We start from the raw sequence: 107,704 nt of genomic DNA, 5'->3' as shown, positions 1-107,704 counted from the left end.
TTCACTTCCTTCACCGCCGCCTTGCTCCGCTGCTTTTTGTTTCGCCAACGCTGCGGCCTTTGCTTTCGCTGCTGCCGCCGCTTTCGCTTTCGCTAACGCGACGTCGTCCGTTTCACTTCCTTCACCGCCGCCTTGCTCCGCTGCTTTTTGTTTCGCCAACGCTGCGGCCTTTGCTTTCGCTGCTGCCGCCGCTTTCGCTTTCGCTAATGCGACGTCGTCCGTTTCGTCCGCTTTTGCTTCGAGCGTCTGTTCAGTTTCGCCGCCCGCTTGCTTTGCAGCTAGCCGTTCGCGCGCTAACTGTTTCGCCCGTTCAGCCGCTTCTTTTTTCCGTTGCTGTATATCTTTTTCCTCGCTCATCGACTACAGCACCTTCTTTCCTGTCTTCGCTTCATAACGGATTTTTTCTTTTAATTTATTGATTCCATAAATTAACGCCGCTGGGTTTGGCGGACAGCCTGGGATGTAGACGTCAACGGGTACAATTTGGTCAACCCCTTTGACGACACAGTACGAATGAACATACGGCCCGCCTGCCGTCGCACACGATCCCATTGCAATTACCCATTTCGGCTCCGGCATTTGATCATATAAACGACGAACGATTGGTGCCATTTTTTTCGTCACCGTCCCAGAAACAATCATCACATCCGATTGACGCGGCGACGTCCGGAAGAAAGAACCGAACCGGTCTAAGTCGTAATGGGACGAGCCGACGCCCATCATTTCAATTGCACAGCAAGCAAGCCCGAACGTTAGCGGCCATAGCGAATTACTTCTCGCCCAAGCCTTCAATTGTTCGAGCGTCGTTAAAAAAACGTTGCGGCGCAACTCTTCCATCTCTTCTTCTGGCACATTTAACAACTTTACATCCATTTTAACACCTTCTTCTTCCAAGCATACACAAGCCCAATGACAAGCATTGCCACAAAAATTAACATTTCAATAAGGGCAAACAGGCCGAGACGGTTATACGCCACCGCCCACGGATATAAAAAGACTGTTTCGACATCAAAAATGACAAACAAAAGCGCAAACATATAATAGCGTACGTTAAATTGCACGCGCGAATCATGAAACGGCTCAATTCCGCTTTCATATGTCGTTTCTTTTGCTGCTGTCGGCGCATGCGGCCGAAGAAAGCGACCTGCTGTCAGCGCGACAACCGGAAGCAAAATCCCTAAACATAAAAAGACAAAAACAATTAAATAGTTATTTAAGTACACATTAAGCAACGTCGTGTCCGCCCCCTTTGTTCGTTCGTATCCGCAAATTGTGAAAAATATCGCACAATTTTGCCTTGTAACCGATATCATTATAACATTTATATCCAGAGGTGTCGACAGAACGGCGAATTTTACTTGTAATAAATATCATTATAGTGTTAACCGATTATATCAACGATTCATCGCATAAAAAAAAGACAGGGAAAAAATTCCCCTGCCTTTTTTTATCGTTTGCCGGCAATGTCTAACCGGTTCATAGCACGTCGTAGCGCAAGTTCTGCTCGTTTGAAATCAATATCGTCCTGCTTCGCTTGTAAGCGTCGCTCTGCGCGCTCTTTCGCCGCTTTCGCACGAGCGACGTCGATATCTTCTGCTCGTTCGGCCGCCTGCGCCAATACAGTTACTTTATCCGGACGGACTTCTAAAAAGCCGCCGCTGACAGCGATAAATTCCGTTTTTCCGTCTTTTTTCAGGCGCACTGCTCCGATTTCGAGCGGAGCGACGAGCGGAATGTGCCCTGGCAAAATCCCGAGCTCCCCGCTTTTCGCTTTTGTGCTGACCATTTCGACGTCCGCTTCATAAACCGGGCCATCAGGAGTAACGACACTGACTTTAATCGTCTTCATACTAAAATCCTCCTATGTCCCTTGTTTAAACTTCTACGCCCATTTTTCTCGCTTTTTCCACAACTTCTTCAATGCGGCCCACTAAACGGAAAGCATCTTCTGGAAGATGGTCGTATTTTCCTTCTAAAATTTCTTTAAAGCCGCGGACTGTTTCTTTTACTGGTACGTAAGAACCTGGTTGACCAGTGAACTGCTCCGCAACGTGGAAGTTTTGCGATAAGAAGAATTGGATACGGCGAGCACGGTGAACGACAAGTTTGTCTTCATCGGAAAGCTCGTCCATCCCGAGAATTGCGATAATGTCTTGCAATTCTTTATAGCGTTGCAACGTTTGTTGCACTTTGCGCGCTACTTGGTAATGCTCTTCGCCAACGATTTCTGGCGAAAGCGCACGAGATGTCGATGCAAGCGGGTCAACCGCTGGATAAATCCCCATCTCTGATAATTTACGCTCTAAGTTTGTTGTCGCATCTAAGTGTGCGAACGTTGTCGCTGGCGCTGGGTCTGTATAGTCGTCCGCTGGTACGTAAATCGCTTGGATGGACGTAACCGAACCGACGGCTGTCGACGTAATCCGCTCTTGCAATTGACCCATTTCTGTTGCAAGCGTTGGCTGATAACCTACGGCAGAAGGCATGCGTCCTAATAACGCAGAAACTTCCGAACCTGCTTGCGTGAAACGGAAAATGTTGTCGATGAAGAACAATACGTCTTGTCCTTGTTCATCGCGGAAGTATTCTGCCATCGTCAACCCTGTTAACGCAACGCGCATCCGTGCTCCAGGCGGCTCGTTCATCTGACCGAATACCATCGCCGTTTTATTGATAACGCCAGAGTCTTTCATTTCATGATACAAGTCGTTTCCTTCACGTGTACGTTCGCCAACGCCCGCGAATACGGAAATACCGCCGTGCTCTTGCGCGATGTTGTTAATCAACTCTTGGATTAAAACCGTTTTTCCTACTCCTGCACCGCCGAACAAACCGATTTTTCCACCTTTAATGTATGGCGCAAGAAGGTCGACAACTTTAATCCCTGTTTCTAAAATTTCGACTTGTGTCGAAAGCTGTTCAAATTTTGGCGCTGGACGGTGAATCGAGTCGCGGCGCGCCTCTGCTGGAATTTCTTCACCTAAATCGATCGGCTCTCCTAATACGTTAAATACGCGACCGAGCGTCACGTCCCCTACTGGAACAGAAATTGGCGCTCCTGTGTCGATAACTTCCATTCCGCGAATAAGACCGTCCGTTGAGGCCATCGCGATCGTACGAACAGTGTCATCCCCGAGGTGAAGGGCCACTTCTAATGTTAAGTCTACGTCGACTTCGTTTTCGTTACGCGCTTTATGTTGAATTTTAAGGGCGTTGTAAATCGCAGGAAGATGTCCGCTTTCGAACTTCACGTCTACAACTGGACCCATAACTTGAAGAACGCGTCCTTTTGTCATCGTTTTCCCTCCTAACTAACTGCTTAAACTATTGCAAGGCATTGGCTCCTGCCACAATCTCCGTAATTTCTTGCGTAATTGCTGCCTGACGGGCACGGTTGTAAGAAAGTGTAAGCGTGCGAATGAGCTCTTTGGCATTGTCGGTCGCGTTTTTCATCGCGGTCATCCGCGCCGCGTGCTCACTTGCTTTCGCATCTAGTAATGCGCCGTAAATTAAGCTTTCTGCATATTGCGGCAGCAACACTTCTAAAATTTCTTCTTGCGACGGCTCGAATTCGTATGATGTCCGTTTAGCGTTTGCTGCTAAATCTGTAAGTGGCAATAATTTCCGTTCAGTCACGTCTTGTTGGATAGCGCTGACGAAATGGTTGTAGTACATATACAATTCATCAAACGTTCCGTCGGCAAACATGCTTACCGTTTGGTTGGCAATCGCTTTAATATCAGCGAATGATGGTTGGTCTGGCAACCCCGTAATGTGCAATGCCACCGGAATGTTCCGTTTGTTGAAAAAGCTTAAGCCGATGCGGCCGATTGCGATGATTGCATATTCATCGGTCGATTGATGGCGCTCGCGAATCGTTTGGTAAACCGTGCGTAAAACGTTGCTGTTATAGGCACCGGCGAGTCCACGGTCCGACGTAATGACTAAATAGCCTGTCTTTTTCACTGGGCGTTTCACGAGCATCGGATGGTTGCTTGAGCTGCCTAAAGCGATGTTTGCGACCACTTCTTGAATTTTCTCCATATATGGAACAAACGATTTCGCGTTCGTTTCCGCGCGATGTAATTTCGAAGCGGAAACCATCTCCATCGCTTTTGTAATTTGGCTCGTTTTTTTCGTCGAGTTAATTCGTGTTTTAATATCGCGTAATGATGCCAAAGGTTTTCACCACCTTTTTTTGCGCTCTAGTGATGGGCAAGGAACAGAAGCGGGCTTCTGTTCCGTCTTTTATTCAGAAACGACAAACGTTTTCTTGAAGTCTTCAATCGCTTTATTGAAATCTTCTTCGCTTGGAAGATCTTTCGTTGTGCGAATATGTTCAAGAATGTGCTGGCCGTTTTGGTCAAGCCATGCGAAAAATTCTTTTTCAAAGCGACGGATGTCTTCGACTGGAATGTCATCTAGGAATCCGCGCGTTAACGCGTAAATGATCGCTACTTGTTTTTCGACTGGTAGCGGCTCGTGCAATCCTTGTTTCAATACTTCAACGGTGCGCGCACCGCGAGCAAGTTTTGCTTGCGTTGCTTTGTCAAGGTCGGAACCGAATTGCGCGAACGCTTCAAGTTCACGGTATGCTGCTAAGTCAAGACGAAGCGTACCAGATACTTTTTTCATCGCTTTAATTTGCGCCGCACCACCGACGCGCGATACGGAAAGACCTGCGTTAATCGCTGGACGTACGCCGGCGAAGAACAAGTCCGATTGCAAGAAAATTTGTCCGTCTGTAATCGAGATAACGTTCGTTGGAATGTAAGCAGAGATGTCGCCTGCTTGCGTTTCAACGAATGGTAACGCCGTTAATGAACCCGCACCTTTTGCGTCACTTAATTTTGCCGCACGCTCTAAAAGGCGAGAGTGTAGATAGAAGACGTCCCCTGGATATGCTTCACGGCCTGGCGGACGACGTAATAGAAGCGAAAGTTCGCGGTACGCAGCCGCTTGTTTCGATAAGTCATCGTATACGACAAGCACGTGTTTTCCGTTGTACATGAAATATTCGCCCATCGTTACGCCCGCATATGGCGCTAAGAATAATAGTGGCGCTGGTTGTGATGCAGACGCTGTGACGACGATTGTGTAATCAAGCGCGCCATGTTTGCGCAACGTTTCCACGACGTTACGAACCGTTGATTCTTTTTGCCCGATCGCAACGTAAATACAAATCATGTTTTGGTCTTTTTGGTTTAAAATCGTGTCAATCGCAACCGATGTTTTCCCTGTTTGGCGGTCACCGATAATTAACTCACGTTGCCCGCGACCGATTGGTACAAGGGCGTCAATCGCTTTAATCCCTGTTTGTAATGGCTCGTGTACCGATTTACGATCCATAACCCCTGGTGCTGGGCTTTCAATCGGACGAGTTTCTGTCGTTGCAATTGGACCAAGCCCATCGACAGGCTGTCCTAATGGGTTCACGACGCGACCGATTAATGCTTCGCCAACAGGAACTTCCATGATGCGTCCTGTACGGCGTACTTCGTCGCCTTCTTTAATGCCTGTGTACGGACCTAAAATAACGATACCGACGTTGTTTTCTTCTAAGTTTAGCGCCATTCCCATGACACCGTTTGCAAATTCCACGAGCTCCCCTGACATGACGTTATCAAGGCCATGAGCGCGCGCGATACCGTCACCGACTTGGATTACTGTACCTACATCGCTCACTTTAATTTCGGACTGATAGTTTTCAATTTGTTTTTTTATCAGCGCGCTAATTTCTTCAGCTCTGATGCTCATGTATTTCACCCCTATCTATAAATCTTCAGCCAATAAGTTGACGTTTGAGTCGTTCTAGTTTGCCGCTGACGCTGCCGTCGTAAATGCGGTTGCCAATGCGCAGTTTCACGCCGCCGATTAACGAGGAATCGACAATGTTTTCGATATGAAGCGTTGTTTTGTCGACTTTTTTCGCAAATACGTCCGCAAGTGCTTGCTTTTCTTTTTCGCTTAATGGACGAGCCGAATAAACGGTCGCCTCCGCCACGCCGCGCGCTTCATTCGCTAACGCAACAAATTCGTCCGCAAGCGCTCCGACAATGTCAATCCGATGGCGGTCAAGCAATAAAAGCAATGTATTTTGCACTGGGACAGACAACGCTGCAAACGTTTCTTTGAGTAACGCTTTTTTCTTGTCAAGCGATAGTTTCGGATGGGTCAACACGGCAAGAAAATCTGGTTGGTCCGCAAACACTTGCTTGACAACGCGAATTTCTGCTTCGAATGAATCAAGGAGCTGCTGTTGTTGAGCGATTTGAAAAAGAGCCAATGCATACCGTTTCGCTACGACTTCTTTGTTCATCGCCCTTCTCCTACCTCTTGAATGTACTCGTTAATCAGCTTCGCTTGATCTTGTTCTGTCAATTCTTTTTCAATGACTTTCGATGCAATAAGTACGGATAAAGAAGCCACTTGCTCACGCAAAGCAGCGACTGCTTGCTCTTTTTCGCGCTCGATTTCTTTTTTCGCTGTTTCTTTTAAACGTTCCGCTTCCGCACGGGCAGCTGCAACGATTTGTTCTTTTTGCTCTTCGCCAAGCTTGCGAGCATTTTCCATTAACGCTTGCGCTTCTTGGCGCGCTTGTTTTAACAATGCGCGTTGTTCTTCTGCAAGTTTTTTCGCTTCTTGATGATGTTTTTCTGCCTGTTCGATTTCATTAGCAATATGCTCTTCGCGTTGTTTCATAATGCCCATTAATGGACCAAACGCATATTTTCGGAGCAATGCTAATAAGATGACAAACATTAGTAATTGGAAAATGATGTCGCCGCTATTAATGCCCGCATGATGCTCGGCAGCGCCTAGTAAAAACGTATTCATGCTTATTAACACCGCTTTTCACTCCCTTCAGCCGCTGTGTAATTATGTGCATAAAGGAATGGCGAAGGTGATCGTCTGCACGAACTTCGCCATTATCCATCGAGTATTTCATTATCGGTTCATAACGATGAATGAGATAACGACGCCGATGATTGGCAACGCTTCGACTAACGCTACCCCGATAAACATTGTTGTTTGAAGCACAGGACGCAATTCTGGTTGACGTGCAATTCCTTCTACTGTACGACCAACGATTAAACCGTTACCAATACCAGCACCAAGTGCTGCTAAACCTACTGCAATGGCAGCTGCAATTAAATTCATTGTAAAAATCCTCCTTTGTAATTCATTCCATATTTTTTATAATGTTTAATGGTCTTGGCTGACTTTATGTGCCATGTAAACCATTGTTAACATGGTGAAAATAAATGCTTGGATACAGCCGACGAAAATACTGAATGCTTGCCAAACCATCATCGGAATAGCCGCGCCGACTGCGCCGAACACTCCGCTTGTCCCAAGTCCGGCTAATAAGCCTAACAAAATTTCACCGGCAAAAATGTTCCCGTAAAGACGCAAACCTAACGTCAGCGTATTTGCAAACTCCTCAACGAGTTTAAGCGGGAACAAAAACGCCATTGGCTTAAAATAATCAAGGCTGTACTCTTTAACCCCTTTAAGCTTAATGCCGTAATAGTGCGTCAATCCAACAATCATGACGGCGAGCGTCAATGTAATCGTCGGATCGGCTGTTGGCGATTTCCACCAAAGTTCTTCTCCGACGCGAACCGAAAATGGCAGACCGAGCATGTTGGCGACGAAAATGTACATAATCAGCGTCGCACCAAGCGTTAAGAAGCGACCGCCTGTATGCCAATCCATCGTGCTGTTAATGATCCCTTTGACGAAATCAAGCACCCATTCTAGGAAGTTTTGCATTCCTGTCGGGCGAAGCTGTAATGATCGTGTTGCAGCGATGGCAATAAGGAAGACGATTACGCTCGTAACCGTAATCATTAAAACGTTGGACAAGTTAAACGTGAGTCCAAGAAATTCATGAATCGGAGCTTTATGTTCCAACCGTTCTCACCTCTCTTTCATGAAGGGTGTTTTCTGTGCAAAAGAAAATCTATTATAATGACAGCATAGGATGTCATTAATCCTATCACAACTGGGACGATGGAGAAATAGTGCGGATATTCAACCGCGATTGCCGCTGCTAACACAGCTGCTGCTAACCGGGTAAACGTTCCGAGGGAACGAACTTTTTTTCCTTGAGCGACCGCTCGTCCGAATTTTGCGACCTTTCGAACCAGACTCCATAGCAAAAACAAGCTGATCGCCGTTCCGAGAATAAGGCTGGCAAAAACAGTTTTATAGCTCGTAAATCCCCAACCTAACGTATAGAGCGACAACAAATAAAAGATGTATTTCTGTTGCCTTTGCACCATTTGCTGCATGCTGTTACTCCCCCGGGAAATATTGGCGGATTAAGCGCAACATGGCATACACGCCCGCCGCAAGCCCGATGAACAGGCCGATAATAAGAAAGAGCGGATCGGTGCCAAATTTTTCATCTACCCATTTCCCACCGAAAATTCCGATTAAAATGGAGCCGACCAATTGCGAAACGATCGCCGACATTAAACCGATCGCTTGAAAAGGATGGCGCTGTTTCGACATACATATCCATCCTCGCTCATTTTTTTACTTTTTTCCTCATGAAAACCTTATCATTATATCCCCTGTAAGCATACAATAGGCACCCGTCAATGTCAACGAATTTAGGCAATAAAATAAAACAAATTATTAAGAATTTGTGACATTTGTTCATTTCTTTTTCACGAAATTGTTGTATAATATAATATTTGCTTTTTTCTCGTTTTCATGCAAAAACGCCAACCATCGCAATATCGATGCTTGACGCCTTTCGCATGTTATTATTTCGTTCCAAATAAACGGTCTCCTGCATCGCCAAGCCCTGGAACGATATAGCCATGGTCGTTTAATTTTTCATCGAGCGCTGCGATATAAATATCGACATCTGGATGCGCCTGTTTCACCGCCTCTACTCCTTCTGGCGCGGCAATTAAGCACATGAATTTAATGTTTTTCGCGCCGCGCTTTTTCAAAGAAGAAATCGCTTCAACGGCTGAACCACCGGTTGCTAACATCGGATCGACGACGATGAAATCGCGCTCTTCGACGTCGGTTGGCAACTTGACGTAATACTCGACTGGCTTTAACGTTTCTGGGTCGCGGTATAGCCCGATATGGCCGACTTTTGCTGCTGGGATGAGTTTTAAAATGCCGTCGACCATGCCGATGCCGGCACGTAAAATCGGGATGATGCCGAGCTTTTTACCAGCGATGACTTTCGATTTTGCTTTGCTGACGGGTGTTTCAATTTCTACTTCCTCAAGCGGAAGGTCGCGCGTAATTTCAAACGCCATCAATGTCGCCACTTCTTCGACAAGCTCGCGAAACTCTTTCGTCCCCGTTTGCTTGTCGCGGATATATGTAAGCTTATGTTGAATCAATGGATGATCGAATACGTATACTTTACCCATCGTTTTCTCTCCCTTTTTTCACATGGTGCGTTTCTTTCCATTTTACCGAAAAAGTAATCTATGTTCAATGACAGTGGCGATCTTATCCAAAAACTGCCTCGTATCAAATGATACGAGGCAACCGCTTAGGCGTAAAGCGGGAATTTTTCGGTGAGCGTAGCGACACGGCGGCGCGCTTCGTCTAGCTTTTCTTCGTTGTCGTGATGCTTTAACGCAAGCGCGATGATGCTCGCGATTTCGTCCATTTCTTCTAAGCCGAACCCGCGGCTCGTCACAGCAGCAGTACCGATGCGGATGCCGCTTGTGACAAACGGGCTTTCCGGGTCGTATGGAATCGTGTTTTTATTGACAGTAATGCCGATGTCGTCCAACACTTTTTCCGCTACTTTCCCCGTCAGCTGTAGCGAACGCAAATCAACAAGCAATAAATGGTTGTCCGTTCCGCCCGACACGAGCGTAAAGCCTTCGCGGACGAGCGCTTCGGCTAACCGTTTCGCGTTATCGATAATATGTTGCGCATATGCTTTAAAGTCGTCTTGCAACGCTTCACCAAGCGCCACTGCTTTCGCTGCAATAACGTGCATGAGTGGACCGCCTTGAATGCCAGGGAAAATCGCTTTGTCGATTTGTTTGGCGAATTCTTCTTTGCAAAGAATCATGCCGCCGCGCGGACCGCGTAACGTTTTATGCGTCGTCGTCGTTACAAAGTGCGCATACGGCACTGGATTCGGATGAAGACCTGCCGCAACAAGACCTGCGATGTGCGCCATGTCCACCATTAAATACGCGCCGACTTCATCGGCAATTTCGCGGAACCGGGCAAAATCAATGACGCGCGGATAGGCGCTTGCGCCGGCAACGATGAGCTTCGGTTTATGTAAACGCGCCTTTTCTAGCACATCGTCGTAGTCGATGCGGTGCGTTTCAGGATCCACACCATATTCCACGAAGTTGTACTGCATGCCGCTAAAGTTTACTGGGCTGCCGTGCGTTAAGTGTCCCCCGTGCGACAAATTCATGCCAAGCACTGTATCGCCATGGTTTAAAATCGTAAAGTAAACGGCCATGTTCGCTTGCGCCCCAGAGTGCGGCTGAACGTTGGCGTGTTCTGCGCCAAATAGCTGCTTCGCCCGTTCGCGCGCTAGCTCTTCGACGACGTCTACATGCTCGCACCCTCCGTAATAACGGCGGCCTGGATACCCTTCGGCATATTTGTTCGTTAATACCGAGCCTTGCGCTTCCATCACTGCTCGGCTGACAAAGTTTTCCGATGCAATTAGTTCAATTTTTGTTTGCTGCCGCTTAAGTTCTTGCTGAATCGCTTGAAACACTTGCGGATCTTGCTGTGGCAAGTAATTCATCACGTGCTCCCCCTTTTTCGAAATATGAGAATATTCTTTTCTATTTTACCAACATTTCAATGAATGATTCAAAGGAAAAGTGAACAAAATCACGAAAAAGTGCAGGAAGCGTTCGGATTTTCCTTTGAATACACGGCGCGGGCGCCACCGATGAGCTTCGGGCGCGTTTTCGCCAGCGTCACATGGGCGTGTCCAATTTGTTGAAGCGACGTGCGCACTGGCACAGCGACGTGCTTTAAATGCATGCCAATGAGCGTATCGCCAATGTCGATACCAGCGTCTGCTTTGATAAATTCGACAACGACCGGGCTGTTCATGGCGTTGTACGCATATTCCGCCATCGCGCCGCCCGCGGAACGAACAGGGATGACAGAAACTATTTCTAAGTTTTTAGCAAGCGCCGTTTCTTTTTCGACGACAAGGGCGCGGTTTAAATGCTCACAACATTGAAACGCTAGCTGTACCCCTGTTTCGTCGCGCCATTTTTTTAATTCGGCAAAAATCATTTCCGCCACATCCATTGAGCCAGCAGTGCCAATTTTTTTCCCGATTACTTCACTTGTGCTGCAGCCAATGACAAGCACATGTTCAGCCAAAAGGGGAGCTTGCTGTTTAAATTCCGTTAAAATCGTCTGCCATTGTTGCTTCCATTCGGAAAGCATCCAATCCCCCCTAGTTTTGTTCGTACTGATGAATTTTGTTGATGCGGTTAGCATGGCGTCCGCCTTCAAATTCGGTCGTCAACCATACTTTCGCTATTTCGCGCGCCAATCCTGGACCGATGACGCGTTCGCCCATCGCGAGGATATTGCTGTCATTATGTTCGCGCGTTAAGCGAGCGCTGTACACGTCATGAACGAGCGCACAGCGCACCCCTTTTACTTTATTTGCGGCAATCGACATTCCAATCCCTGTTCCGCAAATTAAAATGCCACGGTCCACTTCTCCGTTTGCCACTTTTTCTGCCACTGGAATCGCATAATCTGGGTAATCGACCGAACTTTCGCATTCACAGCCGAGATCGATGTACTCAATCCCCATTTCTTCCATTAGTTGCTTAATTTCTTGGCGAATGCGAATGCCACCATGATCTGAGGCAATTGCTACTTTCACTTTGTTTTCCTCCTTGCACGATAAAATAAAAGCCGCCTTTCTTTTTATTGTAATGGGAAAAGGCGACTTTTTCATTATGTTTATTTTGTGCAAAAGCTGTCGATTGTATTTTTTAGTTTTTTTGCTTGTTCTGCTAACTGTCCTGCAAGTTCGTTCACATGATGAATCATTTCCGTTTGTTCTTGTGTCGCTGCAGTCACTTCAAGCGCTCCTGCCGATGTTTCTTCAGCGATTGCTGCTACTTCTTGCGACTGAATCGACGTTTTTTCGATGTGCTTCATTTGTTCTTTCACTAGTTCTGCAATTTGGTGAACAGATGCGGCAACTTCGTGAATCGAATTCGTCATTTCAATAATGGCTTCGTTCGTATCGTTTCCTTTCGCCGCCTCTTCGTTTGCCGCTTTTACTTGGGCGTTAATTTGGGCAACGACGTGCACGACTTCTTTTTGAATATTTTGAATTAATTCGGAAATCCCTTGCACCGCCCGCGCACTTTCATCCGCGAGTTTCCGCACTTCTTCCGCCACGACCGCAAACCCTTTGCCGTGTTCGCCTGCGCGCGCTGCTTCAATTGACGCATTGAGCGCTAAAAGGTTCGTCTGCCCAGCGATGTCGCCGACGAGCGAAATGATGTTTTCGACTTCTTTGGCATGTTGTTCTAAGCGGCGCACCGCGCTTAATGACGCTTGGTTGTCTTTTGCGAGTTGCTGAATGCCATTGACGAGCGAGTCGATGACTTCTTTGCTTGTATGAAGTGTTTCGACCATATCGGTCGCTAGTTGCTCTGATTGCTCTGCTTTTTTCTGTACTTCATTGGCGATATGAAGCACGTCTTCGACCGACTCCGCCGTCGTTTGCATCGACACTGCCGAGTCGTTCGCCCCTTTTGAAATTTCTTCAATCGTTTGCGCAATGCTTTGCGAGCGCTCGACCGCTATGCTTGAAGCGCTCGTAATTTCGACTACTTTTTCGTTCGTTAACGAAAAGTTTTCCTCGATGTTTCGCACCATCGTCCGCAAATTTTTTAACATGTCGTTAAACGCCAAGCCGACCGCGCGAATTTCATCATCCGATTTCGAAAGAGGAACGTCTTCGTCGATTTGTCCGTTCGCCGCCTTCATCGCCGCTTGCTCCAACTGCTTTAGCGGTCGTGTAATAAACCCAGCGGCGACGTAAGCCAGTACTCCTGACCAAAAAATACCAAGAAATAAAATGATGACCGTAAATAAGCTTTTGTTAAATGTGCTGAAAAATAAATCATAAAATACATAAATAAACAACGCGCTCGTTGAGTACGTAATGAGTGCTAAAATCGTCGTGAAAATAACGAGCTTTAGCCGCAAACTAAACTTGTGTTTCTCCTTCATTCCCCTTCTCCCCCTGTAGCTGTGGAATCAACTGCCCAATAAGCTGCTCCAACTCTTCTCGCGTTTGCCGATACACATCGACCGACCCGCCGAACGGATCAAGCACATCCCCTTCTTGTCCTATCGCGAATTCTTTTAGTGTAAACGTTTTCCCTTTTGCTTCCGGAAAGCGACTAACGACGTGCTGCTTATGCCCAACGGTCATCGTTAACACGTACGTTGCCCATTCGATATCGTCTTTCGTCAGCAACGATGAGCGGTGGGAAGTATCAATCCCTTTTTCTGCTAGCACCATTTTCGCATGTTCCGAAGCATCGCCACCGTCCACCGCAAAGACGCCGGCTGATTTCACTTCTACATGCGGCAGCTGCTTGCTTTTTAATAGCGCTTCCGCCATTGGACTGCGGCATGTGTTTCCTGTGCAAACAAACAAAATGCGAACCGGCATAGTCTCCTCCTTGTCCGTCAAAGGTTCATACCATTATTATATGGAAATGGAGATGGAAAGTATAGTATAAAAAAAAGACAGCGCCTCGCTGCCTTTAGAGCGGAAATAGTAGTTTTATGCCGAACATAAATAAAATGCTGCCTCCAAGCATTTCGCCGTAAATACCGAGCCATTTTTGGAAGCGACGGCCTAAAAGCAGCCCGAGCCACGTGAGCCACATGCTAAAAAAACCGAACAAAAAAATCGTCACAAGCGTACGCGCCCCATAAATCCCAAGGCTCAACCCAACGGAAAAACTATCGAGGCTGACGCTTAAGGCAAAAAAAAGGAGTCCGATTCCGACCGGGGAGATGAGTGGGTCGCTTTCTCGTTTGAAAGAAGTCACGATCATTTGCACACCTAATATAAGCAAGAGCGCACCGCCAATGTAGGAAGCGATGCCGCTAAACTGTTCGGATAAAAATCGGCCGACGATCATCCCTAATAGCGGCATGACAATATGAAAAACACCAATCGTAAAGCCGATATAAAACATTTGCTTCAGGCGCAAACGAAAAAAGCCCATGCCTAACCCGACGGAAAAGGCGTCCATCCCTAGTGCAAACGCCATCATGCATAGCGTCATTAATTCCCCAATCATCGCATTCCCTCCCCGGACTTGCCTATTTGTACCATATGCACGTCTGGGGCAATTTAGAATCGGGGAGTTAGCTTTCTATAATGACCCGCTGTCCAGCCGCTTTCTTTAGCCGATTCATAATCGCTTCCCCAATGCCGACAGTCGGAAAACTTTCGCTGTAAATGAGATCGACATCCGTTTCGTCAAACGCCCGCAACGTGTCGTACAATTGACGAGCAACGGTGGATAAATCGGAACGTTTTCCACATGTGAAGACAACATCGGCATGATACATCGTTTGCCGATCGCTCGTCGTGAGCACCCCGACTTTTTTTCCTTGCGCCCGCTCGTTATCGATAAGCTGTTGAAAAAATGCAGGGGAGCCTTCCACGATGACTAACGGAGCGTTTGGCGCGTAGTGCGCATATTTCATTCCTGGCGATTTCGGTGGCTGTTGGTCATCGGTAAGCGCTGCATCTACAGCGACACGACCAATGACTTGTTCTAATTGTTCTTTTGTGACTCCACCCGGACGTAAAATCGTCGGGATGTCTGTCGTGCAATCAAGTACCGTCGATTCGACGCCGACTCCTGTTTCTCCGCCATCGACAATGCCGGCAATTTTGCCGTGCAAATCATCCCATACGTGCTTTGCGCTCGTTGGGCTCGGTCTCCCAGAACGATTGGCGCTCGGTGCCGCAATCGGCAAGCCGCTTTCGCGAATGAGTGAAAGTGCCACTGGATGGGCAGGCATCCGCACGGCTACCGTCGAAAGTCCTGCGGTTACCGCATCAGAAATATTGCCTTTCTTTTTCAACACAAGCGTCAATGGTCCTGGCCAAAACCGCTCGATCAGCGTTTTGGCGACAGGGGGAATAGATGCGATGGCTTCTAGCTGGGCAAATTCCGCAATATGCACAATGAGTGGATTATCGCTCGGTCGACCTTTTGCGTCAAAAATTTTTTTGACCGCCGCTGTGGATAACGCGTTCGCCCCTAGCCCATACACCGTTTCAGTCGGAAAAGCAACGACTTCGCCCGCGCGCAGTAGCGCTGCTGCCTGTGAAATTTGTGGACAACTATCATTTATGTCCACAAAATTATCCACACGCCATTGTTTCGTTTCCATTTTGTTCACCTCCATTACGCTCGATATGACGGGATATAACGAAGCACTCGCTTCGCGCAAGCAACATTATCCACATTTTGTTGATAACTATCGATTTTTTGTTTATAACTTTGTGGATACGATTGGTTTTGTCCACAATATCCACTATTCCATAAGTTTATCCCATAGTTCTTTCCACAAAAATTTTACGTGTACTGCCTTTTCTTGTTCCTCGTTAACTACTAAAGGCGATGATTCCGGAATGGGTGCGGAAACGGCCGTCGATACCGGTTGCGGCTCGTTCGGTTCGTTTTTCGCCACCGCTTCTCCGTTAGAAAAGTCGAGAAAGCACAACGGCGGAAACAACACGCACCACCAGTTTGCCCCTTTTCCGTCACCAAGCGTAATTAATACTGCCTCATATTGCCCCGCAGGATAAATGTAGTTCCCGTAAATTTTTGTCGGAAAATGAACGTTGCCAAATTCGACATGGTACGATTGGTTGCTTTTTTCTTTTTGCAACACTTCCGCTACCGTTTGCTCAATCGCTGGCAAATGGGCTTGGATGACTTGTTTTGCTTCGGCAAATGATGTTAAGTTTTCGACCCATTCGTTAATTTGCGCATTGACCGCATCGCGCACTTTTCGTTTCAGCGCTTGGTCTTCCGCAGAGTCGCTATTGGCTAGAATACGGAGCCGAATCGCTTCGTTTGGAATCATCACTTGCGCATTCGCCCCTGCTTCCGTTTGCTGACCGTACACATTGACAAACACGCCAGTCATTAACAATACGATATATAAAATAACGCCCATTTTATTTTTGTTCATATCGCTGCACCGTCCTTTCACTATGTCAGTGTGGACAGGGCAACATCTTTTTAAACTAGCAATCTAAAAAATTTTTAGAAGTTATGGCGCTATTTCGGCAAACACCATCCGGTCTTTCCCGTTAATGTCGTAAGCAACGTCCACCACAGCATGAGGAAAGGTTTGCGAAAGCAAGCGGGCGACTGCCTCTCCTTGACCAGCGCCGATTTCAAACGCAACTAACGCCCTTTCCTTTAGCACAAGCGGCAATTCGTCCATCAAGCGGCGGTAAAAGAAAAGCCCATCCGCTCCACCGACAAGCGCTTGCCGCGGCTCTTTTTGTACGATTGGGGAAAGCGAAGCGATGTCCTGTTCTGGAATATATGGCGGATTGGATACGACAACATCGACGCGGCAGTTCGCCTCGATGAGTGGCTGCAATAAATCACCATACAAAAATTGGACGTTCGCCCCCAAACGGCGAGCGTTTTCGCTGGCAACCATAAGCGCTTCTTTCGAAATATCAATCGCGCGAACATATAGCGATTCGTTTTCTAACGCAAGCGTGACCGCAATCGCGCCGCTTCCTGTTCCGACATCAACGACATCGAGCGTTTGCGACTTAGGAAAAAGACGGGCGATTCGTTGGAGCACTCCTTCGACTAGTTCTTCTGTTTCCGGCCGTGGGATAAGAACGGCGGGATTGACGAGAAATTCCCGCCCGTAAAACGTTTCGGAGCCGATTAAATATTGGACGGGGATATGCTCGTATACATGCTTTTTTAAGTCGGCAATGACCGCTCGTTCGATTTGTTCGTCCATTTCTTCGCGCAAATTGGCAAATAGTTGCGCCCGTGTCATGCGCAAATGATGGCACAATAATAGCTCGGCGACACGCTCTTCTTTTTCATGCGCTTTTAAAAAAGAAGAAGCCCAGTGAAGGACTTCGTAGTTACGCTTCATTCGCGTGCTCCAGCTTTTTCGATTGGTCGTCTAAAATGAGCGCATCGATAATTTCGTCGAGCTTGCCTTCTAATATTTGGTCGAGCTTTTGCAACGTCAACCCGATACGGTGGTCGGTGACGCGGTTTTGTGGGAAGTTGTACGTGCGAATGCGCTCGGAGCGGTCGCCCGTGCCGACAGCTTGCTTGCGCGTTTGGTCGTATTCGGCGCGCGCTTCTTGCTGGTATTTGTCGTAAATGCGGGCGCGCAATACTTTCATCGCTTTTTCTTTGTTTTTAATTTGCGATTTTTCGTCTTGGCACGAAACGACGATGCCGGTTGGAATGTGTGTCAAACGAACGGCTGACATCGTCGTGTTAACGCTTTGTCCACCAGGTCCGCTTGATGCGAACGTATCGACACGAATATCTTTTTCGTGAATTTCGACTTCCACTTCTTCCATTTCCGGCAAGCAAGCAACGGTCGCTGTCGATGTATGAATGCGACCGCCCGATTCCGTTTCTGGCACGCGCTGGACGCGATGGGCGCCGTTTTCAAACTTCAGTTTCGAATACGCTCCCTTTCCTTGCACCATAAAAATAATTTCTTTATAGCCGCCCAATCCTGTCGGGCTTGCCTCGATGACTTCTGTTTTCCATCCTTGCGATTCGGCATAGCGCGTATACATGCGGTACAAGTCGCCGGCAAACAATGCCGCCTCTTCACCGCCAGCCGCCCCGCGAATTTCCATAATAACGTTTTTGTCATCGTTCGGGTCTTTTGGAAGCAAGAGTACTTTTAGTTTTTCGACAAGCGCTTCTTCCCGCTCTTCTAGTTCGCTAATTTCCTCTTTCACCATCTCGCGCATCTCTGCGTCCAATTTTTCCTCTAACATCGCTTTTGCATCAAGAAGCTGCTCGCGAACAGATTTATATTCCCGATACGTAAGCACCGTTTCTTCTAAATCCGACTGTTCTTTCGAATAGTCCCGAAGTTTTTTCGGGTCGTTAATCACTTCTGGGTCCATTAACAACTGGTTTAACTTTTCATAACGCTCTTCTACTGCTTGAAGACGGTCAAACACACTCATTCACCTCTATCTTTGTCCATACACAGTCTAATTTATAATTATACTACAGTTTAAGGAAAGGAGAAAGGTCGGAATCGTTTGTGACAATTTTGTGAAAAATTTGCCGTTCATTCGGACAAAAATGCCGAAATTTTGGCACCCTCTTCTATCCATTGCTTTATTTTTTTATTTTTTTGAATTGGCACACTTTTTGCATTTTAAGATTGGTGAACCGACAAATTTTTTGAAAGGGGATAGGGAGAATGAAAGCAGCAGTTGTTCACGAGTTCAAACAAAAACTTCGAATCGAGGAAGTGGAAAAGCCGACACTAGAGTATGGCGAGGTGCTTGTCAAAATCGAAGCTTGCGGCGTCTGCCATACCGATTTGCACGCTGCCCATGGGGACTGGCCGGTCAAACCGAAACTTCCGCTCATTCCTGGGCATGAAGGGGTAGGAGTTGTAGTGGAAGTTGGCGAAGGGGTAAAATCGCTAAAAGTTGGCGATCGCGTCGGCATTCCGTGGCTATATTCGGCGTGCGGCGAATGTGAATATTGCTTAAGCGGACAAGAAACGCTTTGTCCACACCAATTAAACGGTGGGTATTCCGTCGACGGCGGATATGCGGAATATTGCAAAGCGCCAGCCGACTATGTAGCGCGCATTCCAGAAAACCTCGATCCAGTCGAAGTCGCACCGATTCTTTGCGCAGGGGTTACGACATATAAAGCATTGAAAGTATCGAATGCCAAACCAGGCGACTGGGTCGCGATTTACGGCATCGGCGGATTAGGGCATATCGCACTGCAATACGCTAAAGCGATGGGATTCAACGTCGTTGCTGTCGATATTAGCGATGACAAAGCAGAGCTAGCGACGAAATTGGGAGCAGATATCGCTATCAACGGGTTAAAAGAAGACCCAGTCGCAGCGATTCAAGAAAAAGTAGGCGGTGTCCAAGCTGCCATTAGCGTCGCTGTAACGAAAAAAGCGTTCGAACAAGCTTATCGCTCCATTAAACGCGGTGGGTGCCTCGTCGTTGTCGGTTTGCCGCACGATGAATTGCCAATTCCAATTTTCGATACGGTCTTAAATGGTGTGACGGTGAAAGGGTCAATCGTTGGTACAAGAAAAGATATGCAAGAAGCGCTCGATTTTGCCGCGCGCGGAAAAGTTCGGCCAATCGTGGAAGCGGTTCCATTAGAAAAAATTAATGATGTGTTCGAAAAAATGGAAAAGGGACAAATTAATGGCCGCATCGTTTTAACGATGTAACAATTTAGGGTGTCCCTCTTCGGGACATCCTAGCGAAAAAAACAAGGAGGAGTTCACGTGATTTACAGCCAACCAGGAGAAAAAGACGCAAAAGTCCAATTTAAAAAGCGATACGATAACTATATTAACGGGGAATGGGTGCCGCCTATTTCCGGGCAATATTTCGAAAATATTACGCCTGTAACCGGAGAAGTATTTTGCGAAGTCGCCCGCTCGCAAGCCGAAGACATCGAACTAGCGCTCGATGCGGCTCATGCAGCAAAAGAGGCGTGGGGAAAAACATCACCGGCAGAAAGAGCGTTCATTTTAAACAAAATTGCAGACCGCATGGAAGAAAATTTAGAAATGCTAGCCGTCGCAGAAACGTGGGATAATGGCAAACCAATTCGCGAAACGTTAAACGCCGATTTGCCGCTGGCCATCGACCATTTCCGTTACTTTGCTGGCGCGATTCGTGCTCAAGAAGGAACGATTAGCCAATTGGACGACGATACCGTCGCCTACCATTTCCACGAGCCGCTTGGCGTTGTCGGGCAAATTATCCCGTGGAACTTCCCATTATTAATGGCGGCGTGGAAAATTGCCCCTGCGCTCGCTGCTGGAAACTGCATCGTGCTAAAACCAGCCGAACAAACGCCAGCATCGATTATGGTGCTGCTGGAGTTGATTGGCGACTTGCTGCCACCTGGCGTGCTTAACGTCGTCAATGGCTTTGGGCTTGAAGCCGGAAAGCCGTTAGCCTCCAGCCCGCGCATCGCCAAAATCGCCTTTACCGGCGAAACGACGACCGGTCGTTTAATTATGCAATATGCGTCGCAAAATATTATCCCTGTGACGCTTGAGTTAGGGGGAAAATCGCCGAATATTTTCTTCCCAGATGTCACGGAAGCAGATGACGACTTTTTCGATAAAGCGATTGAAGGATTTGTCATGTTCGCTTTAAACCAAGGGGAAGTGTGTACATGCCCTTCTAGAGCGTTAATTCACGAATCGATTTATGAGGCGTTTATGGAACGGGCGCTCGAGCGCGTTCAAAACATTAAAACAGGAAACCCGCTCGACACGACTACGATGATGGGGGCGCAAGCTTCATCGGAGCAAATGGAGAAAATTCTTTCGTATATCGATATCGGAAAACAAGAAGGGGCGCAATGCCTCATCGGCGGGGAAAGAAATGTGATCGCCGGCTTGGAAAATGGCTACTATATTCAACCGACGGTCTTTAAAGGCCATAATAAAATGCGGATTTTCCAAGAAGAAATTTTCGGTCCCGTCGTATCGGTGACGACGTTCAAAGACGAAGCCGAAGCGCTCGACATTGCTAATGATACGTTATACGGGCTCGGCGCAGGCGTATGGACGCGCAACATTAACCGTGCGTACCGGTTCGGACGAGGCATTCAAGCAGGCCGCGTCTGGACGAACTGCTATCATTCGTATCCAGCGCACGCAGCGTTTGGCGGCTATAAAATGTCCGGCATCGGCCGTGAAACACACCATATGATGCTATCACACTATCAACAAACGAAAAATATACTCGTTAGCTACAACCCGAGAGCATTGGGCTTCTTCTAAACCAAAGGGCTGACCTTATTTTTGGTCAGCCCCTTTTTCTTTTAATAAATACCTCAATTTCCGCACCGTAATGTTGAGCCGCTCGGCCGTTTCTTTTCGGTTGCCAATCGTTTCTTTTAACGTTTTCATGACAAATGCACGCCCAATTGTTGTTTCTAACTCTTTTACTAACGACAACACATATTCTAAATCCACAGGTTCGCTTTTTTTCCATAATGATAACACATCGTTTATCCATTCGTGCAAATACGTCTCCAAATCTGTGTCGCTCGTCTTTTTTCCGACTATCGGCATCGAAGTGTACGAAATTTTCAGCTTTTCCGGAAGGTATTGCGGGGTAATAATCGCTGTTTCCCCTTCCGCTAATGTCACCGCTCGCTTGATGACGTTAAATAACTCTCTTACATTGCCTGGCCAATGGTATTGGCCCATATAAGCAAGGCTTTCTTCTGAAAACGATAGCGGCGAGTGTAATTTTTTTAAGAAATAGTCGACAAGCAGCGGCAAGTCTTCTAGCCGTTCACGAAGCGGTGGGATCGTTAGTTTTACGACATCCAATCGATAAAGCAAATCTTCGCGAAACGTTTTTTCTTCTACGGCTTTTGCTAAATTCACATGCGATGCGGCAATAATACGCGTGTTCGTTTTGCGTACTGCTTCGCCGCCAACACGAATATACTCTCCCGTTTCTAGCACGCGCAACAATTTTACTTGCGTCGCTAGCGTCGCTTCGCCAATTTCATCTAAAAACAGCGTGCCGCGATTGGCGATTTCGAACATGCCCTTTTTTTCTTTTACCGCCCCTGTAAACGCCCCCTTTTCATGGCCGAACAATTCGCTCTCCAACAACGTTTCTGAAACAGCCCCGCAATTGATGCCGATAAACGGCTGGTCGTAGCGCATGCTCGCACTATGAATAAAATGGGCAAGCACTTCTTTCCCTGTCCCTGTTTCCCCTTCGATAAGCACGTTCACGTTTTTTTTCGCAATTTTATAGGCAAGCTTTAATAAGTCATTCATTTCTTTATTTGTTCCGACGATAAACCCAAGCGTTTCGGCTAGCTTGTACATGTCGTTTTGGGCAGAAGTAGCACCGCTTTGCAACAGCCCGTCAATCAATTGCTCTAGTTGGTCAATATCATCAAATGGCTTTTCGACATAGTCGCTCGCCCCATATTTAATCGCTTCTACCGCCGTTTTTACCGTACTATAGCCTGTCATCACAACCGCTTTGCAAGCAGGAAGGGAAAGTTTTAGCTGTTTCAACAAATCTAATCCGTTCGTATCCGGCAATTTCACGTCGATTAACGCCAAATCAAAGCGATGCTGACGAATAAGTTGGGAAAAATCTTTTCCGCTAAACCCAAGCGTCACGTGATATCCTTTTTCTTCTAGTAGGTGGCGAAAAAAAGTGCCGACTTCACGCTCGTCGTCGATAACTAAAATATCGTACATCTAACCTCTCCTTTCTTCTTTCGCCGGCAATTTTAACCGAAACTCGCTTCCTTCGCCGAGCTCGCTGCTAACTTCAATCGTTCCGCCGTGGGCTTGGGCAATTCCTAAACTGACAGACAACCCAAGTCCTGTTCCTTTTCCTGGTCGCTTTGTCGTGAAAAACGGGTGGAAAATTTCTTGTACGTGCTGCTCGCTAATTCCTTTTCCGTTATCTTTAACGCATAAAACGACCCATCGCTTTTCTGCCTCGGTGACTAGCTTTGTTTCGATAGTAATCGTTTTCTTTTCGTTCTCTATTTCGTCAAGCGCATCTTTTGCGTTAATTAAAAGGTTTAAAATAATTTGCCCGATTTGTTGAATGTTTCCTTCGATTAGTTCGAGCGAATCATCTAGTTGCTTTTGAATCGTGATATTTTGTTTTTGAATTTGATCGCCGATGAACCCTAATACTTGCTCAACCGCCTCGTTAATGGAACATTCTTCAAACATGTATTCATCTTGTCGCGAAAACGTCAATAAATTTTGAATGATCGTTTTGCACCGCTTTCCGCACGAGTAAATGTCCGATAGCAGCTTGTAAGAACGTTCATCTTTCATCGTTCGCAACAGCAGCTGGGTATTTCCAAGAATCGCAGTCAGCGGATTGTTCAATTCATGGGCAATGCCCGCTGCCATTTCCCCAATGGCGGCAAGTTTCCCTGATTGAACGAGCTGGGCTTCGATTTGCAGCCTTTCGGTAATGTCATTAATATACATAATAACCGCATACATCTTTTGCTGTTCGTTCCATACAGGGTACGAGTGCAGTTCGCAGACGCGTTGCTGAATATGCAGGTGGCGGTGCACTGGTTTTTTCGTTTCGATATTTTCGATAATCGGGCTTTCGCTCGGTTCAATCCCTAGCAGTTGACAAATGTTTGTTTGTTGTACATTAGAAAAAAACGTTTTTACTGCGTCGTTGTACCGCAAAATATTTCCGTCTAAGTCAACGACGAAAATCATCTCTGAAACGGCGCGAAACGTTTCTTCCCATTCTTTTTTGCTCGTTAATACTTCATTGTAAAGGCGAGCATTTTCGATGCAAACGGCTAGTTGGTCGCCAAACTGTTGAAAAAACGAAAGGTCTGCTTCGTCATATGCAACGATTTCTTTGCTTCCGATGCTTAAGACGCCAATCACTTGGGTTTTACGCATGAGCGGAATAAACAGCACGCTCCGAATGCCTAATGCTTCGTACACGTTTGTTTCAATAAACGCCTGTTCTTTTTGTACTTCATAAAAAATTTTTTCAAGCGATTGAATCGCTTTCCAATACAGTGAACGTGCTTTCGGCAGCACAAACCCTACGGGAAAATAGAGGGCATGTGCTGGATAGACGTTCGTTAAAATAAGCTGCTCTTGTTCGTATAAGGACAAACTTATTCTTGCGAGCGGAAAAATTTCTTTTAGTTTGTCGAACGTATTTTTTAGCATATCGTCCATTGACATATTGATGTTAAAGCTTTTCGTGATATCGTTAATAATTTCTAGCTGCATATTTTTCTTTTTTAATTCCGCGACCATTTTTTTTAGCTCCGTATAATAGCTGCGCTTCGAAGATTGTACACCGGTTAACATGTTAATCAGTTGTTGCCGCTCGTTCATCGTTTTACCATGCCTTTCTAAATAGTTCCTCAATGTCTTCGACTGTGACGTCCCGTGGGTTCGTAATCATGCACGCATCATGAAAAGCAACAACGCTCATTTGCCGTAGTTCGTCTTGTTCGACGCCGATATCGGCTAACCGTTGCGGTGCACCGATGTCGATGGCGAGCTGCTTAACATAATCGATTGCTTTTTTTCCAGCTTCCATCGCAGAAAGCCCGCGAGTATCGACGCCAAGGAAAAGAGCGATATCGGCAAATTTTTGCGGATTGGCTAACAAGTTGTATTCCATGACATATGGCAACAAAATCGAATTCACATCTCCGTGAAGAAGGTTATATTTTCCGCCTACAGCATGCGACATTGCATGAACCGCGCCTAAAATGGCGTTGGAAAAAGCTAACCCTGCCTGCAAGCTAGCCATCGCCATATTTGTTTTCGCTTCTTCGTTCATTTTGGACGCTACGGAAGGACGTAAATATTCAGCGACGAGGGAAATGGCATTTTTCGCTTGTACGTCTGTTAACGGTGTCGCTGCTAAGCTGACGTACGCTTCAATGCCGTGCGTTAATACATCAAGTCCTGTCGAAGCCGTTAAATGGGCGCTTTTTGTCGATAACGTTTCCGGGTCAATGATGGCAATATCAGGAATAAGCGAGCGGGAAATGATCGTCATCTTTTTTTTCTCCTTCGTATCGACGATGACGGAAAATTGCGAAACTTCCGAGCCTGACCCAGCCGTTGTCGAAACCATCACTTGCGGCGGGAGCGGATGATGGATTTTGTCGACTCCTTCATAGTCATGAATTCGCCCGCCATTAGTCGCTAAAATAGCTATCGCTTTTGCCACATCAATCGGACTTCCCCCACCGATTCCGATAATCGCATCGCATTCGTTTTCGATATAGACGCGGCACCCTTTTTCCACTTCGCTATCTTTCGGGTTAATCGTAACGTCATAAAATGTTGTATACTGTAGCCCCGCTTGCCGGCAACTTTCTACGACTACATCAAGCCAACCAGCAGCGATGACGCCCGGGTCGCTAACAATAAGTACGTTCGTTGCGCCAAGCCGCAAACAACTTTCCCCTACTTGCTGAATCGAACCTTTTCCGAAAATTACTTCCGGCATGACAAATTTATGAATGTTCATACGTACGCCCCTTACCAATAATCTTTCTTTTATTGTATAACTATTAAGAAATTTTTGTCTATTTTGTTGTTATTTGAGCAAATAAAAAACGCCCCTTACACAGGGCGTGATTAGTCGAGGCGGACGTGAATGTTATACGTCGGAATCGCTTTCGTTAATAGTTCGTATAGCTTCGTTTGATCGGTTTGTCTTTGGCGGTACGAGCGACTCCGCGGAGCATCGACGGTCACCCACATGTCACTTCCGTTCATCCATACCGATTGCGCACGATAGTGTTTATATTGTTCGACAACTTGCACCGCTTTTTGGACAACGGCACGGTCGTTGGCACTGCCGTCCGTTAAACTAATGAAATTCGGATTTTGATTTGTCTTCTCTGGGTCGTCGAAATGGTTATACATGCGGCCGACATTCGGACGAGCTTCGTTCGCATTCATTAAGTTTCTCCCATTGCGGTCTTCGCGTTGGGCATGGTATTGCGAATCGGTCGGGTTTAATGTACACGCAGCAAGAAACAACGAAAAAAATAGCAACAGCAAGCGCTTCATCTTTATCGCCTCCTTGTTGCTAGTTTTCCCATTGGATGAAAAAATACCGGCAGAAGAATATGCCATAAACACACCATTCTTTTTTTCCATAACAAAAAACCGAACAGCTAGCTGCTTTTGTCAGCAAGCAGCCGTGTTCGGTTCCGTCAAAAAGGGAATTCGTTTTTCGTTTGACACGTGCCATCAGCAAATAGTTTGTCCGTTTTTCTGAAGGTGATGTTCGGTTGGTTTATCTGGCACTTCGTGGTGATGGCGGCAACGCGGTTCATACGATTCACTCGCACCGACTAAAATAATCGGATCATGGTAAGAAGCTGGCTGGCCGTTAATCAACCGCTGCGTCCGGCTTGCCGGCGAACCGCAAACTGTGCACACCGCTTGTAATTTCGTCACTGATTCGGCAATCGCCATTAACGTCGGCACCGGTCCGAACGGCTCTCCGCGAAAATCTTGGTCGAGTCCGGCCACAATGACGCGATAGCCGCGATCAGCTAACGTTTGTACGACATCAACAATTTGTTCATCAAAAAATTGGATTTCGTCGATCGCAATAACATCGGTTTGTTCCGATATGTACGTAAAAATTTCTTTCGCCGAATGCACCGGAATCGCAATTACAGACGTCCCGTTATGGGAAACGACCGCTTCCTCGCTATACCGGTTATCCATTGCCGGTTTAAATACTTTCACGTCTTGCTTGGCAAACGTCGCGCGGCGCACACGGCGAATGAGTTCTTCCGATTTGCCGGAAAACATGCTTCCGCAAATCACTTCTAGCCAGCCTGATTGTGTCATCACATACATGGAGGGCGTCCCCTTTCTTCCCAACATTCCATAAAAAGCGCATCGTCCCGATGGACGCTATATTCGTAAACAGTGAAAAAACAGGCAAGGGAACATGTTCGCTTGCCTGTTTTTTGCTTACTTAAGGCCATATTTTTTGTTGAATTTATCAACACGTCCTGCCGCAGAAGCGAATTTTTGACGTCCTGTGTAGAATGGATGGCACTCCGAGCAAATCTCTACGCGCACTTCATTTTTCACAGAGCCACTTTCGAACTCGTTTCCACAAGCACATTTTACGGTCACTTTTTTGTAATCTGGATGAATTCCTGCTTTCATTCTCTTTCATCTCCTTCCGCCCTGAATCGTTTCGAAACAGAGTTTTTCTATCGTTGTGAGTAGCTTCATCGTTTAAACACACATGACAAAATTATAACAAGGGCAAGGGGGTTTTGCAACTAGTTATTTTCTATTCCCCATACTTTTCCATTCCTCATCCAACAGCGCAAAAAATTCTTCGTTTGATTTTGTTTGGCGCAGTTTGTTTAAGAAACGGTCGATAAAGTCTGGGGTATCGGACATCGTTTTGCGAATCGCCCATAATTTTTCCAAATGTTCGCGCGGAATGAGCAACTCTTCTTTCCGCGTGCCGGAGCGGCGAATATCGATTGCTGGGAAAATGCGCCGTTCTGCGAGCGAACGGTCGAGGTGCAACTCCATGTTGCCCGTTCCTTTAAACTCTTCGTAAATGACATCGTCCATGCGCGAGCCTGTATCGACAAGGGCGGTCGCTAAAATCGTTAAGCTGCCGCCTTCTTCAATATTGCGCGCAGCACCGAAAAACCGTTTCGGACGGTGAAACGCGGCTGGGTCAATCCCTCCAGAAAGGGTACGGCCGCTCGGTGGGATGACTAAGTTATACGCCCGTGCTAAGCGCGTAATACTATCCATCAAAATAACGACATCGCGCTTATGCTCGACAAGACGCATCGCCCGCTCTAACACAAGTTCTGCGACTTTAATATGGTTTTCCGGCACTTCGTCAAACGTCGAGCTGACGACATCGCCTTTGACAGAACGCTCAATGTCTGTCACTTCCTCCGGACGTTCGTCAATTAATAGCACAATCAGTTCTACATCTGGATGGTTCGTCGTAATGCTATTGGCAATTTCTTTTAACAGCATCGTCTTTCCTGCTTTTGGCGGTGCGACGATTAAGCCGCGCTGCCCAAACCCAACCGGGGCAATTAAATCAATAATGCGCGTCGATAATTTGTCCGACGTCGTTTCTAGCTTCATTTGCCGACTCGGATAAAGCGGGGTCAACGCTGGGAAATGCACGCGTTCTTTCGCAATTTCTGGGTCTTCTCCGTTCACTGCTTCTACATGCAATAAGCCATAATACCGCTCGTTTTCTTTCGGAGGACGCACTTTTCCCGATACTTTATCGCCGTTGCGCAAATCAAAGCGGCGAATTTGCGATGCGGAAATATAAATATCTTCCGTGCTTGGTGAGTAGTTAATTGGACGTAAAAAACCGAATCCTTCCGATTGGATAATTTCGAGGACGCCTTCCATAAACATGAGTCCATCTTGTTCTGCCCGTGCTTTTAAAATTGCGAAAATAAGCTCTTTTTTCGTTAGTTTGCTGTAGTACGAAATTTTATATTGCCGAGCAAGCTCGTACAACTCTTTTAGTTTCATATTTTCTAATACGGAAATCGTTAATTCCATTTCAACACCACGCTTTTACTATTTTTCTGTCCCATGTCTACCAAATGGATCACATAAAATGATGGGATAAAGAAGAGCATGAAGGTTTACTCATTTTTAAGAAGCAACAAATCGCAGAGCTTATTTTGTGCGCACACAGCACGATTATTTTACCCTTTTTCTTATTTTTTAATCAATATATTTTTTTTCGCATTCTACTAAATCGTGGAGAAAGCTAAAAACAAGCGAGGGCGATGGAGGAAGTAGCCCTCGCTTGTCGTTTTTATGGCTTGATGACTAAATGTGGTTTTTTCTTCAAGCTATGACGCCCATCGATAAAACGAACCGTTCCCGATTTCGCACGCATAACGACCGAATGCGTCTCCCCGTAAGAGCCTTTAAACTGCACGCCACGCAATAATTCGCCATCGGTCACTCCTGTAGCTGCAAAAATGGCATCGTCACCTTTTACTAAATCCTCCATACGCAACACTTTGTTGACGTCAAGCCCCATTTTTTTGCAGCGTTCAAGTTCCGCATCGTTTTGCGGAAGCAGCTTTCCTTGAATTTCTCCGCCTAAACATTTAAGCGCCACCGCGGCCAACACGCCCTCTGGTGCTCCACCGGAACCAAATAAAATGTCGACGCCTGTATGGTCAAATGCGGTATTAATCGCTGCGGCGACATCCCCGTCGTTAATGAGTTTAATGCGTGCGCCTGCTTCGCGCAACTCGGCGATAATTCGTTCATGGCGCGGACGGTTTAACACAATCGCCACCACATCTTCGACATCTTTATTTTTCGCTTTCGCAACCGCTTTCAAATTGTCGATAATCGGTGCGTTAATGTCGATCATGCCGACCGCTTCCGGCCCAACGGCGATTTTGTCCATATACATATCCGGAGCATGAAGCAAATTCCCGTGATCCGCTACCGCCACTACCGCTAGAGCGTTCCAGCCTCCTGACGCGACGATGTTCGTCCCTTCTAACGGATCGACCGCTACATCGACACGTGGACCGTAGCCGTTTCCAAGCTTTTCACCGATATATAACATCGGCGCCTCATCCATTTCCCCTTCGCCGATGACGACCGTTCCTTTCATCGGAATCGTATCGAACACATCTCGCATCGCAGACGTCGCTGCTCCATCTGCCTCATCTTTTCTGCCGCGTCCCATCCAGCGCGCCGCGGCTAGTGCGGCTGCTTCGGTGACGCGAACGAGCTCCATCGATAAACTTCTTTCCATCGTAACTTCTCCCTCTCCCCTTCGTTGCTTATGAATTTTGCATTTGTTCAATTTCTTGATCGGTCATTTTTTCGCGCCAAATTGTTGCCCCTAAACCAGCTAATTTTTCGACAAGGTTGCTATACCCGCGGTCGATATGCTCAAGGCCGGTAATTTCCGTTACCCCTTCGGCCATCAGTCCTGCGATAACAAGCGATGCCCCTGCTCGTAAATCGCTCGCTTTTACTTTGGCGCCTTGCAGCTGAACAGGTCCCGTCACAATCGCCGAACGACCTTCGACTTTAATATTGGCATTCATGCGGCGCAATTCATCGATATGCTTAAACCTTGCGCTATAAATCGTATCTGTAACCACGCTCGTCCCAGTTGCTTTCGTCAACAATGTCGTGAACGGCTGCTGGAGATCGGTCGGAAATCCTGGGTAGACGAGCGTCTTAACGTCGACTGCCTTCATCGATGGGACGCCTCTCACAAGTAGTTGGTCATCGTTCGTTTCCACATGCACGCCCATCTCGCGCAGCTTCGCCGTCAATGACTCAACGTGCTGCGGAATGACGTTGTCGACAATGACTTCGTTTCCCATCGCCGCAGCGGCAATCATAAACGTTCCCGCTTCAATTCGGTCTGGAATAATCGAGTGGCGGCAGCCGGAAAGTTTGTCCACTCCGTCAATCCGAATCACATCCGTTCCTGCTCCTTTAATTTTGGCGCCCATGTTCGATAACAATGTCGCGACGTCAATAATTTCCGGTTCTTTCGCCGCGTTTTCGATAATCGTGCGCCCTTTGGCGCGAACGGCCGCCAACATAATGTTAATCGTTGCCCCGACGCTGACAACGTCCAAATAAATGCGCGCACCGCGCAGTTCATCGGCGCGTAAATAAATCGCTCCTTGTTCGTTTGTCACCTTAACTCCTAACGCTTCAAACCCTTTAATGTGCTGGTCGATTGGGCGCGGTCCTAAATGGCAGCCGCCTGGTAGCCCGATGACTGCCTTTTTGAACCGCCCGACCATCGCCCCCATCAAGTAGTAAGAAGCGCGTAATTTTTTCACTTTTCCGTTTGGAAGAGGCATTGACACGATGTTCGTCGGGTCAATCGTTGCTTCCTTGCCATCAAAATAAAACGTGCCGCCAATTTCTTCGATTAACTCACCTAATATCCGAACATCTGAAATATCCGGCAAACCTTCAATCGTTACGGGCGATTCAGCAAGAATCGTTGCTGGGATGAGTGCGACGGCGCTATTTTTTGCCCCGCTAATTCGCACCGTTCCGTTTAATCGGTCGCCACCGATGATTTTTAACTTTTCCATTATAGTCTCCCTTCCAGCGAAGATGACTGATGTTTGCGCAACTTACAAGGAAACAGTTACAGTTTAGACAAAAAAGATCGATTTTTATCGCTGTTGGCTATTCCAATCTGCTAAAAATTTTTCGATTCCTTGGTCTGTTAACGGATGTTGGCATAGTTGAATTAACACTTTATAAGGAACGGTCGCGATATGCGCCCCACGCAACGCCGCCTCTGTGACATGCAATGGATGGCGAATCGATGCGGCGATAATTTCTGTTTCAATACCGTGAATGTCAAAAATGTTGGCAATTGTTGAGATGAGCTCCAATCCGTTATGGCCGATGTCGTCTAACCGACCGAGGAACGGAGAAACATACGTCGCGCCTGCACGCGCTGCTAGTAGTGCTTGGTTCGCATTGAAAATGAGCGTCACGTTCGTTTTAATTCCTTTTTCGCTGAACACTTTCACCGCTTTTAACCCTTCCGGTGTCATCGGCACTTTAATTGTAATATTTGGCGCGATGTTCGCCAGCTCTTCGCCTTCTTTAATCATGCCTTCTGCATCGGTCGAAATGACTTCCGCACTGACAGAGCCTGATACAATTTCTGTAATTTCGCGAAGGCGGTCGTGAAACGACACGTTTTCTTTCGCTACAAGGCTTGGATTTGTCGTAACACCTGCTAATACACCTAATTCATTCGCTTTTTTAATTTCTTCCAAATTGGCGGTATCAATAAAAAACTTCACGTTTTCCTCCTCCTTTTTCTAAAAAAAGGTAGCTTTTTTCCTTTGCCTAGCAGCTACCTTAAATATGAAACAAAACCGCTCGCTCCGGCTTTGCCGGAACGATGCGGCTAATCATTACAACGCTTTTCCTGAGGAACCGAATTCACGCATTTTGCCGATGACCGTTGCTTTAATCGCATCGCGGCCAGGACCGATAAATTTGCGCGGATCATACACTTTTTCGTCTTTCGCTAAAATTTCGCGAACGACTTTTGTGAAAGCGATTTGGTTTTCTGTGTTTACGTTAATTTTCGACGTACCGAGCGAAATCGCACGTTGAATTTGTTCTGTCGGAATGCCTGTACCGCCGTGCAATACAAGCGGAATGCGCGTCAAATCACGGATGATTTCCATTTCTTTAAATCCAAGTTTCGGCTCCCCTTTATAAGGACCGTGAACCGAACCGAGCGCAGGTGCTAAACAGTCAATGCCTGTCCGCTTCACTAATTCTTCGCACTCTTTCGGGTCTGCATAAATGACACCGTCCGCTACGACATCGTCTTCTTGTCCGCCGACTGTGCCAAGTTCTGCTTCAACCGATACGCCGCGCGCATGGGCATATTCGACAACTTGTGACGTAATTTGCACGTTTTCTTCAAACGGATGGTGAGAAGCGTCAATCATGACCGATGTAAATCCAGCGTCAATCGCTGCTTTACATTTTTCAAAGCTAGAACCGTGATCGAGGTGGATAGCCACTGGCACCGTAATGTTCATATCTTCCATTAAGCCTTTGACCATGTTGACGACTGTTTTAAAGCCGCCCATATAACGAGCTGCACCTTCCGATACGCCAAGAATGACTGGAGACTTTTCTTCTTCCGCTGCCGCTAAAATCGCTTGTGTCCATTCGAGGTTGTTGATGTTAAATTGCCCGACCGCATATTTTTCGGCTAACGCTTTGTCGAGCATTTCTTTCATTGATACTAAAGGCATGATCGAAATCCTCCTTAATCGTTAAACTTCGCCTTTCGCTAACAAGGGGCTATGCGTAGCATCACCATTTTATGTAAAAATATGTATGAAAGGCGCGCTTCCTACGTTATAAGCATACCAACTTACAATGAAAACAGCAACCTTCAGGAGAGGCGTGAATTTAACAATAATTTGTCGAAAGCGCATTACAACGAAATATATTTTCGCACAGCATCACGCATATCATCGATATCAAACGGTTTGGCAAAATGCATGACTGCCCCTAGTTCTCTCGTTTCTTGAATCATATCAAGTTCACCGTAAGCTGTCATAATAATCACCTTAATATCGCGGTTGATTTCTTTAATGCGCTTTAATATTTCAATTCCGTCCATGCCAGGGATTTTCATATCAAGCAATACTAAGTCCGGCTGATGCTTTTGCACAATTTCTAACGCTTGCACGCCGTTCGATGCTTGAAACGTCGTATACCCTTCCCGCTGAAATACTTCGTTCAACAAAATGCGAATACCGTATTGGTCGTCGACGATTAGAAGCTTATTTCCCATGTTTACGCACCTCTATTCTTTCGTTTCCTGCTTGTATATTTCGCCTTCTTTTGTTATTTTCCTGCCGTTTTGGAAACTATCTCAAAAACAATCATTAAGAACAGCTAAAGTTGTGTTCTCTCCTAAAACAAGTATACTGTAATGATGAGAAGGAAGGTGAAAAAATGCTCAAAATTTTTCTAACGCAATTACACGGCTATTTAAAAAAACTCACAGAAGAGGAAATGGCAATTGAAGATGGCGCTCGTTTGCTTGCGCAAGCCGTGGTAGGAGAAGGGCGCATTTTCGTGCATGGGGTGGAGGAAATGGAAGCGGTCGTCATAGACGCGATAAAAGGGAAAGACGCCTTGCCGAAAGTCGCACGATTGGTTGAAAACGGCACCATTTGTGACAACATTGACGAAACCGACCGCGTACTACTTATCGCACCATTCACTAACGATGAACAAGCGCTACGTTTAGCAGAGCAATTGCACGGAAAAGTACCGATTGTCGCTATTGCAGCGACGACGGACGGAGAACGTTCGCTTGCCGATCTCGTCGACGTCCATATCGACAGCAAGCTTACAAAACCGCTCCTTCCGCGTGAAGACGGAACACGTTTTGGCTTCCCTGCCACGATTACAGCGCTATTCGCCTATTATTGCTTATTGTTTACGATGCATGAAATTTTAGAGGAGTATGAGTAAAAAGACGATCCGCGTGGGATCGTCTTTATTTTTGCAACGATGCTTTAATAAAGTCGCGGAACAGCGGCTGTGGCCTTGTCGGGCGCGACGTAAATTCTGGATGGAACTGTGCAGCGACAAACCACGGATGGTCTTTTAATTCAATAATTTCAACTAAGCGACCGTCTGGACTTGTCCCTGAGAAGACAAAGCCGTGCTGCTCCATGATTTGACGATATTGGTTGTTAAATTCATAGCGATGGCGATGGCGTTCATAAATGACTTCATCGTTGTACGCTTCATACGCGCGCGTGCCCTCGACTAATTTGCACGGATATAACCCTAAGCGAAGCGTGCCACCTAAGTCTTCAACATCTTTTTGTTCCGGCAATAAGTCAATAATCGGATGCGGCGTCGTTGGATCGATTTCGGACGAATGCGCGCCTTCTAACCCAACGACATGGCGGGCAAACTCCACAGACGCTAGCTGCATGCCAAGGCAAATGCCGAGGAACGGGATGCGTTGTTCGCGCGCATAGCGAATCGCTGCAATTTTCCCTTCAATGCCGCGGTCACCAAATCCGCCTGGGACGAGAATGCCGTCCGCTTCTTGCAAAAGGGTCGCAACATTGTCGTTGTTCACATGTTCGGAGTTGATCCATTGAATTTCCACTTCCGCATCAAATGCATACCCTGCATGGCGAAGCGCTTCGACGACAGAAATATAGGCATCTTGCAATTCGACGTATTTGCCGACAAGTGCAATTTTTGTTTTCCGTGAAAGGTTGCGCACTTTTTCGACGAGCGCTTTCCATTCGGTCATATCTGCTTCTTGGCAATTCAGCTTTAAATGCTCGCAAACGATTTGATCCAATTTTTGTTCTTGCAACATTAATGGCACCGCATAAAGCGTATCCGCATCGCGCGCTTCGATGACCGCTTTCGGGTCAATATCGCAGAAAAGAGCGATTTTATCTTTCATGTCTTGGGACATCGGCATTTCGGTACGAACGACGATGACGTTTGGCTGAATCCCAAGGCTTCGCAATTCTTTGACGCTATGTTGCGTTGGCTTCGTTTTCATTTCCCCCGCTGCTTTAATGTATGGAACGAGCGTACAATGAATGTACATGACGTTTTCGCGGCCGATGTCGCTTTTAATTTGGCGAATCGCTTCTAAAAATGGCAGTGACTCAATATCCCCGACCGTTCCACCGATTTCGGTAATCACGACGTCCGCGTTCGTTTCCCGCCCTGCGCGAAAAACACGCTCTTTAATTTCATTTGTAATGTGCGGAATGACTTGCACGGTGCCGCCTAAATAGTCACCACGGCGCTCTTTTTTCAAGACGGTAGAATAAATTTTCCCGGTCGTCACGTTGCTATATTTGTTTAAGTTAATGTCGATAAAACGCTCGTAGTGACCTAAATCTAAGTCGGTTTCCGCTCCGTCGTCCGTGACAAATACTTCCCCGTGTTGGTATGGACTCATCGTGCCTGGGTCGACGTTAATGTATGGATCAAATTTTTGAATCGTCACGTTTAAGCCGCGGTTTTTTAACAACCGACCTAATGATGCTGCAGTAATTCCTTTCCCTAGCGATGAAACGACGCCACCCGTTACAAATATATACTTCGTCATCTTCTTCCCCCCTGCTGAATATAGACAGTTAAAGTTTGTGCAAAATACAAATAAAAAACGCTCCGCTTACCGGTGTAAGGGAGCGATATTTTTTATCGGTTCTATTTTGAAAGAGCCCAAATAAGATTCTACATAGCTAAACTGACAAAGTCAAGGGGATTGTTATTCTTCTTCCTCTGTTTCTTCAAAATCGTCGATTAGCTCGTCGTCTAGCTCTTCTTCTAATTCTTCTTCCCCTAGATCAAATTCTTCATCAAGCAGTTCGTCCTCAAGATCATCGGCATCATCAAGGTCAAACTCCTCTTCATCGAGCAATTCATCATCTAAAACGTCTTCGACATCGTCATAGTCGTCAAGAACGTCGTAATCCAACTCTTCTTCGTCGATAATTTCATCGTAATCTTCATACTCATCATCCAATTTTTTCTTCTTCTTCGGCTTGAACGTTGTGACGTTTTCATCTTCTGTTTGGTCGTATGGATACCACGAACGTAACCCCCAACGATCCTCGCTCACACAAATAAAGCGGCCATCAATATTTAAATCTGTATAAAATTGCGCAAGGCGCGCTTGCACTTGATCCTCCGTCAAATTCGCCAAAGCAGCAATTTCTTGGACGAGCTGTGGAAAAGGCATCGCTTCTTTTTTATCGCTCATTACTAAATAAGCGAGTTCCACGAGCGACATTTCTTGCAATTCTTCTGGAGAGTATTGCTGCAAACTCACATCCGGCACTCCCTTTCTATGTAATATTCCGAATAAATAAATGAATGCATGAAATACATACCATTCATTATAAACAATTTCCCTTTGTTTATGCTAGGTCTTGAACGACGGTTTCGAAAAAAATTGTGGTTTTTTTCGCGAAAAAGGATAGGTGTCCAAAAAGCAATACGATGCTCTTTGTACAGTTTCTTTTGCAAAATCTTGGCCCGCCTCCCCTTCATCATCAAGTATATACAAATACGGTTTCCTTATTGTAAATATATGTATATAAATGGATCTGTTTTGAAATAACAGTGTTCTTGGACTTCTCGTGTAAATTTGCAAATTATTTGTTTTGCACATTAGCTAATTATTTCAGATTGGAATATATTTACAAAATCAGAAGCACAGGCTTTACATGGAGTGGCGGACATGTTAGGCTAGTTGCCTAGCGAAACAAGGGCTCCTGCTCGCCCCTTTCGCTAGAAAACATGTCCGCAGAGGCTCCATGTCAAGCCACCAAACGGTTTTTCTGTAAAGAGAAGGGAGGAAATTTGCACAATACTCCAGATTTTTGCTGGATTAACGCGCAAAAACCCGTTTGAATTTGCAAAAAAATGGCCATTTTGTTCCGAAATAACGTGCTAATTTACACTTCTCGATATTGAATATTTATTCACGCTTTCATTTTAAAGGAAATTCACATGCACGGGCTATTTTGATGCTCATTTCCTTTTATCATCATGGGTTAAGTTTCACATAACAAAACGCCCGACGTACGATTCTCTCCTCTTGTTCATAATTTTGGAATGTCGATTGAAAAAGAAAAATGTCGATTGAAAAATATCGAAAAAAATGTTTGATTATTTATAATGAATGCGAAAGAAACGAGCAAATATGTAAAAAGAGGGGAGAGTCATGCCGATTTCAAAATCAGCCAGTGCCGTGATGACACGCAGTAGTTATTCAAGTACAGTGAATACTCATGTGACAAGTACGGCGACAAAAACAGAAAAAGTCAACCGTCCACAAAATAGCCCCCAGCTAAATCAAGCCAAACATCCACTTCAAAAGACACCGTACATATTAGTCAAGAAGCACGAAAGGCATACGAATCGTCTACATCGATCGCAGCGATTAATCCAGTAAGAAACACGATTGAAAATACAGTTTATAACCCTATTGATTTTATCAAAAGGGAAGCTTCAAGAAATTTAGGAAATCAAACAGAAACCGCGCTCTATAACCCTGTAAAGAGCATTAAAGATGCGCTCTAGGCTGCGTTCAAACCATTAGAAAAAGACGCGGCGCAAATGAGAAAAAAAGAAGTTCAAGAAGCGTCTCAACAAGCACAAAAATCAAACGATGTAAAGAAAGCAAAAGAAGAAGCGCTGACTCGACAAATTCGGCTATCTTTGTATAATATGGACAAAGACATTCGTACTGTCGCCGGTCATAATCTGTCACAGAACATATACACGGCTTCAAAAAACAAAAGTGACAAAGGATGGTCCGCAACAAAGGAACTAATCGATGTGGTGACCGATTTTGTCCCAGGGGTAGGTACGATCAAAGATGCCTATCGCTTGTATCAAGTGTTGAGCAATCCGAAATCCAATGCAAAAGATGTGGCCGAAGCGTTAGTTGGTTTTATTCCGGGACTAGGTGATCTAAAGAGCATTTCGAAAGTGACAAATGCCATTAAGAAAGCATTTGATATTGATCCGAAAAAATTAGATCAGGCTGTGAGTATTATTAAGGGTACAGGCAAAGCTTCTAAATATGTAGATGTGACTAAATCTAGTAGTCGTTATGCTAACAGAGCGGCTGATGTATCCAAAGCACAGTTCGAAGAAAATCTACTTAGAGATGGATGGAAAAAATCAATATCTAAAGACGGAAAAACAATAATACTAGAAAAAGATGGTTCAAAATATGTTCTTCGCGACGGTGCTAAATCAACAGGTGGTTCAACTGCTGACTTTTATCCAAAAGGGAGCAAAAGAATGACTTTAAAAATTAGGTTAAAATAGAGGGGAGTCCAATGAATTTAGAAACTTTATTTGTTAGGGAAAAAAAGGAGTTTAATAAATTAATAGGAATAGCTAGTGATACGTTTTATATAGAAAATAGATTGCCTAAACAGGTATTCCGAGAACAATTCAATTATTTTTTGTTTGAAGAGTTTGACTGGGCAATGGACAAAGATTTTTGGAGCATAATCCAGCAATTATCTAAAGAAACAAAAGATGATTATGTCCTTGCCGCAGTGTTAGATCCTAATCCAGTAGAATATTTTTATAAAGAGTTTAATTATTATAATTGGATGAAACTCCCTGTCAATTTATCACCCGATGAATATTTAGATGTTCTTGAATTAGGGCCTGAGGAAAGTCCAGCGGATGCAGTGCTGTACAATTCTTATACCGTTATTTGGCTACCTCCTTCAATGAAATGGGCAATATGGGGAGAAAGAAGTTATGGTGTTTGTATTTTAGGGTTTCAAGATGTAAACAATAGTGCAGATTTATTGCCGATTTTAAAAAATTGGCGCTCTATTGATGAAACAGTTTTATCGTGGGTAGGGCTCAATTTTGTAAATCAACAACTTCCACAAGAAATTGCTAATACTCTTTTCTTAAATTATTCTAACGGCGTTAAGTAAGTATAGATGCCTATCCCGAGCACAAAAATAAAACAAAGAGAACCTTGATTGGCTTTATGTCTTTCAAGGTTTTTATTTTAAAAGATAAGAAAGGGTTTGATATTGATCCGAAAAAATTAGATCAGGATGTGAGTATTATTAAGGGTACGGGTAAAGTTAAGCTATTGCCTTCTTCTAAAGTACATGATGCAATAGGGAAACTTAACAGTAATCAGATAAAGCATATTATAAATTGGAAGTAAAAAAATCTAATCATCATTGGGAAAAACTTGTGCCTGATAAGAATTGGGGGAAAATAAAAGAAATGATCATCGATGTAGTTCAAAATGGTGCAGATATACCTTATAAATCTGTTTCTTCTAGAGTTAAAATGGTCAATGGATATTTGGTACAGGTGACATACAAAAAACTACCTGATGGAACAATAAGAATATCTGATGCGTGGGTGAAATAACTATGAAGGAAAAGATAAAGCAATTAATAACATCGGGTGATTTTCAAAAAGCAAAAGAATATATTGAGAATGAAGATAGAAATACTTTAGAGCAAGTTGTCCTTGAATTAGGATTTGATGAAGAGAGTATAAGTGCTTATTCATTTGTCTGTTATTTGATAAATAATAATGAGACTGCAGATTATCATTACTTAGCTTCAGAGTTATTAAGTACTGCATTGTGTCATTTACCAGACGCTTATGCAAGTGCATTATACCGTGCTAAAAGAGCAGTTGAATTAAGCCCTGAAGATGTTAGCTTGAAAGAACATTTGTTGTTATTCCATGACATTCCAGAAAAATTAATAAGTAAAGAAGAAGCTAAGGCAATTGCTCAAGAAATATTAAAGATAATGCCGAATAGCGAAGCTGCAAAAAACGTGTTACACAATGCATAAATTTAAAGACCTTGAAAGAGTATTATGACTCTTTCGGGGTCTTTTTTATAGGGTGTGTAGTGCCGAATAACTCCCCTTGTAACTCATATTTCGCAACCTTTGTATAAATTATGAGATGTTTTTTGAATATCACTGAATAAAACCCGTGGTGCTAGTTGAGCGCTAGCGCTCAACTAGCCCGAGTGTTACAAGCGAATACACCAACAATATGCCATCTAGTGCCACTTCAAACCCTGAAATCGAATGAGCACGAATTTCTGTGATACGATACTGGTCGACGAGGACAGAGAACACCGTTTCAATGACTTTCCGTTTTTGTTTGAGCCATCTCTCCCATGATGCCGATGGGCCATGTTTCTGGTTTTTGCGAGATGGAGTCCAAAAGGCGATTTGGTACGCTTTATACAACTTTTTTTGCCATTCGCTACTGATAAATCCCTTGTCTCCCAAATGAAAGGGGTGAGGAATTTGAGTCATGACGGTTTCAGCTGCGGTTCGATCGTGACAGGACGCCTCCGTTACCACGTATCCCATGGGCAGTCCTTGGTCGGTCACTTGAAGATGGAGCTTAAATCCATAGTACCACTGCTTTTTCGACGCACAAAGCCCGATGTCCGCGATTCCTTGAAATCGTTTGACACGGTACATTCTTGCGGCATGGCACAACTCGAGCGGCATACTGTCTACGACCGCATAGGCGTGGTGTTGCCCACGTTTGGCTAGCTCATGGCGAATCCATTTGATCGCAAAGCGCAGCGCTCGACAACGACTATGGTAGCGAGAACGTTCGAGAAAATGTCCATCCGTAAACAAGTTCCCAGTCACAAAGCGATGCCATTCCCGTTCGGAAGAGAAGCCAAGCAGCTTCCCTAAAAGATGAATAGCAATGATTACCGTGTCTTCTTGTTTCGCTAAATGACGATTGCGACGTTGCAAATACATTTGAATCGATGGCAGTTGAGCAGAAACAAAGAAAAAAATGGCTGCAATAAAGATAAACATTGACGAATGACGCTTTGATGAATTATATTGTTCTTATTCATTGAAAAAACTCCTTTGTAGAAGACTTGTTTTTGGGACAAACAAGCCAACACTTCTACAATAGGAGTTTTTTTCTTTTGCGTAAACGTTTTTTTATATCACACTTTATTTACTAATTTTGTAAGCTGTGCAACGCTAGTGGACAGCCTTTTTCTATCACCATATATACGCACGAAATAACAACAAACAATCTATATGTTGTGTTCCGTTTAAGGGCAGGCGACCTTTTGATTCAGTCTTTATTACATATTCCGACGGTACTGACCGCCGACTTCGTATAACGCTTTCGTAATTTGCCCGAGGCTCGCTACTTTGACCGTTTCCATCAATTCCGCGAAAATGTTACCGCCGCTCACCGCGACATGTTTCAATCGCTTCAACGCTTCGTCCACTTTGTCTTTATTTCGCTCTTGGAACGCTCGTAAATTCGTAATTTGTAATTCTTTTTCTTCGTAAGAAGCGCGAGCTAATTGAATGTTGTTTAATTCTTCTTCTGACGGCGGATTTGGGTTTAAATACGTATTGACGCCGATGATTGGCAATTCGCCGCTATGCTTTTTCATTTCATAATACATCGATTCGTCTTGGATTTTGCCGCGTTGATATTGCATTTCCATCGCGCCTAATACGCCGCCGCGGTCGTTGAGCCGCTCAAATTCTTGCAATACTGCTTCTTCGACTAAGTCCGTCAACTCTTCAATAATGAACGAACCTTGCAGCGGATTTTCATTTTTCGTTAACCCATGCTCTTTTGTAATGATCAGCTGAATCGCCATTGCCCGACGGACCGACTCTTCGGTTGGTGTCGTAATCGCTTCGTCGTAGGCGTTTGTATGCAATGAGTTGCAGTTATCATGAAGGGCCATTAACGCCTGCAACGTCGTGCGAATGTCGTTAAAGTCAATTTCTTGCGCATGGAGCGAGCGACCGGACGTTTGCACGTGATATTTCAATTTTTGGCTCCGCTCGTTTGCCCCATATTTTTCGCGCATGACGACCGCCCAAATGCGGCGGGCGACACGACCGATGACAGAATACTCTGGGTCTAAGCCGTTGCTAAAGAAAAACGATAAGTTTGGCGCAAAATCATCAATGTGCATGCCCCGGCTTAAATAATATTCGACATACGTAAAGCCGTTCGCTAATGTGAACGCTAGCTGCGTAATCGGGTTTGCTCCCGCTTCGGCAATATGGTAGCCGGAAATCGAGACAGAGTAATAGTTACGCACTTTATGCTGAATAAAGTACTCTTGAATGTCCCCCATCATTTTCAGCGCAAATTCGGTCGAGAAAATGCACGTATTTTGTCCCTGGTCTTCTTTTAAAATATCGGCTTGCACCGTGCCGCGCACCGTTTGTAGCGTCCATGCTTTCACTTCTTCGTATTCTTCTTTCGTCAGCGGACGACCAAGCTCTTGTTCGCGTTTTTCGACTTGTTGTTCAATTGCTGTATTCATAAACATCGCTAAAATAATCGGCGCTGGTCCGTTAATTGTCATCGACACAGACGTCGATGGATGACACAAATCAAAGCCTTTATATAATCGCTTCATGTCGTCGAGCGTACAGACGCTGACGCCGCTTTCGCCGACTTTTCCGAAAATGTCTGGACGGTATTGTGGGTCTTCGCCGTATAACGTTACCGAGTCAAACGCTGTACTTAAACGCTTCGCCGGATCGTCTTTACATAAATAGTGGAAGCGGCGGTTCGTTCGCTCTGGCGTTCCTTCTCCCGCAAACTGCCGTTTCGGATCTTCCCCTTGCCGCTTAAATGGGAAGACGCCAGCCGTGTATGGGAAATAACCAGGAACGTTTTCTTTATACACCCAGCGCAAAATTTCCCCATAGTCTTTAAATTTCGGCAGCGCTACTTTCGGAATGTCTAGCCCCGCAAGGCTTTTCGTCGTCAATTCGGTGACGATTTCTTTGTCGCGAATTTTCGTGACAAATTGTTTCGCACGATATTTCGCTTTCACGTCTTCCCACGACCCGAGAATTCGCTTCGATTCCGCAGTTAACTCGTTTTCGTAATGCTGTTTTAACGCCTCTAGCGACGCAATCACTTCTTCTTGCCCGCGCTCTTTCGCTGCCGCCATCGCCCCTTCGATTTGGAACAAGCGGCGAGCAAGTTCGCTTTGTTTTTCCACATATTTATGGTAATTGCGCACCGTATCGGCAATTTCGCGCAAATAATGGCGGCGTTCGTTCGGAATAATGACGTTTTGTTTTTGCACGTCTGCGACGGTTTCGAGCGTCGTCGTCCAGTTCGTACCTGCTTTTTTATTAATTAAATCAATCAAAGCGACAAAAAGCGTATTCGTGCCTGGGTCGTTAAATTGGCTTGCAATCGTTCCGTACACCGGCATTTCCGATAACTCTTTATCAAATAGTTGGTGGCTGCGTTGGTATTGCTTTTGCACTTGCCGTTTGGCATCTTCTGAGCCTTTTCGCTCAAATTTATTAATGACGATGAGGTCGGCATAGTCAATCATGTCGATTTTCTCTAGCTGTGTCGGCGCCCCGAACTCACTTGTCATGACATACATAGAAATGTCGCTCACTTCGGTAATCGCCGCATCACCTTGACCGATGCCGCTCGTTTCAACGATGATTAAGTCAAATCCAGCCGCTTTCACGACTTGAATCGCTTCTTTAATCGCCAGCGACAACTCCGAGCGCGAATGGCGCGTCGCTAAACTGCGCATGTAGACGCGTGGCGAGTTGATGGAGTTCATGCGAATGCGGTCGCCAAGTAGCGCACCACCTGTTTTTTGCTTCGTCGGGTCAACCGATAAAATCGCCACTTTTTTCTCCGGAATTTCGTTTAAAAAGCGGCGGACGAGTTCATCGGTTAATGAGCTTTTTCCTGCGCCGCCCGTTCCGGTAATGCCGACGACTGGCACGTGTTTTGCCATTTCTTTTACTTTCCCGAGTACGCGTTCGATCGTCGCGGCTGCTTCATCGGTTGCATCTAGCAAGTTTTCACAAACGGTAATAAGCCGAGCGACCGCTTGCACATCGCCGTTCGGGAGGCGTTCTAGTTCGTCCGTCAGCTGCTTTACCGTCGGGAAATCACACTCTTCTAACATGACGTTAATCATGCCTTGCAACCCGAGCACGCGCCCGTCTTCCGGTGAAAAAATGCGGGCGATGCCGTAGTCGTGCAATTCTTTGATCTCTTTTGGAATGATGACGCCGCCCCCGCCGCCGTAAATGCGGATATGGGAGGCGCCGCGTTCTTTTAATAAGTCATACATATATTTAAAAAATTCCATATGGCCGCCTTGGTAAGAAGAGACGGCAATGCCTTGCACATCTTCTTGGATGGCGGCATTGACAATCTCCTCTGCTGAGCGGTTATGCCCTAAATGAATAACTTCTGCGCCGCTTGCTTGCAAAATACGGCGCATAATATTGATCGAGGCATCATGGCCATCGAATAAGCTGGAGGCTGTCACAAAACGAACATGATGTTTCGGCCGATAAATGTGTGCCATCCTCTCTCTCCCCCTTTGTCGTTATGACCGTTTCTCCAAAATACCCCTTAACAACAATTGCGTTTGTAGTTCGATGTACTCCTCTAACGTATACATTTTATGCAGCGCCCAGCGGCGGAACGCCCACATTTGTCCGAGCACGAAAATATCGTGAGCAAACAGCTGAATTTCCCGCTCGGTTAAGGAAAACGCCCCGTTTTCGACACATTCTCGCAAAATGTTTTCAAAAATCTTCACCATTTGTAACTCTTTGTTCAACACGTACGGCAGCGAATCTTTCGTTAATGACTTTACTTCTTGGTACATGACGAGCACTTCGTCTTGCAAATCGTCAATGACTTTGAAGTAGCGAGCGATGGCAAGCTTTAAGCTTTCAATCGTACCATGGTGCGTGCCGATATCTTTTTCGAGCCGTTCGTATACTTCATCGTAAATGCGGTCGCACACTAAATAAAGCACATCTTCTTTTTGGCGGATATATTCATACAGCGTGCCGATACTAAACCCTGATGCTTTGGCAATTTCCCGCGTTGTCGTCCGATGGAACCCTTTTTGTTTAAACAGAGCGATCGCGCCTTTAATCATTTCGTTGCGCCGCTTTTTGACGAGCCGTTCGTCTTTGACCGAAGCCGGCACTTCCCGTTTTTTCATGTTCATCGTCAATCGCTCCATTATTCTTTTGTTAACATCCGTGAAATGACGAGCCGCTGAATTTCTTGCGTTCCTTCATAAATTTGCGTAATTTTTGCGTCGCGCATAAACCGCTCTACTGGATAATCTTTCGTATAGCCATATCCGCCAAAAATTTGTACCGCATCGACCGTGACTTTCATTGCCGTGTCTCCTGCAAACAGCTTCGCCATCGCCGACGCTTTTCCGTATGGAAGGTTGTTTGATTCGAGCCATGCTGCTTGGTATGTCAATAGCCGCGCCGCTTCGACTGCCGTTGCCATGTCCGCTAATTTAAATCCTACCCCTTGTTGTTCCGCGATTGGTTTGCCAAATTGCACGCGCCCTTTCGCGTATTCGACGGCTGCATCGAGCGCGCCTTGGGCGATGCCGACCGCTTGCGCCGCGATGCCGTTGCGACCGCCGTCTAATGTCATCATCGCAATTTTAAATCCTTCCCCTTCTTGCCCAAGCAAGTTTTCTTTCGGAACACGGCAATCTTCGAAAATGAGCTCCGTTGTCGGTGACGAACGAATGCCTAGTTTTTTCTCTTTTTTGCCGATCGAAAAGCCTGGTGTGCCTTTTTCGATAATGAAGGCGCTAATGCCTCTATGTTTTTTTTCCGGGTCTGTCACAGCAAAGACAACGTAAATGTCCGCTTCGCCACCGTTTGTAATCCATACTTTCGAGCCGTTAATGACGTAATGGTCGCCGTCTAATACCGCTCTCGTTTTCATCGAGGAAACGTCTGACCCTGCGCCCGGTTCCGAAAGACCGTATGCGCCAAGCTTTTCTCCTGTCGCTAGCGCCCGTAAATACGTTTGTTTTTGTTCCTCTGTGCCAAATTTATAAATCGGCCAGCTCGCAAGGGAAATGTGCGCCGACAACGTTACCCCTGTCGATGCGCATACTTTCGATAGTTCTTCTACGGCGATGACATACGCTAAATAATCGCTACCAATGCCGCCGTATTCTTCCGGCCACGGAATGCCTGTTAACCCTAGTTCCGCCATTTTATCGAAAATTTCACGATCAAACCGCTCCTCTTCGTCGCGCTCTGCCGCTGTCGGTGCTACTTCATTTTTCGCAAATTCGCGCACCATTTTTCGTATCATTTCATGCTCTTCGGTTAATTGAAAATTCATCGTCCTCTCCCCCGTTTCTTTTATAGTTGCTCACGAGTGTTGATTACCCAATATTTTACTAAAAACACAGAATCATTTGACTGAACACAAGCTTTTCTGCCTCTTCCCTCGAACAAGAACGCCGGCGGGCAAATGTCATTTGCCCGCAAAGCGTTCATTGTTCGAGGAGAGCATGCGTACAGCATGCCCAGTCGGCAAGCGAACCGCTTGTCGACTACGGCAGAAAAGCTAGGAATACAGCAATTTCAACTGGTTTTTAATGGTTAATCAACACGCCTGATAGTTGCTTGCTAATGACTAAGCGCTGAATTTCGCTCGTTCCTTCGTAAATTTCGCAAATTTTCGCATCGCGGAATAAGCGCTCCACCGGATAGTCTTCGGTATAGCCGTTGCCACCGAAAATTTGCACCGCTTCAATCGCATTTTCCATCGCTGCTCTTGATGCGAACAATTTCGCCATCGATGCTTCTTTGCTGCAGGAAAGTCCTTTCGTCCGCAAAAAGGCAGCACGATATACTAACAGTTTCGCAGCTTCGACCGCTGTCGCCATATCGGCTAGTTTAAATGCAATTCCTTGCTGCTCGGCGATTGGTTTGCCAAATTGAATTCGCTCTTTCGCGTAGGCGGTCGCGTATTCCAATGCGGCTTCGGCAATGCCAAGCGACTGGGCAGCGATGCCGATGCGGCCGACGTCAAGGTTTGCCATCGCAATTTTAAATCCTTGTCCTTCTTCGCCTAATAAATTTTCCGCTGGCACTTTTGCATCTTCAAACGAAATTTGTACTGTTCGTGAACCGTGCAAGCCCATTTTCTTTTCGTCTTTGCCGATAATAAACCCTGGCGTATCTTTTTCGACGATAAAGGCAGAAATGCCGCGGCTCCCCGTTTCGTCTGGATTCGTGCGGGCAAATACGATGTACGTATCCGCTTCGCCGCCGTTTGTAATAAACACTTTTGAGCCGTTTAAAATGTAATAGTCGCCTTGGCGAACAGCTTTCGTTTTCAAACTTTTCGCATCCGATCCAGCGCTTGGCTCGGTGAGGCAAAAGGCGCCAAGATATTCCCCGCTCGCAAGCTTTGGCACGTATTTTCGTTTTTGTTCCTCTGTCCCGAAATAGAGGATTGGATTGGTGCCAACGGACGTATGCACCGATAAAATGACGCCGACGGTTGCACTGACTTTTGAAATTTCATGAATGGCAATGATATATGATGTAAAATCCATGCCGGCGCCGCCGTATTCTTCTGGAATCGTAATTCCCATTAACCCGAGTTCCGCCATTTTTTTTAAAATTGGCCGCGGAAACTCTCCTTTTTCCATGCGCTCAACAAATGGAGCAATTTCGCTCGCCGCAAATTCACGCACCATGTTGCGCATCATTTCTTGCTCTTCTGTGAAACGTAAATTCATGTATGCCACCTTCTTTGCTGTCCGTTTATTCGTACGTATAAAATCCTTTGCCTGTTTTTCTGCCTAGCCAGCCGGCTTTCACGTATTTACGCAACAATGGGCATGGGCGATATTTGTCGTCGCCAAATCCTTCATGAAGCGTTTCCATAATGTATAAGCACGTATCAAGCCCGATAAAATCCGCAAGCGTCAGCGGCCCCATCGGATGATTCATGCCGAGCTTCATCACTTCGTCAATCGCTTCTTTCGTCGCTACTCCTTCGTACAACGCATAAATTGCTTCGTTAATCATCGGCATTAAAATACGGTTCGAAATAAAGCCTGGAAAATCGTTCACTTCGACTGGCACTTTATTTAATTTGCGCGTCATCGCTTCGATTGTTTCATACACTTCCGGCGCTGTCGCCAGCCCGCGAATAATTTCGACAAGCTTCATCACTGGAACTGGATTCATAAAGTGCATGCCGATGACTTTTTCCGGCCGCTTCGTCGCAGCGGCAATTTCTGTAATCGGCAGCGATGACGTGTTTGTCGCTAAAATCGCATGCGGCGGTGTGATTTCATCGAGTTGCGCAAACAACGATGTTTTTACTTCCATGTTTTCGACAACCGCTTCAATGACTAAATCCACTTCGCGTGCATTTTGCAAATCGACCGATGGTGTAATGCGCTGTAAAATGTTCGATTTTTCTTCTTCCGTCATTTTTCCTTTTTCGACTTGGCGCGTTAAGTTTTTCGTAATTGTCGCAAGTCCACGCTCGACATATGTTTCTTGTAAATCGTGTAAAAACACATCATACCCTGCCATCGCACATACTTGGGCAATGCCGGATCCCATTTGGCCGGCACCGACTACCATTACTTTTTGAACATCCATCCGCAAATCCCCCATCTACTGATTTTTCGTCTTTCGTATTCGTTAATCGACTTGAACCATGACGGCATCGCCTTGGCCGCCACCGCTACAAATCGCTGCAATGCCAAGCCCGCCGCCGCGGCGTTTTAATTCGTGAATGAGCGTGATAATGATGCGTGCACCGCTTGCGCCGATTGGGTGTCCTAGCGCAACGGCTCCGCCGTTGACGTTCACTTTCTCTGGATCGAGCCCAGCGATTTGGATGCTCGCGAGTGCGACTGCGGCGAACGCTTCATTAATTTCAAATAAGTCGATCTCTGCCGCGGTTTTGCCCGTTTTTCGTAATAGCTCGTTAATGACAAGCCCTGGCGTTTTCGGGAAATCTTTCGCTTCGACAGCGATCGACGCATGGGCGACAATCGTCGCAAGCGGCGTTCTCCCTTCACGCAGCGCCCGCTCTTCGCTCATTAACACAAGCGCGGCTGCTCCGTCGTTGACGCCTGGGGCGTTTCCGGCAGTAATTGTTCCTGTCGGGTCGAATACTGGAGAGAGCTTCGCTAATTTTTCAAGCGATGTGTCTTTGCGCGGCGATTCATCGTCTGTGACAACGAGCGGTTCGCCTTTTCGTTGCGGAATTTCGACTGGGACGATTTCTTCCGCAAGAACCCCTGCCTCTATTGCCGCAATCGCCCGCTGGTGGCTCCGGTATGCCCACGCATCTTGCGCTTCACGGGAAATTTCTAGTTCTTTTGCCGTTTCTCCGCCGTATATGCCCATATGCACCCCAGTAAAGCTGCACGTTAATCCGTCATATACCATTAAATCTTTCACCGTCGAATCGCCCATGCGCAATCCCCAGCGCGCTTTCGGTAACACATATGGTGCGTTGCTCATCGACTCCATCCCACCAGCGACGATTACTTCGCCGTCGCCTGCGCGAATAATTTGATCTGCTAAAGTGACACTACGCATCCCAGAAGCGCATACTTTGTTAATCGTTTCGGTGCGCACTTCCCACGGAATACCTGCATAACGAGCCGCTTGCCGCGAAGGAAGCTGCCCTTGCCCCCCTTGTAACACCGTACCTAAAATGACTTCGTCTACTTGTGCAGCGCTTACATTTGCGCGCGCTAACGCTTCTTTTACTGCGATTCCTCCTAACTGAGCAGCACTAAACGTGCTTAACCCTCCACCAAATTTCCCAAATGGTGTGCGTACTCCGCTTAAAATGACCGTTTTCCCCATCGTCCTCTCCCCCTTGAAAAATATATAGATGCCCAAGCGCTACCAAAACGGCAACGGCGTGAGCGAAAGAAAGCGATTACAAATCACCGACTGAACGTTCGCTCAGTGTGTGTCGTTTAGGAGGAAGGTGTTTCACACACCTTCCTTTCTATTATACCAACTATTTTAAAAAATACGAATTATTTATGCAATTTTTTTATGAAGCAACTTCTTTTTTATCTCCAAACACAGCTTTTTCAAGCAGTTCCGCAATGTCATACGTCGCGACTTTCTCCTCGACTTCTTTCGCTTTCGTTCCATCGCTTAACATCGTTAAGCAGTACGGACAGCCGGAACTGATGACGGTTGGGTTGACCGCTAACGCCTGCTCCGTGCGTGCGACGTTAATGCGCGTGCCTGTCGTTTCTTCCATCCACATTAAGCCACCACCCGCACCGCAGCACATTCCTTTTTCGCGGTTGCGTTCCATCTCAACAAGTTTCACTCCAGGAATCGCTCGCAAAATGTTGCGCGGCTGCTCGTACACTTCGTTGTAGCGGCCAAGATAACAAGAATCGTGGAAAGTAATCGTTTCGTTTACTTCGTATTTCGGCACTAGCCGCCCTTCTTCGACAAGCTTCGCTAACAATTCGGTATGATGGTACACTTCTGCTTCAAAGCCGAAATCCGGATATTCGTTTTTAAACGTGTTGTATGCATGCGGGTCGATCGTGACGATTTTTTTCACGCCGGCTTTTTCGAATTCGGCGATGTTATTCGTCACTAATTCTTGGAATAAAAATTCGTTCCCTAAACGGCGCGGCGTGTCGCCAGAGTTTTTCTCTTTATTGCCTAAAATCGCAAATTTGACGCCTGCTTCGTTTAACAAACGGGCAAAAGCTAAGGCAATTTTTTGACTGCGGTTATCAAACGACCCCATCGAGCCGACCCAGAATAAGTATTCGAATTCTTCGCCGGCCTTTTGCATTTCTTTTACCGTTGGAATATGCACGTCTTCGCGCAATTCACGCCAATTTTCTTTTTCTTTTCGGTTGAGTCCCCATGGGTTGCCTTGGCGTTCGATATTGGTCATCGCCCGTTGCGCATCTGGGTTCATTTTTCCTTCCGTTAACACGAGGTAGCGGCGAAGGTCGATAATTTTATCGACATGTTCGTTCATGACCGGGCATTGATCTTCGCAGTTGCGGCATGTCGTACAGGCCCAAATTTCTTCCTCTGTGATGACATCCCCAATCAAGTTCGGCATTTCGACCGTAGCTGCTTGTTCTCCGTATCCGGCAAACGCAAGCTGGTTCCCTTTTGTATGTTTAAACGCAAATACTGGCACCCAAGGCGCTTTTGACGTGACCGCTGCCCCTTTTTCTGTTAAGTGGTCACGCATTTTTAAAATTAAGTCCATTGGCGATAACATTTTTCCTGTTCCTGTCGCCGGACACATGCTTGTACAGCGACCGCACTCGACACAGGCATATAAATCAATGAGCTGCGTTTGTTTAAAGTCTTCAATTCTTCCGACGCCAAACGACTCTTGCGTTTCGTCTTCAAAATTAATTTTCTCCAGCTTCGGACGCGACAACCGGCTGAAAAAGACGTTCACCGGCCCTGCAATTAAATGTGCATGCTTCGATTGTGGAACGTATACTAAGAAAGTAAGTAAAATGAGTAAGTGCACCCACCAAGCAACGTAAAAGAGAACGGTCGCCCCTGTTTTTCCGACCCATGAAAATGCCCCAGCGACAAGGGAAGCAACTGGCTCGCTCCATGTCGCGTCTTCGCCATGCCAAATCATGCTCATGCCGTTTCCGAATAATACCGAAAGCATCAATCCGCCGATAAAAATTAACACAAGTCCTGCTTTAAAGTCGCGCTTTAAGCGGACAAGCTTTTCGATGTAACGGCGGTAAAACGCCCAAAACACCGCAAGCAAAATAAGCAATGTCACAATTTCTTGGAAAAACGTAAAGCTTGGATAAAGCGGCCCGAGCGGTAAATGTCCTTCTGGAATAAGCCCTTTAATAATAAAATCAATCGCGCCAAACTGGACGAGAATAAACCCGTAAAAAAAGATGACGTGAATCAAGCCGCTTTTTTTATCTTTTAACAACTTTTTCTGACCAAACACATTCACCCAAATTTTTTCGAGGCGCTCTTTGACCTTTTGGTCAAACTCGACTTTTTTGCCTAGCTTAATATAGGCGATGCGCGTTTTCACTAAATACACAAACAAATGTAATGCGTAAGCGGTTACAAATAAAAACGCAAGAAAATTAACAATAAGTAACGAATTCACCATGTAACTCCCCTTTCCCCCTTTATGGCACTAAAGAAAAAATATTAACAACAAAAGGAATTTTCAGAATTATACCCCTTGGTTTTATTTTAATTATGAATGAGCATTCAGTCAACAATGTTTTTGCTGGCGAGCATGTTAATTTTTTTCATAACGGGTACATTAATGACATAATGACTTACAACATAGGAGGGACGTATGGTGGTATGGGTAGTTGCCATTTTGCTGCTTATCGCTCTTGATGAGTGGCTCGGTCGCCGACGAAAGCGACATGCTCCAAAAAAAGAATATCCGCTGCGGAAAAGCGACATAACGTTGTTTACTAATGGGCATCATTTATTCGCCGATTATTTCCTAGAAATACAAAAGGCAACGCACCATATTCACGTTTTGTTCTATATTGTCAAAACGGACGACATTAGTCAACAATTTTTTTCTCTTTTACAACAAAAGGCAAAAGAAGGGGTCGAGGTGCGGTTACTTGTCGATTGGATCGGCAGTTTTAGGCTACCTCGGAAAACGATTCGCTCCTTAAAGAAAAGCGGAGTGCGCTTTGCTTTTAGTCAAAAGCCGTCATTCCCTTACTTTTTTTATCAGCTCAATCGCCGCAATCATCGGAAAATCACGGTTATTGATGGAACGATCGGCTATATCGGCGGGTTTAATATCGGGAAAGAATACGTAGGGCAAGATGCTGATTTTGGCGATTGGCGCGACTATCATTTGAAAATATGCGGGGAAGGAGTAATAGATTTACAAGCGCAATTTTTGAAGGATTGGAAAGCTGCAACGACAGAAATGTTGCAACAGGAAACGCGGTATTTCCCAGAATTGCCGCGTGGAACAATTGTTCATCGGTTCATCGCGACAAACGGGGATGGGCTAGAAGAAGATTTTGCTCGCCTCATCCAGCAAGCGCAGCGGGAAATTATTATCGGTTCGCCGTATTTTATTCCAAGTAAAAAAGTGATGGGAGCACTAATCGATGCACGGAAACGAGGCGTAGCGGTGACCATTGTTGTGCCGCTAAAAGCCGATCATCTATTTGTAAAAGAAGCAGCGTTTCCGTACTTTTATCGATTATTGAAAAAAGGAGCGCGCATTTATCGGTTTTACCAAGGGTTTTATCATGCGAAAACGATTATTGTTGATGACGACATATGCGATATTGGGACGGCAAATTTTGATAAACGAAGCTTTTTTCTCAATGGGGAAATGAATTGTTTCATTTACGACCGAACATTCACTGAGCAAATGAAACGCGTCATCCGCCATGAATTATCACGTTCGGAGCCACTGACGCTTGACTGGTGGAAAAAGCGGTCGATATGGGAGCGGGGGAAGGAGTCCATTTCCACCCTTTTTTCCCAATGGTTATAGTAAAATGTTGGGGTCGCCCCCAACATTTTATTTCCATAACGTGCTAATCCATTCAAACGCTTTCATGCCTAAATAGACGCCGACGATACCGGAAATGCCTGCAAGTGCCGGCGGTGCCGGAATCGGCAAGCGGAATAACGTAAATAAAAAGCCAACGACCATACCGGTCAATAGTGATAAAATAATTTCTTTCATCGTAAAACATCTCCTCCATTTTTCCACTGTCGCATTTTTTCGACAAATATCTACTTCTATCGACAGCCATTACCCATCTTATCATACTATTTTCCAAATGTGGAGGCAAAAAAAGTGGATATATTTGTCTACCACAAATATACCCACTTTTCTTATTTATTATTATATTTCAAAAACAACGTCACATTTTTTCCGGTGCGGAGACGCCGATTAACTGTAGAGCATTTTGCAGCGTAATTTGCACGGCTTTCACTAACGCTAGACGCGCTTTCGTTTTGTCGACGTTTTCTTGGTCGATGACTTTCTCTGCATTGTAAAAGCTATGCAACGCCGACGCAAGCTCAAAAATATAGTTTGTCACACGATGCGGAGTGCGCTTAAGCGCTGCTTCGGCTACTGCTGTTGGAAACTCACCTAGCGTTTTCAATAGCTCTATTTCTTTTTCCGACTGGATATAGTCAAGCGCCAACTCACCGTCATACGACAAGTTTTGCTCTTCGCCTTGGCGAAGAATGCTGCATACGCGTGCATGCGCGTATTGCGCATAATATACTGGGTTTTCGTTCGATTGCGAAACCGCTAAATCCATATCAAAATCTAAATGCGTATCGCTTGAACGCATCGCAAAGAAATAGCGTGTGGCGTCTAATCCGACTTCCTCCATCAAATCGCGCATTGTGACCGCTTTGCCGGTTCGCTTGCTCATTTTCACTTTTTCGCCGTTTTGATACAAGCTAACGAGCTGAATAATTTCTACCTCTAACATGTCCGGATCATAGCCAAGCGCGGCAATCGCTGCTTTCATGCGCGGAATGTAGCCATGATGATCCGCGCCCCAAATGTTAATGATTTTTGTAAACCCGCGCTCAAGCTTGTCCTGATGGTACGCAATATCCGGCAATAAATACGTATACGTGCCGTCTTGTTTAATCAATACGCGATCTTTATCGTCGCCAAACGTCGTCGAGCGGAACCATGTCGCCCCGTCTTGTTCGTAAATGTGTCCTTGTTCGCGCAATGCTTGTAGCGCTTTTTCGATTTTCCCGTTATGGTAAAGCGACGTTTCCGAATACCAAACGTCAAAGCGGACGCGGAAATCAGCTAAATCTTTTTTAATTTTTTCCATTTCGTACGTTAAGCCGTATTCGCGGAATTGTTCTAATCTCTCTTTTTCATCCATTCCGACAAATTTATCGCCGTGTTCTGTTGCTAGCTTTTTCCCTAGCTCAATAATATCTTCGCCATAATACCCGTCTTCTGGCATTTCTTTTTCCAACCCGAGCGCTTGGAAATAGCGAGCTTCGACCGATTTTGCCAAGTTGGCAATTTGGTTGCCGGCATCGTTAATATAATATTCGCGCGTCACGTCAAATCCGGCTTTCGCTAAAATGTTGCATAACGAATCGCCGACCGCTGCCCCGCGCGCATGGCCTAAATGCAAGCTCCCCGTTGGATTAGCGGACACGAACTCAACTTGCACTTTTTGTCCGTTGCCAACATTCGTTTCGCCATACGACGCTCCTGCCGTTAAAATCGTCGGAATTAAGTTCGTTAAGTAACGGTTGTCCATGTAAAAGTTAATAAAGCCAGGTCCCGCAATGTCGATTTTTTCGACGGAAACGGCGCCTTGGTTAAAATGGCGAACGATTTCTTCTGCGATGATGCGCGGCGCTTTTTTCGCAACGCGGGCAAGCTGCATCGCCATATTGGTAGAATAATCGCCGTGCGCTTTTTCGCGCGGCACTTCTAAAATGACCGCAGGCATGTTTGCCTCATCCACAAGCCCTGCTTTCAGGACGGCTTGCTTAATTTCTTCTTTCAGCTTTTCTTTCATTTGTTCGACAATATTCATGTTCGTTCCTCCCTAAATAAAATCGTTACTTTATACCGGCCAGCATCGCGTTCTGCTAGCTGCAATATGTAAGAAAAAAATAGTTGACCTTTTTTCGCTTTTTCGTTGTATTGGTACCGCACTTCATCTGTTTTTGTTTTCAACGACCAGCGCGCCAGTTCGTTTTCATACGTCCCGACCGTTTCTTTATGCTTTCGGAACGTATGGCGCATTTTCACCGCGCCGGAACGAAGGACAACAACTTCGTCTTCGTGGATTTTTACCACATTTTTTACCGTTCGACCTTCATATTGCTCGTCAAATGTTAAATAGACCGTATCCCCTTTTATGTAGTATAAACCATTTGCTTCAACGACAACAGTTTCTTTTCGCAAACCGTCACGAATTTCCGTCACTTGCTTCAGCAAAATCGGCGTTCCATTCGTTCTCTCCATCGTTTCACACCTTGCTATATGAACTCTCATTAAGTATAAGAAAAGCCCGCAACACATGCAATAGGCGGTCTCGAGAAAGAGACCGCCTTTCATTTATGCTTTTAAGTTTTTCACCACGTTCCACGCAAAGCTAAGCACGCCAAGCGTGACGAGAACGCCGCCAGTAGCCGTAAGCGGAATCCATGACTCATGCCCGAAAACAACAAATGCGAGGCTAATCATCATTACTGGCAGCCCGATATTATGAAGCCAAACATGTGCTTTTGCCCATGTCGTCGCCGCGATTTGTGGAAATAAGTGATAAATAATACCTGCAAGCGTCAATGCTGTCCAGCCAAGCAAGTTAATATGGACGTGCACAGGCGTAAGTGTGAAGGAATGTGTCATTGACATATAAAGCCCTAAACAAACGCCAAGCGCAAAATAAACGGCAGAAATTTTGATCAAACGAACCCCCATCATCTCCCCTCCTTTCCCCTATTGGCAAAATGGAAATCGTACTTTACTATATGAGCCCATTCCTTGTCCTATGTCAAAAAAAATCCCCGTCCATTTAGACGGGGATTGACATTATTTCCGTTTTTGAACCCAACCAAGAAGCATTTCTCGCACAAGTTTGCTTGCTGTGTTGGCTGTTTGTTCGGAATGGTCATATACAGGCGCAACTTCGACTAAGTCCGCTCCGACAACGTGCACATCCGAGCGAGCAATTTCGTGAATGGCCGCGAGCAATTCTTTTGACGTAATGCCGCCTGCATCTACCGTCCCTGTCCCTGGTGCATGCGCTGGGTCTAGTACGTCGATGTCGATCGTGACGTACACCGGACGACCCGCAAGCGTTGGCAGCACTTCTTTTAACGGCTCTAATACTTCAAATTTGGCAATGTACATGCCGTTTTCTTTCGCCCACTCAAATTCTTCTTTCATGCCGGAACGAATGCCAAACGAGTATACGTTTTTTGGGCCAATCAGCTCGGCAATTTTACGAATCGGCGTCGAGTGCGACAACGGCTCGCCTTCGTAATGCTCGCGCAAATCGGTATGCGCGTCCATATGAATAATCGCTAAATCGGGATATTTTTTATATACCGCTTTCATGACCGGCCACGACACTAAATGCTCGCCGCCAAGACCAAGCGGGAATTTGTCTGCGGCCAACAGACGGTCGACAAACTCTTCAATCATGTCTAAACTGCGCTGGGCGTTGCCGAATGGAAGCGGAATATCGCCAGCATCAAAATATTTTACTTCTTCTAGTTCACGGTCTAAATACGGGCTATATTCTTCTAACCCAATCGATACTTCGCGAATGCGCGCAGGACCGAAGCGAGAACCTGGGCGGTAGCTGACCGTCCAGTCCATCGGCATGCCGTAAATGACCGCTTCGCTCTCTTCAAAATTCGGATGGCTTTTAATAAAGACGTTGCCAGAATACGCTTCATCAAATCGCATGAAAAATCCCCCTTATTTCACTAAATCAGCGACAAATTTCGGCAAGACAAAGCACGCTTTATGCAACTCTTTTGTGTAATATTTCGTGTCAATGTCATGGAAACGGTCATCGCTCACTGCTAGTGGATCATATTTTTTCGAGCCCATCGTAAACGTCCACATGCCGCTTGGATATGTTGGGATGTTCGCGATATAAAGGCGCGTAATTGGGAAAATTTCGCGCACATCACGCTGAACCGTGCGAATTAAATCGGCTTTAAACCAAGGGTTGTCCGTTTGTGCCACGAAAATGCCGTCTTCTTTTAACGCTTTGGCAATGCCTGCGTAAAACCCTTTTGTAAATAAGTTCACCGCTGGACCGACTGGTTCTGTGGAGTCTACCATGATGACATCGTATTCGTTTTCGCTTTGCGCAATATGCATAAAGCCGTCATCGACTTTCACTTCGACGCGTGGGTCGTCTAACATCCCAGCAATTTCCGGAAGATATTTTTTCGAGTATTCGATAACTTTTCCATCAATTTCTACTAACGTCGCTTTTTTCACGCTCGGATGTTTCAACACTTCGCGGATGACGCCACCGTCCCCGCCGCCAACAACAAGCACGTTTTCTGGGTTCGGATGCGTAAAGAGCGGCACATGGGCGACCATTTCGTGATAGACGAACTCGTCTTTTTGTGTCGTCATGACCATGCCATCTAAAATAAGCATATTTCCGAACTCTTCCGTTTCGACCATATCAAGCTTTTGGAATTCCGTCTGTTCTGTATGTAAAGTGCGTTTAATTCGTGCTGTAATTCCAAAATGTTCCGTCTGCTTTTCTGTAAACCACAATTCCATGTGTAAACACCCTTTCTTTTATTCATTCACATGCCTTTATTTTAGCCTTACAAAGAAAAACTAAACATGAAAAAGTATAGAGCAATCTAGCAAAATTTCAAGTAAAAGTTGCTAGAAAAATGTTTAAAATGGGAAAAATCTTTTCATACTAACTATAACAAATGATTGATGAGGTGAGAGAATTGGAGCTCATTCCAGGTAGCCGGTTTCGCGGAACAGTCAAATATATACGGGCGTTCATCTTTATTAGCCTCATCCTCACCTTTCTATTTGCCGCTTGTATTACAGCTATTATCGCGTTGGCAAAATGGGAAGGAGCACCACCGTTAGCGGTGCCGCAAACAACGGTGTTTTATGCTGATGATGGCACAAAAATCGGGGAAAGTGATAACGGACAAACGCGCTATTGGGTGAGCTTGCACGACATGTCCCCTGTTATCATCCATGCGACCGTTGCCGTCGAAGACCGAAAGTTTTTCGACCATTACGGATTTGATATAAAGCGCATCGTTGCTGCAATTATTGCTGATATAAAAGCGATGCAAAAAGTGCAAGGGGCAAGCACGATTACCCAGCAATATGCGCGCAACTTATTTTTAACATTGGATAAAACATGGGTAAGAAAATTACAAGAAGCGCTATATACGATTCGACTGGAAGTCAACTATACGAAGCAAGATATTTTAGAAGGCTACTTAAATACGATTTATTACGGTCACGGAGTGTACGGAGTAGAAGCTGCCGCCCGCTATTATTTTGGGAAATCAGCAAACGAGTTGACATTAAGTGAAGCAAGCATGCTAGCCGGCATCCCGAAAGGACCGTCGTATTACTCGCCATTCGTCAATGAAACGAGAGCAAAACAGCGGCAGAAAATGGTGTTACAAGCGATGGTTGATAGCGGCTATATTAGCCAAAAAGAAGCGGAACAGGCGTACCGCACACCGCTTGTGTACTCACGCCATCACGAAATCGTGCAAAAACCAATCGCTCCTTATTTTCAAGATGCTGTAAAATACGTATTACGGACGAAAATCGGACTCGATGAACGGACGATTGAAATGGGAGGATTGCGTGTCTACACATCATTAGATCCGAACATGCAAGCAATCGCTGAGCAACAAATCGAACAAATTATTGACCCATCGTCCGCCATTCAAGCAGCGCTCGTCGCGATGGACCCGCGCACAGGGGAAGTAAAGGCGCTCGTCGGTGGACGAGATTATGAAAAAAGCCAGTATAACCGCGCGATACAAGCCGAGCGGCAACCTGGCTCAACGTTTAAACCGTTTCTTTATTATGCAGCAATTAAACAAGGGTTTACGCCGTCCACAGAAATGCGTAGCGAATTGACAACATTTACACTTGATGACGGCTCGACGTATACGCCACATAACTACAACAATTACTATGCAAACGATACGATTACGTTGGCGCAAGCGATTGCGTTATCCGATAACGTGTTTGCAGTGAAAACGCATTTGTTTATCGGGGAAGACCAGCTGGTGGAAACAGCGAAAAAACTCGGCATTACGAGCAAACTGAAAAAAGTACCGTCGCTTGCGCTCGGAACGTCGCCAGTAAAAGTGATTGACATGGTCACCGCCTACGGTATTCTTGCCAATGGCGGCAAAAAAATCGAGCCGGTCTTTATAAAGAAAATCGTTAATTATCGTGGGGAAACAATTTACGAAGCAACGCAACACGAGGAACAAGTGCTCGACGAAGACGCTGCTTTTGTAACAACGGAGTTAATGACCGGCATGTTCGACCCGAAACTGAACGACTACACAACCGTCACAGGGCAAACGATCGCGGGCGACATCACTCGTCCTTACGCTGGAAAATCAGGGACGACAGAAACAGATAGCTGGATGATTGGCTACGCGCCACAGCTTGTCGCTGGCATTTGGACTGGATATGACCGCGGAGAAAAAATGACGAAACCATCGGAAAAACAATATGCGAAAAAAATTTGGGTACAGTTCATGGAAAAAAGTTTACAAAAAGAACCTGTAAAATCATTTACGCCAACGAAAGGAGTCGTCGGTGTATACATCGACCCTGACAACGGGAAACTCGCTACGGACGCCTGTCCTGTGAAACGGCTCACGTACTACATCACGGGCACAGAACCGAACGAATATTGTACCGACCACATGCAGAAAAAGAAGAAAAAGAAAGAGCATAAAGACAAATCAAGCAATTGGTTGGAAAAACTATTCGAATGGTTTTGAATATGGGAATAAGGAAAAACCTCAAGCGTTCGCCGCTTGAGGTTTTTCTTGTCCTAGTTTTATTGTGTTATGCATGTAGGTTTAGTTTACTCCGTTTCCAAAAAAAGCTCAAGTCCCTGTCTGTATACGTTCACAAAACCGTCACATCTATGGATAAATATCCCTATTTTCCTAAACCTTCCTTTAGCTCCTCGCTCGAGCGGTTCCACATCTCGACGTCATGTTGCTGTAAAAATGCCGCTAACACTTGCTTCGATTTTTCGTCCATATGGTCAACGATAATGCGCCGCTTCAACGATTTATCGAGCTTATTGACGTGGTCTGGAAGCAGTTTATATCCTCTCCGCGCTTCGCGGTCGACGGTCATTTCGCACGCTGTCACCCCAGCATAGTAAGGGCCGGCTTCGTTTCGGTCAATCGTTACCCAAACGAGCCAGTACGGCTTTCCATTCGGTACTTCGTCGCGGTTTGGCGTAAATTTAATCCCTTTTTCAACAGTGCTGCGCGCATGCATCGCACCGATATCAACGAACGCCTCGCCAGCATCCACGTCGATAATGACTGGCGATACGTTGTCTAAGCTAAGAACGCCGGCACCAAAGCCGCCGTGTCCCGCGGTCGGGTCGCTTTTAATAATATTAAATCCAATCGGTTTCTTTTTTTGTTCCATTCAATCACCCCGCTAAAAAAAGATTGTGGAAAAGAACGATTGCATCCTGTCAAGCACAAATGGCACTGCCACATTAAAAATCGGATGAATCGTATATCGGTCAAGCGGCGTCAAGACGAGAATAAGGAAAATAAGCGCTCCGTAATTTTCCCACTGCGTCATTTTCGCCCGCAAATGACGCGGTGCCAAGTCTTCGATAATGCGATAGCCATCAAGCGGCGGAAACGGCAACAAATTAAACACAAACAATAGCGCATTGAGCCCGATGAAAATGGAGAAAAACGTTTCAAACCCTGCCGCAAACCAATCGGGAATGATGTCCATGACACCAAAACGAACCATGCTATACCAAGCGAGAAAGCCGATAGCAGTCAAAAACAGATTGCTGAGTGGCCCAGCTACTGATACAAGCACCCCGGCTAAACGTGGGTTTTTGAAATGATACGGATTGACCGGCACCGGTTTTGCCCAGCCGAACCCTGCTAAAAAAATAAGCAACGTTCCTAATACGTCTAAATGCGCAAGCGGTGATAACGTTAAACGCCCTTGATTTTTTGCCGTCGGGTCGCCGAACTTGTAGGCAACGTACGCATGAGCAAATTCATGAACAGAAAAAGCAATCGCCAGTGCCATGAACACATATGGAATTTCACTTAGTGAATAAGGTAACAATTGATCCACGCTACAAACCCCTTTTTTCTTTATTACTTAGTATACCACGATTCGCCCGAAATGGTCCGTTTCATGATACAATAACAATGAAACGTCAAACAAGGAGGAATCGCTATGCCTTACGTAACCGTCAAAATGCTCGAAGGACGAACAGACGAACAGAAAAAAGCGCTCGTTGAAAAAGTAACCGAAGCAGTCGCAGAAACAACCGGCGCACCAAAAGAAAAAATCGTCGTATTTATCGAAGAAATGTCGAAAAACCATTACGCTGTCGGCGGAAAACGGCTAAGCGACGAATAAAACAAGAAAAGCGAAGGCGACTGGTTAGCTGCGACGGGGCGAATGTTCTTCCCCCGCAGAGGTGCTTGTCACCTCGAGGGGGAAGGTTATTTGACCCCCGAGCAGCTAGGAGCCGCAGCTAGACACGAAAAGCGAAGGCGAGCGCTTAGCGCTGAAGGGAAAATGTTCTTCCGACGAGAAGTGCTTGCACTTCGACGGAGGAAGGTTATTTTCCACAAAGCGCTGCGAGCCGCAGCTAGACACGAAAAGCGAAGGCGACTGGTTAGCTGCGTATGTTTGCGAGAGTGTCTTTATTTAGACACTCTCGGTCGTTTACGCCTTACTGTATACATATCCACGCAATTTTTCGATATACGCATACGCCGTGTTGATTTCCTCTTCCGTATAGCGTTGCTTACTTTTTAATAGCACAATTTTTTCTATTACCTCTTCTTTCGGCAAATGCTCGAAATAAAGCACCGTGGAAACAAGTTCTAAAAACCGTGAGTTCTGCTCATTCATATCTTGCAAGCAATCTTGCAAATGCGGCATGTCTAGGTCATAGTGGCGCAAAAATTGCTCCCCTGCTTCCGTCAACGTATAGCGGTATTGCACATATCCGCCCTTTTTCTCTTTCGCTTCATGCAAAAATCCTAAATTGCAAAGTTCCTCGATGCGCCACGTCAATTCTTCGGAGTATGGGCCGTAAAAATGAAAATCAAACTTCTCATAGAACGGAAATTGTAACTTTTTCGCGATATAAATCATTTTTTGCAACTTTTTTCGCCCGACGATTTCCCCTGCCGCCGCCAACGCCTTCATCACTTTTGCGTGTTCTGTTAACACTTTCGTTCATCTCCTAACCCTCTAATATTTCCATAATCTTTTTCTTTGTCGCACGCTTTGTCGATACATCAGACAGAAAATCGCCTGGAAAATACAGTTTATGGTCCGTTCTCCGCTTTCCAGAAATCGCGTCCACAAGCACGGACTCTCGTGAAAGTTCACGCAGCTCCCCATTTGGCATTAACAAATAAATCGGCAGCCGCTCGCCTTCCTCGCCCGGCCGGTAAAAATCATACGGCAAATCGGAAGAAGAATCGACGACTAAATAATAGTCTGGGTCGATGCCAATTTTTTTAAATAACCGGCGCAACTCCATCAGTTTCTCCATTTGCTCATTCGTCGGGCTAAATTCTACGTACTTAAAAAGCCGACGTTGCACGAAACGACTGCATAAGTCACGCAAAATCTCATCTTTTTCTTCTTGCCATTGTTGAAAATAGTAGAGAATGACCGCTTCATCTAGCTTTAAATAGTCGGACAAGGTGACGTTGCCAGAAAAGAGAGAATAGAAGTGAGTTGGCTCCGTTTGAAACGTATAGCCAGTTTCGTATAGTTTTTTCGCCCGATGCAAAATTTTTGTTAAAATCACTTCCGCACTGCGCGTTACCGGGTGGAAATACACTTGCCAATACATTTGGTAGCGGCTCATAATATAATCTTCGACCGCATGCATGCCGCTTCGTTTAATAACGACTTGGTCTTCACGCGGACGCATGACGCGCAAAATGCGCTCCATATCAAAATTACCGTAGCTAACGCCTGTGTAATACGCATCGCGCAATAAATAGTCCATTCGATCGGCATCAATTTGGCTCGAAATAAGGCTGACAACAAGCTTATTCGGGTACGTTTTCGCAATCACTTCCGCCACTTTTTTCGGGAAGTCATCCCCCACCTGCCGAAGCACAGCATTCACTTCCGTATCTCCTAAAATAATCGCTTGCGTAAAATCTTCATGATCGAGGCGAAACACTTTTTCAAACGAATGGGAAAACGGCCCATGCCCTAAATCATGAAGCAATGCCGCACATAAACATAACAACCGCTCGTTATGATCCCAATGCTCTCTCCCGACAAACACATCGTCGATAATGCGGCGAATAATTTCATATACGCCAAGCGAATGGTTAAAGCGGCTATGTTCGGCACCATGGAACGTTAAATACGTCGTGCCAAGCTGCTTAATGCGACGGAGGCGCTGAAATTCTTTCGTTCCGATTAAGTCCCAAATCAATTTGTCACGCACATGTATGTATCGGTGAACAGGATCTTTAAATACTTTTTCTTCGCTTAATTGCTCTCCGGGATACGCCATTTTATCCCCTCTTCCATTATGAACATATATTCATTATACGCCGTTTTTTTGGACAAAAAAACGGTTGACTTTCCCTGAAATTAGAAAAAAATCACCTTTCGTAGTACGGAAGGCGATTTTTAATCTTTTTTCAACTTTTGTGCGATTTTTTCCATTAACTCGTCTTCAGTAGCCGCCGAAATCGGACGGTTGTTCACAAATGCGAACGATTTTTTCCGGCCAGGTCCGCAATACGACTGGCAGCCAATTTGAATGGTGGCGTTCGGGTCTAGTTTTTTCAGCCGCGGCAATAGCGTTTTTAAATTCGTCGCTTGGCAATCGTCGCAAACGCGAAATTCATTTGCCATCCTCGCACATCCTTTCCGTATCTTTGCGCTAACGTGTATTCTACCGCTTCTCTTTCAACAATGCAAGCAGGGAAAACTTGCAATTTTTTATTCATCAAATCTCGTATAGATTGTTTTATTTTTGTCCATGCTACTACTAATTCATGATAAAGATTTGTTCGAAAGGGTGGAAGCTATGAAACAACGACAAGATGCATGGACAGAAGAAGATGATTTGTTATTGGCAGAAACGGTGCTAAGGCACGTGCGGGAAGGGAGCACACAGCTAAATGCTTTTGAAGAAGTAGGCGATAAACTAAACCGGACGTCGGCTGCGTGCGGATTTCGCTGGAACGCCGTTGTGCGCAGCCGCTATGAAAAAGCGCTGCAAATGGCGAAAAAGCATCGGAAAGAACGGCAGCGTTTACTTGGAAAAAACCAAGCAGGAAAAAAACGATTGTTGTATACCCCGCCTACTCCTTCACTTGAAGAGTTTGGGGAACTAGCGCAATTTAAAGCGCCAGAGCCGACAGAACTGACCATCGACCACGTCATTGATTTTTTGCAGTCTTTTAAATCGAATAACGTTCATGCCGAAGCGTTAAAAACAGAAAACGAACGGCTGAAAAAAGAACTCGACGAATTAGCGGCGAAAAACGAGGAGCTAGAAAAGAAAATTGCTAAACTAGAAGAAGACTCGGCTGCGATGATGGAAGAATACGAAACGATGCTTCGTATTATGAACCGCGCGCGGAAAATGACGTTGCAAGAGGAAGAAGAACGGCAAACGTTAAAGTTTAAGATGGATAAAAATGGTAATTTAGAGAAAATTGCAGAATAACAGCAGCCTGCTCCTTATCAAAAGGGCAGGCTTCACGAATGTTTATTATCCATTATTTTACTGAAGAACAGTAAATCATATGGCTGAACACAAGCTTTTCTGCCCCTTTCCTCGAACAAGAACGACAGCGGGAAAATATCATTTGCCCGCAAATCGTTCATTGTTCGAGGAGGGCATGCTGTACGCATGCCCAGTCGGCAAGCGATTCGCTTGCCGACTAAGGCAGAAAAGCTAGGAATAGGCGGACTACTAGTTTTTAATGGTTAATCAACACACCTAGGCAAGCTCTTTTCATTCCGCTCGACCATTCGCTGCCAATATTGTTCATATAACGGCCATTCTCGTTCGGTGAGAGAGGATGAATAAAGCTCGGAGCCAAACGAGCGAAGCGTTTGCAATAAACGAAGCATCATATCCGAAATCGTCAGCGGCTCTTGCAATAGCTCAGATAACGACGCCATCGTAGCCGGAACGATGCGCGGGTACGTAAATTTCGTTTCCGCTTCTTGCAAGCCACGCTCATAAAATTGGCGAATCAAGTCAGCTCGTTTGGCACCGCTGCCGTTGACACATACGTAAATTTGGACAGCGACTCCCCCGCGGACACGGCGCTGCGAAATGCCCGCAAACTTTTTCCCCGCTATGCTTAAATCATAGCTTCCAGGACAGTACGAGCCGACAATTTCTTTCGCTTCCACCGTGACAGGATAAGAGGAGAGCATTTGTTTCATAAGCTCCCACATCGCTTCATACCCTTGGTTAATGTCAATCGCTTTTTTGCTTTCAGGCAAAATGAGCGAAATGTTGAGCACCCCTTCATCCAAAACGACCGCAAGCCCGCCGGAATTGCGGACGATCACGCGATAGCCTTGTTCTTTTAAGAAAGAAACCCCGTCTTGCAAATACGGAAGCTTCGTATCTTGAATCCCGAGCACAATCGTATCGTGATGCACCCATGTGCGAACGACCGCATCCGAGCCTCCTTGTCCGACGGACGTACAGAGCGTATCGTCCATCGCAAACGATTGACGAGCATCAAACATTGGCCCGACGTGCGACTGGTCCATAATGCGCCATTTCGGCTGCCGCAACAGTTCTAGTCCCATACATCAATCTCCTTGTTGCTATCATTATTTCTATTGTAACACAAAAAAGACCCGACTTTGTTGTCGAGTCTTTTTGTTAAAACTTTCGCAGCGAAACAGTCGCCTTCGCTTTTCTTGGCTTCACCAAGGATCGTTCTCCGCTTTTCTTTCTTGTCTAGCTACGGCTCCTAGCTCTCTTGTGCCAAGCAACCTTCCTCCGTCGAAGCAAAAAGCGCTTCTCGTCGGAAGAACGCTTGGCTTCGAGAGCTGACCAGTCGCCTTCGCTTTTCTTATAACGCTTGGGCGGCTGTGATAAGCGCGAGTTTGTAGACGTCTTCGGCGTTGCAGCCGCGCGATAAATCGTTGACCGGTCGATTTAGCCCTTGTAAAATCGGACCAACCGCTTCGAAATTTCCAAGGCGTTGCGCGATTTTATAGCCGATGTTTCCAGCCTCTAAGCTTGGGAAGATGAAGACGTTCGCATCGCCTTGAATGACAGAATCCGGTGCTTTCTTTTTCGCTACCGACGGCACAAACGCTGCATCGAACTGAAATTCCCCGTCGATGACTAAATCTGGCGCCATTTCTTTCGCAAGACGCACCGCCTCGATCACTTTTTCTGTCTCTTGCGATTTTGCCGAACCTTTTGTCGAAAAGCTTAACATCGCCACGCGCGGCTCGATATCAAACATTTTTGCGGTATTGGCGCTTTCTACGGCAATTTCCGCTAAATCTTGGCTGTCTGGCGCAATATTAATCGCACAATCGGCAAACACATACTTTTCGTCGCCGCGCACCATAATAAAGACTCCTGACGTTTTGCGAATACCTGGTTTCGTTTTAATAATTTGCAACGCCGGGCGCACCGTATCTGCCGTCGAATGAGCTGCACCGCTTACTAACCCATGCGCTTTGTTCATATAAACAAGCATCGTGCCAAAATAATTTTCATCGAGCAAAATGTTGCGCGCTTCTTCGTTCGACACTTTTCCTTTTCGCCGCTCGACAAACGCAGCGACAAGCTCGTCCATCGCTTCATATTGTTTTGGGTCGATAATTTCCACGTTCGAAATGTCCACACCAATTTCCGTCGCTTTTTGTTTTACTTCTTCCTTGTTGCCGATGACAATCGGCTGTAATACTTGCTCACTCGCTAAACGGCTGACCGCTGTCAAAATTCGTTCGTCCAATCCTTCCGGAAAAACGAGCGTCACCTTTTTCCCTGCTACTTTTTGTTTTAAAATGGAAAATAAATCGCTCACTTGTTTTCCTCCTCCAAAAAATCATCCTACTTACTAGCATACTCTTATCATTTGGAAAAGCAACAAAAGTAACCCCTTACAAACAATAGTCTTTCTATTAAAATAATTCAGTTATTATTATCCCCCGTTTGCTTTTCAAGCGCTTTTCGGGCAAACTATGGTATAGTAAAGGTAAATGATACATAAGGAGTGAAAACGATGAGTGAAGCAGCATTGACCCTTGAAGGCTGGTATTGCCTGCATGATTTCCGTTCGGTCGATTGGGCGGCTTGGAAAACGCTCACAAACGACGAGCGCCAAGCAGCTATTGATGAATTTTTAGCACTAGTAGAAACATGGGAAACAACCGAAGCGCGCAACGAAGGAAGCCACGCGATTTATACCGTCGTTGGCCAAAAAGCGGACATGATGTTCATGATTTTGCGGCCGACGATGGAAGAGTTGAACGAAATCGAAACAGCTTTCAATAAAACAAAATTGGCAGAGTATTTAGTGCCGGCGTATTCGTACGTGTCCGTCGTAGAATTAAGCAACTACTTGCCGTCTGATGGTAGCGACCCGTACGAAAATCCAGAAGTTCGCCGCCGCTTATTCCCGATTTTGCCAAAAACGAACCATATTTGCTTCTATCCGATGGATAAGCGCCGGCAAGGAAATGACAACTGGTACATGCTTCCGATGGAAGAGCGCCGCAACTTAATGCGCGCCCACGGAATGACTGGTCGCAAATATGCGGGCAAAGTCGTGCAAATCATTACTGGCTCCGTCGGGTTTGACGATTACGAATGGGGCGTGACACTTTTCTCCGACGATGTGTTGCAATTTAAAAAGCTCGTCTACGAAATGCGGTTTGACGAAGTGAGCGCACGCTACGGGGAATTCGGTTCGTTCTTCGTTGGAAACCGGTTGCCAAAAGAAAAAGTAGGTTCATTTCTTCACGTATAACGTTCAGGGCGTCGAAAGGACGTCCTGATTTTTTGTCATAGACCGTTCCTTTTCCCCATATGTATAAAATAAAATCGCTTTTTCTTGTCACCAAATTTCGTTTTTTCAATAGCCTATTATTGTCGAGAAAAAAGACGGGAAGAGGTGACGGAATGGCTGTTGTCGCTTGCAACGATGAAGAAGTAAAACTGCTAGCGAGGTTAATGCGCGCAGAAGCGGAAGGCGAAGGGCGGTTAGGGATGTTGATGGTCGGCAATGTCGGTGTCAATCGCGTCATCGCCAACTGCTTGGATTTTCGTGGACTTCGTTCGATTCGGCAAATGGTATTTCAAAGCCCAGGAGGTTTTGAAGCGACACAAAAGGGATATTTTTACCAAGCAGCAAGAGACCTTGATATTCAGTTAGCCCGCCAAGTTATTCGTGGTTGGCGTTATCATCCTGCGACGAATGCCCTTTGGTTTTTTAAACCGGAAGGCGAATGCCCACCACAATGGTTTAATCAGTGGAATGTCGGACGATTTAAGTCGCATTGCTTTTACGCGCCGTCGCCGGACAATTGCCCAAGAGTATATTAAGAGGAGGAGGTTCTCATATGACGTTTGAAGAAGAACGCCCACAATATTCTTATGGATATTACCCACCATACTACCCAACCGCTTATCCTTATTCTCAACAAATGACCCCGTATCAACCAACGACTACACCTGGTTTTAGCATGCAACCTATAGCAACACAACCGCCAACAACTAGTCCACCAAGCGCAGGGATGCTACCGCTTGAACAATCGTACATCGAAAACATTTTACGCCTAAACAAAGGAAAAATCGCGACAGTATATATGACGTTTGAAAATAACCGCGAGTGGAATGCGAAAATCTTTCGGGGAGCGATTGAAGCTGCTGGGCGCGACCATTTAATTTTAAGCGACCCGCAAACAGGAAAGCGATACTTACTGCCAATGATTTACCTCAACTACGTGACGTTTGACGAAGAAATTGCTTATGAGTATCCGTATGCTGGCGGCGCACCTGGAATGAGTTCATACGCACCGCGCTAAGACAAAGAGGGCAGCCTGCCCTCTTTATTGTTTGAACGCCACGTACGCAACGAGCGCCCATGCGATTAAAAACGCCACCCCACCAAACGGTGTAATCGCCCCGAGCGGTTTGATTTGCGTGACGCTTAACACGTATAAACTTCCTGAAAACAAAACAATCCCTACGACCATCATCCATCCGGCCGTAACAAGTGTGCTAGCGTTCGGCCATTTCGCTAATAAAAGCGCAATCACAAACAACCCAACGGCATGAAACATTTGATAATGTACCGCTGTTTTCCAAATGTCTAAATAGCGGTCGGGAATTTTCCCTTCCAATCCATGTGCGCCGAACGCGCCAAGCGCCACTGCTAAAAAAGAAGCGATTGCCCCAAGCAAAACGAATACTTTCACTCTTCATCTCTCCTTTGTTAAAAATCTAACAACGACGTGCCGTTGGCATCGTCGCCGATGTCTAGCTTCTTCGGTAATTTTTCCTGCGCTACGGTTGTCGCCATTTTTTCTTCTAGAATAACGTCGCAAAGCACGCGAACAGCAGCGACATGTTCTCGCATTTGCCGCACGTCGCCTTGTTGCGCCTGCTCCACGAGCGCCGCCATTTTCGCTAAAATCACCGTTACCGATACGTCCAAAACGTTTTCACTCCCATCTTTCTTTTCACGTTGATTCAATGGTATTCTATATATGGGAACATTTCAAGCTGGACGCGCTTTCGACGGAGGGAAAAAACGATGAAGCGAGCATGGTGGAAAGAAGCAGTGGTATATCAAGTATATTGGCGCAGTTTTTACGACTCTAACGGAGACGGGTACGGCGACTTGCAAGGGGTAATTGAAAAGTTAGATTATATAAAGCACCTTGGCGTCAACGTCATTTGGCTTAATCCGTGCTATGAGTCGCCGGACAAAGACAACGGCTACGACATTGCCGACTACTATCGCATCATGGAGAAAGCCGGAACGATGAAAACGTGGGAAACGTTGCTTGACGAAGTGCATAAGCGCGACATGAAACTCATCATGGATCTTGTCGTCAACCATACGTCTGATCAACATCCGTGGTTTATCGAGTCGCGGTCATCGAAAGATAATCCGAAGCGCGACTGGTATATTTGGCGCGACCAACCGAATAACTGGCGTTCGTACTTCACTCCGTCCGCATGGGAATATGACGAAGCGACCGGTCAATATTACTTTCATTCGTTCGCGGTGGAACAACCAGATTTAAACTGGAAAAACCGTGAAGTGCGCGAAGAAATTTATAAAATGATGCGCTTTTGGCTCGATAAAGGCATTGACGGGTTCCGATTGGACGCAATCGCCCTTCTCGCCAAACCAGACGGGTTTCCTGACGCAGCCAACCCGTACGACATTCGCTATTTAACAAACAATCTAGGACTGCATGACTATTTGCGAGAAATGAATGAACAAGTATTCAAGCATTACGATATTTTTACCGTCGGCGAAGTCGCGTTCGTGTCGCCAGAAGAGGGGCTGAAATACGTCGCAGAAGATCGCCAAGAATTGCATACGCTATTTCATTTTGAAGTGTGTGATGAAATGCCAAGCTGGGATCCGCTTCGGTTTAAGCAAATTCAACAGCGTTGGTATGATGCGCTATGGGGAAAAGGCTGGAACTCGCAATTTTTAAACAACCACGACCATACGCGCCAAGTGACGCGCTATGGAAACGACAAACAGTACCGCGTTGAATCAGCGAAACTGCTCGGGACGATGGTGCATACGCTCCCTGGCACGCCGTACATTTACCAAGGCGAAGAAATCGGCATGACCGGCGTTCGCTTCCCTTCGATCGATGACTATAACGACATTGCGATGAAAAACAAATATGCGGAAGAAGTCGCGAAAGGACGCGACCCAGAAGAAGTGCTTCAAAGCCTTCAGCCGTTAAGTCGCGACAATTCACGTACACCGATGCAATGGGACGACAGCGAAAATGCGGGCTTTACGACTGGAACGCCGTGGATGAAAGTGAATCCGAACTATAAAGAAATTAATGTGAAACAAGCGTTAGAAGATCCGAATTCTGTTTACCATTATTATCGAAAGCTCATTCAATTGCGCAAAACACATCCTGCAATGGTATACGGTACGTTCCATGACTTTACAGCAACGGAACGGTATATTTATGCGTATACGCGCGAACTAGATGACAACCGCCTGCTCATCGTGCTGAATCATTGCGACGAACCGAACGACTACGAACTTCCGTCGGCGTTATCTGCCTATACGCGTGAACTTTTGCTCGGCAACTATGCCGACAGTCAAGAAACAGGCGCTATGTTGCATATGCGGCCGCATGAAGCGCGCATTTATCAACTCATCTAAACGAAAAGGTGTCCCGACCGTTATGGGGCACCTTTTTCTGAACTTGCTATTTCCTCAAAACGAGCCAACTGCTCTTTTTTTCCAAATACAATGATTAAATCACCCGCTTGCAACACTTCGTCGGATGATGGGTTGCTAATGATTGCATTGCCGCGTTGAATGGCGACAACGGTGACGCCGTAGCGAGGGCGAATTTCACTTTCCCGTAACAATCGGTTTGCTAGCGGAGAATGTGGGGATAGACGAATTTCTTCCAATGCAAATTCTTCTTCATGGTCATGGAAAATCGTGTCGACATAATCAACGCTAACAGGCTTTAAAATCGTCATCGCCATGCGGCGGCCGCTTAAAAAAGACGGATTAATCACTTTATCCGCACCGGCGCGCCGAAGCTTTTCTTCTGTCTCCGGCCGTTCCGCCCGCGCGACAATTTGGATGTTACGGGTTAATCCTTTCGCTGTCAGCGAGATAAACACATTATCCGCATCTGCCGGCAATGCGGCGACTAGTCCTGCGGCACGCTCAATCCCCGCTGCTACCAACACCTCATCTTCGGTCGCATCCCCTTCGATATAAAGGAACGAATCGTCTGCTTCTAGCCGTTCTACGTTTTTCTCCACGACGACGACATGCGTCCCATTTTTAACCAATTCCCGCACAACTTGTTCCCCAACGCGGCCAAATCCGCATACAATAATATGATTGGACAACGAATCAATTTTTTTCCGCATTTTTCTCCTCCGCACCGTTTTGGAAAATTCCCCTTCCATCATCATCGAGGCGACTGCCCCTGTCGCATACGTGACGATGCTAATGCCAACCGGAATAATGAGTAGAGCAAACAGCTTTCCGTAAAACGTTTGCGGTACCGTATCGCCGTACCCGACCGTCAAAATTGTCACGACCGTCAGCCATAGTGCATCGAAAAACGAAAGATGTTCCGAAAGAATGAAGCCAATCGTCCCTGCACCAATTGCCAATCCCATCGCCAAAATAGATAAGAAAACAGGTTTGGATGACCGCATAACCATCTCCTTATGATTGCTTCGCTGCAAATTTTAAGCACGTGGTGCCAGAAGATTGTTTGACAACAACAGACGGCAACGCCGTGCTTTTAAAGTTATATGCGCGACAACCGCGCGGAAATTGTCGATCCCATGTGATATAAAAATGGTGACAGCGGTAACAGTTTACTCGCTGTTCACACGTTTTCGATTTGCCAGTCAATCGGCTCCCTCCCTGTCTGTCGAAAAAAGGCGTTCGTTTTGGAAAACGGGCGGCTGCCGAAAAAGCCGCGGGCAGCAGAAAACGGGCTTGGGTGCGGCGCTTCAATAATATAATGGCGCGAATTCGTAATGAGGTCTTTTTTTGCTTGCGCATGCCGTCCCCATAAAAGAAAGACGACCGGTTCTTCCTTTTCGTTTACTAATTGAATGACGCGGTCGGTAAAGTACTCCCATCCTTTTCCTTTATGTGAGTTTGCTTCCCCTCGCCTTACCGTTAAAACGGTGTTTAACAAAAGTACCCCTTGTTGCGCCCATTTCACTAAATAGCCGTTGTTCGGAATGTAACATCCGAGGTCGTCATGCAGCTCTTTAAAAATATTAAGCAACGAAGGCGGTAGCGGAACACCGGGCTTGACAGAAAAGCTTAATCCGTGCGCTTGATTCGGGCCGTGGTACGGGTCTTGTCCTAAAATGACGACTTTCACTTGTTCGTATGACGTATAATGAAGCGCATTAAAAATATCGTACATATCCGGATAAATCGTCCGCGTCCGGTACTCTTCTTTTAAAAATTCCCTTAGTTTTATGTAGTATGGTTTGGTGAATTCTTCTTGCAATAAAGGAGCCCAATCGTTTTTTAGCACGCTCATTGCTTCCACTCCTTTCTAACATAAAGGCTACCCTGCTTATAGGATAGCCTTTTCTTTCTTAAAATTGAATTTTTTCTTCTAAAAAGCGTTTTAATTCGGCAATCGGTACGCGCGTCTGTTCCATTGTGTCGCGGTCGCGCACTGTCACCATCCCGTCTTGTTCAGAATCAAAGTCATACGTAATGCAAAACGGTGTGCCGATTTCGTCTTGGCGGCGGTAGCGTTTGCCGATCGAGCCGGACTCGTCGTAATCGACCATGAAATGTTTCGCCAACTCCGCAAACACTTGCCGTGCGCCTTCCGACAATTTTTTCGAGAGCGGGAATACGGCCGCTTTGTATGGTGCAAGCGCTGGATGTAAGCGCATGACGGTGCGTGTCGTTCCGTCTGCAAGCGCCTCTTCTTCATACGCGTCAATCATAAACGCTAACGTGACGCGATCTGCGCCAAGCGACGGTTCAATGCAATATGGAATGTAGCGTTCGTTCGTTTCTTGGTCGATATAGTGGAAGTCTTCGCCCGAATGTTCCATATGCTGTTTTAAGTCATAGTCGGTGCGAGACGCAATACCCCATAGCTCGCCCCAGCCGAATGGAAACTTATATTCAATGTCGGTCGTCGCGTTGCTATAGTGCGACAATTCTTCTTGCGAATGGTCGCGCAAACGAATGCTATCTTTTTTCATTCCTAACGATAACAGCCATTGCTCACAAAACTGTTTCCAATAGTCAAACCATTGCAATTCTTCGCCTGGTTTGCAGAAAAACTCTAGCTCCATTTGTTCAAACTCGCGCGTCCGGAACGTAAAGTTTCCTGGCGTGATTTCGTTGCGGAAGCTTTTTCCGATTTGCGCAATCCCGAACGGAAGTTTTTTGCGCATCGTCCGCTGTACGTTTTTAAAGTTGACGAAAATGCCTTGCGCTGTTTCCGGGCGAAGGTAAATTTCGTTTGCGCTTGATTCGGTGACGCCTTGGAATGTTTTAAACATTAAGTTAAACTGGCGGATGTTCGTGAAATCTTGGCTGCCGCAATCTGGACAAGCGATGTTATGCTCTTTAATCAGCTCTTCCATTTTCGAAAATGGAAGCCCGTCGACGATCATCTCGATCCCTTTTGCTTCTAGGGCGTTTTCGATGAGCTTATCGGCGCGATGACGCGCTTTACATTGTTTACAGTCAATCATCGGGTCGTTAAAGTTGCCTAAATGACCGGATGCTTCCCACGTTTTTGGGTTCATTAAAATGGCCGCATCTAAGCCGACGTTGTACGGCGATTCTTGCACAAATTTTTTCCACCATGCGCGCTTAATATTGTTTTTTAACTCTGTCCCTAACGGACCGTAATCCCACGTGTTCGCTAATCCACCGTAAATTTCCGAACCTGGAAAAACAAAGCCGCGATGTTTCGCGTGGGCAACGATTTGTTCCATTGTCACTGCCATCTTTTTTTCCTCCTTCATCTTTTTTCAAACAAAAACGCTCTCGTCCTTAGGCCGTTCGCCTAGGGACGAGAGCGTAACTCCCGCGGTTCCACCCTAGTTGATGCAACATGCATCCACTTTTCATGCGCAACTCTGGAGTGCCGTTTCATTGACCGTCTTCACCAGGCTTCCACCATCCCCGGCTCGCTTTCGAAGAGAGGGGCAACTACTATTCATCCGTCATCGTTGCAATATCATATTTTGCTATTTATCATAACAAAATCCAAAAACGCTCGTCAATGGCATCGTGAAATTTTTTACAGACGGTGCAACCGCGACACAATTGGTGTTCCGTCCCAAATGACCTTGCTTGGCGCTTTTCGCTTCGCCACCTCCGGCTCTTCTAAAAGTAGCCAAAAATTTTTCGTTGGCAAATTACCAAGACCGTGCTTTTTGGAGAGTCGGTCTAAATACATTTTCCGCTTGTCATTCATCTGTCGCGACAAATGGTCTCCTTCGTTCGAAAAGGCGTATAAGACGCTAGCGACGGCGACGCGTTTGACGCGGAAGGACGCGGACACTCGCAAGAAAAAATCCCAGTCCCAATAGTTGTTAACGTATGGGTCAAAGTAACCGATTTTTTCATGAATTTCCCGGCGGTATGCGCTGCCAGACGGGACGTACGTCGAAAATTGGCGCATCGCTTCTCGGTCATCGTCGTAAGCGAACAAAAACCGCTTCGTCGGGATGCGCTGATTGTTCTCGACGCGGTAATGGAAAATTTCAACATCAGAATAAACGAAATCGGCATCGGCTAGCTCTAACACCATCCGCTCTACATGGCAAGGAAGCAATAAGTCATCATCGTCACAAAGCATAATGACGTCGCCTTTTGCCGCTTTAACGCCAATGTTGCGCGCCTCGACGTGCCCGACGTTTTCCGCACAATGAATCAGCTGAACGTCTAGTTCTGGATAAAGCGCAACGATGTCGTCGACCCGCTCGCCACCGTCGTTCACGATGATGATATCCAGCTTGGAATACGTTTGTCTGCTTAACGATTCCAATAGCTCCGCAAGCGGATACGGTCGATTAAACGTTGGGATGACTATCGAAACGAACTGCACGTATCCCACCTACCCTGTCATTTGTTTGCGCGACGAAGAAAGAACGAGTTCTTCGAGCGCCCCTGACGCAAGCAAAACGCCGATGACGATGAAGAGAAAGCCGAACCATTGCACCAAATGAATCGTTTCTCCTAAAAACAACGCGGACGCAACGAGCGAAAAAAATGGCGACAAATTGATAAACACGGCCGCCTCCGAAGCGCCGAGACGTTGAATCGCACGATTGTAAATCATTTGTCCTATCCCGCTCGCAACGACTGCCGAGGCGAAAAAGACGAACCAGATTGACCCGCTTCCTTTCGCAAGCTGCCCGAGACCGCCTTGTTCCGTCGCAAGCCCAATCAAAAACAAAATGGTTGACCCCATCAGCAACATCCATGCCGTAAGAGCAACGACATCGACGGTTTGGGCAAGTTTCTTAATGAAAATAAAGCTAATCGCTTGCGTCAACACAGCGCCAACAATATATACGTCCCCAATAGAAACCGCGCCGATTTTCGCCGAGCTGTGCGTCACGATAAAGACAACCCCTGTAAAGCCTAGAACAATGCCGAGCAGTTTCAGCGGCCGCAGTCGGTCGCGCAATAAAACCGCCGCAAACAGTGCGGTCACAAGCGGCGACATGCCTAAAATAATGCCGGCATTGGAGGCAGTCGTCTTCGTTAAACCGGTTGCTAAAAAATAGTGATGACCAACGACGTTGCATAGCCCGACGAGAAAGACAGCCGCCATTTGCCGAGCGGTCAGCCGAAACGATTGCCGCATGACAGCCAGCACAACAAACACCGTCAGCGCTGCGCCAAATAAACGAAGCGCCGTAATCGTAATCGGCGTAAACGCATTGACTAATAGTTTAATGGCGACGACATTGCCGCCCCAAATAATCATCACCAATACAAGCGAAACATATGTCCATACTTTTGTCATCCAGTCTAACCTCTTTTTCAAAAAATAAAAGGGAAAGAGCAATAATAATAACCGTATCGCTCCTTCCCTTTTTTGTCAATGGTTATGCTTAAGCTACGCCAATTCTTGTTGCTTCGTTTCTTTTCCTAGCAGACCAACCGCTAACACTCCAACGAAAATCGCCATGCAGAAAATCGCAAAAATCGTCGTTACTTCTGTTTTTTGTGCAGCAAGATAACCGACGAAGAGCGGTCCGAGAATACCGCCAATTCGTCCGAACGCCGCCGCCATACCTGCGCCTGTAGAGCGAATGGATGTCGGGTATTGCTCTGGGGTATACGCATAAAGCGCTCCCCACGCCCCGAGGTTAAAGAACGATAACAAAATCCCAAACACCATTAGCCATGTAAGCGACTCGGCGTTGCCGAAAAAGTAAGCGCTGACTGCTGTACCGATTAAATACGCAATAAGAACAAATTTTCGACCGGCACGTTCAATGAGCCAAGCGGCGCTAAAATAGCCTGGCAATTGTGCCAATGTCATCATGAGCACGTATTGAAAACTTTTAATTAAGCTGAACCCTTTCATGACCATGACGCTCGGCAGCCATAAAAACATGCCGTAGTAGGAAAATACGATGCAAAACCAAAGCACCCAAAGCATAATCGTTTCCCGCCGATATGCAGAAGACCATACGCTTACGATGTTTGCCCAAACAGAGCTTTTTTTCGCTCTAGAAAAGCGCGGAGAGTCCGGCAAATTCCAGCGCAAATAGACGGCATAAAGCGCCGGAACAGCGCCTAAAATTAGCGCCAGCTCCCACCCGTACGTTGGGATGACGAAATAAGAGATCACTGCCGCTAAAAGCCAGCCAAACGCCCAAAAGCTTTCTAGCAGAACGACCGTTTTGCCGCGTTCGCTTGCTGGCACGCTTTCTGCCACTAATGTCGACGCGACCGGAAGCTCACCGCCAAGCCCCATGCCGACGAAAAAGCGAAGCACTAAAAATGCCGCTAATGTCGCAGTAAACGCGGAAAGCCCGCTGCCAATCGAAAATAATAAAAGCGTTATAATAAAGACGTGTTTTCGACCAATCCGATCCGCTAACAGCCCGAAGAAAAGTGCCCCGACCGCCATTCCGATTGAGTTGACGCTGCCGATCCACCCCATTTGTTCAGCAGTTAAATTCCATTCTTTTTGCAGTGCCGCGATAATAAACGACAGCATCCCGACATCCATCGCATCAAACATCCAGCCAAGCCCGGCAATGCCTAGCAACTTCCGCCGCGAAATCGCTTGTTGATTCATGACAAGCCTCCTCTTTTGACAAGTGTAAAGTCACTGTACAGTTTCATTATATTGGTATAACCACAGTGTTTCAAACAAAAAACAAAGGGAGACCCCTTTGCTTATCTTGAAAATATTCGACAGGTGACAGGCACAACAATATTCCCTCTTACTGTTATTCTTGTGCCGTACACATTGACAACTTCTTCAAATTTACCTTTGATCCCCTTAGATTTTACATGCCTCACCGTTGCCGAATAAATTGCACTATACGCCTTCTTTTCGTTCCCTCCATACTTTTTTAAAAATTTATCAAGATTATGCTTAGCGCTCAACTAGCACCATGGGTTTTGTTTGACTTTCACCATCCGCAAATCGCGCTCGGCTTGGTTGTTGTCAAACGGCACTTCTTTTTTTCGCAGGAAGAGAAGCGCTTCTTGCTTGCGCTTTTCTAGACGCTGGATGAAATTCTGCGCATGGCGGACGCCGGGATGCTTTCCCTGTCGGCAACGCTCCTCGAGTTCTCGGCGACCATTCTCTAGAAGCTTGTCGTACGCGGCTTCCCAATACCGGACTTCCTCTTCCGGTAGAGCTCCGCCAGCATTCTCCACCGCCTGTTTCATCGCCAACAATGCTTCGGTCATCTCTTTCGACCATGAATGACCGTAAAGTTCTGTATATGCCCGAAGCTCTCGAAGATGATGGGCGTGGCAAAGGGCATGGCTCGCCTCTGTATACATCGGGTACACCGAATACGCATCGTGCACCATCGTTCCTTTGTACTGCGGCAAGATCCCGATGTCGTCCGTCGCTTTCTTTCCACGGGAGCGATGCAGCCCATATCGTGTGGCCTTGGCAGTGGAAGCCACGTGCACCCATTGGTTCTTTCCGTTCACACGCAGACTCGTTTCATCGACGTGTAACGTGCTGGAGGTGAGCAACGCGGTTTCGATCTCTTTGATCGCTACTTCTATCACAGGCTGCTACCGTCTCGTCATATTTACGACTGTGCCTGCACTCATCGAATGGTCAACTAACGCTTTGACCATCTCCGTGACACGCTCGCACGGGATCAACTGCGCATGATTCCAGTATAAAACAAGGGAAGTGATGGCTGGTCCGTACTGGACATGATTCGTGACATAAAAAGGGAACTCTGCCTGCTGGACAAGATGACACTCCGGACAGCACTTCACTTCCCGTTCATGTTGAGTGACCTCCATGCGAACCACTGGAAGATCGAACACTTGGCGAATGTCTACTTGAAGCGGAGCGATATGTTCTAAAGATTGACCACATCCTTTGCATTCGGTCACGCGGTGAAGGACTCGGTGGTCAGGATTCGGTACTTGGCGGAGCGTCGTTCCTCGATGCCCGGCTGTTTCCCCGACGTTTGGCGAGAAGGGGATTTTTCCACAAATCGGTCAGAAGACGGCGGGAAATGGCTATTGGTACTGTTTTTTTTCGTACGGACTTCTAATTCTGCGATACGTGCTTTCAATTGCTGGTTTTCTTGTCTTAGCTGCTCGTTTTCTTTGAGGAGTTTTTCGATTGTTTGCGCTTGGCGCTCGATTTTTGCCACCATACTTTCGATTGTGAAGACCGCTTGTTGGAAATCAAAAACAACGTTTGCCATCCTGTTCACCTCCCATGTCTTGGATGGTACTAGTATAGACAAGGGAAGCAGAAAAAACCCGATCTCGTAAACTTTTTCTATGTATCGGCTGAATAGTTACAAATAAAAAGGAGAGGATTTCCTGAGTTCCCCTCCTTTTTATTAGCAATATATAAATTTTAAAACGGCTGTTTCGTATGACGAGGATTAAATGAAACTAGAGGTGTGGCTGCTTTTATAGTAATCCTCTAGTATGTTTTCAATTTCCTTGTCTCCGATAATCCCTAACGGATTCATAATATGGCTCGCTTCTTCCTCAGAGATGATCTCGCATTCTAAAATAGGTCTTACACTATTTCCCACGCTTTTATAGTATTTGCCCAAAAATTTAGTGGAGTACTCTAGCTTTTGCAGTTCATCTTGATTAAGTATTTCAGATGGGAACGAACCCACAAACTTCCATCGATAATTGATAATAGAATAGAGACCTGAATTGGCAAAAAATAGGAAATGTTTTAGCCGAATGAATTCAAAAATCTGATCAACCGATAATTGTTCGCTAGAGAAATGATTCAAGTAACCAATAATAATGTCATCGTCCCGATTTTCTTTAAAATTGCCTCCCACGATCACCCCATAAGCAAATCGGTCAATATTCTCCAAATAAATTTCGAAAATCTGATTCGGATAAATCTCTTTAAATTTAACAGGCCAGTTTTTTGTTTTAACTTTTAAATCGAAAACATATTTTTGCTTATATTTTCTTTGATCGTACTGAAGAATGGCCAGCAATAGCTGTTCTAATTTTTTAAAATCCTCTTCCGTATTTATTTGACCTAATTCTTGAAATAGTAACTTATTTATTTGTGAGATGGTTTTATTCATACAATCTACCTCCTTCATTTAATAAGTCCCCTTGATACACTCATATAGTATTTATAATTTTTATTCCTTTTGCTAATTGGTCTAATTCGATTTCTTAACTTTTTCTTACCACCATATTTTAAGTATAGTCGGTGCTCTAACCCTCTTGCCTGAGCATATGTCAAATTCTTTGCAACAGGTTGAAATCTCGCATCCTTATGAACTAATTTATGTGCTGCTTCTCGACGAGCTGCATTTGTTGTCCTTCCCACATATACCACTTCTTCCCCCTTTACAAGAGCATATACCATGTGACTTGCTTTTCCCAATCTTCCCGCATGCGCTACCGTAGAGGCTACTCCCGTCGGGTCCGCGAAGGAAGCCAAGTCGGCCGCAATCCATGCTGCACCGGATAACGATGGATTGGACGCAAATGCAGCGGTATCCATAATCAGCCACATCGCATCCACCGCCCAATGCCCATCCGGATCGACATTCATCACCGGATTGTTATTGGCATACGTATAGGCATTTTGAGTGATCGGATCATCTTTGTCTCCTGGATCTGGATCCCTCGAAATCAACCTTGCCGTCTCTGGATCGTAGTACCGTGCTTGAAGGTAGTACAATTTTGTTTCTCTATCGTAATAGTATCCCGCATATCCTAACGGTTGTCCAGCAACAGCCGCATCTTCAGAAACAGATAGGACTTTGCCCCATGGGTCGTAGCTGTAATTGGCGACCGTCGCTCCATTTTCATCCACAATCCGCACGACATCGCCGCGGTAGTTGGTGACATAGTAGAACGTATCGCCATTTGCATTCGTCACCGTATTCGGCTTTCCATTCGCCCATGTAAACGCCCATACCGTTTGGCCGTTGTCATCAGTGATGCGGATTAAGTTTGATCCGTCATAGTGATAATGGTACGTGACGCCATTGACTGTTTTCGTTTCTCTGAGTCCATCTGGACGATACGTGAAGCTGGCGATGGTGTTCCCGTTTACGTCTTTGACTGAAAGAAGACGCCCTTCTCCATCCCACGTATATTGGTAACGGTCGTCTTGCAGAAGATTGCCGGCGTCATCATACGTAAACCCTTCGACTTCGTTGGCCGCATTAAACGTCAACGTCTTGCCATGCGGATTTTTCAAGTTCCCCGCCGCATCGTAGTCGTATGGAACGGTGTTGCCTTGGTACGTCCATGACTTCAAGCGGTTGGAAAAATCGTACAAAAAGTATGAGGGACGTGCCGTTGAGGTAGCTCTATGATATTGCCGTCAATGTTGTACGTATAGACTAATTGAAGAGAGTCGTTTCCAAGAACATTAGGCGATAATTGGGATTTATCGACATATTCAACATTGAGATAGGCTGCCTAAAATAAGTCGTTTTTTCGACTATTAGACAGCCCATACCATAACAACCTAATATATAGAAAATCTTTCACTTAACCTAATCGAATCACAAACTCTTTATTGGATGCAATGTCCTCAAACTTATAAGATCGTTTATTAAATTTAATATATTCACAATATTCTATTAATATTATACTGCTATACTGAGTATTCCGAATTGGATCCCTCCTAATGTTTTCTTTAATTTTCGCAAATAGCGGAAATTGACCAATGATTTTAAAAGAATAATCATCTAACTTATCAGGAATCAAACTCAGCGCTGTTAAAATCTCTGCTTTAGCAAGCTCTGCATGTGTTGGTAATGTACTTTTATTTAAATCGAATAAAATGCAAATAGGGGTTAACCCTTCTACTAATTCCACTATTTGTCCAAAGTAATAAGTACCATCTGATAATGGTATGGAAAAAATATCTCCTATTACCCATTTTTGCCTCTTTGGAGCTTTCCATTTGGTTAATAATTTTCGATATTCATCAATAATAGTTTTTTCTACAGAATAGTTTCGTAAATCATTGATTAAAAGGGCAACCGATAAAATAAGATCCGAGCTTTTAGTTCTTATTGAAACATAGTCACTTTCCGAGTCAAAAGTAATGTTGCCGATAAGACCTCTTTCTTTTATCTCCCTTTTTAGAAAAAACTCCGCCTCAAAGTTAGATTCCATATCTAATAACGTCGCCAAGTCCTCAAAAATAAAAAATTCTTTAGAACTATAGTCCGGAAGAAAGACTTTTACGATCCCTATTTGCACGCTTTTTTCTAATTCATTGAAATTTTTACTTAATCTCAAGACAATCACCTTTCCTATATACTGTATTTACCCCATTTTTTAGGACTTATCTCATGCCTACTATTTTCTAGCCAGCCCCCGTATCTTTCCGGTCCACCTAATCGATTGATCCATTTTTGCTCGTATCTCCTAGCCTGACGACCGGGCCTTGTTCTTTGAAGAACTTTGTACACATATCTCCCACCCTTTCTTCCATGTTCACGTTGCCTTTTTAAGAACCTTTCCCAACTTTTCGCTCTTCCCACATAAACAGCCCCAGTATCTATATTTTTCCTCAAATAAATAACAGCTGTTCTCGCTCTTTTAATTGCCCTTCCCTCATGCGCTACCGTAGAGGCTACTCCCGTCGGATCCGCAAAGGAAGCCAAGTCGGCCGCAATCCATGCTGCACCGGATAACGATGGATTGGACGCAAATGCAGCGGTATCCATAATCAGCCACATCGCATCCACCGCCCAATGCCCATCCGGATCGACATTCATCACCGGATTGTTATTGGCATACGTATAGGCATTTTGAGTGATCGGATCGTCTTGGTCTCCCGGATCTGGATCTCTTGAGATAAACCGCCCCGTCTCTGGATCGTAATACCGTGCTTGCAGGTAGTACAGCTTTGTTTCCTTATCATAATAATATCCCGCATATCCTAACGGTTGTCCAGCTACTGCCGTATTTTCCGAAACCGAAAGCACTTTTCCCCACGGGTCGTAGCTGTAATTGGCGACCGTCGCTCCATTTTCATCCACAATCCGCACGACATCGCCGCGGTAGTTCGTGACGTAGTAGAACGTATCGCCATTCTGATTCGTGACCGTATTTGGCTTGCCATTCGCCCATGTGAATGCCCATACGGTTTGTCCGCTGTCATCTGTGATGCGGATTAAGTTCGTGCCGTCACAGTGATAATGGTACGTGACGCCATTGACTGTTTTCGTTTCTCTGAGTCCATCTGGACGATACGTGAAGCTGGCGATGGTGTTCCCGTTTACGTCTTTGACTGAAAGAAGACGCCCTTCTCCATCCCACGTATATTGGTAACGGTCGTCTTGCAGAAGGTTGCCGGCGTCATCATACGTAAACCCTTCGACTTCGTTGGCCGCATTAAACGTCAACGTCTTGCCATGCGGATTTTTCAAGTTCCCCGCCGCATCGTAGTCGTATGGAACGGTGTTGCCTTGGTACGTCCATGACTTCAAGCGGTTGGCGAAATCGTACGTAAACGTATGCGTGTTCACGCCGTCAAAGTACGTCACGATATTGCCATCCGCATCGTATCTGTATGTCAAATCCAACGCATCGCCGCCGATAACACGCTGGGCGGTTAATCGTCCCCCATCATCATAGGATGAATAAACATGGAAGGAAGACGTATTAGCGCTATTTTTCAAACTTGTACGGATGGGCAGGCCTTTTTCATTGTAATAAAACTCGGTCGTTTGGCCCGTCGGCACTTGAATGGACGTTAGATGCTGTAAGACGTCGTATCCAAATGTCGTGGTATATGAATGGCCGCCAGTCGTTTCCACATAGGAACTGCGCAGCCCGTTCGATGAGCTGTTTGAATCTGTCACATAGTTGTTTTGCAGCTGGTACCCGCTCGGTTCTTGAGACGTCTTCAAGCGGCTGTACGTGTCATACGTGAACGAATACGTTTGGCCGTTCGCGTCAATGCTCGTCACATTTCCGGCATAATCGTACGTATACGAAGCGACTTTCTGGCTGTTGACCCATTTTTCCGTTAGTTGGTGTTTGCTGTCGTATTTGAATTCTCGCTTGGCAAGAACAACCGTTGGACCTTTTCCTTGTTCGACCGATTTCACATTTCCGTTAGGGTCATAATCATACTTAATAAACTTCCCTAACGGATCTTGTTGGAACTTCAACAGGTTAATTTCATTATAATCAAATGTAGTGACGTTGTTTTTTGGATCCGTACGAGTTTTCAAGTTCCCTTGTGTATCGTACGTATACTGGGTCGTAATGCTTTGTTGTCCTGACGGATCGACCATTGTCACAGATTTTAGTTGGTCCAAATAAGTGTAAGTGTATGTCGTATTTCGTCCAGCCGGTGTTGTGACGGATGTCTCGTTTCCATTCGCATCGTAACCGTACGATGTCGTTTGGTTCCATTCATCCGTTTCCGCTGTGACAAAATTGCCGTCCGCACTATATGTCGTGGTCGAAGTCGAAGCCCGTTCTTCAAGCTTCATATTGTCAAAATAGACCGTACCGGATTGGTTGTTATAAAGGCCGTAAATTTTCGCCTGGCTAAAATCTTTCGCCGCCCGGAACGTCTTTTTCACAAACTGCCATTGATCCGTCAATGTTTTATCGAACGGAATTGTAAACGTTCCCGTTGTTCCATCCGTATACGTGAACGTCAACTGCAAGGCAAAAGTGCCTGTCGTATTTGGATTTTTCACATACGCCCAGCCGGACAATGTCAATGGATCGCCTTTTTTCCCACTGACGGAAACTTGTTGTCCGACATAACGGCTCGCACTGCTTAAACCAGTGATTTTCACCGAATATTGTCCGGCTTTTGCCTGCTCGGTCGTTCTGCCATCCCCTGTACCAAACGCATTTAATGTCCAATTGTCAAGCGTCGTTCCGCTTCCGGCTTCCATACTGACGTTTTCATTCGAAGCGTACTCGGTTACGATAGCCCCTTGATCCAACTGAATGCCATCGAAATAAGCCGTTCCTGCTCCTGTAAAGATACATTCGATATGAATGTATGCCGTATTGCTTGGTGCAGTAAAGGTATGAGAAATTGGCATCCAGTCTCTTGTTCCTGTAACATAAGGGCTTCCATATACAATGGTATTTCCTGAGTTGTCTTTAATATATTGGTTGCTACTGTCTTTAAAATAAATTCGGATTCGCGCTCCTGATCCCGTAACATTCGTTGTTTTAATATATCCAGAAATTGTATACGTCTTGTCTGCTAGCGGCGTGCTAATCGGTACATCTTGGTAGTAATAGCGTGCCCCTTCGGTTCCCGTCAGCGTAATTTTGGCTGATTGAGTGCCAAATACATGGTCAGTGCTGATCGAATATTCACTGCCGGTGCGAATCGTCCAGCTCGTCGGCAAGTTATTCGTTCCAACCGATTCAAAGCTACTATTGACCACCGGATTGACCGCAAGCGACGATGAAGTCACCGATGACACGGTATTTCCGTAACGATCGTAGGTGAAGTAATCGGTCATTCCCAAAGGATCTGTTGAGAATAATAGATTACTGACACTGTCGTATACGTTTTGCTCGGACAAACCAGCACTTGTCGTCGAATCCGTTAAATTGGATTTGCTGTCATAATGATTGGTTACAGCCTCACCATCCGGTGCGACACTGTTCGTTAAATTTCCTTTGTCATCATAGTCGGATGAGGTTGTTGGACCATTCGCTACTCCCGTGTCTTTGTTAGGTTCGATAACTTTTGTAATTTTATTATTTTTCCATTCGTATTTCGTAGTCGATGGATTCGCTCCTTGATAGTCCTCGATGATTTCGACGACATTGACCGTGGCTAAATCTTGATCGATATTGCTTTTGTAATACGTTTGATTGCCGTTGGCATCCTTAAAAATCGTTTCATTCACCGACGGATACGTGAGTTCCGCAAAGATGGTATCGGATCGAGGATCAATGATCTTCCACACTCGATTGAGATCATCATATTCGAATTTTCCTTTGTTTCCATTTCCGTCCGTAATAGAGATTAATTGTTGTTGGTCATTGTACTCGAACGTAATTGTTTTTCGCTCTGGCCGGTTCGCCGCATACGTAATCGTCCGTAAACGATAATGCCCATTTAAACTATCATACGTAAACGTTGTTTCCGTTCCTCGGAAATCGGTGATTTTTTGTAATCGACCCGTCGTTGGATCATACACCAAAGACAAATCGCGTCCCGTTGTTTCCGAGCCGTACCGCTCGCTAATTTTGGTGATTTGATTGGTCGTGCCGTTAAATGTGTATAAAATCGTATTACCTTTTTCATCAACGATTTTCGTATTCCGGCCTTGCGAGTCGAAATAATAGAGCGTTTCGTCTGGTTCTTTGAGCGTGTATCCGCCATCCGCCGTGCTGTTCAATGCAAAGAATGTTCCCTCCGGCGCGGAGTACGCCGTGCCTGTATCGTATTGCTGTTTGTTAAAATGGTAATGCGTGCCGTTTTCATCTATATACTCCACGATCGTCTTGTCGCTGTTTGGAATCAGTTTCCGTTGCGCGCTGAATGTCCAGCGGTATCCATACACATCTTCAAAGTCCGAACGGCTGTTGTATACCATTTTTAAGTGAAAAGCATCTGTTCTTCCAGGAAGCGATAAAATCGGGATGTCATATACCATATTCCCGTTCATCACGTTCACTACTGCGGTTCCTTCACCATTAAATAAATCCGGCGTGTACGTCCAGTAATCCGTAATGCCCAATAACTTCTTCGAACGATACGAAATCACGAGTTTTGGTTTTCCATATGGCGACCCATCCGAACTACTCCATTCCGTCGAGTGGAATAATTTTTGGGCGGCTGTCGCTTCTTGCGCATCATCCGTTTTTAAGACGACGCCATAGTTCGGCTTTGTTCCATCGTACCAGCCTTTGACTAAATCCGAAACGGCAAAATAGTTATATCCGGCTTTTGTTTCTGATTTGGTGGAGACCGGAGTTGGATCAAAGCTTGGCTGTGTGCTCCAATTGATGATAGATGCGTTAAATACGCTTGTGACCTGATGTAAGGAAATGGATGGTCCGGCTGGTGTGGAGGAGTTAGGGACATACTGGTACACACCAACGCTTGCCCCTGTGACTTTTGCATTTGGAATTGTTGGCAACGTCCATTTCAGATAGGTCCGCGTTTTGCCTAGTGTCGGGTCTTTCCCGACCGACAAATAATTTAAGTTGCCGTAATTGCTGGAAGTACCGCTTGCTACAAATGCGTCCTGTGCTTCGAACACATCGATCCAAGGGTCAATGACAACTGGATAGACGCGCTTCGGATCGGTTAAATACGACTCATCAACCGTGACCGTTAGGATAAACCCATCACCGACAGGAGTAATCTCTTGGGTCACCTGCTCCGAAACATTTCCTTCTTTCGACGAATCATACATGTACGGACGCTGGATATAAAATAAAAACTTTCCTGTTTTCGCATCCGTAAATTCGATCATGCCAGAGGACTTTTTCTCTGCTTTCAACCCTTGGGCTTTAATATGGAAGGCAAAACGATGATTCCCCTCATAAGAATCGAGAATAATATTTTCCTTGACTTTCGTTCCGTCTAAAGCATAATCAAATGTCACACCAGGATAGAGCTGCTTATATTGAACGCGCTCTTTTTGGAAGGTTCCGGCTATATCCTTGATTCCTTTAAATTGTTTGGCTGCCGGAGCATCATCATCGGATAACTCTACCGTTATGTTGTGCCCTGCGATTTCGTATGTAAACAATCTTGCTTGGCGATTTTGTTTCGGTTTTTTTGGAAATTTCACTTTAAATTGGTTCGCTTTGTTTTCGAATTCTTGTTGCGAGTTTTCAACCAATGTGTTGTCCATGTCTACCCATTGACCGTTTTTCTTAAAATGGATGGGTTCCGTATACACTTCTGCGGTATACGTTCCATCAGAGTTTTCGTAGACCTTCGCTGTTTCCGTTCGAAGAGAGGGGAGCTCTTTTTCTTTCGGATACGGGTCACGAGAAGAGGGCTCTTCTTTTTGCACTTCGTTCGGAAGAGAACCAGTGTAGCTTTGGATAGGTTCTGCCACAGATGGAGGAGAGGTTTCCTCTGCCTTAACAAATGGCGTCCATGTCGAAATGGTTAACGTAAACACAAGCACATACGAAAGAAATGAATACCTTTTCCTTTTCTTCACACGATGTCACCTCATAAGCTAGTAATATCCCATCGACGGAATATCGACGGCCGACACTATTATATTGACAAACCCCTCTTAAAAACGTCAATTCTTTTCCTTATAGTAAAATAATCCTAAATCCCATCTTTCTTTTCTATAAAATCAAGAACATTCCTAATACATACAAGGATGTCCCAGAAATCAGGACATCCTTTTAGTAAAACATAGCAATTGTTCATAGAGATGCATCTTTTTATTTTCCAAACACCATTTCCAACGTATATACAAGCCAGTCTTTGACCGTTTCAAAGGCAAACGGTACGTTCAGACGCTCGGTCCATTGATGGGCGTCACGACCGACGGGGCCGACGTTTAATACCGGGACGTTAAATTCCGCTAGCGCTTCAATCGGCAACGTATAGCCTTGGTTCCACATCGGCATATTGGCTGTTAAGACGCGCAAAGACGCTAGCGGCTGTTGCAGTCCGACATAGCTTAAATCGGAAATGCCGCCGAAATAGTGCTGCTGCACAAGCGTCACACCGTATGTTTCTTTCGCATATTGCTGCAAGCTCGACACAAGCCGCTGAATGAACGGTTCGTCGCTTGAATTGACGGCCGGATAATACGGAGGAGCATAAAATAACACAATCATCGGCGCAAAATCTTTGCAAAGAATGCCAAGTTGATCGACGAATTCAATCGTCCGCTCGCGCTCGTCTTTTTTACTTCCCCCCATAAATACTTGCTTCTCTAGCTGCGCGACTTTTTCTTCACCAGCAATTTCCACCGCTTTTTGTCTTAGTTCGGAAAACGTCCATACATTCACGGAAATCGACTTCGGTGTCGATTTTTCCAATTGCGCAAAGCGAGCAGCCTGCTCTTCATACCGTGTTTCGATTTGCTTTGCTGCCCGTTTCGCCAAGTCAATGAGCGATTCCGTAATGTCATCGAGCGATTTTTGTTGCAAAAATAAATTAAACAACGTCACCGCCCGATGCGGAATTTGCACCGAATAATCTTCTTTTAAGTCCGTTTGGAGTAAATTGGTCGGCGGTGGGCTCACTTCGCCGCCAAACACTTCACAAAAATCGGTATTTAACTCAAGTTCGTTGGCAATTTGCGCCACCATCCAGTTCGCATTCAATCCCGCCAGCGGTTCACCGACATGCGTCTCTTTTCCGTAACAATAAAACCCAGGCAATACTTTGCCGATCGAGCCTGTATACACATAGTTCGTCTGGTCGCCAGGGTAGCGTGTAAACATCGGCTCGGAATTGAGCACAAGTCGATAGTCTAAATCGTGCTGTTTCGCCAGTTGAACTAGTGCTGGAACAGCGGCGCGCATCCCGACCGAATTCACTTCTTCATCCGGCACCGTCAACAATACTACATTCCCCTCAAATTTTCCGGCACATGCTTGCTCGACAAGCGACATATGAAGCGCTAGCCCGCATTTCATATCCATGACGCCGCGCCCAAACAGCCATTCATCGTGCGCTAAATCCGCCTGTACGTCCAATGGAAGCTGCTCTTTTTGTTCATAAAACCGCTCCGTCAGCGTTTCTGGCGAGAACGCGATTTCTTTCCATATGCCGTAATCTTGCACATCCACGACATCAAAATGGCTGACTAACACGACGGTGTCGCGTATATGTTCTGCTTTTTTCACCAATGCCGTTACAAAATAGCGACCGTCGCCTGTTGGGTGTAACTGAACAAACTCCGGATGTGTTTGAAAATAATCAAGCGTCCTTAACTCGCCAGCGATATACTCCGCCAAACGCACTTCCGCTTCCGACCCGCTCACGCTTGCATGCTCGACAAGCCGGCAAAGCAATTTCCGCAACTGTTGCTTCGTTTGCCACTTCATCCTCTTCTCCCCTTTTTTCTAACACTCCTTTATCATTGTAGCAACATTTGTAGTACAATGAAATTGATTTTATCGACAACGGGGGGAAATGTGTGAAATATCAAGATGACCCGTTCAAAGGAAATTTCGACAGCTTAGAGGAATTTGCTGACCGCATTAGCGACTTATTGCAATGCCCAATTACCATTGAAGATGCAAACCACCGGCTGATCGCCTATAGCGCGCACGACGATTATACCGACCCCGCGCGGACGGCAACGATTATTAGCCGCCGTGTACCGGAAAAAGTGATTAACAGCCTCTGGAAAAAAGGGGTCATTCCTGCATTATTAAGTAGCCAAGAGCCGCTGCGCATTGAAACGATTTCCGAAGTTGGACTCGGGAATCGCGTAGCGGTATCCATTTGGAAAAATCAAGAAGTGATTGGATTTATTTGGGCGCTGGAAACGGATCGAACGTTGTCAAAAGACGATTTAGAGCTGTTGAAAAAAGCGGCAAAAGCGGCGAAAAACAAAGTATTGCAGCTGTATATGCGGAGAAACAAACGAGAAGAACGCGTGCAAGAATTTTTTTGGAAATTATTAACCGGGCATATTACCGCCAATGAAGAAATTAAGGAAAACTTCGATTTTTTGCAAATTCCAACCGCTCCGCTCTTTTCTGTGTTCGTTTTCCGCTTTGCAAACGATATTACAAGCGATATTGAAAAGCAAATTTCGTACATTTTACAAACGACGCAACAAATTCAAGTGCTGCTCTATACAGTCGACCGCAGTGATTTTATTTTGCTTGCTGCGCCAAAATCAACGCGCCAGCCGCTAGCCGAATGCAACCAATTTATTGCTTCGTTCGCGACAAAAATGAAAGAGCGGTTTCATATCGCAAATATTCAAAGCAGCTTTGGCGGCATTTACGAAACGTTTGAATACATTGAAAAAAGCTATAAAGAAGCGTTAACCGTTTTATCGATGAAAGAAAAATTCCCTGCCCAAACAGCTTCTATTTATGGATATCAACAATTAGGCATATATCAATTTTTCGACTTATTGCTCGAAAAAAAGCGGCAAGGGGAATTGACGAATTCCGCATTGGCGAAATTGCAGGCATATGACGAAAAACACCACACAAACCTCATAGAGACGTTTGAAGTGTTTTTTGACCACGACAGCAACGTCAACGAAACGGCCAAAGCGCTGAACATTCACCCAAATACGCTTTCTTATCGGCTAAAGCGCATCGCCGAAATTGGAGAGATCGATTTACACGACATGAATCAAAAAGTAAAGCTTTACATCGATATAAAGCTGGCGAAATATGAAGCATCGCATTAGTTTTGTGGATTTCCACAAAATGAAGCGATGTCTTTTTTTCTTCTTAACAAATAAAAAATAGGGCAAACTGTGTATACTACAGGTGAGGATATTCGAGGGAGGAAGACAATCTATGATTATTGGGGTACCGAAGGAAATAAAAAATAACGAAAACCGTGTGGCGATTACACCTGCTGGCGTTATGTCATTCGTGCAAGCAGGACATACGGTGATTATTGAAAAAGATGCAGGAATTGGAAGCGGTTTCACAAACGATGATTATATAAAAGCTGGCGCACAAATCATCGATAGCGCAAAAGAGGTTTGGGCGCAAGCGGAAATGGTCATGAAAGTAAAAGAGCCGCTACCAAGCGAATACGACTATTTCCGCCCAGGATTAGTGCTTTTCACGTACTTACATCTTGCGGCAGAGCCTGAATTGGCGCGCGCGTTAAAAGAAAAAGGCGTCACTGCCATTGCTTACGAAACCGTACAAGTTGGCCGCACGCTTCCACTTCTTACACCGATGAGCGAAGTGGCTGGCCGCATGGCTGCGCAAATCGGCGCACAATTTTTAGAGAAGCCTGAAGGCGGAAAAGGAATTCTGCTTGGCGGCGTTCCAGGCGTCAGCCGCGGGAAAGTCACGATTATCGGTGGCGGTGTCGTCGGTACGAACGCAGCGAAAGTTGCCATCGGCTTAGGCGCAGACGTGACAATCATCGACTTAAGCGCAGACCGTCTTCGTGAGCTAGACGATATTTTCGGCAACCATATTACAACATTAATGTCCAACCCAATGAACATTGCCCAAGCGGTGGCGGAATCTGATCTTGTCATCGGCGCAGTGTTAATTCCAGGAGCAAAAGCGCCAAAACTTGTGACAGAAGAAATGGTAAAAGCAATGACCCCTGGTTCGGTTATCGTGGACGTTGCGATTGACCAAGGCGGAATCGTCGAAACGAGCGACCACGTCACGACACACGACAACCCAACGTACGTCAAACACGGTGTCGTTCATTACGCAGTAGCGAACATGCCAGGTGCGGTTCCAAGAACATCAACGATCGCGTTAACGAACGTGACGATTCCATATGCGTTGCAAATCGCCAATAAAGGCGTTCACCGAGCAATCGCAGAGAACCAAGCACTAAAACTTGGCGTCAACGTTGCCGCAGGCGAAATCACATACGAAGCAGTTGCGCGCGACCTCGGCTACAACTACGTTCCAGTCGACGAAGCGTTCGGAAAACAATTAATGGCGAACTAAGAGAAACAGGTACCGTGATGGTACCTGTTTTTGGTATAGTTAAAAGAAAAAAGGAAGTGAATGTGTTGCGAGTATGTGCTGTTCAATACCATTTGCATACGATTACGTCGTTTGAACAATTTGCCGAACAAGTTACCCATTACGTCAAAACCGCGCAAGAATTTGACGCACAGTTTGTCCTTTTTCCGGAATTTATTACAACACAATTGTTGTCAATCCCGATAAATGGAAAACAAGCAACGATTCATGACTTGCCTGCCTATAAGGAGCAATATTATGAACTGTTCACCACGCTTGCGAAACAAACCAATATGTATTTAATTGGCGGCACGCACGTCATCGCACAAAACAATAAACTATATAACGTCGCCCATTTGTTTACACCGGACGGAACGATTCATACACAAGCGAAGCTGCACATTACACCGACAGAAGTAAACGAATGGGGAATTAGCCCTGGAGAAGACGTGCACGTATGGGAAACCGAACAAGGAACGATTGCTTTATTAACATGTTATGACATTGAATTTCCAGAAATCGTCCGCATCGTGCGGGCGAAAGGAGCGGATGTTATTTTTTGCCCGTCATGCACCGACGACCGACACGGTTTTTATCGCGTCCGCTATTGCTGCCACGCCCGCGCTGTGGAAAATCAAGTGTACGTCGTCACGACCGGCACGGTCGGTTCATTGCCGACAGTCGATTTTATGCGCGCGAATTTCGGGCAAGCCGCCATTATTACACCAAACGACATTCCATTTCCACCGCGCGGCATTCTAGCGGAAGGAGAAATCAATGACGACATGGTCGTTGTTGCGGACCTTAACTTGTCGCTTCTGTACAATGTGCGCGAAAAAGGCTCGGTCACGACATGGCGCGACCGCCGCATTGACTTATATCCCGATTGGAAGTGACTTCTATAAGAAAACACCTTTCTATAGTTGAAAGGTGTTTTTGTATATTATTATATCAATAATAAATAAATATTTATTACCCGTGGTGCTAGTTGAGCGCTAGCGCTCAACTATCCCAAGTGTTACAAGTGAATATGCCAACAAGATACCATCTAGTGCTACTTCAAATCCCGCAATCGAATTAGCACGAATTTCTGTGATACGATACTGATCGACGAGGACAGAGAACACCGTTTCAATGACTTTCCGTTTTTGTTTGAGCCATCTCTCCCATGATGCGGATGGGCGATGTTTCTGGTTTTTGCGAGATGGAGTCCAAAAGGCGATTTGGTATGCTTTATACAACTTTTTTTGCAATTCGCTACTGATAAATCCTTTATCACCCAAATTAAAAGGATGAGGAATTTGAGTCATGACGGTTTCCGCTGCGGTTCGATCGTGACAGGACGCCTCCGTTACCACGTATCCCATGGGCAGTCCTTGGTCGGTCACCTGAAGATGGAGCTTAAATCCATAGTACCACTGCTTTTTCGATGCACAGAGCCCGATGTCCGCAATTCCTTGAAATCGTTTGACGCGGTACATTCTTGCGGCATGGCACAACTCGATCGGCATACTGTCTACGACCGCATAGGCGTGGTGTTGACCACGTTTGGCTAGCTCATGGCGTATCCATTTGATCGCAAAGCGCAGCGCTCGACAACGACGATTGTAGCGAGAACGTTCGAGAAAATGTCCATCCGCAAACAAGTTCCCAGTCACAAAGCGATGCCATTCCCGTTCGGAAGAGAAGCCAAGCAGCTTTCCTAAAAGATGAATAGCAATGATCACCTCATCTTCTTGTTTCACCAAATGACGATTGCGGCGTTGAAGATAGAATTGAATTTGTGACAGCTGGGCAGAAACAAAAAAGAAAATGGCTGCATATTGTTTTTGAATCTTTACTTGATCTGTAGTAAAATGAAAGTGCTCTTGCATGGGGATTCTCCTTTCGAATGTTGGATCGCACTTTCATTCTACAGGAAATCCACAAGCAAGGGCTATTTTTATGCTTACTCGATTTTATCTAGCACCACGGGTTATTTATTAATAATAAAATATAGCGAATTACATGCCACTCTAAAATTTTTTTATAAAAATACTTCCGCGTCTTTAGCTTATCCAGTCTACAAATTATTTTCACGAAAAATATATTCTTATTGTTTTTTCATTTTTTAGAATATATAATATCTTTATAAAAATTACATAAAATGCACGGATGAGATGTTTTGGTTTCTTTTCTAAATGTTACAAAAAATTATTTTTATAAAAAGTATTGCATAAATAAAAAAAGATTGATAGTATGATAATCGTTACTGCCAGTGTCCTAAACTAAACGATGAACTCGACACTGGATAAATATAAAAGAAATTGAGTTTCAAATATAAGGGGGAAACAGGATGAAAAAAGGATTCGTGTTCGCGGTTGTTCTTGCGCTATTTGTCGCACTAGCAGGGTGCGGTGGAAAAACTGCTGAGCAAACATCAGGAAGTGGCGGAGGAAAGCAAAAAGTAACCATTGGCACAGACGCTTCGTTTGCACCGTTTGAGTACATGGACAAAGGAAAAATTGTTGGGTTCGACGTTGATTTCTTAGATGCTGTCATGAAAGAAGCTGGTCTTGACTATGACTTGAAAAACATCGGCTGGGATCCGCTCTTTGCTGCGGTACAAGGAAAAGAAGTGGATTTAGCCATTTCCGGTATCACTATCAACGATAAACGGAAACAAACATATGATTTCTCCGTTCCTTACTTTGAATCGACGCATATGATTTTAACAAAAGAAGATAGCCCAATTAAAAACGCCCTTGACTTAAAAGGAAAAGTCGTCGGTGTTCAAAACGGAACAACTGGGCAAGCAGCGGTTGAAAAATTGCTTGGCGCAGAAAATAAAAACATTAAAAAGTTTGAAAACACGGTTGTCGCGATTATGGATTTATTAAACGGGGGCGTTGATGCTGTCGTGACAGACAACGCTGTAGCCAATGAGTACGTGAAAAACAACCCGGATAAAAAATTAAGAGCGATTGAAGATCCAACAAACTTTGAATCCGAGTTTTACGGACTGATGTTCCCGAAAGGAAGCGACTTAAAACCGAAAGTCGACGAAGCGATTAAAAAGGTGATTAAAAGCGGAAAATATGCTGAAATCTACAAAAAATGGTTTGGAAATGAACCAAACGTCGACAACTTGCTAAAACAACAATAAACGACATTGGAAAAATTGCGTAACTAATCGCTAGTTACGCAATTTTTATAAAGAAAGGTGAGGAGAATGGATTTTCGCTTTGATATTATTCAAGAATACGCCCCGTTTTTTTTACAAGGCGTATTATTAACGATTGGGTTATCTTTAATTGCCATCATCGTCGGCTCCATTCTTGGATTGGCGATTGGACTTGGCAAAATGTCGAAAAAGGTGCTCGTCCGCCTTCCATTTGAATGGTACATTAACTTTTTCCGCGGTACGCCTTTATTCGTACAAATTTTGCTCGTTCATTTCGGACTCATGCCTCTTCTCTTTGCTCAACCGAGTCCAACCGTTTCAGCGGCTGTCTCATTGTCGTTAAACTCAGCAGCCTATATCGCTGAAATTTTCCGTGCAGGTATTCAATCGATTGATAAAGGGCAAATGGAGGCGGCTCGTTCACTCGGAATGACGCACGCTCAAGCGATGCGTTACGTTATTTTGCCGCAGGCGTTAAAACGAATGATTCCACCATTTGCGAACGAATTTATCGTTTTAATTAAAGACTCTTCCCTCGCTGCGATTATTGCTGCGCCGGAGTTAATGTATTGGGGAAGAGCGGCACAAGGGCAATATTACCGCGTCTGGGAGCCATATTTAACGGTCGCGCTCATTTATTTGATTTTAACCCTTTCCCTCAGTAAACTACTACATTATTTGGAAAGGAAGTATTCAACGCAATGATTAAAGTGACGAATTTAAAAAAATCATTTGGCCATTTACAAGTATTAAAAGGAATTGACGCCCATATTAAAGAGCGGGAAGTCGTCGTTGTCATCGGTCCTTCCGGTTCGGGAAAATCAACGTTTTTACGCTGCTTAAACTTGCTTGAAGATTTTGATGAAGGCGATATTGTGATTGATGGGTATCATTTGAAAGACAAAAACACGGATATCAATAAAGTGCGCGAAGAAGTCGGCATGGTGTTCCAACGATTCAACTTGTTCCCGCATATGACCGTGCTTGATAACATTACGTTAGCACCGTTAAAAGTGCGCAAATGGCCGTTGGAAAAAGCGAAAGCCACGGCAATGGAGCTGTTGAAAAAAGTTGGTCTGCAAGATAAAGCAAACGTCTATCCGGATTCCTTATCCGGTGGGCAGGCGCAACGTGTCGCGATCGCCCGCGCATTAGCGATGGGGCCGAAAGTGATGTTATTTGACGAACCGACTTCCGCTTTAGACCCGGAAATGGTCGGGGAAGTATTATCCGTTATGAAACAGCTCGCGAACGAAGGAATGACAATGGTTGTCGTCACCCACGAAATGGGCTTTGCCCGCGAAGTCGGCGACCGCGTCCTCTTTATGGACGGCGGCTACATCGTCGAAGAAGGCACACCAAGCGACATTTTCGACAACCCGCAGCACGAACGGACAAAAGCATTTCTATCAAAAGTGTTATAGAAACCTCTCATCCACCTTATTTCGTAAAAGGTGGATTTTTTTGTTTCTTTAAATTCTAGGATTGCGGGAAAGGAAGTTTGCTCCCCTAATCATTTGCTTCCTTTTCGTTTATTTTGCCAAACGTCAACGAAGATAGAAAACAATTCAAACACAACAGCAAAAACGAAAGCCGTCACGATGTTGCTTTTCCACTCATGATTAAACAGGGAAATAATGACGTAGTATATAAAAAACATCCCTATAAAACTGAAAACATGTTTTTTCATAATCTTTTTTCTCCTTTCTTTCATTTGGACAACTATGTTTTCACGGTCACCATCAATGCCTCCCCCTATTAATAAATTCTCAATATACCATATTTTTTCCTTTTAAACTTCAAAAATTATATCCCTTTATTCCTCTCCATAAAATAAATAGCTGACCTTCCTTAAAAGGAAAGCCAGCTACATTGTTACAACACAAACGCCATCGTCCAAATCGAACCTGCCACGACAACAATCGCGATAAAAAAGCTGTATGCCATATTGATCGTTTGGATTTTGCCGCTGTCGCTTTCAGTTACATGCATGAACATAAATAGCTGCAACACTGCTTGCAATACCGCAAGCACCACGATTCCGACAAGAATCGCCTTTGTCGCCAGCCCTGAAGAAAACGCAATCCACAATGCGGCAAACGTCAAAACAAGCGATAAAATGAACCCGACAATATGTTTCCAAGGAAATGTTTCATGGTGATAGTTTGTACCCATCTTACATCACCATCCCTGTCAAATAAACTAGCGTAAAGATGAAAATCCAGACAACGTCAAGGAAATGCCAGTACAAGCTGACAATAAACACTTTGCGTGCCGTTCTTGGCGTAAATCCTCGCTGCAAAAGCTGAATAATAATGAGCGTCATCCAGCCAATTCCAAGGCTCACGTGCGCTCCGTGCGTCCCAACAAGCACAAAGAAGCTTGAAAGAAACGCGCTCGTTTGCATCGTTGCTCCTTCGTGAACATAATGGATGAACTCACGCACCTCAAATGTGATGAACCCTGCTCCTAACAGAAGCGTCACCAACAACCATACTAGCAACCCTGTCAATCGGCGGCGGCGCATTTCAAATACGGCAAGCCCGCATGTGAAACTGCTCGTCAAAAGAAGAAGCGTTTCAATCATGACATCTTTGATTTCAAATAAATCCGCAGCAGTCGGTCCATGACCAGTTCGTTGGAATAAGACAAGATAGGTGGCGAACAAGGTCGCAAACAACGCGACCTCAGCGCCAAGGAAAATCCAAAACCCTAAAATATTGAGGCGGCTTTCTTCTGTTCGATACTCTAATGGCATCGTTTCATCATAATGATGAGCTGCTTCTGCCATTGTTTATGCCTCCTTTCGCGTCAAACGCTCCGTACGCTTGATTTCGTCTACACTGATATAGTAACCGTCGTCATCATCAAACGAACGAAGAATTAAACCGAGAATGATGAATACTGCAGCGATAATCGCTAGCGTAAACCATTTAAACACAAGGCCGAACCCTGCAAAGAAAAAGGCAATCGATATTAAGAACGGGCGTCCGGAATTGCTTGGCATATGAATTGGTTTCAATTTCTCCTCGTCCATTTCAAAGCCTTTTCCGGATTTCTTCATTTCCCAATATGCATCCAAATCCTTCACTTCTGGAATCACCGCAAAGTTATAATGCGCAACCGGAGAAGATGTCGCCCACTCGAGCGTACGACCATCCCACGGATCTCCCGTCATGTCGCGCTCGCCGTAACGTGCACTGTAATAAATGTTATAGCAAAGCACAAGAAAACCAATTCCCATTAAAGCGGCGCCTACTGACGCGACAACGTTAAGCGGCGTCCAGCCAAGTCCCGCAGAATATGTGTACATGCGTCGCGTCATCCCCATGAGTCCTAAGAAATACATCGGGAAGAAACAAACGTTAAACCCAATCATAAACAACCAAAACGTCCACTTGCCTAACCGTTCGTTCAACATATGACCGAACATTTTCGGATACCAATAATGCAGGCCGGCAAAGCAGGCAAACACTGTACCTGCGATTAAGACATAATGGAAGTGAGCGATTAAGAAATAGCTATTATGGTACTGATAATCCGCCGCTGCCATCGCAAGCATCACCCCGGTAACCCCGCCGATGACGAAGTTTGGAATGAACGCGAGCGACCAAAGCATCGCCGTTGTAAAGCGAATTCGCCCTTTGCGGAGCGTAAACAGCCAGTTAAAAATTTTCACACCGGTCGGAATCGCAATCGCCATCGTTGTAATCGAGAAAAACGAGTTAACGGCCGCTCCTGCCCCCATCGTAAAGAAATGATGCACCCAAACAATAAAACTTAAAAACGCAATTCCAACGATGGAGCCAACCATTGCTTTATAGCCAAATAGACGCTTGCGAGCAAACGTACTGACAACCTCTGAAAAAATCCCGAAAGATGGCAAAATAACGATGTACACTTCCGGATGTCCCCAAATCCAGAATAAGTTTGCCCAAAGCATCGACATACCACCGTTTGCCATCGTAAAGAACTGTGTATCAAACAAACGGTCAAACGTCATCAATGCCAACGCTACGGTTAACACCGGGAACGCAAAAATAATTAACACACATGTGATCAGAATCGTCCACGTAAACATTGGCATGCGCATAAGCGTCATTCCTGGCGCACGCATTTTTAAAATAGTGACTAAAAAGTTAATCCCCGTCATGAGCGTACCAATACCGGAAATTTGCAAAGCGACCGCGTAATAGTTGTTCCCAACTCCCGGGCTAAACTCGTTCCCAGCAAGCGGAAAATACGCTGTCCAACCTGCATCCGGTGAACCGCCAATGACAAACGCAATATTAAACAACATCGCTCCGACAAAAAACAACCAGAAACTTAACGCATTTAAATACGGATACGCCACATCACGCGCCCCGATTTGCAACGGTACGACAATGTTCATCAGCCCAATAATAAAAGGCATCGCCATAAATAAAATCATAATCGTCCCGTGCGTCGTAAAAATTTCGTTATAATGTTGAGAGTCAAGAAACTTCATATTCGGTGCTGTTAATTGCGCGCGCATCAGCAACGCATCAACCCCACCGCGAAACAGCATCAGCACCGCAGAAATGATGTACATCACGCCGATTTTTTTATGATCAACCGTCGTCAACCATTCATCCCAAAGCCATTTCCACTTTTTAAAATACGTTAGAATAAAGACAATGCCGATTACCGTCAACACAATGGACACGTCCGCGGCATAAATTAGCGGCTCGCCCGTCACGAAAAATTCGCTCCATTTCATCCGCCTGTTCCTCCTTCCCTACAATGCATGCTATTGATGGCTTTGATGCTCCATGTGCATTCCTTCGTCATGTTCTGCATTCTCACGATGGTCTTCTGTTTTGCCCGTATGATGGCTATTTTGTTTCGAATGATCCACCCATTCTAAATGCGTATTCGAAAACGTCATCCGACCAACAAGCCCCGGTTTTAAAATAGTGTCATATTTTTCTTTGCTTAGTTTCGGCGCGGTTTGCTGCACGTCTTTTACCCATTTGTTAAAGTCATCTTTTGTTTGTGCGACAACCTCAAACTCCATATGCGTAAAGCCTTTTCCTGTGAAGTTCGCGTTCCGCCCCATATACGAACCTGGCTCATCTGCTTCAAGGAACAATTCCGTTTCCATGCCATCCATCGCATATTTTTGTCCCCCTAACTGCGGTACCCAAAATGAGCTCATCGGACCGACTGATGTCAACTCGAATTTGACAGGAACGTCTTCTGGAATATTGACATAGTTCACCGTTTCGATATTTTGTTCCGGATAGCTAAAAATCCACTTCCAGTTTGCCGCGGTAACATGAATCGTTAACGGTTTTACGCTCTTCTGAGACGGCTTTTCTAAGGCAAAGGTCGCTTTGACCGTTGGAATAGCTAGCGCTGTTACAATAATGATCGGAATTGCCGTCCAGACGATTTCTAATAGCGTGTTCCCTTCTTCTTCCGGTGGCTCGTAATTAGCGTTCTCTGGCTTTTCACGATACCGAATTAACACAACAGCAAACAACACAAACACAACAACAATAATGAGCAACATAAAACCAACTGACCAAACAATTAAATCGTACTGCGTTTTCGCCACAGGTCCTTTTGGCTGCAATACGAGCATATTTTCACTGCATCCACTTAAAAAAATCAATAATGATAACGGAAGTAACGAAGCCCATTTCCACACCCTTTGCTTCATCGGTGTTCCTCCTTACATTTGCAAAATGACATCCCATGCTCAATACGTTTGTTTCTAACATATCAAAAGTGAAAATGTTTGAAACGGTTTTGCGAAAAAGTTCACAAATACGCAAAATTTTTGTCACGATTCGTTCAAAAATTGTTCATGAAATATTCGATTGTGTGGATAAAACATGAAAATGCGCCATTGAAACTACTTTTAAACAAAAAAAGGATTCGCTATCCTAAACGGGAATCTACTAAGTAGACACGTTAAGAAAAGCGCAAAGCGCCCGTCTATCGGCGAAGATCGCACAAGCCCTACCGAGGAGACTTAGCCGCCGAAAGAAGAGGCGGAACGACTCGAGCCGATGGCGCTTGGAGCTAGACAGCACTCCACCTAATCGTAAAATTTTATACTTTCTTACCTTATAAAAAAGCTGACCTTCCTTCGAAGATCAGCTTTTTTGAAACTGCATTTCCATCATCCGGCGCAGCCGCGGCTGAAGCGTTTGCCACATCCATTGTTCATATAGCGCCTTTTTCTCCGCAAACGGCAAATAATACGCCTCACCAGCTTGGCGACGCGCCCGCTCCGTCACGTCATATAGCGTTAAAGCAGCGGCGACGGAAATGTTAAAACTTTGCACAAATCCATGCATTGGAATCATAAACGTCCCATCCGCTAAACGAATGGCTTCATCTGATACGCCACGATGTTCATTGCCAAATAATAGCGCCGTCGGTCTCGATACATCGATTGCTTGAAGAGGAATCGTCCCTTCCCCTAAATAGCTTGCGAACACTTGATAACCGCTTTCTTTTAATTGTTGGATAGCAGTCTGAATGTCTTTCTTTTGCTGAACGGTCAACCATTTATCCGCATTACGTGTCACAAACGGATTCGGCTGAAACGGGGCACTCCCTGTGACGACATAGACGTCTTGCAAGCCAAATGCTTCCGCGGAACGCAGCACAGCCGCTTGGTTATGCGGGTCGTCGACCGCTTCGGTAATGATCGTGATATAGCGGGTTCGTTCGTTCAATACGTCATACATTCGCTTCAGACGTTCCGGCATAATCATTTGCCACACAGGGCGCATTGCTTCCGTTAATAATCCTTCTTGCTGCAGCTGTTCAATGAACGCTTTTGCTTCCTTTTCGTCCATCATCTTCACCTTCCTGTTTGTAAGCACGACATTCATTGTACAAAAACTTGCGGCAATAGAAAAGGACCCCTTCCTTGGAGTCCTTTTCATTATGCTAAGTACGCCTCGCGCACTTGTTCGTTGACAAGTAAGTCTTTTCCAAGCCCAGACATGACAATTTCGCCTGTTTGAATGACGTAGCCGCGATGAGCGATTTGCAACGCTTGGAACGCGTTTTGCTCAACGAGCAAAATCGTCATACCTTCCTCATTCAATTCTTTAATAATTTCAAAAATTTGCTCGACGATAATCGGCGCAAGTCCCATCGACGGTTCATCAAGCATTAACAGCTTTGGTTGCATCATCAACGCCCGACCGATCGCAAGCATTTGCTGCTCGCCACCGCTCATCGTTCCGCCTTTTTGTTGCAGACGCTCTTTAATTCTCGGGAAATAATGAAAGACGCGCTCCATTCGTTCCTCAATGACCCGCTTATCTTTCACCGAAAACGCACCCATCTCTAAATTTTCCTTGACCGTTAAGCGCGGGAAAATTCGCCGTCCTTCCGGTACATGGGCAATGCCTGTCAACGCCGTCACGTGCGGTGGCGTGTTTGTAATGTCTTGCCCATTGTAAATAATTTTTCCGCTTTTCGGCTTCACTTGCCCGCTAATCGTTTTTAATGTCGTCGATTTTCCGGCACCGTTACTTCCGATTAGCGTCACGATTTCGCCTTCGTTTACCTCAAGCGAAACTCCCTTTAATGCGTGAATTCCGCCGTAAAATGTGTTAATATCTTCTAGCCGTAGCAAACTCATTGCGAGGTTCCCCCTTTACGAAGCCGTTGTAGCAGCACCTTTTCCTAAATAAGCTTCAATGACTTTCTCGTTATTGCGGATGTCATCAGGTGTCCCTTCGGCAATTTTTTCTCCATGGTCTAATACGACAATATGCTCCGAAATTTCCATGACAAGCTTCATGTCGTGTTCAATTAAGACAATCGTTAAATCCAACTCTTCGCGCATATTGTAAATGAGCTTTGTCAATTCGCTCGTTTCTTTCGGGTTCATCCCTGCCGCCGGCTCGTCAAGCAACAACACTTTCGGCTTCGTTGCAAGCGCGCGGGCAATTTCTAATTTCCGCTGCGCTCCGTACGGCAAGCTGCTTGCTTCTTCGTTATAGAACGATTCTAACCCAACGTATTCAAGAAGGCGATACGCTTCGCGCCGCGCTTCTTTTTCTTCTTTCCGCACGCGTGGCAAATTCAAAATGGTACTAAACAATCCGCCGTGAAGATGGTTATGCATGCCAACCATGACGTTTTCCAATACGGTAATCGCGCCGAATAAGCGGATGTTTTGGAACGTGCGGGCAATTCCTTTTTTCGTCACTTGATGCGGCTTTAATCCGACAATGGATTCATTATTTAATAAAATCTCGCCACTCGTCGGCTGATAGACGCCTGTAACCATGTTAAAAAATGTCGTCTTTCCAGCACCGTTCGGGCCGATGACGGCCGTAATCGAACCTTTTTGCACTTCCATGTCGATATTGCTATTGGCGACAAGTCCGCCGAACTGTTTCGTCAAGTTTTTAACTGTCAAGATGGACATGTTGCGTCGCCTCCTTCTGTACGCCGGCGTTGATTAGTTTGTCTGCATCTTTTAGATCCTTTTCATCGAAGACAGGGTTTTTCGCCGGCAACAACCCTTGCGGACGGTAAAGGGCAAAGAGAATTAAAATGACCCCGAAAATAAACCGCTGCATTTTCGCTGGAGAAAGCGCATCAGGTACGTTAATAACCCCATTTAAGCTCAATTGGTTCAGCCAGTTCGTCAATTCCGTCAACACTTGCAAGTTCAAAATCGTTACAAGCGCTGCCCCAAGAATAACGCCTGGCACACTGCCCATTCCTCCTAAAATAACCATGACGAGAATCGTAATCGATTCAAGCAACGTAAAGCTCGTCGGGTCCACGAACGTTTGCTTCGCCGCAAACACAACGCCCATCATTCCTGAGAAAGAAGCACCGACCGCAAACGCCATAAGCTTTGTTTTCACAAGGTGAATGCCCATCGCCTGTGCAGCGATCTCATTTTCCCGTACCGCTTTCCACGCGCGGCCGATTTTCGAAAATTCAAGACGGCGTACCGCAAAAATGACCGTTACTAAAATGACTAAGACGATATAGTAAAATTGGTTCGGATACATAAAGTCGATACCGAACAAACGCGGTGGTTGGACGGACGCAAGCCCCATCGCACCGTTTGTAATGTTTACTGGCTTGTCCAAGTTGTTAAAAATAATACGGATAATTTCCCCGAATCCAAGCGTAACGATTGCTAAATAGTCACCTTTGACACGCAACACTGGTACGCCGAGCAAAATCCCGAATAGTGCTGCGACAAAACAACCGATGAAAATAAATACCCAGAAACTTTCACCGGATAGCGGATAATGCCCAAACGGCATAAAGTTGTTCGCCTGACCGGTCGCAAAAATTCCGTATGTGTATGCACCGAGCGCAAAGAAGGCGACAAATCCTAAGTCCAAAAGTCCTGCCATTCCGACAACAATGTTTAACCCGAGTGCCATCGCGATGTAAATACCGACTAATGTCGCAACTTCCATGTACGACTGATACGCTTCTCCTTGGCTCGCGGCAAGCGGCAACAGTACGACCATTACGACCCCGCCAATCAGCCATTTCACGCGGTTAGAAAACGTTGTGAAATAAAGAAGCAACAGCGACGACAATAGAAGCAAAAACGCAACAACTGATTTTTGTGCCAAATATAAGCTAAAAAACGTAACGACGATGTATAAGCCAACGATGATAGCCTGAAGGCGCTTGTTTTGTTGGATCGCATAGAGCAAATTTTTCATCTCGATCACCTACACTTTCTCTACTGACACTTTTCCGAATAGCCCTTCTGGCTTGAAGATTAATACGATAATTAAAATCGCAAAGGCAAATACGTCTTTATACTCTGCGCCAAGTACGCCGTGTGAAATGACTGGCAAGTTCGCTGCCGCGAACATTTCCATAATCCCAATCAAAATACCACCAAACATCGCTCCACGAATGTTGCCGATTCCGCCTAAAACGGCAGCCGTGAAAGCTTTTAATCCTAGAATAAACCCGATATACGGGTCAATTGTGCCGTATTGAATGGCAAACAATACACCTGTTGCCCCCCCTAATGCAGAACCGATAAAAAATGTAAGAGCGATGACTTTATTCACGTTTACCGACATTAACGCCGCTGTTTCCCGGTCTTGCGCCACAGCGCGCATCGCCATTCCCCATTTTGTTTTATTGACGAAAAAGTCCAACGTCACCATCATAATGACTGCTACAATTAATACGATAAAAAACGAAGATTTGACCGATGCATCGTTAAATATCGACGAAATAGAGGAAACTTTAATCCCAATTTGCCCGCTAAATAAACTTGGTCCCGTTAAAATGTAGTTGCCGTTTTTCAATTCTGCGATAAAACGAACGATATCTTGAAGCAAAAACGAAACGCCAATTGCTGTAATTAACGTGATTAACTTCGGTGCATTGCGCAACGGACGATATGCCACTCGTTCAATTCCCATTCCAAGCAAACCGGTAACTACCGACGTAACCACAAGCACTAAAACAAGTGCTACGAGCGCTGGCATGGATGCCAACCAGCCGAATCCCGCAAACGTCAATAAAATCGCCGTTCCTACAAATGCCCCCGTCATAAAAATTTCCCCGTGGGCAAAGTTAATCAGTTCCAAAATCCCATATACCATCGTATATCCTAATGCGACAATCGCATAAACAGCTCCGAGCGTTAACCCATCAATTAACACTTGCGGCAACGTATGCAACACTTCATTGATCATTTTGTTCACCCGCCTGTTTTTGCTACTTTTACAGAAAAATCGCCCAGCTTTTTGTTCGTACATAACAAATGTCTACCACCAACAAGCCGGGCGCAAAACGATGCCGGAAAGAAAAGGGTACGGCAAACATGTCATACCCTTTTCCGGTCATCCGTTTATTGTTTGCTTACTTCGTTCTCTAGCTTAGCCGGATATTTTGCTTCATCAAATTTGTAGATGTAAATTTTCGCATATTTGTTATC

General features: G+C 45.5%; 105 protein-coding genes and 2 pseudogenes (1 of these 107 running past the window's edge). 22 read left to right on the top strand and 85 right to left on the bottom strand.

Going from position 1 to position 107,704, the window contains the following annotated elements; translation table 11 throughout:
• Positions 1 to 18 precede the first annotated feature (18 nt).
• The 24 genes and pseudogenes from GGR02_RS17380 to prfA form a co-directional block, all read right to left on the bottom strand.
• Positions 19 to 357: pseudogene (locus GGR02_RS17380) on the bottom strand (NADH-quinone oxidoreductase subunit C); the annotation flags it as partial.
• Positions 358 to 360: 3 nt separating this feature from the next.
• Positions 361 to 873, bottom strand: coding sequence for a NuoB/complex I 20 kDa subunit family protein (locus GGR02_RS03160; protein ID WP_183183296.1), 513 nt, complete (start codon positions 871 to 873; stop codon positions 361 to 363).
• Positions 864 to 1,232, bottom strand: coding sequence for an NADH-quinone oxidoreductase subunit A (locus GGR02_RS03155; protein ID WP_183183295.1), 369 nt, complete (start codon positions 1,230 to 1,232; stop codon positions 864 to 866). The genes GGR02_RS03160 and GGR02_RS03155 overlap by 10 nt, the downstream gene beginning before the upstream one ends.
• 215 nt (positions 1,233 to 1,447) lie before the next feature.
• On the bottom strand, positions 1,448 to 1,849 hold the full coding sequence (locus GGR02_RS03150) for a F0F1 ATP synthase subunit epsilon (protein ID WP_183183294.1): 402 nt from the start codon (positions 1,847 to 1,849) through the stop codon (positions 1,448 to 1,450).
• Positions 1,850 to 1,874: 25 nt separating this feature from the next.
• Entirely contained in the window at positions 1,875 to 3,296 is a 1,422-nt protein-coding gene (atpD, locus tag GGR02_RS03145; protein WP_183183293.1) for a F0F1 ATP synthase subunit beta, read from the bottom strand.
• A gap of 28 nt (positions 3,297 to 3,324) precedes the next feature.
• Positions 3,325 to 4,179, bottom strand: coding sequence for a F0F1 ATP synthase subunit gamma (locus tag GGR02_RS03140; protein ID WP_183183292.1), 855 nt, complete (start codon positions 4,177 to 4,179; stop codon positions 3,325 to 3,327).
• A gap of 69 nt (positions 4,180 to 4,248) precedes the next feature.
• Complete coding sequence (gene atpA, locus GGR02_RS03135) at positions 4,249 to 5,757, bottom strand: F0F1 ATP synthase subunit alpha (protein WP_183183291.1); 1,509 nt, start codon at positions 5,755 to 5,757, stop codon at positions 4,249 to 4,251.
• Positions 5,758 to 5,782: 25 nt separating this feature from the next.
• A complete protein-coding gene (locus tag GGR02_RS03130) occupies positions 5,783 to 6,319 on the bottom strand; it encodes a F0F1 ATP synthase subunit delta (RefSeq protein ID WP_183183290.1) in 537 nt (178 codons plus the stop codon).
• Complete coding sequence (atpF, locus tag GGR02_RS03125) at positions 6,316 to 6,837, bottom strand: F0F1 ATP synthase subunit B (RefSeq protein ID WP_183183327.1); 522 nt, start codon at positions 6,835 to 6,837, stop codon at positions 6,316 to 6,318. The genes GGR02_RS03130 and atpF overlap by 4 nt, the downstream gene beginning before the upstream one ends.
• A 111-nt stretch (positions 6,838 to 6,948) precedes the next feature.
• Positions 6,949 to 7,161 (bottom strand): F0F1 ATP synthase subunit C, encoded by a 213-nt coding sequence (atpE, locus tag GGR02_RS03120; protein ID WP_017436872.1) that lies wholly within the window; start codon positions 7,159 to 7,161, stop codon positions 6,949 to 6,951.
• Between the two features lie 45 nt (positions 7,162 to 7,206).
• Positions 7,207 to 7,917: a F0F1 ATP synthase subunit A gene (gene atpB, locus GGR02_RS03115; protein ID WP_183183289.1), complete on the bottom strand. Its 711-nt coding sequence runs from the start codon at positions 7,915 to 7,917 to the stop codon at positions 7,207 to 7,209.
• 17 nt (positions 7,918 to 7,934) lie between these two features.
• On the bottom strand, positions 7,935 to 8,297 hold the full coding sequence (locus tag GGR02_RS03110; RefSeq protein ID WP_183183288.1) for an ATP synthase subunit I: 363 nt from the start codon (positions 8,295 to 8,297) through the stop codon (positions 7,935 to 7,937).
• Between the two features lie 4 nt (positions 8,298 to 8,301).
• Positions 8,302 to 8,520 (bottom strand): AtpZ/AtpI family protein, encoded by a 219-nt coding sequence (locus tag GGR02_RS03105; RefSeq protein WP_183183287.1) that lies wholly within the window; start codon positions 8,518 to 8,520, stop codon positions 8,302 to 8,304.
• A gap of 257 nt (positions 8,521 to 8,777) precedes the next feature.
• Positions 8,778 to 9,407 (bottom strand): uracil phosphoribosyltransferase, encoded by a 630-nt coding sequence (gene upp / locus GGR02_RS03100; RefSeq protein WP_066322620.1) that lies wholly within the window; start codon positions 9,405 to 9,407, stop codon positions 8,778 to 8,780.
• Positions 9,408 to 9,532: 125 nt separating this feature from the next.
• Positions 9,533 to 10,768: a serine hydroxymethyltransferase gene (glyA, locus tag GGR02_RS03095; protein ID WP_183183286.1), complete on the bottom strand. Its 1,236-nt coding sequence runs from the start codon at positions 10,766 to 10,768 to the stop codon at positions 9,533 to 9,535.
• An 89-nt stretch (positions 10,769 to 10,857) separates the two neighbouring features.
• The gene (locus GGR02_RS03090) at positions 10,858 to 11,430 is read right to left on the bottom strand and encodes a TIGR01440 family protein (RefSeq protein ID WP_183183285.1); all 573 of its coding nucleotides are present in this window, start codon (positions 11,428 to 11,430) and stop codon (positions 10,858 to 10,860) included.
• A gap of 10 nt (positions 11,431 to 11,440) precedes the next feature.
• Positions 11,441 to 11,881, bottom strand: coding sequence for a ribose 5-phosphate isomerase B (gene rpiB / locus GGR02_RS03085; RefSeq protein ID WP_183183284.1), 441 nt, complete (start codon positions 11,879 to 11,881; stop codon positions 11,441 to 11,443).
• A gap of 80 nt (positions 11,882 to 11,961) precedes the next feature.
• Positions 11,962 to 13,248: a methyl-accepting chemotaxis protein gene (locus tag GGR02_RS03080; protein ID WP_183183283.1), complete on the bottom strand. Its 1,287-nt coding sequence runs from the start codon at positions 13,246 to 13,248 to the stop codon at positions 11,962 to 11,964.
• Positions 13,226 to 13,696: a low molecular weight protein arginine phosphatase gene (locus tag GGR02_RS03075; protein WP_183183282.1), complete on the bottom strand. Its 471-nt coding sequence runs from the start codon at positions 13,694 to 13,696 to the stop codon at positions 13,226 to 13,228. The genes GGR02_RS03080 and GGR02_RS03075 overlap by 23 nt, the downstream gene beginning before the upstream one ends.
• A gap of 94 nt (positions 13,697 to 13,790) precedes the next feature.
• On the bottom strand, positions 13,791 to 14,336 hold the full coding sequence (locus tag GGR02_RS03070; protein ID WP_183183281.1) for a manganese efflux pump MntP: 546 nt from the start codon (positions 14,334 to 14,336) through the stop codon (positions 13,791 to 13,793).
• A gap of 67 nt (positions 14,337 to 14,403) precedes the next feature.
• On the bottom strand, positions 14,404 to 15,444 hold the full coding sequence (locus tag GGR02_RS03065; RefSeq protein ID WP_183183280.1) for an L-threonylcarbamoyladenylate synthase: 1,041 nt from the start codon (positions 15,442 to 15,444) through the stop codon (positions 14,404 to 14,406).
• A 144-nt stretch (positions 15,445 to 15,588) separates the two neighbouring features.
• Complete coding sequence (gene spoIIR, locus GGR02_RS03060) at positions 15,589 to 16,251, bottom strand: stage II sporulation protein R (protein WP_183183279.1); 663 nt, start codon at positions 16,249 to 16,251, stop codon at positions 15,589 to 15,591.
• A gap of 81 nt (positions 16,252 to 16,332) precedes the next feature.
• Entirely contained in the window at positions 16,333 to 17,193 is an 861-nt protein-coding gene (gene prmC, locus GGR02_RS03055; protein WP_183183278.1) for a peptide chain release factor N(5)-glutamine methyltransferase, read from the bottom strand.
• Positions 17,183 to 18,256 carry a peptide chain release factor 1 gene (gene prfA / locus GGR02_RS03050; protein ID WP_183183277.1) on the bottom strand — a complete coding sequence of 358 codons (1,074 nt, stop codon included), beginning with the start codon at positions 18,254 to 18,256 and terminating at the stop codon, positions 17,183 to 17,185. The genes prmC and prfA overlap by 11 nt, the downstream gene beginning before the upstream one ends.
• A gap of 248 nt (positions 18,257 to 18,504) precedes the next feature.
• Here prfA and adhP point away from each other — a divergent pair, with 248 nt between their 5' ends.
• Both adhP and adh read left to right on the top strand, forming a co-directional pair.
• Complete coding sequence (adhP, locus tag GGR02_RS03045) at positions 18,505 to 19,515, top strand: alcohol dehydrogenase AdhP (protein WP_183183276.1); 1,011 nt, start codon at positions 18,505 to 18,507, stop codon at positions 19,513 to 19,515.
• A gap of 57 nt (positions 19,516 to 19,572) precedes the next feature.
• Positions 19,573 to 21,090: an aldehyde dehydrogenase gene (gene adh, locus GGR02_RS03040; RefSeq protein WP_183183275.1), complete on the top strand. Its 1,518-nt coding sequence runs from the start codon at positions 19,573 to 19,575 to the stop codon at positions 21,088 to 21,090.
• A 15-nt stretch (positions 21,091 to 21,105) separates the two neighbouring features.
• On the opposite strand, the gene GGR02_RS03035 is transcribed toward adh, so the two are convergent.
• The 12 genes from GGR02_RS03035 to GGR02_RS02980 all read right to left on the bottom strand — a co-directional run bounded on the left by GGR02_RS03035 (position 21,106) and on the right by GGR02_RS02980 (position 33,202).
• Positions 21,106 to 22,545: a sigma-54-dependent transcriptional regulator gene (locus GGR02_RS03035; RefSeq protein WP_183183274.1), complete on the bottom strand. Its 1,440-nt coding sequence runs from the start codon at positions 22,543 to 22,545 to the stop codon at positions 21,106 to 21,108.
• Positions 22,546 to 24,189, bottom strand: a complete 1,644-nt coding sequence (locus GGR02_RS03030) for a GAF domain-containing sensor histidine kinase (RefSeq protein ID WP_183183273.1) — start codon at positions 24,187 to 24,189, stop codon at positions 22,546 to 22,548.
• Between the two features lie 4 nt (positions 24,190 to 24,193).
• Positions 24,194 to 25,342: an iron-containing alcohol dehydrogenase gene (locus tag GGR02_RS03025; RefSeq protein WP_183183272.1), complete on the bottom strand. Its 1,149-nt coding sequence runs from the start codon at positions 25,340 to 25,342 to the stop codon at positions 24,194 to 24,196.
• A gap of 110 nt (positions 25,343 to 25,452) precedes the next feature.
• Complete coding sequence (locus GGR02_RS03020; RefSeq protein ID WP_183183271.1) at positions 25,453 to 25,890, bottom strand: hypothetical protein; 438 nt, start codon at positions 25,888 to 25,890, stop codon at positions 25,453 to 25,455.
• 183 nt (positions 25,891 to 26,073) lie between these two features.
• Positions 26,074 to 26,694 (bottom strand): thymidine kinase, encoded by a 621-nt coding sequence (locus GGR02_RS03015; protein ID WP_183183270.1) that lies wholly within the window; start codon positions 26,692 to 26,694, stop codon positions 26,074 to 26,076.
• A gap of 117 nt (positions 26,695 to 26,811) precedes the next feature.
• Positions 26,812 to 27,012, bottom strand: a complete 201-nt coding sequence (gene rpmE, locus GGR02_RS03010) for a 50S ribosomal protein L31 (RefSeq protein ID WP_183183269.1) — start codon at positions 27,010 to 27,012, stop codon at positions 26,812 to 26,814.
• 123 nt (positions 27,013 to 27,135) lie between these two features.
• Positions 27,136 to 28,407, bottom strand: a complete 1,272-nt coding sequence (gene rho, locus GGR02_RS03005) for a transcription termination factor Rho (RefSeq protein WP_183183268.1) — start codon at positions 28,405 to 28,407, stop codon at positions 27,136 to 27,138.
• 262 nt (positions 28,408 to 28,669) lie between these two features.
• On the bottom strand, positions 28,670 to 29,635 hold the full coding sequence (glpX, locus tag GGR02_RS03000) for a class II fructose-bisphosphatase (protein WP_183183267.1): 966 nt from the start codon (positions 29,633 to 29,635) through the stop codon (positions 28,670 to 28,672).
• 28 nt (positions 29,636 to 29,663) lie between these two features.
• Entirely contained in the window at positions 29,664 to 30,950 is a 1,287-nt protein-coding gene (locus GGR02_RS02995; protein WP_183183266.1) for a UDP-N-acetylglucosamine 1-carboxyvinyltransferase, read from the bottom strand.
• Positions 30,951 to 31,034: 84 nt separating this feature from the next.
• The gene (fsa, locus tag GGR02_RS02990; RefSeq protein ID WP_183183265.1) at positions 31,035 to 31,679 is read right to left on the bottom strand and encodes a fructose-6-phosphate aldolase; all 645 of its coding nucleotides are present in this window, start codon (positions 31,677 to 31,679) and stop codon (positions 31,035 to 31,037) included.
• Between the two features lie 114 nt (positions 31,680 to 31,793).
• Positions 31,794 to 32,654, bottom strand: coding sequence for a class II fructose-bisphosphate aldolase (locus GGR02_RS02985; RefSeq protein ID WP_183183264.1), 861 nt, complete (start codon positions 32,652 to 32,654; stop codon positions 31,794 to 31,796).
• 185 nt (positions 32,655 to 32,839) lie between these two features.
• Entirely contained in the window at positions 32,840 to 33,202 is a 363-nt protein-coding gene (locus GGR02_RS02980) for a response regulator (protein ID WP_183183263.1), read from the bottom strand.
• A 164-nt stretch (positions 33,203 to 33,366) separates the two neighbouring features.
• Here GGR02_RS02980 and GGR02_RS02975 point away from each other — a divergent pair, with 164 nt between their 5' ends.
• Positions 33,367 to 33,891, top strand: a complete 525-nt coding sequence (locus tag GGR02_RS02975; RefSeq protein ID WP_183183262.1) for a DUF2529 domain-containing protein — start codon at positions 33,367 to 33,369, stop codon at positions 33,889 to 33,891.
• Positions 33,892 to 33,916: 25 nt separating this feature from the next.
• Here the strand turns inward: GGR02_RS02975 and GGR02_RS02970 are convergent, their stop codons facing one another.
• The gene (locus GGR02_RS02970; protein WP_183183261.1) at positions 33,917 to 35,512 is read right to left on the bottom strand and encodes a CTP synthase; all 1,596 of its coding nucleotides are present in this window, start codon (positions 35,510 to 35,512) and stop codon (positions 33,917 to 33,919) included.
• A 162-nt stretch (positions 35,513 to 35,674) separates the two neighbouring features.
• Complete coding sequence (gene rpoE / locus GGR02_RS02965; protein WP_183183260.1) at positions 35,675 to 36,238, bottom strand: DNA-directed RNA polymerase subunit delta; 564 nt, start codon at positions 36,236 to 36,238, stop codon at positions 35,675 to 35,677.
• 1,292 nt (positions 36,239 to 37,530) lie between these two features.
• Here rpoE and GGR02_RS17375 point away from each other — a divergent pair.
• The 4 genes from GGR02_RS17375 (at position 37,531) to GGR02_RS02945 (ending at position 39,773) form a co-directional block, all read left to right on the top strand.
• Entirely contained in the window at positions 37,531 to 38,250 is a 720-nt protein-coding gene (locus tag GGR02_RS17375; RefSeq protein WP_229706130.1) for a hypothetical protein, read from the top strand.
• A gap of 11 nt (positions 38,251 to 38,261) precedes the next feature.
• Positions 38,262 to 38,882 carry a hypothetical protein gene (locus GGR02_RS02955; RefSeq protein ID WP_183183259.1) on the top strand — a complete coding sequence of 207 codons (621 nt, stop codon included), beginning with the start codon at positions 38,262 to 38,264 and terminating at the stop codon, positions 38,880 to 38,882.
• Positions 38,883 to 39,114: 232 nt separating this feature from the next.
• Positions 39,115 to 39,336 carry a polymorphic toxin type 35 domain-containing protein gene (locus GGR02_RS02950; protein ID WP_183183258.1) on the top strand — a complete coding sequence of 74 codons (222 nt, stop codon included), beginning with the start codon at positions 39,115 to 39,117 and terminating at the stop codon, positions 39,334 to 39,336.
• Between the two features lie 2 nt (positions 39,337 to 39,338).
• On the top strand, positions 39,339 to 39,773 hold the full coding sequence (locus tag GGR02_RS02945; protein WP_183183257.1) for a hypothetical protein: 435 nt from the start codon (positions 39,339 to 39,341) through the stop codon (positions 39,771 to 39,773).
• A gap of 162 nt (positions 39,774 to 39,935) precedes the next feature.
• Here the strand turns inward: GGR02_RS02945 and GGR02_RS02940 are convergent, their stop codons facing one another.
• The 4 genes from GGR02_RS02940 to GGR02_RS02925 form a co-directional block, all read right to left on the bottom strand.
• Positions 39,936 to 40,775, bottom strand: coding sequence for an IS982 family transposase (locus tag GGR02_RS02940; RefSeq protein ID WP_183183256.1), 840 nt, complete (start codon positions 40,773 to 40,775; stop codon positions 39,936 to 39,938).
• A gap of 281 nt (positions 40,776 to 41,056) precedes the next feature.
• The gene (gene icmF / locus GGR02_RS02935; protein WP_183183255.1) at positions 41,057 to 44,311 is read right to left on the bottom strand and encodes a fused isobutyryl-CoA mutase/GTPase IcmF; all 3,255 of its coding nucleotides are present in this window, start codon (positions 44,309 to 44,311) and stop codon (positions 41,057 to 41,059) included.
• A 21-nt stretch (positions 44,312 to 44,332) separates the two neighbouring features.
• Entirely contained in the window at positions 44,333 to 44,962 is a 630-nt protein-coding gene (locus GGR02_RS02930) for a TetR/AcrR family transcriptional regulator (RefSeq protein ID WP_183183326.1), read from the bottom strand.
• 20 nt (positions 44,963 to 44,982) lie between these two features.
• Entirely contained in the window at positions 44,983 to 46,125 is a 1,143-nt protein-coding gene (locus GGR02_RS02925; protein WP_183183254.1) for an acyl-CoA dehydrogenase, read from the bottom strand.
• A gap of 132 nt (positions 46,126 to 46,257) precedes the next feature.
• On the opposite strand from GGR02_RS02925, the gene GGR02_RS17370 reads away from it, so the two are divergent.
• On the top strand, positions 46,258 to 46,392 hold the full coding sequence (locus tag GGR02_RS17370; protein ID WP_260174938.1) for a hypothetical protein: 135 nt from the start codon (positions 46,258 to 46,260) through the stop codon (positions 46,390 to 46,392).
• Here the strand turns inward: GGR02_RS17370 and GGR02_RS02920 are convergent.
• From GGR02_RS02920 to GGR02_RS02905, 4 genes are all read right to left on the bottom strand, one after another.
• Positions 46,382 to 47,536, bottom strand: coding sequence for an acyl-CoA dehydrogenase (locus tag GGR02_RS02920; RefSeq protein WP_183183253.1), 1,155 nt, complete (start codon positions 47,534 to 47,536; stop codon positions 46,382 to 46,384). The genes GGR02_RS17370 and GGR02_RS02920 overlap by 11 nt on opposite strands.
• 25 nt (positions 47,537 to 47,561) lie before the next feature.
• Entirely contained in the window at positions 47,562 to 48,413 is an 852-nt protein-coding gene (locus GGR02_RS02915) for a 3-hydroxybutyryl-CoA dehydrogenase (protein ID WP_183183252.1), read from the bottom strand.
• Positions 48,414 to 48,455: 42 nt separating this feature from the next.
• Positions 48,456 to 49,637 carry an acetyl-CoA C-acetyltransferase gene (locus tag GGR02_RS02910; RefSeq protein WP_183183251.1) on the bottom strand — a complete coding sequence of 394 codons (1,182 nt, stop codon included), beginning with the start codon at positions 49,635 to 49,637 and terminating at the stop codon, positions 48,456 to 48,458.
• 196 nt (positions 49,638 to 49,833) lie between these two features.
• Entirely contained in the window at positions 49,834 to 51,927 is a 2,094-nt protein-coding gene (locus GGR02_RS02905) for a (Fe-S)-binding protein (RefSeq protein ID WP_183183250.1), read from the bottom strand.
• 198 nt (positions 51,928 to 52,125) lie between these two features.
• Here GGR02_RS02905 and cls point away from each other — a divergent pair, with 198 nt between their 5' ends.
• A complete protein-coding gene (gene cls, locus GGR02_RS02900) occupies positions 52,126 to 53,307 on the top strand; it encodes a cardiolipin synthase (protein WP_183183249.1) in 1,182 nt (393 codons plus the stop codon).
• Positions 53,308 to 53,334: 27 nt separating this feature from the next.
• Here the strand turns inward: cls and GGR02_RS02895 are convergent, their stop codons facing one another.
• The 6 genes from GGR02_RS02895 to speE all read right to left on the bottom strand — a co-directional run bounded on the left by GGR02_RS02895 (position 53,335) and on the right by speE (position 58,080).
• Positions 53,335 to 53,502, bottom strand: coding sequence for a XapX domain-containing protein (locus GGR02_RS02895; protein ID WP_066322550.1), 168 nt, complete (start codon positions 53,500 to 53,502; stop codon positions 53,335 to 53,337).
• Positions 53,503 to 53,683: 181 nt separating this feature from the next.
• Complete coding sequence (argS, locus tag GGR02_RS02890; protein ID WP_183183248.1) at positions 53,684 to 55,354, bottom strand: arginine--tRNA ligase; 1,671 nt, start codon at positions 55,352 to 55,354, stop codon at positions 53,684 to 53,686.
• Complete coding sequence (locus tag GGR02_RS02885) at positions 55,351 to 55,788, bottom strand: YwiB family protein (RefSeq protein ID WP_183183247.1); 438 nt, start codon at positions 55,786 to 55,788, stop codon at positions 55,351 to 55,353. Before GGR02_RS02885 ends, argS begins: the two co-directional genes overlap by 4 nt.
• A gap of 93 nt (positions 55,789 to 55,881) precedes the next feature.
• On the bottom strand, positions 55,882 to 56,247 hold the full coding sequence (locus GGR02_RS02880) for a cytochrome-c oxidase (RefSeq protein ID WP_183183246.1): 366 nt from the start codon (positions 56,245 to 56,247) through the stop codon (positions 55,882 to 55,884).
• A gap of 111 nt (positions 56,248 to 56,358) precedes the next feature.
• Positions 56,359 to 57,240, bottom strand: coding sequence for an agmatinase (gene speB / locus GGR02_RS02875; RefSeq protein ID WP_183183245.1), 882 nt, complete (start codon positions 57,238 to 57,240; stop codon positions 56,359 to 56,361).
• Between the two features lie 12 nt (positions 57,241 to 57,252).
• The gene (gene speE, locus GGR02_RS02870) at positions 57,253 to 58,080 is read right to left on the bottom strand and encodes a polyamine aminopropyltransferase (RefSeq protein ID WP_183183244.1); all 828 of its coding nucleotides are present in this window, start codon (positions 58,078 to 58,080) and stop codon (positions 57,253 to 57,255) included.
• A gap of 182 nt (positions 58,081 to 58,262) precedes the next feature.
• Between speE and GGR02_RS02865 the strand changes: the two genes are divergently transcribed.
• Positions 58,263 to 60,317: a transglycosylase domain-containing protein gene (locus tag GGR02_RS02865; protein ID WP_183183243.1), complete on the top strand. Its 2,055-nt coding sequence runs from the start codon at positions 58,263 to 58,265 to the stop codon at positions 60,315 to 60,317.
• A gap of 163 nt (positions 60,318 to 60,480) precedes the next feature.
• Here GGR02_RS02865 and GGR02_RS02860 read toward each other — a convergent pair whose 3' ends face one another.
• Both GGR02_RS02860 and GGR02_RS02855 read right to left on the bottom strand, forming a co-directional pair.
• Positions 60,481 to 60,987 (bottom strand): YwhD family protein, encoded by a 507-nt coding sequence (locus tag GGR02_RS02860; protein ID WP_183183242.1) that lies wholly within the window; start codon positions 60,985 to 60,987, stop codon positions 60,481 to 60,483.
• A gap of 12 nt (positions 60,988 to 60,999) precedes the next feature.
• Complete coding sequence (locus GGR02_RS02855; RefSeq protein ID WP_183183241.1) at positions 61,000 to 61,668, bottom strand: site-2 protease family protein; 669 nt, start codon at positions 61,666 to 61,668, stop codon at positions 61,000 to 61,002.
• A 105-nt stretch (positions 61,669 to 61,773) separates the two neighbouring features.
• Here GGR02_RS02855 and GGR02_RS02850 point away from each other — a divergent pair, with 105 nt between their 5' ends.
• Entirely contained in the window at positions 61,774 to 61,959 is a 186-nt protein-coding gene (locus tag GGR02_RS02850; RefSeq protein ID WP_183183240.1) for a 2-hydroxymuconate tautomerase, read from the top strand.
• Positions 61,960 to 62,271: 312 nt separating this feature from the next.
• Here the strand turns inward: GGR02_RS02850 and GGR02_RS02845 are convergent, their stop codons facing one another.
• The 3 genes from GGR02_RS02845 to GGR02_RS02835 all read right to left on the bottom strand — a co-directional run bounded on the left by GGR02_RS02845 (position 62,272) and on the right by GGR02_RS02835 (position 64,446).
• A complete protein-coding gene (locus tag GGR02_RS02845; RefSeq protein WP_183183239.1) occupies positions 62,272 to 62,784 on the bottom strand; it encodes a YwgA family protein in 513 nt (170 codons plus the stop codon).
• Positions 62,785 to 62,797: 13 nt separating this feature from the next.
• Positions 62,798 to 64,099, bottom strand: coding sequence for an HD domain-containing protein (locus GGR02_RS02840; RefSeq protein WP_183183238.1), 1,302 nt, complete (start codon positions 64,097 to 64,099; stop codon positions 62,798 to 62,800).
• Positions 64,100 to 64,218: 119 nt separating this feature from the next.
• Positions 64,219 to 64,446, bottom strand: coding sequence for a YuzB family protein (locus tag GGR02_RS02835; protein ID WP_183183237.1), 228 nt, complete (start codon positions 64,444 to 64,446; stop codon positions 64,219 to 64,221).
• 175 nt (positions 64,447 to 64,621) lie between these two features.
• On the opposite strand from GGR02_RS02835, the gene GGR02_RS02830 reads away from it, so the two are divergent.
• A complete protein-coding gene (locus GGR02_RS02830; RefSeq protein ID WP_183183236.1) occupies positions 64,622 to 65,266 on the top strand; it encodes an RsfA family transcriptional regulator in 645 nt (214 codons plus the stop codon).
• A gap of 263 nt (positions 65,267 to 65,529) precedes the next feature.
• Here the strand turns inward: GGR02_RS02830 and GGR02_RS02825 are convergent, their stop codons facing one another.
• A complete protein-coding gene (locus tag GGR02_RS02825) occupies positions 65,530 to 66,372 on the bottom strand; it encodes a lipoate--protein ligase family protein (RefSeq protein ID WP_183183235.1) in 843 nt (280 codons plus the stop codon).
• 269 nt (positions 66,373 to 66,641) lie between these two features.
• Positions 66,642 to 67,613 carry a phosphate acetyltransferase gene (gene pta, locus GGR02_RS02820; protein ID WP_183183234.1) on the bottom strand — a complete coding sequence of 324 codons (972 nt, stop codon included), beginning with the start codon at positions 67,611 to 67,613 and terminating at the stop codon, positions 66,642 to 66,644.
• Between the two features lie 198 nt (positions 67,614 to 67,811).
• Here pta and hemQ point away from each other — a divergent pair, with 198 nt between their 5' ends.
• The 3 genes from hemQ (at position 67,812) to gerQ (ending at position 69,615) form a co-directional block, all read left to right on the top strand.
• A complete protein-coding gene (hemQ, locus tag GGR02_RS02815) occupies positions 67,812 to 68,558 on the top strand; it encodes a hydrogen peroxide-dependent heme synthase (protein ID WP_183183233.1) in 747 nt (248 codons plus the stop codon).
• A 152-nt stretch (positions 68,559 to 68,710) separates the two neighbouring features.
• Entirely contained in the window at positions 68,711 to 69,133 is a 423-nt protein-coding gene (locus GGR02_RS02810; protein WP_183183232.1) for a cell wall hydrolase, read from the top strand.
• Positions 69,134 to 69,150: 17 nt separating this feature from the next.
• A complete protein-coding gene (gene gerQ, locus GGR02_RS02805) occupies positions 69,151 to 69,615 on the top strand; it encodes a spore coat protein GerQ (protein ID WP_183183231.1) in 465 nt (154 codons plus the stop codon).
• Positions 69,616 to 69,639: 24 nt separating this feature from the next.
• Here the strand turns inward: gerQ and GGR02_RS02800 are convergent, their stop codons facing one another.
• Both GGR02_RS02800 and GGR02_RS02795 read right to left on the bottom strand, forming a co-directional pair.
• A complete protein-coding gene (locus tag GGR02_RS02800; protein WP_183183230.1) occupies positions 69,640 to 70,008 on the bottom strand; it encodes a DUF423 domain-containing protein in 369 nt (122 codons plus the stop codon).
• 17 nt (positions 70,009 to 70,025) lie between these two features.
• Positions 70,026 to 70,247 carry a YwdI family protein gene (locus GGR02_RS02795; protein ID WP_229706129.1) on the bottom strand — a complete coding sequence of 74 codons (222 nt, stop codon included), beginning with the start codon at positions 70,245 to 70,247 and terminating at the stop codon, positions 70,026 to 70,028.
• 99 nt (positions 70,248 to 70,346) lie between these two features.
• Here GGR02_RS02795 and GGR02_RS02790 point away from each other — a divergent pair, with 99 nt between their 5' ends.
• Complete coding sequence (locus tag GGR02_RS02790) at positions 70,347 to 71,963, top strand: glycoside hydrolase family 13 protein (RefSeq protein WP_183183229.1); 1,617 nt, start codon at positions 70,347 to 70,349, stop codon at positions 71,961 to 71,963.
• A 20-nt stretch (positions 71,964 to 71,983) separates the two neighbouring features.
• On the opposite strand, the gene GGR02_RS02785 is transcribed toward GGR02_RS02790, so the two are convergent.
• The 13 genes and pseudogenes from GGR02_RS02785 to GGR02_RS02725 form a co-directional block, all read right to left on the bottom strand.
• Positions 71,984 to 72,988, bottom strand: coding sequence for a potassium channel family protein (locus GGR02_RS02785; RefSeq protein ID WP_183183228.1), 1,005 nt, complete (start codon positions 72,986 to 72,988; stop codon positions 71,984 to 71,986).
• A 10-nt stretch (positions 72,989 to 72,998) separates the two neighbouring features.
• Entirely contained in the window at positions 72,999 to 73,190 is a 192-nt protein-coding gene (locus GGR02_RS02780; protein ID WP_183183227.1) for a uracil-DNA glycosylase, read from the bottom strand.
• Positions 73,165 to 73,839 (bottom strand): uracil-DNA glycosylase, encoded by a 675-nt coding sequence (locus GGR02_RS02775; RefSeq protein ID WP_183183226.1) that lies wholly within the window; start codon positions 73,837 to 73,839, stop codon positions 73,165 to 73,167. The genes GGR02_RS02780 and GGR02_RS02775 overlap by 26 nt, the downstream gene beginning before the upstream one ends.
• A gap of 58 nt (positions 73,840 to 73,897) precedes the next feature.
• Complete coding sequence (locus tag GGR02_RS02770) at positions 73,898 to 75,280, bottom strand: glycine--tRNA ligase (RefSeq protein WP_183183225.1); 1,383 nt, start codon at positions 75,278 to 75,280, stop codon at positions 73,898 to 73,900.
• Positions 75,281 to 75,576: 296 nt separating this feature from the next.
• Positions 75,577 to 76,386, bottom strand: coding sequence for a glycosyltransferase family 2 protein (locus GGR02_RS02765; protein ID WP_373286613.1), 810 nt, complete (start codon positions 76,384 to 76,386; stop codon positions 75,577 to 75,579).
• Positions 76,387 to 76,395: 9 nt separating this feature from the next.
• Positions 76,396 to 77,313: a DMT family transporter gene (locus tag GGR02_RS02760; protein WP_183183223.1), complete on the bottom strand. Its 918-nt coding sequence runs from the start codon at positions 77,311 to 77,313 to the stop codon at positions 76,396 to 76,398.
• 93 nt (positions 77,314 to 77,406) lie between these two features.
• A complete protein-coding gene (locus tag GGR02_RS02755; protein ID WP_183183222.1) occupies positions 77,407 to 78,600 on the bottom strand; it encodes an MFS transporter in 1,194 nt (397 codons plus the stop codon).
• 329 nt (positions 78,601 to 78,929) lie between these two features.
• Positions 78,930 to 80,215, bottom strand: a pseudogene (gene tnpC, locus GGR02_RS02750) (IS66 family transposase); the annotation flags it as partial.
• Between the two features lie 186 nt (positions 80,216 to 80,401).
• Positions 80,402 to 81,079, bottom strand: coding sequence for a hypothetical protein (locus GGR02_RS02745; protein WP_183183221.1), 678 nt, complete (start codon positions 81,077 to 81,079; stop codon positions 80,402 to 80,404).
• 14 nt (positions 81,080 to 81,093) lie between these two features.
• Positions 81,094 to 82,272 (bottom strand): RHS repeat-associated core domain-containing protein, encoded by a 1,179-nt coding sequence (locus tag GGR02_RS02740; protein WP_183183220.1) that lies wholly within the window; start codon positions 82,270 to 82,272, stop codon positions 81,094 to 81,096.
• Positions 82,273 to 82,508: 236 nt separating this feature from the next.
• Positions 82,509 to 83,267 carry an Imm26 family immunity protein gene (locus GGR02_RS02735; RefSeq protein ID WP_183183219.1) on the bottom strand — a complete coding sequence of 253 codons (759 nt, stop codon included), beginning with the start codon at positions 83,265 to 83,267 and terminating at the stop codon, positions 82,509 to 82,511.
• A gap of 14 nt (positions 83,268 to 83,281) precedes the next feature.
• A complete protein-coding gene (locus tag GGR02_RS02730) occupies positions 83,282 to 89,152 on the bottom strand; it encodes a DNRLRE domain-containing protein (protein ID WP_183183218.1) in 5,871 nt (1,956 codons plus the stop codon).
• 235 nt (positions 89,153 to 89,387) lie between these two features.
• The gene (locus tag GGR02_RS02725) at positions 89,388 to 91,007 is read right to left on the bottom strand and encodes a M20/M25/M40 family metallo-hydrolase (protein ID WP_183183217.1); all 1,620 of its coding nucleotides are present in this window, start codon (positions 91,005 to 91,007) and stop codon (positions 89,388 to 89,390) included.
• 92 nt (positions 91,008 to 91,099) lie between these two features.
• Here GGR02_RS02725 and GGR02_RS02720 point away from each other — a divergent pair, with 92 nt between their 5' ends.
• From GGR02_RS02720 to GGR02_RS02710, 3 genes are all read left to right on the top strand, one after another.
• Complete coding sequence (locus GGR02_RS02720) at positions 91,100 to 92,338, top strand: PucR family transcriptional regulator (RefSeq protein ID WP_183183216.1); 1,239 nt, start codon at positions 91,100 to 91,102, stop codon at positions 92,336 to 92,338.
• A 112-nt stretch (positions 92,339 to 92,450) separates the two neighbouring features.
• On the top strand, positions 92,451 to 93,584 hold the full coding sequence (gene ald, locus GGR02_RS02715; protein ID WP_183183215.1) for an alanine dehydrogenase: 1,134 nt from the start codon (positions 92,451 to 92,453) through the stop codon (positions 93,582 to 93,584).
• Positions 93,585 to 93,649: 65 nt separating this feature from the next.
• Positions 93,650 to 94,498 carry a carbon-nitrogen hydrolase family protein gene (locus GGR02_RS02710; RefSeq protein ID WP_229706133.1) on the top strand — a complete coding sequence of 283 codons (849 nt, stop codon included), beginning with the start codon at positions 93,650 to 93,652 and terminating at the stop codon, positions 94,496 to 94,498.
• 99 nt (positions 94,499 to 94,597) lie between these two features.
• On the opposite strand, the gene GGR02_RS02705 is transcribed toward GGR02_RS02710, so the two are convergent.
• On the bottom strand, positions 94,598 to 95,476 hold the full coding sequence (locus GGR02_RS02705; RefSeq protein ID WP_183183214.1) for an IS982 family transposase: 879 nt from the start codon (positions 95,474 to 95,476) through the stop codon (positions 94,598 to 94,600).
• Positions 95,477 to 95,937: 461 nt separating this feature from the next.
• Here GGR02_RS02705 and GGR02_RS02700 point away from each other — a divergent pair, with 461 nt between their 5' ends.
• The 3 genes from GGR02_RS02700 (at position 95,938) to GGR02_RS02690 (ending at position 98,189) form a co-directional block, all read left to right on the top strand.
• A complete protein-coding gene (locus GGR02_RS02700; protein ID WP_183183213.1) occupies positions 95,938 to 96,747 on the top strand; it encodes a basic amino acid ABC transporter substrate-binding protein in 810 nt (269 codons plus the stop codon).
• A 66-nt stretch (positions 96,748 to 96,813) separates the two neighbouring features.
• On the top strand, positions 96,814 to 97,470 hold the full coding sequence (locus GGR02_RS02695; protein WP_183183212.1) for an amino acid ABC transporter permease: 657 nt from the start codon (positions 96,814 to 96,816) through the stop codon (positions 97,468 to 97,470).
• Positions 97,467 to 98,189 carry an amino acid ABC transporter ATP-binding protein gene (locus GGR02_RS02690; protein WP_183183211.1) on the top strand — a complete coding sequence of 241 codons (723 nt, stop codon included), beginning with the start codon at positions 97,467 to 97,469 and terminating at the stop codon, positions 98,187 to 98,189. Before GGR02_RS02695 ends, GGR02_RS02690 begins: the two co-directional genes overlap by 4 nt.
• Before the next feature lie 451 nt (positions 98,190 to 98,640).
• On the opposite strand, the gene qoxD is transcribed toward GGR02_RS02690, so the two are convergent.
• From qoxD to GGR02_RS02640, 10 genes are all read right to left on the bottom strand, one after another.
• Positions 98,641 to 98,940 (bottom strand): cytochrome aa3 quinol oxidase subunit IV, encoded by a 300-nt coding sequence (gene qoxD / locus GGR02_RS02685; RefSeq protein ID WP_183183210.1) that lies wholly within the window; start codon positions 98,938 to 98,940, stop codon positions 98,641 to 98,643.
• Position 98,941: 1 nt separating this feature from the next.
• The gene (gene qoxC / locus GGR02_RS02680; RefSeq protein WP_183183209.1) at positions 98,942 to 99,556 is read right to left on the bottom strand and encodes a cytochrome aa3 quinol oxidase subunit III; all 615 of its coding nucleotides are present in this window, start codon (positions 99,554 to 99,556) and stop codon (positions 98,942 to 98,944) included.
• A 3-nt stretch (positions 99,557 to 99,559) separates the two neighbouring features.
• Positions 99,560 to 101,506 carry a cytochrome aa3 quinol oxidase subunit I gene (gene qoxB, locus GGR02_RS02675; RefSeq protein ID WP_183183208.1) on the bottom strand — a complete coding sequence of 649 codons (1,947 nt, stop codon included), beginning with the start codon at positions 101,504 to 101,506 and terminating at the stop codon, positions 99,560 to 99,562.
• 30 nt (positions 101,507 to 101,536) lie between these two features.
• On the bottom strand, positions 101,537 to 102,451 hold the full coding sequence (qoxA, locus tag GGR02_RS02670; RefSeq protein WP_183183207.1) for a cytochrome aa3 quinol oxidase subunit II: 915 nt from the start codon (positions 102,449 to 102,451) through the stop codon (positions 101,537 to 101,539).
• Between the two features lie 439 nt (positions 102,452 to 102,890).
• The gene (locus GGR02_RS02665) at positions 102,891 to 103,601 is read right to left on the bottom strand and encodes a TrmH family RNA methyltransferase (RefSeq protein ID WP_183183323.1); all 711 of its coding nucleotides are present in this window, start codon (positions 103,599 to 103,601) and stop codon (positions 102,891 to 102,893) included.
• 89 nt (positions 103,602 to 103,690) lie between these two features.
• On the bottom strand, positions 103,691 to 104,398 hold the full coding sequence (locus GGR02_RS02660) for an ABC transporter ATP-binding protein (RefSeq protein ID WP_183183206.1): 708 nt from the start codon (positions 104,396 to 104,398) through the stop codon (positions 103,691 to 103,693).
• A gap of 15 nt (positions 104,399 to 104,413) precedes the next feature.
• On the bottom strand, positions 104,414 to 105,193 hold the full coding sequence (locus GGR02_RS02655) for an ABC transporter ATP-binding protein (RefSeq protein ID WP_183183205.1): 780 nt from the start codon (positions 105,191 to 105,193) through the stop codon (positions 104,414 to 104,416).
• On the bottom strand, positions 105,174 to 106,466 hold the full coding sequence (locus GGR02_RS02650; protein WP_183183204.1) for a branched-chain amino acid ABC transporter permease: 1,293 nt from the start codon (positions 106,464 to 106,466) through the stop codon (positions 105,174 to 105,176). Before GGR02_RS02650 ends, GGR02_RS02655 begins: the two co-directional genes overlap by 20 nt.
• Positions 106,467 to 106,475: 9 nt before the next feature.
• Complete coding sequence (locus GGR02_RS02645) at positions 106,476 to 107,462, bottom strand: branched-chain amino acid ABC transporter permease (protein ID WP_183183203.1); 987 nt, start codon at positions 107,460 to 107,462, stop codon at positions 106,476 to 106,478.
• 155 nt (positions 107,463 to 107,617) lie between these two features.
• On the bottom strand, positions 107,618 to 107,704 hold the final stretch of the coding sequence (locus GGR02_RS02640; RefSeq protein WP_183183202.1) for a branched-chain amino acid ABC transporter substrate-binding protein. It continues 1,131 nt past the right edge of the window; the window shows 87 of its 1,218 coding nt (coding positions 1,132-1,218); its start codon lies off the right edge, out of view; the stop codon is at positions 107,618 to 107,620.

It is taken from the genome of Anoxybacteroides voinovskiense (assembly GCF_014196205.1).
GTDB lineage: Bacteria > Bacillota > Bacilli > Bacillales > Anoxybacillaceae > Anoxybacteroides > Anoxybacteroides voinovskiense.
This window is presented reverse-complemented; position numbering and strand designations above follow the sequence as displayed.

Bases quoted from the DNA above. Each gene is read 5' to 3' on its own strand.
- GGR02_RS02975 (WP_183183262.1), top strand. From the start codon at position 33,367: ATGCTCAAAATTTTTCTAACGCAATTACACGGCTATTTAAAAAAACTC.
- qoxD (WP_183183210.1), bottom strand. From the start codon at position 98,940: ATGGGTACAAACTATCACCATGAAACATTTCCTTGGAAACATATTGTC.
- atpA (WP_183183291.1), bottom strand. From the start codon at position 5,757: ATGAGCATCAGAGCTGAAGAAATTAGCGCGCTGATAAAAAAACAAATT.
- icmF (WP_183183255.1), bottom strand. From the start codon at position 44,311: ATGGCACACATTTATCGGCCGAAACATCATGTTCGTTTTGTGACAGCC.
- atpF (WP_183183327.1), bottom strand. From the start codon at position 6,837: ATGAATACGTTTTTACTAGGCGCTGCCGAGCATCATGCGGGCATTAAT.
- ald (WP_183183215.1), top strand. From the start codon at position 92,451: ATGATTATTGGGGTACCGAAGGAAATAAAAAATAACGAAAACCGTGTG.
- GGR02_RS03070 (WP_183183281.1), bottom strand. From the start codon at position 14,336: ATGATTGGGGAATTAATGACGCTATGCATGATGGCGTTTGCACTAGGG.
- GGR02_RS03090 (WP_183183285.1), bottom strand. From the start codon at position 11,430: ATGCTTTCCGAATGGAAGCAACAATGGCAGACGATTTTAACGGAATTT.
- GGR02_RS03025 (WP_183183272.1), bottom strand. From the start codon at position 25,342: ATGAACATTCATAAATTTGTCATGCCGGAAGTAATTTTCGGAAAAGGT.
- cls (WP_183183249.1), top strand. From the start codon at position 52,126: ATGGTGGTATGGGTAGTTGCCATTTTGCTGCTTATCGCTCTTGATGAG.
- GGR02_RS02700 (WP_183183213.1), top strand. From the start codon at position 95,938: ATGAAAAAAGGATTCGTGTTCGCGGTTGTTCTTGCGCTATTTGTCGCA.
- GGR02_RS02810 (WP_183183232.1), top strand. From the start codon at position 68,711: ATGGCTGTTGTCGCTTGCAACGATGAAGAAGTAAAACTGCTAGCGAGG.
- GGR02_RS03020 (WP_183183271.1), bottom strand. From the start codon at position 25,890: ATGAAGCGCTTGCTGTTGCTATTTTTTTCGTTGTTTCTTGCTGCGTGT.
- GGR02_RS02915 (WP_183183252.1), bottom strand. From the start codon at position 48,413: ATGGATGTTCAAAAAGTAATGGTAGTCGGTGCCGGCCAAATGGGATCC.
- GGR02_RS03035 (WP_183183274.1), bottom strand. From the start codon at position 22,545: ATGTACGATATTTTAGTTATCGACGACGAGCGTGAAGTCGGCACTTTT.
- GGR02_RS02970 (WP_183183261.1), bottom strand. From the start codon at position 35,512: ATGACGAAGTATATATTTGTAACGGGTGGCGTCGTTTCATCGCTAGGG.
- GGR02_RS02835 (WP_183183237.1), bottom strand. From the start codon at position 64,446: ATGGCAAATGAATTTCGCGTTTGCGACGATTGCCAAGCGACGAATTTA.
- GGR02_RS02755 (WP_183183222.1), bottom strand. From the start codon at position 78,600: ATGAATCAACAAGCGATTTCGCGGCGGAAGTTGCTAGGCATTGCCGGG.
- speB (WP_183183245.1), bottom strand. From the start codon at position 57,240: ATGCGATTTGATGAAGCGTATTCTGGCAACGTCTTTATTAAAAGCCAT.
- GGR02_RS02840 (WP_183183238.1), bottom strand. From the start codon at position 64,099: ATGGCGTATCCCGGAGAGCAATTAAGCGAAGAAAAAGTATTTAAAGAT.
- GGR02_RS02910 (WP_183183251.1), bottom strand. From the start codon at position 49,637: ATGGGGAAAACGGTCATTTTAAGCGGAGTACGCACACCATTTGGGAAA.
- GGR02_RS02895 (WP_066322550.1), bottom strand. From the start codon at position 53,502: ATGAAAGAAATTATTTTATCACTATTGACCGGTATGGTCGTTGGCTTT.
- GGR02_RS02955 (WP_183183259.1), top strand. From the start codon at position 38,262: ATGAATTTAGAAACTTTATTTGTTAGGGAAAAAAAGGAGTTTAATAAA.
- GGR02_RS03075 (WP_183183282.1), bottom strand. From the start codon at position 13,696: ATGCCGGTTCGCATTTTGTTTGTTTGCACAGGAAACACATGCCGCAGT.
- GGR02_RS02930 (WP_183183326.1), bottom strand. From the start codon at position 44,962: ATGAAAAAACGGGAAGTGCCGGCTTCGGTCAAAGACGAACGGCTCGTC.
- GGR02_RS03160 (WP_183183296.1), bottom strand. From the start codon at position 873: ATGGATGTAAAGTTGTTAAATGTGCCAGAAGAAGAGATGGAAGAGTTG.
- GGR02_RS17370 (WP_260174938.1), top strand. From the start codon at position 46,258: ATGTCATTTGCCCGCAAAGCGTTCATTGTTCGAGGAGAGCATGCGTAC.
- GGR02_RS03015 (WP_183183270.1), bottom strand. From the start codon at position 26,694: ATGTATGTGATGACACAATCAGGCTGGCTAGAAGTGATTTGCGGAAGC.
- hemQ (WP_183183233.1), top strand. From the start codon at position 67,812: ATGAGTGAAGCAGCATTGACCCTTGAAGGCTGGTATTGCCTGCATGAT.
- GGR02_RS03105 (WP_183183287.1), bottom strand. From the start codon at position 8,520: ATGTCGAAACAGCGCCATCCTTTTCAAGCGATCGGTTTAATGTCGGCG.
- GGR02_RS02945 (WP_183183257.1), top strand. From the start codon at position 39,339: ATGAAGGAAAAGATAAAGCAATTAATAACATCGGGTGATTTTCAAAAA.
- GGR02_RS02645 (WP_183183203.1), bottom strand. From the start codon at position 107,462: ATGATCAATGAAGTGTTGCATACGTTGCCGCAAGTGTTAATTGATGGG.
- GGR02_RS02745 (WP_183183221.1), bottom strand. From the start codon at position 81,079: ATGAATAAAACCATCTCACAAATAAATAAGTTACTATTTCAAGAATTA.
- GGR02_RS02920 (WP_183183253.1), bottom strand. From the start codon at position 47,536: ATGAATTTACGTTTCACAGAAGAGCAAGAAATGATGCGCAACATGGTG.
- GGR02_RS02650 (WP_183183204.1), bottom strand. From the start codon at position 106,466: ATGAAAAATTTGCTCTATGCGATCCAACAAAACAAGCGCCTTCAGGCT.
- GGR02_RS02760 (WP_183183223.1), bottom strand. From the start codon at position 77,313: ATGACAAAAGTATGGACATATGTTTCGCTTGTATTGGTGATGATTATT.
- argS (WP_183183248.1), bottom strand. From the start codon at position 55,354: ATGAATATTGTCGAACAAATGAAAGAAAAGCTGAAAGAAGAAATTAAG.
- GGR02_RS02695 (WP_183183212.1), top strand. From the start codon at position 96,814: ATGGATTTTCGCTTTGATATTATTCAAGAATACGCCCCGTTTTTTTTA.
- GGR02_RS02790 (WP_183183229.1), top strand. From the start codon at position 70,347: ATGAAGCGAGCATGGTGGAAAGAAGCAGTGGTATATCAAGTATATTGG.
- rho (WP_183183268.1), bottom strand. From the start codon at position 28,407: ATGGAATTAACGATTTCCGTATTAGAAAATATGAAACTAAAAGAGTTG.
- GGR02_RS02860 (WP_183183242.1), bottom strand. From the start codon at position 60,987: ATGGAACAAAAAAAGAAACCGATTGGATTTAATATTATTAAAAGCGAC.
- GGR02_RS03080 (WP_183183283.1), bottom strand. From the start codon at position 13,248: ATGAAGGAGAAACACAAGTTTAGTTTGCGGCTAAAGCTCGTTATTTTC.
- GGR02_RS17375 (WP_229706130.1), top strand. From the start codon at position 37,531: ATGAGAAAAAAAGAAGTTCAAGAAGCGTCTCAACAAGCACAAAAATCA.
- adhP (WP_183183276.1), top strand. From the start codon at position 18,505: ATGAAAGCAGCAGTTGTTCACGAGTTCAAACAAAAACTTCGAATCGAG.
- qoxA (WP_183183207.1), bottom strand. From the start codon at position 102,451: ATGAAGCAAAGGGTGTGGAAATGGGCTTCGTTACTTCCGTTATCATTA.
- glpX (WP_183183267.1), bottom strand. From the start codon at position 29,635: ATGGAAAGAAGTTTATCGATGGAGCTCGTTCGCGTCACCGAAGCAGCC.
- GGR02_RS02725 (WP_183183217.1), bottom strand. From the start codon at position 91,007: ATGAAGTGGCAAACGAAGCAACAGTTGCGGAAATTGCTTTGCCGGCTT.
- GGR02_RS02660 (WP_183183206.1), bottom strand. From the start codon at position 104,398: ATGAGTTTGCTACGGCTAGAAGATATTAACACATTTTACGGCGGAATT.
- GGR02_RS02995 (WP_183183266.1), bottom strand. From the start codon at position 30,950: ATGGAAAAGTTAAAAATCATCGGTGGCGACCGATTAAACGGAACGGTG.
- GGR02_RS02830 (WP_183183236.1), top strand. From the start codon at position 64,622: ATGAAACAACGACAAGATGCATGGACAGAAGAAGATGATTTGTTATTG.
- GGR02_RS02880 (WP_183183246.1), bottom strand. From the start codon at position 56,247: ATGGGGGTTCGTTTGATCAAAATTTCTGCCGTTTATTTTGCGCTTGGC.
- prmC (WP_183183278.1), bottom strand. From the start codon at position 17,193: ATGAAGCGTAACTACGAAGTCCTTCACTGGGCTTCTTCTTTTTTAAAA.
- qoxC (WP_183183209.1), bottom strand. From the start codon at position 99,556: ATGGCAGAAGCAGCTCATCATTATGATGAAACGATGCCATTAGAGTAT.
- GGR02_RS02770 (WP_183183225.1), bottom strand. From the start codon at position 75,280: ATGGCAGTGACAATGGAACAAATCGTTGCCCACGCGAAACATCGCGGC.
- speE (WP_183183244.1), bottom strand. From the start codon at position 58,080: ATGGAATTGTGGTTTACAGAAAAGCAGACGGAACATTTTGGAATTACA.
- GGR02_RS03150 (WP_183183294.1), bottom strand. From the start codon at position 1,849: ATGAAGACGATTAAAGTCAGTGTCGTTACTCCTGATGGCCCGGTTTAT.
- GGR02_RS02785 (WP_183183228.1), bottom strand. From the start codon at position 72,988: ATGCGGTCATCCAAACCTGTTTTCTTATCTATTTTGGCGATGGGATTG.
- qoxB (WP_183183208.1), bottom strand. From the start codon at position 101,506: ATGAAATGGAGCGAATTTTTCGTGACGGGCGAGCCGCTAATTTATGCC.
- glyA (WP_183183286.1), bottom strand. From the start codon at position 10,768: ATGAATTACTTGCCACAGCAAGATCCGCAAGTGTTTCAAGCGATTCAG.
- GGR02_RS02850 (WP_183183240.1), top strand. From the start codon at position 61,774: ATGCCTTACGTAACCGTCAAAATGCTCGAAGGACGAACAGACGAACAG.
- atpD (WP_183183293.1), bottom strand. From the start codon at position 3,296: ATGACAAAAGGACGCGTTCTTCAAGTTATGGGTCCAGTTGTAGACGTG.
- GGR02_RS02775 (WP_183183226.1), bottom strand. From the start codon at position 73,839: ATGAGCGTGCTAAAAAACGATTGGGCTCCTTTATTGCAAGAAGAATTC.
- GGR02_RS02980 (WP_183183263.1), bottom strand. From the start codon at position 33,202: ATGGGAAATAAGCTTCTAATCGTCGACGACCAATACGGTATTCGCATT.
- GGR02_RS02705 (WP_183183214.1), bottom strand. From the start codon at position 95,476: ATGCAAGAGCACTTTCATTTTACTACAGATCAAGTAAAGATTCAAAAA.
- gerQ (WP_183183231.1), top strand. From the start codon at position 69,151: ATGACGTTTGAAGAAGAACGCCCACAATATTCTTATGGATATTACCCA.
- GGR02_RS02665 (WP_183183323.1), bottom strand. From the start codon at position 103,601: ATGGACGAAAAGGAAGCAAAAGCGTTCATTGAACAGCTGCAGCAAGAA.
- rpmE (WP_183183269.1), bottom strand. From the start codon at position 27,012: ATGAAAGCAGGAATTCATCCAGATTACAAAAAAGTGACCGTAAAATGT.
- spoIIR (WP_183183279.1), bottom strand. From the start codon at position 16,251: ATGAACAAAAATAAAATGGGCGTTATTTTATATATCGTATTGTTAATG.
- GGR02_RS02925 (WP_183183254.1), bottom strand. From the start codon at position 46,125: ATGAATTTTCAATTAACCGAAGAGCATGAAATGATACGAAAAATGGTG.
- GGR02_RS02940 (WP_183183256.1), bottom strand. From the start codon at position 40,775: ATGTTTATCTTTATTGCAGCCATTTTTTTCTTTGTTTCTGCTCAACTG.
- GGR02_RS02655 (WP_183183205.1), bottom strand. From the start codon at position 105,193: ATGTCCATCTTGACAGTTAAAAACTTGACGAAACAGTTCGGCGGACTT.
- atpE (WP_017436872.1), bottom strand. From the start codon at position 7,161: ATGAATTTAATTGCAGCTGCCATTGCAGTAGGTTTAGCAGCACTTGGT.
- GGR02_RS02825 (WP_183183235.1), bottom strand. From the start codon at position 66,372: ATGGGACTAGAACTGTTGCGGCAGCCGAAATGGCGCATTATGGACCAG.
- GGR02_RS03130 (WP_183183290.1), bottom strand. From the start codon at position 6,319: ATGAACAAAGAAGTCGTAGCGAAACGGTATGCATTGGCTCTTTTTCAA.
- GGR02_RS02885 (WP_183183247.1), bottom strand. From the start codon at position 55,788: ATGGAGAGAACGAATGGAACGCCGATTTTGCTGAAGCAAGTGACGGAA.
- GGR02_RS03030 (WP_183183273.1), bottom strand. From the start codon at position 24,189: ATGAACGAGCGGCAACAACTGATTAACATGTTAACCGGTGTACAATCT.
- upp (WP_066322620.1), bottom strand. From the start codon at position 9,407: ATGGGTAAAGTATACGTATTCGATCATCCATTGATTCAACATAAGCTT.
- GGR02_RS02690 (WP_183183211.1), top strand. From the start codon at position 97,467: ATGATTAAAGTGACGAATTTAAAAAAATCATTTGGCCATTTACAAGTA.
- GGR02_RS03065 (WP_183183280.1), bottom strand. From the start codon at position 15,444: ATGGAAACGAAACAATGGCGTGTGGATAATTTTGTGGACATAAATGAT.
- GGR02_RS02985 (WP_183183264.1), bottom strand. From the start codon at position 32,654: ATGCCTTTAGTATCAATGAAAGAAATGCTCGACAAAGCGTTAGCCGAA.
- GGR02_RS03110 (WP_183183288.1), bottom strand. From the start codon at position 8,297: ATGCAGCAAATGGTGCAAAGGCAACAGAAATACATCTTTTATTTGTTG.